Below are 91291 nucleotides of genomic sequence, written 5' to 3'. Positions count from 1 at the left end.
TCGGCCGCAAACCGGGCAGGTTCGCTTCGTTCGGCTCCGCTACGCCTCACTTCACTTCACCTGCCCGCGGGTTAACTCTCTATACAGCTACTAATAAGCTATTTACACAAAGAAATAAACACTACCTTTTATTTCAAATCCATTGTATATTTCAAACAGGCTTATTAAATCTAATGAAGTTGGTCTGCATATTCAACAAAGTAAAATTGTAAGTGTTTTTTACTTAATAAGCAATCTTTATAAACAATTTCAATTAAGTATTGGAAGCAGTTATTCAGCCAACAAAGGAAATTATTTTTCAGACTTGTCAGTATTACAAAATAGCACTAAGTCTATGTATTTTTTTCTTCCCGAGTATTCTAAACTCATGTCAGTAAACTTTATGGTTGAAAAATATGTATCCTTTTTACAAGGAACTGTAAGATTGAAAAACGACTATTCCTTACAACAATATAAAAACATAGTCAATAACTCATCTTTAAGAAGCAACACTGCACAGAGCTTTGCAAATGAATTGTTTTTTAAAACTGCATTTGATTGGAAAATAAATTTTGAAAATACTTTTAAGCATAGGTTGTTAGCAGCTGAACAGGACGGTGGTGCATTATTTGACAACAATTCATTAAACAATAATTTCAAAATTATTTTCAAACCTGCAAAAAGAGTATTTGCAATATTTTCTTCGGATTATTTTTTACCCAACACGTCAAAAAAACAAAACTATCTTTTTCTTGACATAGACTTAACCTATCAGACAAAAAACAAAGTGTATGACTTTCGGTTAAAAGCAAGAAATATCACTAACAACAAATACCTAAACCAATTTGACACAAATGACTATTCAACAACAAACTTTCAATCTAATCTACTGCCCCGACATTTGATATTAAGTGTATCACGAAATTTTTAGTCTATCAAATGTCACAACGAATTACTTCTGCCAACATTGGGTGAAATGCAGCGAAGTTTGCCGGAGTGAGTGGATTGTGTGTTGGCATTCTTGGCCCTTTGCAATGTTTGCTTTTATGTGCCTTGTAATGTGCTAAAAATAGCATCATTTTCATCTCCTAAAAAATTACAATTATTTTTTTTGAACTACAAATATAGTTCTATATTTGAACTATAAATATAGTTTAATGAAATCTCTTACAAAAGCTGAAGAACAAATAATGAAAGCTTTATGGAAGATAGAAAGCGGCCTGCTAATGGAAGTGGTGGAAAGTATGCCCAAACCGCAACCGCACAAAAATACTGTGGCAACAATACTGAAAACCCTCATAGATAAAGGTTTTGTAAAAACAGAAAATGTAGGCAGGTTCTTCAGGTACATGCCTGTTATTACAAGAGAACAATATTCCAAATCAACTTTGGTTAATGTGGCAAAAGGATATTTTGAAGGGTCCTTTACCAATATTATTTCATTCCTGGTTGATGAAAATAAATTGTCGGTTAAACAACTGGAGCTTTTGCTGAAACAAATAAAGAAAACGAAAAAATAAATATATGATTGTATTAATTTCTTATCTCTTTAAATCGTCTGTTGCAAGCGGTATTTTCTATCTGTATTACTGCGTTGCGCTGAGAAATAAAAGCTTTCATTCGTATAACAGGTTTTATCTATTGTCGGCAATAATTATCAGTCTTATAACACCCTTTATACATTGCGCATGGTTTTATACGGAAGCAGTTCAAAACATCCCTTTGGCTAATCTTGCAAACAAGATTAGTTCTATTACAGAAAGCCATTCTGACAACTTTTTTGATACTGTTTTTTTTATATGCTGCATCTACATACTTATCAACATTGCGCTTTTTGTTCTTTTAGCAGCCAGGATAACATGGATTTATAGTATTAAGAAAAAGAATAAAAATATAAAGATGCAGGGGTTCACTTTAATTGAAACAGCAGTTAAACAGGCGCCCTTTTCTTTTCTCAGCAATTTGTTTTGGAAGCAGGGGCTTTCTGCAGCTGATACTAACGGCGAAAAAATTTTTAAACATGAACTTACTCATATCAGGCAAAAACATACTTATGATAAGTTGTTTACGCAGCTTGTGTGTTGCATTTTTTGGATAAACCCCTTTTACTGGCTGATACAAAAAGAGTTGAATACCATACATGAATTTATAGCAGATGAAAGTTGTATCAAACATGGTGATACAGCATCTTTGAGCATCATGCTTCTATATTCTTATAGTGAAGGCAGCTATCTTTCGCCATCGCATTCATTTTTTAATTCATCGTTAAACCGCCGCCTGCTTATGGTGGGTTCTCCAAATAAAATCAGATATGCTTATTTAAGAAAAATACTGGCTCTTCCTGTTCTTTTATTTGTGCTGGCAGTTTTATCTGTTAGTGCTATAACAAAAAAACATTCAGGTATAAATATTCAAACAGTAAACGAAGCGCAAAAACCTGCTGAAAATATTATTCCAAAACCTGATACAACAAGAAAAGAAAACCTCGAACCGATAACCGTAACCGGATATAAGCTGAAAAAAATACCACCACAGAAAACAAATATTATTCCTGCAAAACAGCGTATGAAACCAATAACAGTAACCGGACATAATTAAAAAAGCAGCCATTGTAAAACAAATCAGGGCAGGAAATACATCAATTCAACTAAAATAAATTCTTGTTATATGAAAAGAATTAAAACCTTATTCAGTGCAGCGTTTCTTCTTATTTGCAATTTTTCTTTTGCCCAGGAAACCATATCGGTAAATGTGGTTTATGAATTTAAATATGTTCGTGATTTAGACAATAAAGATAATCCTTACACGGCCGATATGATATTGTCTCTGGGAAAGCACACCAGCCGGTTTTGCGCTCAAAGGCTGTATGATGAAAACAGCAAAGAAGCCCGCCTTGAAAAAGAAAAGCAAAATACGCAGCAAAATAAATCGCCTATGCCTATGGTGGTGGTGAGCGGTTCACCGCTGTTGATTGTAAATAAATACGGCGCCCTTATTAACGAAGAAATTTTAAAAGACAGGGCCAAACAGAACCTGTCTTTATTCTCGCATTTTGGTTTTAAAACTTACCGGATAGAATCAGCATTGCCTGAGATAAACTGGGTGGTGAAGGACGAAAAGAAAACAATAGGCGGCTACGCTTGTCAGAAAGCAATTGGAGATTACGGCGGCAGAACTTATGAAGCATGGTTTACGCCTGACCTGCCTTGCCAGGATGGGCCATGGAAACTATCAGGGCTGCCCGGCCTTATACTGGAAGCAAGCGACAGCCTGCATGAAGTGATTTTTACTTTTAAAGAAATAACCAAAAACACAGACGCAGAAGAAACTACCCAATCCTTTTTAAAAGATGACCGGTGCATTAAAACAAATCTCAAGGCGTATAACCGCACCAAAGCAGCTTTTGAAGAAGACCCGGAAAGTTTTTCAACTGCTATGTTCCCTAATGCAAAACTGAGCATTAAGAATATTGACGATCCCAATGCCACTCATACAATAAAAATAAAAAAATACAACCCGATGGAACTTGATTGATTCATGGTGTTTTTCCGGAGAAAGCGCATGCAAAACATCACATCTAAAATTTTTTGTTACGGCCTTTCATTTTACATCATTGCCTTTGTAATACCAGCAGGAACTTTATTAGCCCAGCAAAGAACTATAACCGGCAATGTAAAAAGCAATACAAATGAACCTCTGCCTTCTGCCAGCGTTAAATTACTGGATGAAAAATCAACCATCATCAGTTATGCTATCTCTAATCAGAAAGGCGATTTTATTCTTTACATTCCTGCAGGCAAATCTTCATCTCCGCTTTGGCTGGAAGTTTCTTATATAGGATATAGGAAACAACAAAAACCTATCAACACAAATAATCCGGCATATCAATTTATACTTATACCTGATCCCAATACGCTTGAGGAAGTTAAAATAAAAAACAGGCCATACGCCAAACATGCAGGTGATACTTTGAGCTATACTGTAACACGTTTTGCTCAAAAGGAAGACCGTAGCATTGGAGATGTATTAAGACGGATACCAGGAATTGATATTGCCGGAGATGGCACTATTTATTATAACGGAAAGGAGATTGAGAATTTATATATTCAGGGAGACGACCTGATGAATGGCAGGTATGGCTTGGCATCTAAAGTAATACGAAAGGAAATGATAGCAAGTGTTGATGTAATAAGAAACCATCAGCCCATAAAAGTGCTGAAGGATAAAATGCTATCGGATAAAACAGCTATTAACCTTGTGCTAAAGGATGAAAACAGTTTAAAAGCATCTATGCAGGCAACTGTTGCCGCAGGGTTGCCCGAACAGTATGACGTTTCTTTTACACCTGTTTTATTAAATAAACGTATTAAAATGATTAACACCGTTGCTTCGAATAATATTGGTACGGATTATAGAAATGATTTTAAGCAACCGGGTGCCTCTAACATGATTTCAAATATTGCCAATGACCTGCCTGAAATTAATTTATCGCTTGCAACCACAGGCCCGCCCGATTTACCGCTTTCAAGCTACTATTTTAATAAATCTGCCATTGTTAATCTTAACAATCTTTATAATACAAAAAACGAGGTGCAGTTTAAAGTGAATATTCAGGGCTTTTACGATAAAAGCAGTATGAACTATTCCGGCTATTCAGCTTATTATTCAGCAAATGATACTGTAAACTATACAGAGCGGCAAAAAAATTATAGCGAGCCACTGGAACTGAATACATCCTTTAATGTGATGGTGAATAAAGAGCGGTATTTCTTCAATAATAATTTAAAAATAAATGTAAGTAAAGAAACAGATAACAGTTTTATGAATTTCAATGATTCTTCGTTTAAAGAATCATTGAATAAAACCTTAAATGAAATTTCAAATGACCTCAATTGGATTCCCGCATTCAAAGGCAAAAATATAGGAGAGTTCAGGTGGCTGGTGAGATATACGCACAACAGAGACATACTAAATATCGGCAAAGGATATTATGCTGATGTAATCAGCCAGCAAGGCAATTATGATAGTGTAATACAACAAGCCGGCATGCCCTCTTTGTTTTCCAATGCCTGGTTTTCTTACAAGATTCCGGGAAATATAATCAAGCAGGAGTATAAATTTGGCATTATTACTGAATCGCAACAGCTACATACTGATTTAGGCTTTATTAAAAATGGCTTATCGCAGCCATACATGGGTGATAGCGGTAATGATTTGAAGTGGAAAAGAAGCGATGTTTATATTTCACCCGAATACCAGTTTGAACGCCGGAAACTGAAATCAACCCTTCAGTTACCTGTTTCTTACCAGTACGTACACTATTGGCAACAGGAGTATCAATTGAATGAAAAAAACAAGCAAATTGTTTTTAATCCGCTCTTAAAAATATATTACGATATTGGCCCTGAACAATATCTTTCCTTTAGTTATGCATTCAAGAATACTTTCGGAAACATAATGAACATCTACAGGGGTGCTATTTTAGAAAATTACAGAACACTACAGGCAAATGATGCTGACCTGCAGGAAAAAAAAATCCATTCATTAAGCCTGTATTATGATTTCAGAAAATCTGTCATCCTGCTTTTTATGAATGCGGGTATCACATTTGATAAAATAACTGCAAACACCATTGTGTCAACATCTATAACTGATAGTATTCAGGAAGTTATTGCACTTCCCTATAAAAACAGTCAAACCAATACGGCGTTGAATGCAGGCATCAGTAAATATTTTTTTGATTTAAAAACTACGGTTTCATTAAAAGCCCGGTTGAATAAACACTGCTATGAACAGTTTGTAAACAATGAACTGCTTCCGTTTTACAGCACCGGCTTATTGCTTAATGCCCGGATAAATAAAAAAATGTTTCAGGCAGTGAGCTTTACTTATCAGCCAACTCTTTTTTGGAATAATGCTACATTGAAGGAAAATAAAACATCCGGAGGCATGTTAATATACAAGGCATTTCGTTCTGAGCAAAACCTCTCAATTGGTTCAGGCATTTTAAAGCGATTATATCTGGAACTAAATGCAAGGCATACTTACAGCAGCTTATCCAATAGCAATAATGTTCAGTATTTTTTTATGGACAGTAAAATACAATATACTACTAAAAAGAAAAATACAGATATCGCTCTTAATGTTACAAACCTGCTTAATGTTAAACATTATACATTATACTCCGATTTTTATAACCAGTTATCCATAAACCAATACAATATAAGGGGCAGGATGATCATTATAAAGTTTGCATATTATCTTTAAGCTTTATGTAAAGAATGCCCAAAATCTGGACTTTTTATCAGAAGCGCCAAATGTATTATCTATCCTTACCCATCGAAAATTAAAGATCAAATGCGAAACAAGCACTTATTCTAAAAACTATATCACGAACCCATCCGGTAATACAGCATTTTTCTTTACCACCACAATACCATCTTTTACGGTGTATAAAGTATGGTCAACATTTTCGAGGTGGCCACCGCCGTTAATGCGTACATCGTTTCCAATCCTTACATTCTTATCAATAATAGCATTCTTTATATAACACCTGTCGCCAATGCCAATACGCGGAACGCCTTCATTCCTGTTGTCTTCCATTTGTTCAAGCGTTTCATAAAAATCGTTGCCCATTATGTAAGAGTTTACAATGGTGCTTCCTATGCCCACCCGTGAGCGTATGCCCATTAATGTATTTTCAATGCGGCTGGCCAGCACAATGCAACCTTCCGCAATCACTGTTTTTTCAAGTGTGGTACCGCTTATTTTGGCAGGCGGCAGCATGCGCGGCCTTGTATAAATGGGGTGCGAGCTGTCAAACAAATTGAATACCGGCACATCGGATGTTAATTCTATATTGGCTTCAAAGAAAGAATAGATGTTCCCTATATCTGTCCAATATCCATTGTATTGGTAGCTTACCACTTTATGGCTGGAGATAGAAGAAGGTATGATCTCTTTGCCAAAGTCTGTGGCATCGGGAAATTTATTCAGCAACAATTCATTCATCAGTTTCCTGGTAAAAATATAAATGCCCATTGAAGCAAGATACACTCTTCCTTTCTGCTGCATTTCGCCGCCTGTATCGCTTACCCAGTCGCCCAAAACATCAGGCTTTGGCTTTTCTATGAAAGAGGTGATATTATGTTCCACATCTGTTTTCATAATACCAAATTCAGTGGCTTCGCGTGCTGCAACCGGGATGGTAGCAATAGAAAGATCGGCCCCTGAAGCAATATGATTATCGAGCATTTCGGCAAAATCCATTTGATATAACTGGTCGCCGCTAAGCACCAGCACGTATTCAAAATCGTTATTGCGTATATGCCTTAACGACTGGCGCACTGCATCTGCTGTGCCCTGGTACCACCCTGCATTATCGGGCGTTTGCTCGGCAGCCAGTATATCCACAAAGCCTGAACTGAAGTGGCTGAACAGGTAAGTGTTTTTAATGTGCTTGTTTAATGATGCCGAGTTGAACTGGGTTAAAACAAATATCCGGTTGATATTAGAGTTGATGCAGTTGCTGATGGGAATATCAACAAGGCGGTATTTACCGGCAATTGGAACGGCGGGTTTTGAACGGGCTGCTGTTAAAGGATATAATCTTGTACCGGCCCCTCCTCCAAGGATTACTGCTATAACTGACTGTGCATAAGATACCATATCTGGGTAGTTTTATATAAATGTATAAAAGTATTTGTAAGTATATTCAGTTCAATTAAAACTTAAGGCTTTGATAAATATTAAGATATTGCTGCACCGATTTTTCCCAACTGTTATCAATCTTCATCATGTGGCGGCGCATGCGGGCAAGATTTTTTTTATCATCATAATATAAACCCACGGCACGGCTTACAGCATGCACAATATCGCCCACCGACGCCTGGCTGAAACGGATGCCCCATCCCTGCCAGTCGCCCATATCGGTTACCGTATCAATCAGGCCGCCGGTGCTTCTTACCATGGGCACGGTGCCGTATTGCATGGAGTACATCTGGTTAAGGCCGCAGGGCTCTACGCGGCTGGGCATCAGTAAAAAATCCGCCCCGGCATACATGCGATGGCTTAATGCTTCGTTATAGCCTATTACCACAGCATAACTGCCGGGAAAGGTTTCTGTTAATTGTTTCAATTGCCATTCTACCTGAGGCTCCCCGCTGCCTAATACCAAAAAGTTTACGTATCCCTGCATGCCATATAATGATGATGCAAAGGCATCGGGCAAAAGGTCTGCCGCTTTCTCACCCACCAGCCTTCCTATAAAAATAATCAATGGCTTTTGCGGGTTAAGATTAAATTCCCTGCACAGCGCTTCTTTATTTTTCTGCTTGATCTTATCAACCGTGCCGGCGTTATAATTGTATTCAATCAGCTTATCCGTGTCAGGGTTCCAAACATCTGCATCAATGCCGTTTAAAACACCGGAGCATTTGCCGCGCTCATATTCAAACAAGGCTTCCAGCCCGTTGGAATTCCAGCGCAGTTCTTCCATGTAGCTCCAGCTTACCGTATTTACCCGCCAGGCATTTTTTACGGCGGAAGCAAGCGGATTGATTACTCCGCCCCATTCAAGAAGGCCGCCTTTCCAGGTATCCCAGGCAGGAATAAAACGGCCCTGGTCCCATCCCATCCAGCCCTGGTATTGGGCATTGTGAATGGTAAACACGGTTGGTATGGAGGCAAGCCTGTTATATTGATAACAGTATTTTATCATGAAAGGCACAAGCCCTGTATGGTAATCGTGGCAGTGAATGATATCGGGTTTATGCTGCCATTGATCAAGCCAGTTTATAACAGCTATCTGGAAAGCAACGTAGCGTTGCGTATCATCATCATACCCGTAAATATTGTCGCGGTCCAGCAGGCCGCTTATCTCCACAAGATACAGGTCAAAGCCAAGCTTGTTATGCCGTTCTTTTATAATGGTGTAATCAAACCACCAGTTATCAAGATTGGCCCTTCCTTTAAAATCAACATCCCAGTCATTGGCATATAAAAATTTTGTGCGGTGCATGGGCATTATAACTTTTGCATAATGCCCGGCTTTTACCTGGTACTTGGGTAAAGCGCCAACTACATCCCCTAAACCACCGGCTTTGGCAACCGGGTAACATTCAAAACTCAGGTGAACTATTTCCATGCAGCAATATTTCTACGTTAGTTTTTTTTCTTCGCTACCAAATTAACAACAATATTGAAAGGACAAAATAATTTTTATGAAAAACATAAGCAGAACAAAATAATTTTAATCATACTGCATAATTTAAAATGTACTTAACTTACGCCACTTTTATAACCCAATCAATGATTGTTCCATGAGCCAGCAAACCAAATGGTCGCAGTTCGGAGTTTTAATTACGGTGTTTTTTTTCTGGGGTTTTGTAGCCGCATCCAATGATATCCTTATTCCTGTTTTTAAAGATAAACTGCATCTTTCACAACTGCAATCACAAATGGTTTCATTTGCATTTTATGTGGCTTATACCGTTGGCTCGGTCATATATTTTCTTATATCAAAAGCAACGGGCGGAGATATTTTAAACCGCATTGGTTTTAGAAACGGCATTTCGCTGGGCCTTATAATTTCCGCATTAGGCACATTGCTGTTTTACCCCGCTGCGCAAAGCGCATCGTTCACCATCATGATAACCGGGCTGTTTATAGTAGGGCTTGGCTTTTCACTGCAGCAAACCGCAGCCAACCCGTTGGCAATCGTTATGGGCGACCCTAAAACCGGTGCACAGCGTTTAAGCCTGGCCGGCGGCATAAATAACTTCGGCACTACTATAGGCCCATTGCTTGTAAGCTTTGCCATATTTGGCAGTGCTACGGCAACCACCGAGGCGGTAGCAAGCATTGAAAGCTTGAAAACGCCTTATCTTATTTTAGGCGCCGTGTTTATATTGGTAGCCATCATCTTCAGGTTTTCATCAGTTCCCAATAAAATTGACCTTGATAAAGTTGCCGAGGAAGAAGCTGATAATAGCAATAAAGTAGAGCATAAAAGAAGTGTGCTCAGTTATCCGCAGCTTATCATGGGCATGATTGGAATTTTTGTATATGTGGGCGTTGAAGTGGCCACCGCATCTAACCTGCCGGCATTTTTACAGAAAGACCTTGCTATTTCAACCGATAAAATTGCACCGTTTATTTCATTGTACTGGGCAAGCTTAATGATTGGAAGATGGACGCAATCCATCGGCGCATTTAATTTAACCAAAGGCACGAAGCAGCTATTGCGTTTTCTTATGCCATACATAGCGTTTTGTGTGTTTATACTGGTAAACGTAATTGCCAGCCATGATGTAACGCCTTTCTATTATTATCCATTCGTTATAATTGCAATGATTGCCGGGGATATATTGAGTAAAGGCAACCCGGCAAGATTGCTTTTAATATATTCCGGCTTTGGAATAACCGCCTTACTGATAGGCATGCTTACAAAAGGCATGGTGAGCGCTTATGCTTTTATGAGCGTAGGCCTGTTCTGCTCTACTTTATGGCCCTGTATTTTTACACTGGCTATTGCAGGGCTTGGGCGGCATACCAACGAAGGCGCAAGCCTTCTTATTATGATGATAATGGGCGGGGGCATTGTAAGCCTGCTGCAGGGCTTCCTGGCAGACGATGTAGTAGGCATTCAATGGAGCTACATTGTGGGTGTATGCTGTTTCGCTTACCTGGCTTTTTATGCAATAAAGGTTAAGGCTGTTCTTAAAAGCCAGGGTATTGACTATGATCATCTCGAAAGTAGTGGCGGGCATTAACGAAGGTTACTATAATATTGCAGCAATAACTTAATAAAAGTGCTTACAGATTGAGTAAAAGATCAGAGATCGCTAATCATAAATCAGAATTCTAATTATGGCTTCTTCAAAGGCAGCAGTTGAACCCCTCGCCGTGGGAATTGATATAGGTGGCACAGGAACGAAATATGGCATTGTTGATCACTTCGGAAATGTTTTGTTTTCAGGTTCGATGTCAACGAAAAAACATGCGAAAGTTGAAACTTTTATTGATGAATTGCATAAAAAAGTAACAGAACTTATTGATAAAGCGGGCGGGGTTGGCAGGATGAAGGGTATTGGCGTGGGCGCCCCGAATGGCAATTTTTATACAGGCACGGTTGAATATGCGCCTAACCTGCCCTGGGAAGGCATTATACCGCTTGCCAAATTATTGAACGATAAATTCAGGCTGCCGGTTATTTTAACCAACGATGCCAATGCCGCCGCTGAAGGTGAAATGATATATGGCGCCGCAAAGGGCATGAAAGATTTTATAATGATAACGCTGGGCACAGGCGTAGGCAGCGGCATTGTTGCCAATGGCAAGCTTATTTACGGGCATGATGGCTTTGCAGGCGAGCTTGGCCATACCATCGTTATCCCCGACGGACGCATACACCCTGGCACCGGCAAAAAAGGATCACTGGAAAGTTATGCTTCTGCCACAGGTGTGCGTGCCACAACGCTTGAAATGCTTAAAAACACGAATACCCCAAGTTCTTTAAGAAACATACCGGCAGAAGAAATTGACTCTAAAAAAGTATATGAGGCCGCTATTGCCGGCGATGAACTGGCACAGAAAGTATATGAGTTTACCGGCAAAATACTTGGCCTTGCCCTTGCCAATGCCATCATGTTTTCCAGCCCCGAAGCCATTATTTTATTTGGCGGCTTAACCAAGGCTGGCGAGCTTATTTTAAAACCCACCCGGGAAAGCATGGAAGCCAACCTTATCAAGATATTTGAGAACAAGATTAAAATACTGGTAAGCCATCTTAAAGAGTCAGATGCGGCTATACTCGGCGCCAGTGCGCTTGCCTGGGAAGTTAGTTGATACCTGATTTTACAGGAATTTAGTTCACGCTGTCACGCCTCTGCCGCCACCCTGGCTTCAGGCATTTCAGGCGCATGCTCCATAGCAATCTTATCTTGCAGCTTCCGCTTTTCGGCCCTGGCCGTTTTATGGTCGCCGGTATGGCTCCAGCCCGGCGGCATGATGATGTACAGGCATTTATTCTTTATGCCCGGCGCATGCCACACATCTTTTGCCAGGTAATATATCTCTCCAAAATAAACATCCCAGAAATTGCGCGGGTTCATCGGTCTTGTTATGCCATATTCAATCGGCAGGCCTTTTTCTTCATATTGAAATGTGCCGAAAACCTTATCCCAGATATTAAGCAGGTTGCAAAAATTGGTATCCATATATTTTACATTGCGCGCATGGTGTACCCGGTGATGGGAAGGCGTAAGAATAATCCTGTTCATAAACCCCATTCTTGCATCTTTTAAAACATTTTCCCCCACATGTATAAATGCGCCCCACGTGCCGTCAACAAACATGATAAAAAACAGCAGAGGCGCATTTACGCCCAGCAAAATGCAGATGGATGTTCTTATAAAATCGGCATACGGTGCTTCGAGGAAAAAATGGGCATACGTTACAGAAAGGTTCATATTTTCCGGTGCATGATGCGTGGAATGCAGGCACCATAACACCCTTACCTTATGCGCCAGGAAATGGTAAATAAAATGCGCAAATTCCCATATTATATAACCGTAAATAAGCCAGTACCAGGTAAAGGTTGTTTTGAAAATGGCATGTTTCTCCAACAAGCCAATACAAAGCGCCACCATGGCAATGGAAATAAACCTTGATATGAACCGGTTGATCACAAAAATGAAGAAAGGAATGCGGTAATCATCAATCTTAAACCTTTTGTAAACAAGCGCCCTTATAATTTCTATGATCAGCAAAAAAGGAATGAACGGCGATATAACCGATAATATGCCATTAAACGTAAGCAGGCTGCTGTAATCGCCGCTTTTTACCACTTCCACCACGTGGCCTATTCCCAAAAAAGAGATCACCTCATCATATAAAACCTGGAAAATATTCATGGCAGGCATATTTAGTGCAACAGCACAAATTTACGGCAAAAAAATATTGGAGGCACTGGCATTGCACCGGCATTTCATGTATTGCGCAATTAAAGCATACGCCTTGATACAGATTTTCCTATTTTGCGCAGCAACTATTGTATTAAATAAGCATTTGTCATTAAATATTAACCAATATGGCGCAGTTGATCCGCAAAGAAGATGCACTTGAATACCATGAGAAAGACAGGCCAGGTAAAATTGAGGTTATTCCCACCAAAGAAACCAAAACACAGCGCGACCTGGCTTTAGCTTATTCTCCGGGCGTGGCAGAACCTTGTCTGGAAATTCACGATAATACAGAGAAGGTTTACAGATACACGGCCAAAGGCAATCTCGTTGCCGTCATCAGCAATGGCACGGCTGTATTGGGTTTGGGGAATATTGGCCCGGAAGCATCCAAGCCGGTAATGGAAGGCAAGGGCGTGCTGTTTAAAATTTTTGCCGATATAGATGTGTTCGATATAGAACTGAACACTACTAATGCCGATGAATTTGTAAAAGTGGTAAAGGCATTGGAACCCACTTTTGGCGGTATTAATCTGGAAGACATAAAAGCGCCGGAGTGCTTTGAAATTGAAAGAAAACTGAAAGAAGAACTGAACATACCCGTCATGCACGATGACCAGCATGGCACCGCCATTATATCAGGCGCTGCCTTGCTGAATGCGCTGGAAATAGTGGGGAAAAATATTTCGAAGGTAAAATTTGTAATAAGCGGCGCAGGTGCATCGGCCATCTCCTGCTGTAAAATATATATTGCGCTTGGCGCCGATGTGCGCAACATGTATATGTTTGACAGCAAGGGGCTGATCGTTACATCCCGCACCGATCTTGATGAAAACAAATTGCCCTTTGCGCAGGACGCAGCACCGCAAAGCCTGGGAGAAGCTATGAGAGATGCTGATGTTTTTATTGGCTTATCCAAAGGGAATGTAGTAAGCAAAGACATGCTGAAATCAATGGCGGAGAAACCTATAGTTTTTGCATTAGCCAATCCTACGCCCGAAATTGCCTACGACGATGCGCTCGAAGCAAGGCCTGATGTGATTATGGCAACCGGCAGGAGCGATTATCCCAACCAGGTGAATAATGTGCTGGGGTTTCCTTACATCTTCCGCGGGGCGCTTGATGTACGGGCCACTGCCATCAACGAAACCATGAAGCTTGCTGCAGTAAAGGCACTGGCCGCACTGGCAAAGGAACCGGTGCCTGAAATAGTGAATGTGGCATATAACGAAAGCCACCTGTATTACGGGCCTTCCTATATCATTCCCAAGCCTGTGGACCCCCGGCTGCTGGTTACGGTTTCATCCGCTGTGGCCAGGGCTGCCATAGAAAGCGGCGTGGCAAAATACCCCATTACCGATTGGGAAGCGTATGAAGCACAGCTCTACAAACGCCTGGGCAGTGATGATAATATTCTCCGCTTCATTATCAATAAGGCAAAGCAAAACCCGCAACGCGTTGTATTTGCAGAAGCTGAAAACATTAAAATACTCAAGGCGGTACAGATTGTAAAAGATGAAGGCATTGCTATTCCTGTTTTACTGGGTAATGAAAAGCGCATAAGAAAGCTGATTGAAGACAATAACCTGCCATTAAAAGAGGTGCAGATCATTGATCCGATGAGCGAAGGCATGAATGAAAAATGTGTTGAATTTGGCGATGTATATTTTGAAAAAAGAAAACGCAGCGGCTTTAATTTATACGAAGCAAGGCAGGTAATGCGGAAGCGCACTTATTTTGGCTGCATGATGGTGGCGCAGGGCGAAGCAGATGCCATGATCTCCGGCCTTACCCGCCGCTACCCGGATACGGTGAAGCCTGCACTGGAAATTATAGGCATGGAAACCGGCGTTAAAAGAATGGCGGGCATGTATATCATGCTCACCAAAAAAGGCCCGTTGTTTTTTGCAGACACCACGCTCAATTTTAATCCGGATGCGGAACAGCTAAAAGACATTACTTTCCTTACGGCTGAAGCGGTGCAGAACTTCAATATCAAGCCCCGGGTGGCCATGCTCTCTTATTCCAACTTCGGCAGCAGCGCCTCACCTGAAGCCAGGCTGGTGCGCAGCGTGGTGGAGCAGATTAAAAACGAAAACCCGGGCTTTGTAATTGATGGTGAAATACAGGCCGCCGTTGCATTTGACAAGGATCTGCTGAAAGAAAATTATCCTTTCTCCGACTTTGTGAATGAATCACCCAACGTATTGATATTCCCCAATCTGGCGGCAGGCAACATTGCTTATCATTTAATGCAGGCTGTTGGCGGTGCAGAAGCGGTAGGCCCGGTATTGCTGGGCTTAAGAAAACCGGTGCATGTATTGCAATTGGGAAGTTCGGTAAGGCAGATCGTGAACATGGTAGCCATAGCCGTTTGGGATGCCCAGATAAAATGCGCCCGCGAAAAATAAGGTTCAAAAGTTCACGGGTTGTTTAGCAGTCGTTTCTTCTTTATTTAACGTTCAACAAGTTTAAGATTGTGCCCTTATCCTGACTAAACAACATTGATATATGAATATAGATTTTGGTTGCTGTATGTTAGCAGGTCATAGAAAATATAGTTATTGAAGCATAGCTTCAATTTATGCGTTTCAATGTTTTGCAAACAAACTAATCTTTTTTGCCTGAGAACATAACCCGGAGCCTTATTGATCGTTTGCCGAAGCAATAAATTCAATTGTGCAGCATGATGCTGCACATGCCGCATATTATAGAACAATATTTCAAGCACAGAATAATTGCGTGCAGCTCCGCTGCAAAGCTCGTTATACATGTATTGTGAAGCATCTGTCCATTGCGCATTTAAGTTTTCATCTGCCAGGCTTTCAATAACCCGCCTACATTTATTTCGGCATAGCATAGTCTTTCAATTCTTTCCTGGAATACATTTTACCGGGAACTACATCATCAATGCCATCTTCAGGAACATCGCCTAATGCAAAAGGCAGGTTGTTGGTAAAATATTCAGGCGGCACAGACAGATAGTAGTCAAGGAAAACCAATGTATGGTAAGCATTGTAAAAAAATTTATGGCGGAGGCAGGGATTTCCTTCCGGCTACATATCAATAGCATTCATCAGCATGTCAATAGATGCTGCAAAATTTTTCCACAAACAATCTTTAAAAACAGCGGTCATGCCATAATTGTTTTAATGAAGGTACTGACCCATCACTCGTACCGCAACGCTTCAATAGGATCGAGCCGCGATGCTTTTTGTGCGGGATAATATCCAAAGAAGATACCCGTAATGCCGCACACCAAAAACGACAGCACAATAGAGCTTTCAGATATAAGTATGGGCCAGCGGGCCAGGTTTTGTATTAGTTCCGACGCCAGTATGCCCAAACCCACGCCAATGAGGCCGCCGGTGATGCTTATCATAACCGCTTCAATTAAGAACTGCATCAGTATATCAACGCCCCGTGCGCCGATTGACATGCGCAAACCAATTTCCCTGGTGCGTTCTGTAACCGAAACATACATGATGTTCATAATGCCTATGCCGCCAATTAATAATGATATGCCTGCAATGGATGTAAGCAAAACCGTAAGCATGCTGCTGGTGCTGCTTAAGGTGCTCATCAGTTCCTGCTGTGTGCGTATTTCAAAATCATCCTCTTCATCTTCGCGCAGGCGGTGTGTTTGCCTTAATATTGTTGTAATCTCGTCTGTTGCCGCTTCGCTCCTGTCTTCAGATAAGGCTGATGCATACAATTGCTGCACATAAATGCTTGCCGTAATACGCTTCATTACGGTGGTGTACGGGGCAAGTATAATATCATCCTGGTCCTGCCCGAAACTGCTCGTGCCTTTTGATACAAGCGTGCCTATCACCTGCATGGGAATTTTGCCAAAACGTATAATCTGGCCTATCGGGTTTTCGCCATTCGGGAATAAATTATCCACTACGGTTTGCCCGAGTATGCACACCTTGGCCGATGTGGCCACATCGGTTGCTGAAAACATAATGCCATCTTTAATTTTAAGCTGCCGTATTTCAAGGTAGCCGGTATCCACGCCGTATATTGATGTGGGCCAGTTATTGGCGCCTTTAATAGACTGCCCGCTCGATGACGCCACGGGTGAGGTGTTTCTTACATCGGCGGCATTCTTTTTAATGGTATTAATATCGGAAACGGTTAATGTTTGAAAACTGCTGCCACCCATTCTTGCGCCGCCGCCCATGGGTGAATTACTCTTTGGAAAAATAGTAATCATGTTGCTGCCCATGCTGGAGAGCGACGATTGAATGCTTTGCTTGCTTCCCTCGCCAATTGCCATCATGGCAATTACTGCCGCCACGCCTATTATAATACCAAGCATGGTAAGAAATGCACGCAGCTTATTGCGCTGTAAGGCTCTAAGCGCCAGTCGTAATAAATTAAACAGGCTCATTACAAAAATGTTTTTTTAAGTTGGTTACAATTATTTGGTTACCGGCAGCAGAAACGCAACGCATCTTCGTTGTGTCATCTATCCCGATTTTAATCGTGGACTCCCTTCTACTGCATATCATTGGGCAGCTATGGGTTCAAATTCAAAGTGCCTTCCATCATTCCGGCAACCAAATATTTCAAACAACTTATATTTCTTTAAAGCTTATAATCACAATTCAAATTGATTAAAAACAAATAATCAATATTCAATACCCAGCAATCAATTATCAATTAAAACGCTTTGCATTGAACATTGATCATTGAATATTGTTTGCTGAATATTTATTTTCATTTTTTATCACGTTCACGCATTCACGGTTCACGAACCCGCTCACCCTTCACCACATCAATAGTCCTCATTCACCGGCAATGCATCCAGCACTGCCCTGGCCGACCGCGCATTTTCATTCTTTGTATCCTTTAAAACCTTGCCATCTTTTAGTGTTACCGTGCGGCGGCTGAACGCTGCAATGTCTGGTTCATGCGTTACAAATACAATGGTTTTGCCCTGTGCATTCAGTTCCTGCATCAGCGCCATTATTTCATAAGAAGTTCGCGAATCAAGGTTGCCCGTAGCTTCATCGGCCAGTATCATTACCGGGTTATTCACCAGCGCCCTTGCTATGGCCACACGCTGCTGCTGGCCGCCGCTCATTTGGTTGGGCGTATGCCCTGCCCTGTCGGCCAGCTTTACATCGGCCAATGCCCGCAATGCCCTTTCCCTGCGCTCTTCCGCACTTACTTTTTTATTGTAAAACAGCGGAAGCTCCACATTCTCCAATGCCGTTGTGCGGGGCAATAAATTATAGGCCTGGAACACAAAGCCAATTTTAGTATTGCGTATGCGGGCAAGCGCATCGCGGTCGAGGCCCATAATGTCAACGCCATCCAAAAGATACTTGCCCGAAGTGGGCTTATCCAGGCAGCCCAGCGTGTTAAGCAGGGTGGTTTTACCGCTGCCGCTGCTGCCCATAATGGTTACAAACTCACCTTCGTCCACATTAAATGTTACGCCTTTAAGCGCCCGCACTATTTCGTCGCCCATTACAAATTCGCGCTTGATGTCTTCGATATGTAATATCCTTTTGCTCATTGGCCGGGTATTGTAAGTGGTGAATGGTTAGTAGTGAGTGTCTTCAACTTACTATTCACCATTCAATCTCGTTGATTTAAGAAAAATACTCAATATTCCCCGCCTGCCCGAATCAGTCGGTCAGGAACAATATAATATCCAATGTTCAATTGTAAACGTTGGTAAAATGAATATTGATTATTGAGCATTGATCATTGAATGTTTTAGAAATTAAGTCTTAAGTAAACGACTGTATGATTCACCATTCACTATGATTTCTTTTTACTGCTACTGCTGCTTCTGCCCGGCCGCTTTGGCATGAAGGGGCTTGACGCCTCGCCCTGCTGCGCTGCTGTTTTTGCTGAAACAACTTCGCTTTCTGTAACTACTTCATCATTGCCGGACAGGCCGCTTAATATTTCCACATGCGTGTTATCGTTCAGGCCTGTTACCACTTTTTTCTGTATGAGCTCATTGCCCTGTTTCACCCATACATAAGCCGTAATACTTGACGAGTCAACAATTGCTTTATTTGAACGGGCGGTATCCTGCCGGGACTTTTCTTCGCCAATGCCTTTTAGCGGCACTATTTTATACAGCGATGATAATGATGAATCCGGCTTATACTTAATGGCTTTTACAGGTACCAGCAGCGCTGTATCGGCTTCTTTTGTAAAAATGGTGATATTAGCCGTCATACCGGGCTTTAATTTCTGATCTTCATTTGAGGCGTTGATAATGGTTGTATAGGTTACCACGTTTGATGATGAGGTTGGGTTCAATCTCACTTCCTGCACCGTGCCATTGAATACATCATTAATAAAAGCGTCAACGGTAAAGGTTGCGCGCAGCCCGTCGGTAATGTTGCCAATATCCGCTTCATCCACATTTGCTTTTACCTGCATCCTGTTAATGTCTTTTGCAATCACAAATAAGGTAGGCGTATTATAGCTTGCCGCAACGGTTTGCCCTTCACTTACATCTCTTGATAAAACAATGCCATCGTTGGGCGCATAAATTTTAGATAAGGAGAGGTTTTTTTGTGCGGTGTGCAGCTGGGCCTGCAGGCTTGCCACCGATGCCTTTGCTGCATTTAACGTGTATAAAGCATTATCATAATCCTGACGGCTTATAGCGCCTACTTCAAACAATTGCTTTTGCCGGTTAAAGTTTGCCTGCTGATATACCAATGCACTTTGCTGCTCGGCTACATTGGCGGCAGCCTGGTCAACAGAGGCCTGGAACAAGGTGGCGTCAAGCTCTAACAGCAACTGCCCTTTTTTAACAGTTGAATTAAAGTCAACATAAATCTTATTAACTGTGCCTGAAACCTGCGTGCCTACGGCAACCGTATCAACAGGCTCAACGGTGCCGGTTGCCGTTACGCTTTCTGAGATATTGCCGATAGTTGGTTTTTCTGCTTTTACCACTACCACCTGTTCTTCTTTTTTAAAGAATAAGAACCATGCTGCAACAGCAACTGCAATTAATACAAGGACTATAATAATTAATTTCTTCTTTTTCATTCTTACAAGTTTGATTTTTGCCGGATGTTTTTATTGAGTTACCGGAACACCCGTATAAAAATTATAAATTTTGGTGTAAAGCGCTGATGAATATTTAGCCTGTATATAAGCCTGCATGGCCTGCACATATAAATTCTTTTGCTGCAGGTAATCTACCAGGCTGTAAGAGCCTATCCTTAACTGTTCATTGGCTATGCGAAAGCTTTCCTGCGTATAGGCCAGTTGTTCATTGGCAGCTATATATTGCTGCTGGGCATTCTCTACATTAATATAGGCCTGCTCCACCGCCTGTGTAAGCGTTGTTTTTGTATTCTGCAGGTCAAGCTTTGCTATGTCCACATTAATCTTTGCTTTTTCTACATTGGTTTTTGTAACCTTCCTGTCAAATATGGGAACGGATAAGGTAAGCCCGAGGCCTTGATAAAAATTATTATTGATCTGGGTAAAGTATTTGCCGCTGCTTGCATACGAGGTGCCAATGCCGCCGTCTAACGAAAGGGATGGCCTTAAACTGTATTTCGCTTTCTCCACTTCTGTTTGCTGAACGGCTACGCCCAACTGGGAACTTTTTACTTCAGGCATTGTGCTTAATGCAAGCTGCTGCGCTTCGTTTAAACCTGTAACAAGCGAAACAGCCGTAACAGAATCTTTTGATGATACATTAAACAGCATGGCTGTTGGCAATTGCAATATTTGTTTTAATGTGAGTATATTCTGGCGAACCGTGTTTTGCGCTGCCACTAAAGAATACTTGTCGCTGGCCAGTGTTGCCTGCGCTTCCAGCAGGTCTTTTTTAGCAACCATGCCGGTGTCAAAACGCTGCTGCGCCTGGGTTACAATGGCTGCCGTTGTATTAATGAGGTCCTGGTAGTAAACCACATTTTCCTTTGCCAGCAAAATATTAAGATAGGCTTCTGTTATGCTTAATGTAATATCGTTCTTTGCGGCTTCAATATCGAGGTTGGAAGCTTCCAGGGAAAGCTGGGCGGATTTTATACTGTTATTGATGTAACCGCCATTATACAATGTAACAGAAGAGCTGGCGCCATAAGCGCTTGAAGCGTTAAGGCCTGAAGAGCTGTAGTGTGTAAGGCCCTGTGTTACGGAACCTGTGAGATTGGGATATTTAGCTGCCTTTGCTGCAATAACAGTTTGCTCATTATATTTAGAATCGAGCCGCAAAGTGTTAATGGTGATATTGTTTTTCTGCGCATAGTCAAGGCAGGTTGCCAAATCCCATATCGCCGTATCTGTAGTAATTAACGTGCTGTCCTGCGCAGAAGCCGTATCAAAATAAATAAGGCCGGCAAGTATTAAGAAGATTAATTTTCGCATATTAAACTATATTAAACCGGAAACTGTGATACAAAACTATTTTGTATCTGTTGTTAAGTATTTTTAAATGCTATGTATGTACAAAATATAGCGACGTAAACATGAATTTTTTGATATAAATATATTGTTATTGTGAATTAAAGGCATAATTGGAATTTGATTGCATTAATTGATTGTGGCCATACATGCATGCATGCACGCATGAAATATGAGGTTTATACATTTTGTATATGTTTTGGAAATTTCCGGGTGAAACTAATGCTGCAGCCGGCAGATTACAATAATAAAATTTTCCTGTAAACTATTATTGTTTTTTGCCAGGAGGACCTTTTAATAAAATTTTTCACGCCTGCTTTGTATAATTTTGGCCTGAAAAATTTTATACTGATTTTTTCATCGTATTAAAACAAAAGTGCCTTTGCGTAAAATTTCTTTGCCGGTATAATCCGTTCCCAAAGCTATAAAAACATACGTGCCGGCAGGCTGTGGTTTCCCGTTCCAGGCGCCATCCCAGCCCTTGCTCTGCTGCTCGGTGAAAAATACACGCTGCCCCCAGCGGTTGTAAACGCCAAAATATTTGAACGTTTTTATGCCCACTAATATAGGCTTTTCCACATCGTTCAGGTCATCGCTGTTCGGTGTAAAACCGGTGGGCACAAAAATATCCGGAAGGGTGGTAAATACATATACTTTAATATCGTCGTAGGCATAACAGCCTTCAGGCGTAGATACTTTTACCGTATAGGTAATCGTATCCGCCGAATAATACGTGCCAACGGGATTATAAACGGACGGATCACTTAAATAGGTAGAAGGCGTCCACAAATAATAAGTGCCGCCCGATGCATTAAACTGCAAAGGCTGGTTGATTACAACAGAAGTATCATTGCCCGCAAAAGCATTTACTTTCGGCACCACATTTACCACAACAACATCGGTTGATGGCTTGGGGCAGCCTAATGTATCATACACGGTAATGGTATAGGCGGTTGTATCCATAGGCCCGGCAATGGGCGTTAATGTATTTGCATTGATAAGGCTGCCGGCAGGCGACCATGTGAAAGAACTGCCATCGGTGGTTGCGCTAAGCTGCGCCGTGCTTCCATAGCAAACAGAAGTATCGTTCGATGCGGATACCACCGGGTAAGGTACGGTAGTGATTTTAACCGAATCGGTAGCGCTGCATTTTCCCACACTGGCAATAACAGTATAGGTTGTAGCATTCAATGGCCAGGCCAATGGCTGTTTAGCGGTATCGCTGCTTAAATAATCCGGCGGCGCCCATTGATAATACAATGCATTGCTCACAATGGATAGCTGCGCCGTATCGGTAGTACAGATGGTGGTATCCGGCATAACAGACAGGGATACTGCGTCTATAACATTTACGGTAACGGTATCGCTGGCCACACAGCTTTTATCAGTTAAGGTAACAATGTATTGCGATGTATCTTTCGGGTAAACGAGGGGCGACGATGAGTCTGCATAGATGATGTTATTGCCTGTCCACACAAATGTGCCGCTGCCATAGGCCTGCAGCTGCAGGGTATCTATGCTGCAGATCAAGGTATCGGTAAAGGCAAGCGAGAGATCAGGCTTGTCTGTAACGTTTACTGTTTTGCTTACCGTAGCGCTGCAGCCTTTGCTTGAAGTTACATCAAGGGTGGCAGTGCGGGCGCCCGCCGAAGGATAGGTATAAGATACGGTTTGCAAAGATGAAGTATCTGCCGTGGTGGCTCCATCTCCAAAATTCCACAGACGGTAGTTGATGTAACCATATTTTGCATAAGAAGTGTCTGTAAATATAAAAGGCGACTGATAGCAGTTTCCAGACACGGTAAAGCCCGGGTAAAACCCGGGATACACAGCCACCGTTGAAGTGGTTGAATCAGAGCAGCCTGATGTGGATACCACTTTAAGCTTTACGGTATAAACGCCGGTATCCGGGTAAGTGTAAGAGGGCTCGGCTTCCGTTGAAACATCTGTGGTTATGCCGCTTACGCCAAAATCCCAGTAATAAGCGCTGATGTTGGATGATGACGATTCGTTTTTAAACGATGTGGTAAAGCTGTCGCAGTTAATATAAGAAGGGTCGAGATCTGCTGCCGTTAAGCTGCAGTTATAAACATATATCTGCAATTCCTTTTTTACAGAGTCTATCAGTACGCCATTGCGCCATTCTTTTACATATACGGCTATAACGTATTCGCCTGTTGTTGCCGGCGCTGTGCCCGATATTAAACCTGTTTGCGCATCAATGGTAACGCTGCTGCCCATAGGGCTGGCGCCGCTGTACCCTGAATTATAGGTGAGCGATGCAAAAAAAGGCGAAGTGGAGCTTGATGTGTTATTCAGCCCGTTGCCAAAAGCGTAGCTGATAGAATCATTGTCAACCGGGTCGCTGGCGCTGAACTGGTATTTGAAGGCTTCTTTATAACATACAATGGCAGTGTCTTCAAATTCAAAAACCGGGCTTGCATTTTCGTGGTAATCGTTGCCGGAGTTGCCCGGTATGGTTGCTGTAATGGCTATGCCTGTTGAGCTTGAACTGGCTATGTTAATGATGTTGTCTGTGCGGTACTGATCTGTTACAGCCAGCACATAGCCGCTTTCAATATCCGTTAATGTAATGGTGGTAACATACGTATAAATTTCATAGCAGATGGTGGGAGGATTAACCATGCAGCTGCTGAAACTTTTTTTTGTGGCTGTAGTGGAAGTGGTGGTGCTGATTGTTGTTGACAAAACCTGCGAACCGGTCGCGCCGTTCTTTGCAATCAATGTTACCGATGTTCTGGGCCCTTCAATGCCGCAGCCATAAAATACAGTAACCGTTACTTTATATTTTGATGTGCCTGACGTGCTGCCTACGCCCACATATTCATAATGGATATAGCCGCCTTTTACATGATGGGCCAATGCATACTGGGCAAGCAGAACGAAAGAAATAAGCATGAAGCATGCCTTCATCCGGTAATATGAATTTGAGCGTTTAATTTATTCAATCATTTATGCAGGAAAACGTTTAATGCGGTAAATGCTCAAAATGTTGCGGGGAAATGGCGCCGGCAATAACGCGCGCTAATTATATTTTCCATATTTGGCAGCATTGTACCAAAAGCCTTTTAAGGATAAGCCAACAATAAACTGCACATAGTCTTCTCTTATCTGGTTAGAGCCTAATGAACCTTTTCTCCCAAATTCTAAACCCAGGTTATAGCCAAACCAGCCGTTAGACAGCCTGTAACCAAGCCCGCTGGTTACCCTGTTCCCAAACCCGATAGAATAGGAATAATCCAGCAATGGGCTATTCTGAATGCGTATATAACTTTGTTCGCAGGAAAAGCCTGCCTGCAAATAATACTTCTCTACCGATTGCAAACCGGCCTTTGTTTTAAAGCTATATTCAACACCGGAAGAAAAACGGAATGCTTTATCAATATAAGCGTTGGAATAACTCAGCTTTTTATGGCTCCAGTTATAATAGGTATAGTCTGCACTTGCCGTAAGCTTATCATTAAATATCAGGGCATAGCCAACACCCACCTGCATCGGCAATGTAATGTGCTTGGCCGGATCTACGCCCCTTGATATGGTGGAATCGCTGGTAACATATTCCGTTGAATACTGGCCCGTTAATTTAGCGGCATTGGATATAGTAAAGCCTATCTGTTGCGATATGTGGTTATTTATTTTGCTCACATATTGCAGGCCGCCTGTAAACATTAAGGCATGCAGGGCATCATATTCATTCCTTGTAACATCAAGCCCAATGCTCGAGCTGGTATAGGTGGTATTGGTTTCGAGCGATCCGAATAAAACCGATGTGGTTAACCCAACAGAAAGGTTTTTGGTGAGTGCAAAACCATTTGACAGAAAAGCCTGGTATATACCGCCATTGCCATCAACAGATTTTTCAAGCTCGCTGGTATTATCGCCCAGCGTGGATGAGGTGTTAAGCATATAGTTCACGGTACTGTAAGGCCGCAGGCCAAAGGCAAAGGCCCATCTCTTTTCCGGTTTATAGGCTAAAGATATCCTGCGTATGGCATAATCTTTTGACGCGGAAGATACCGTGTCCTGTCCCGGCGTGCGGAAGTTGCTTATCCTGCCGCGCATTATGAAATCAAAATTCATTATCTTGGGGTCAAGCGCCGTCAGTGATGCAGGATTGCTGAAGTTAAAATCAGACCCGCTGCGCAAAGCAATAGAGGTGCTGCCCATTCCAAAGTAGCGCCCAAAATCTTTTGTTTCTATATCGCCCACGCCAAATATGGAGTAAGGCGATGTAACGTTTTGCGCAAATGCAGCCGTACTGCCGATAGCCATCACTGCGCTCAGCAGCAACTTTGGAATACATATATATTTTTTACTACAAGCCAAGTACACTCAATTTTAATTTGAAACTGCTATTGTTTAATGCTTGCAAAACGAGGCGTTGTTCTGTTGAATCTGAGGCGCCGCTCGCAGGCTGCATGTAAAGATAATAGGTGGAAGACGTGCCTGCTTCTAAAACAGCGTTCACATAACTGGTTATATCATACGTGTATTTTGTGTTCTCATTATAGAGATAGTCAACATACAGGTCACCGGTTTGAAGCGTGGAGGTGCCTGAATAGTAAACGTAACCGGAAACGGCATCATACTCATTCAGTATGTCTAAATTGATGGCTGCAGGCAATTTGTAAAAAGATTGCAGCCCATAGCTCCCCTGCAGGGGGTACACTTCAAGCACAGCGCTTACCACGCTCACATAATCGTTCACCTCTTTCAGAGAGTATATAGAAGGAAAATTAAATTTTGGATACAGGCCATGGTTCGCCTGCATATATACATAACCGCCTGTTTTGCTGCTTTCTATGGCCTGCGTTTTTTTAGCCGTAAAAACAGAAAGGTTGGTGCCTGAATGATCTGCCACAAACCCGTTAAACTGGTGCGCTGTATTTAACGGCAGCTTTACAGTACGGCTTACCGGCAGCGGCGCATTTTGATGATAGTATAATACAACCAGGTCAGAATCTCCGGTTGGCTTCATATAATAAATCGTATTGCTGGCGGAGGAGCCTGTTAAACAAAATCCTTTTATGTACTTTAAAAACACATCGCTGGTGGTAATCGTATCTGATTCGCGCTTGATTTTATTATAGATATCCTGGCCCAGATCGTCTGATAATTTTATACGTATGGTGCTTAGTTTGGCAGGCGACACAATACCGGTGAAGCTGCCCAGGGGTTCGGAATTATAAGTGCGGCTTGTAACGTTATAGCCGAAGGTGTTATAGTCGTAAATAAGCTGGGTAAGCTGGTTTACATTCAATGTAAACGGCGCCGTGGTATCGCCATAAAACCCGCCTGCAAACTGGGTGATCAGCACAAGCGAATCGAAATAACAGCTTGTGCATTCGTCAAGCGCTGATGTGCTGTCGTACGGGATTGTAAAATCGAAATAGGCTGTTGCCTGCAGGTTGCCCATAACAGAGTCGTAATGATTGCCTGCTACAAAATAACCGGTAGTAACCGTGCTGAAAGAGTCAACCTGTGTGGTGTATGCATTTACGCTGATGGTATCAATGGTGGCAATATTCGGATCATCGGTTAAGGCGCTTACGCCAAAATCAACTTCCTTTTTTTCACAGGAGAAAAAGCCTGATGCCAAAATTGAAAGCGCTAAAATATACCTGTATGTACGATTGATACAATTCATTTTATGCATTAGTAAGTACCGGGCAGGTTATTGCTGCGTTATTCCAAGTTTACTCAGTTCCTGCAGCGTTAATGTAGGTATTTCTTTATTTCGTATCTTTTGGGCAACCAGCCTGCCCGTTTGGGCTGCCTGTGTTTCTGATGCAAAAGGTTTGTTGCCCTGTATTACAGGAATGCAATTCTGCCTGATAAATTCTTTGTGGTTAACCATAATGGAATACCCAAAGCCATCTTTTGTCTGGAATGTATATACTTCCACCCCTTTGCTGCTGTCTGCCGGCTGGCCTGTGGCGGCTGTTTTATCAACTGCATTATTTGTATTGCATGCAGCCACGCATACTGCAAAAGCTGCAGCAACCCATTTTCTTTTCCAATTAATTATCATCATCTGTCTGATCTTCTGTTGGGTCAAAGCTCCAGCAGTCATCAAACTGGGAAGAGCTGTTATTGCCCGTAACTACATAACCCACATCATTAAGGGTAAATGCCACGGCTCCTATGCGGGGTGTGCCTTCAAAGTCGTAGCGTTCCACCCACAGGTCTGTTGAAGGCGTATATTCCCATGTAGTGGCAATAATGCCACTGTTCTCACCGCAGGTTATATAACCTTTTCCATTCATTACAAATGCCACGGCATCGTCTCTTACTATTGTATAATCGTCATCGTAACTTTTATCTGAATTGGCATCGGATATTTTTCTTAGTTCAGTCCAGGTATCAGCGCTGCCGTCATAGTACCAAAAATCATTTACCTTGTCGCCATTGTTATCCCCGGTGCACACATAAGCCAGGTCGTCTATCACAAATACCGTGGCGCCCATTCTTTTATAACCGCCAAGGCTTGCCACCTGCGTCCATGTATCTGTGGAAGGGTTGTATTTCCAGTTATCTTTCAAATAATTATCATCAAAGCCGGTTGCAATATATCCCATGCTGTTAACTGAAAAACCGATAGCATCGTAACGTGCGGAGCCGCCAAAATCTGCTTTTTGCGTCCAGGTGTTTGTGTCGGGATCGTATTGGTAAAAATCATTCAGTTTGTTTGTTCCATCATAGCCTGTGCCCACATAACCTTCACCGGATATGGTGAAGGCCACGGCAGAATTTCTTTCAATGCCTGGCAAATCTGCCATTTGTTTCCAGGTGCCGGTAGAGGCGTCAAACTGCCAGAAGTCTTTTAACCTTGTATCGCTGCCTTTATAGCCTGTACCTACATAAGCATAATCGCCAATGGTAAATGTTACAGCCTCCGTTCTGACAACACCTTCAAAATCTGAACTACGGGCCCAGTTGCCTTCATAGTCATCATCATCTGAACTTTTATCGCAACTATAAAGCGCACTGCTTAGCAAAGCAACAAGCATCCAGGCATTCCTGTTTAAGATTTTGGCCTGTTTCAGGTTCAACATATTATTTGTTTGATTTTATTTAAAAAAAAATGGGTCATGTTTACCCTCATTTAACCGGTTCCGCTGAAGAATCAGCCGAACGTTGCATGACCCATAATGAAACCGCGACGAAAGTATTTTCGAGCTACTGTTATGAAAAGTTAAAGAGGGTTGAAATGGACAGTTTCAGCCCCGAAGCGGACAGCCTAACTGGCAAGCCAAACGAGAAATTGAGGAGCTTTTGTTTTGCTTACAATTATTTCATGCGGGAAGCGAATGGTGAGGTGTACCAGTAATTTTCTTGCAAAGAATTTCGAGACTTCTTTCACTGCTTTTTTATTGATAAGAAATTGCCTGTTTGCCCTGAAGAATTTGGATGCATACTGCACTTCTATATCGTCGAGGTTAAACGAAAGCACATACGTGGATTGATTGAAGCAGCATATCCTGGTTACTTCATTCTCAATATAAAATACAGCGATCGAGTCGGCGGCCACCGGTACAATTTTATCTTTATGATGCACCAGCACCTGTTTTTCTTCGTGGTTTAATTTATTGGCAACAGTATTAAGGCTTTCCAACAGTTTGCTGTACGAGCTGTGTTGGGTAAGTCTAACAAATTTTGATATTGCTTTCTCAATGGCGGCTTTATTATACGGCTTTAAAACATAAGCTATTCCATTGTTGTTAAACGCTTCCAGCGCATATTGATCGTAAGCCGTACAAAAAACAATAGGCTTATTAATGTCCACATTTTTAAAAATGTCGAAGCTTAACCCATCGCCAAGATGAATATCGCTGAAAATAAGATCGTAGTCCTGCTGCTGGCTGAAATAAAGTATGGCTTCCTTAACGGATGAAAGCACGGCAACAATTTCAACCGGGTAAGATATTTCCTTAAGCGTTAAGCTCAGGTCTTCCACATTCATTACCTCATCTTCTATAATAACAATTTTCATTCGTACAAGTTTGATTTTTCAATGGTCTCATGCCTGTCCCGAACTTGCTTCGGAAGAACCTCGCTATGTACCTGCCTCGCCGGCAGGCAGGCATTCCCCTCCCGAAGCTGGTTCGGGACAGGTTGTGTGAGAAAAATTATCATGCCCGGTTTCATTACAGCAATTTTAAGTAAACTGTAAAGCGGTTTTCGGTTTGCTCTGTCCTTACCTCCTCGCCGGCAAGGTATTTATATCTTTTAGAAAGATTTGCCAAACCTACACCCGATGCTGTTTCCGTTTTCCGCCGGTTTTGCAGGTTATTGGAAACAACCAGATGGCCGCCTTCGCAAAAAACAGATATTTTAAGTGGCTGCTCCTGTGTAAACGCATTATGCTTTAAACAGTTTTCCAGCAGCAGTTGCAGCGAAAAAACCGGCACTTTTTTTTGCGCCGCAACATTTTCCGGTACATTTATATTATAAAAAAGGCTTTTACCAAACCTTGTTTTCTGCATTTGCAGGTACGTGAGCGAAAACTTCATTTCTTCCTTCAGCAGTACGATTGTATGCTCGTTATGCGCCAGCGAAAAGCGCAAAAATTCAGATAGTTTCACCAGGTAATCTTCCGCCTCGCTTGTATTGCGCCGGATCAGCGTTTTTAAGGCGTTTAATGAATTAAATAAAAAATGCGGCTGCAACTGATGCAGCAATCTTTCATGTTCAACCTCGGTATGCTGCATTTTAAGCGCTGCATTTTCTATCCGCAATTGAGCTGCCGACTGCCTTATCAGCAAAAGCTGTATAATAAGAAGAACAACAGCATTAGTGGCTGCCGCAGCTATAACAGGCATTAAAATTTGCCCCGCATGTTTTTCGTTTACAAAAGGCAGTGGCTGAAAAATGGTTTCCCATATAATCAGGGCAATAAGGATTGTAATAATAAAGCTTAATATAATCCGGATGGCATTGCCAAAGTTTTTTGCTGAAAACCATCGCTGGCAATACATGAGCAGCAAAATATTTTGCAGCCATATAAGCGCCGCCTGCAGGGTTATAATTAGATTGGGCAGGAAATGCCCGGGCTGCCAGAAATTTTGCGGCTGCCCGGTATATGGCATGATAAAGTAATTAATAATTGGCGTAATGCCAAACAGGCCAATGAAGGGCGTTGTTACAATGGCCGTATAAATAATGGTTTTGTATTTGGCATTCCATGGCATACAGGCAGCCAAAAATAGTTTAAGGCCGGGCATTTTAAAATATTTTATCTTTCCGGTATGAAACGGGTCCTGTTATATTGCCTGGCTGCATGTACCGGGTTTCAGCAATTATGTTTTGCAAACGATGAGCACAAAACCCTGCCCATAGGCGCGCCCGCGCCTGATTTCAGGCTGCCCGCAGTTGATGGCAAAACCTATTCGCTTGCTTCGTTTAAAGATGCTGCCATTCTGGTAATCATCTTCACCTGCAACCATTGCCCCACGGCACAGGCTTATGAAAAACGCATTATTAAACTGGCAGATGATTATAAAAATAAAGGCCTTGCCCTTGTGGCCATTATGCCAAATGACCCCAGGGCCATTACTCCGGCCGAATTGAATTATACAGACCTTGGCGATAGCTTTGAAGAAATGAAAATACGCGCCAGAGAAAAGCATTTCAATTTTCCTTACCTGTATGATGGCGAAACCCAGGCAACAGCCAAAGCCTACGGGCCTGTGGCCACACCGCATGTTTTTATTTTTGATAAAGACAGGAAACTGCGCTATGAAGGCAGGATTGATGATGTGGAAAAACCCGGCAAAACGCCCACTATCTCCGATACCCGCAATGCCATTGAAGCTTTGTTGCATAACAGAGCGGTGCCTGTAACAACAACAAAGGTTTTTGGCTGCTCCATTAAATGGCGCGAAAAAGAAAACTGGGTGGAAAAGGCCGGAACAGCGTGGGCCAATGAACCGGTAAACATTAATATGATTGATGAAGCCGGCATAAAAAGCCTAATGAAAAATACTTCTGATACACTGCGGCTGATAAATATCTGGGCCACCTGGTGCGGGCCTTGCGTGGAGGAGTTTCCATCGTTGGTAAATATTAACCGCATGTACCGCAGCCGCGATTTTGAGTTTATAAGCATTAGCGCCGATGATGCAGGAAAAAAAGAGCAGGTATTGCAGTTTTTAAAAAAGCAACAGGCTTCCGGCACGAATTATTTATTTGGCGCTGATGACAAATACAAATTGATAGAAGCCGTAGATCCCGGATGGAAAGGAGAACTGCCTTATACCATTTTGGTTGAGCCAGGCGGCAGGATCGTTTATACAAGCAATGGGATTATCAATGAAGCCGGGCTGAAGAAAGCCATTGTTGAGAATAAATATATAGGAAGGTATTATTAAATTATCTCCGGTTCTTTTTAGCACTGCCCAATTGCGCCTTCCTTCAAACAGGATGATAATTTCTATCCGGCTTTAATTCTTTACAGGTTTAACGATTTTTCGCACAGAACAAATTCATAATACATTTTCATCTCAACATTCTTCCATTTCGTATCATAATTTTTTAACAGCATTCTTTTTTGAAAGAATTTAGAAGCGGCTGAATAGATTTGCCACACAGTTTAACGGTTCCCGTTAAACTGTTAACCTTCAACTGATGAATATTTCCGAACTTTCGCTTAAGCGCCCTGTTTTCGCCACGGTGATGAATATCATGATCATCGTATTTGGCGTAACCGGTTTTACTTTCCTGGCCGTTCGTGATTATCCTGCCATAGACCCTGCCGTGGTAAATGTAAGCACATCTTACACCGGTGCCAATGCAGATATTATTGAGAGCCAGATAACCGAACCGCTTGAAAAACAGATAAACGGCATTCCCGGCATTCGCACACTTACTTCATCCAGCTCGCTGGGCAGCAGCAATATTACAGTTGAATTTAACCTGGACGTTAACCTGGAAGCGGCCGCCAGCGATGTACGCGATAAAGTAAGCCAGGCTGCGCGCAGCCTGCCGCAGGATATTGATGCACCGCCGGTGGTTTCAAAAGCTGATGCGAACAGCGACCCGATCTTGATTCTTGCCCTGCAAAGCCACACCAAAAGTTTGCTGGAATTAAGCGATTACGGAGAGAATGTGCTGCAACAGCAATTTCAAACCATAAACGGAGTAAGTTCTGTGGGTATATATGGCGAGAAGCGCTATGCCATGCGCCTCTGGCTCGATCCTGATAAAATGAATGCATACAATGTTGCATTCACAGATATAAGCACAGCGCTTAGTTCAGAAAACATAGACCTTCCCCCCGGGAAAATATATGGAAGCAATACGGAGCTAACCATACGCACCGTGGGGCGCCTTACCACGGAACAGCAGTTTCGCGACCTGATAATAAGAGAAGACAGTTCAGGGATCGTGCGCCTGAGCGATATAGCCACCGTAGAGCTGGGTGCGGAAAACTATGAGCAAAGCTGGAAATTTAATGGCGTAAATGCCGTGGGCCTTTACGTAATACCACAGCCCGGGGCCAATAATATTGCTATTGCAGACGAATTTTATAAACGCCTTGCTGATATACAGAAATCAAACAAAAGCGATATCCAGATAAAAGTGCTGAGCGATTATACAAAGAACATCCGCAATTCGCTTGCCGAAGTAAAGGAAACGCTCATTATTGCTTTTATACTGGTTGTACTGGTGATATTTATTTTCTTTCGCAACTGGCTTATTGCTATAAGGCCGCTGATTGACATTCCCATTTCACTCATATTTACCTTCTTCATCATGTACATTGCCGGCTTCACCATCAATGTGCTTACGCTGCTGGGCATTGTGCTGGCAACAGGTTTGGTGGTGGATGATGGCATAGTTGTAACTGAAAATATCTTCAGGAAACTGGAAAGCGGTTTGCCCATCCGCAAAGCGGCGCTGGAAGGCAGCAGGGAAATATTCTTTGCGGTAATATCCACCTCCATTACGCTTGCCATAGTGTTCTTACCTGTAATTTTCCTGGAAGGGTTTATAGGCAGGCTGTTTCGCGAATTTGGGGTAACGCTTGCCTGCGCTGTTTTGGTATCGGCATTTGTTTCGCTTACCATTACCCCTGTTCTTAATGTTTATTTAACAGGAAAGAAAGCCGGTCATGGCAGGTTTTATGAACGCACGGAGCCTTTCTTCAGCGGTATGGAAAACGGTTATAAAAAGCTGCTGGAAAGCTTTATGAAGGTGCGGTGGGCAGCCTTTATTATTGTGGCCGTATGCGGTGTGATTATATGGCTTACGATGGGCAACCTGCAAAGTGAGATCGCCCCCCTGGAAGACCGCAGCACCATCCGTTTTAATGTTACGGCTCCCGAAGGCACCAGCTATCCTTACATGCAGTCCATAGCAGATTCCATTGGCAATTACCTGTCCGATTCCGTTCCGGAAATGGATTATGTTTATTTAAGAACGCCCGGCGGGGGATCATCCGGCGGAAGCAGCGGCACCAACACAACGCAGCCGCGGCTGGGGCTTGTGCCGCCGGCTGAAAGGCAAAGGTCACAAAATGATATTGCCGTCGCCCTGCAGAAGAAAATGTCAAAGTTTAACGAGGCAAGGATAGTTGCTTCACAGGATCAAACCATAGCAGTTGGCTCCGGTTCGCGCAGCGGCCTGCCGGTGCAGTTTGTTTTGGAAAATATGGATTTTGAAAAGCTGCGGCAGGCAGTACCAAAGTTTTTGGATGAAGCAAGGCAGGACCCCACTTTTATCAGTTCCAGTGTAGATGCAAACCTTAAATTCAACCGGCCTGAAATACAATTATCTGTTGACAGGATGAAGGCTAAAGATTTGGGGCTTTCAACAGAAGATGTGATTGCGGCCATACAGGCGGCATTCAGCGGCGGCAGGCTCGCTTATTTCATTATGGGCAGCGACCAGTACCAGGTGATTGCGCAGGTAACGCATACCGACAGAAGCGAACCAGGTGATATTTCACGCCTGTATGTGCGCAATGCCGGCGGTGAAAATATTCCGCTCAGCGCCGTGGTACATTTGGCTGAAAGCAGCAGCCCCACCACATTATACCATTTTAACCGGTACAAGGCAGCCACTATTTCCGCCTCGCTTGCAGAAGGAAAAACCATTGGCGACGGCGTTAAAGCCATGCAGGCCATTGCCGGCAGAACACTGGATGAAAGTTTCCAGACAGCGTTAAGCGGGCCATCAAGAGACTACTCCGAAAGCTCCTCCAACATCGGTTTTGCGTTTACGCTGGCATTGCTGCTTATTTATTTAATTCTTGCAGCGCAGTTTGAAAGTTTTCTCGATCCGTTCACCATCATGTTCACCGTGCCGCTGGCATTGGCAGGCGCCTTATTGAGCTTATGGATATTCGGCCAAACCCTGAATATATTTTCAGAGATCGGCATGATCATGCTGATAGGGCTGGTAACCAAGAATGGCATCCTGATCGTTGAATTCTCTAACCAGAAACGGGAACAGGGCAAGGATAAATATGAAGCTGTAATTGAAGCTTCCGCCCAGCGCCTGCGCCCGATATTAATGACGAGCCTGGCCACCTCGCTCGGCGCCCTGCCTATTGCCATGAGCCTGGGCGCCGCTGCCACCAGCCGCATTCCGCTGGGCATTGTGGTGGTAGGCGGTATTTTGTTCTCGCTGATACTAACATTATTTGTAATCCCGGCGATGTATTCCTATATCTCCGGCAAACATAAGGCGCATAAGACGGTGATAAGCGAGTAAGCTTTTAGAAACTTTCACGTTTCAAAGCTCTTTTTAAATAAACAACCATGAAAATACTCGACGCCCACCAGCACTTCTGGAAATATAACAGCAAAGATTTTGACTGGATAACAGATGGTATGGCTGTTATCCAAAAAGATTTTTTGCCTGCAGACCTTGAAACCGTTTATAAAGAAAACAATATAGAAGGTTGTGTATCGGTGCAGGTAAATCAATCAGAAGAAGAAAATGAAGTTTTCTTACAGTATGCAAACGAAAACGATTTTATAAAAGGCACCGTGGCATGGATTGATCTAATGCGTGATAATGTTGAGAGCAGGCTGGCTTACTGGCATCAGCATAAAAAACTTAAAGGCTTCCGGCATATTTTACAAGGAGAAAAAGACAGGGCGCTTATGCTGAATCCTGCATTTAAAAACGGCATCAGCAAACTGCAGCAGTTCAGTTTCACCTACGATATACTTATCTTCCCCGACCAGTTGCAATACGCGCTTGCGCTTGCACGGTCATTCCCTTCTCAAAAATTTGTAATAGACCATCTTGCCAAACCGTATATTAAAAACGGCGAAACTGAACAATGGCAAAAGGATATAGAGCCATTCAAACAATGTGAAAATGTATATTGCAAAATATCGGGCATGGTTACTGAAGCTGACTGGAAAAGTTTTTCAAACAAAACATTCAAGCCTTACCTTGATGTGGTAACGTCAACGTTCGGCACAAAAAGGTTAATGTATGGCTCTGACTGGCCGGTTTGCCTGGTGGCTGCCTCTTATCAAAAAGTTCTGCAAATTGCAACAGGCTATTTTGCTTCATTTTCAACGGAAGAAAAGAAGGATATTTTTTATAACAATGCGGTTGAATTTTATAACCTCTGAGAAGCTGTTTAAAATTTAATTCCTTATAGGGTGTTGGCGATTTTTCGCACAAAGCAAAAGAGCCAACAGGGGATAAAGCGCCTCTGTTAGCTCCTATGTTCTCTGTGCGAAAAAATTCAAACAGCTTCTGAGCGTGTAAAAACACCGGAAGTTTTTGCAGGCATTCATACCGATGTTCATTCTTAAATAAACCGGCAGGAATTGAACTGCCTGCTAATAGCATTTACACGCGCACACTTTCCAGCCCGCTCAAAAAAGCATCCCCCACCTCTGCGCCAATACCCGTTGCATCCGGCAGCTCAACACAAAAATTATTATAGGTAACGCCGCCCGTAACAGGATCGGTTTTATGGCCGAGCAGGCAGGTATCCATATCATAAAACTTCACATTATCAAATGCGGTGGCAAAATGCGCGAAGGCGGTTAAGGCCACACGGCTTTCCAGCATGCCGCCCATCATGCAGGGAATATTATTGGCTTCACACACATCATTAATTTTTATGGCTTCCAGTATGCCGCCGCTTTTGGCAAACTTTATATTCACATAATCGCAGGCGTTGGCGGCAATTATTCGCTCTGCATCGTAATGATCAAACACACTTTCGTCCGCCATGATTTTTACAGGTGAAAGCTGCACAAGCCCGGGCAATTTATGATCATCATAACGGCGCATAGGCTGTTCACAGAATTCAATAGTATAATCTTTAAAGGCAGTTAATACTTTCAAGGCATCTTCATAATCCCAGCCCTGGTTGGCATCAATACGCAGCTTAATATCATCGCCAACTGTTTTTGTTATTAAACGGATAGCTTCCATATCATCATCCGCATTTTTACCAAGCTTTACTTTTAAAATTTCAACGCCCTGTTCCACAAACGCTTCCGCCTGCAATGCCATTTTCGCCGGTTTGTTTATACCAACTGTAACATCTGTTTTTAATTCTTTCTTTTTTATGCCGCCAAGAAATTTATACAGAGGAAGGTTTGCATGCTTTGCAGCTATATCGTACAAAGCCATGTCGAACGCGCTTTTAATGGTGTAGTTATAAGCCGTGAATGCATGCAGCTCGCTCATCCTTGCTGTTATATCAAGTGCATCTTTATCTTTCCAAAGAGCGGCAAAATCTTTTGCCATCTCAAAACAGGTGGCTTGTGTTTCACCCACAATCATGGGAAAGGCAGAGCACTCTCCCGCTCCAACAATATTTTCATCAGTGTAAATGCGTATAAAAATATTCTGTGCAAAATGCATGGTGCCGGTTGCAATGGTAAACGGCACCATTGGAATGCTGTATTTATAAATTTCTGTTTTGGTAATGATCATTTTTGTTTTCCTGCGTTTTTGTTCAATGATAATCATTTTGCTTTTTTGATAATATCTTCTTTCTATACTTTTTGTCTCTTAAGCAACAAATAGTCTTTATTTATGGTTTTGTACTGATGATTTTTCAGCAATTGAGCCTTGATCCTTAAGTTCAACCCGGTTGTTTAATAAATAAACGGCTATACATTTTAAGCCCTAATTTCTTCTCCGTTAACTCTGTGCGAAATCACTATAGCTTAGCCGCCAGTTTTTCTTTCACACCATCAAACCATTCTTCTCTTAAAATGCTTAATACAATTGAATCTCTTCTTACATTGCCTTCCATTGTTGGCATATTGCTGCGCAAAATACCATCCACTTTACAGCCGATTGACTTCATAGCGGCAATACTTCTTTCATTCTTTGCATCAGCGCGAAATTCAACCCGCTCAAACTTTAATGCCTCAAAAGCAAATTGCAGCAACAAAAATTTGCAATGCTTGTTTAAGCCTGTGCCATGAAATTTTTTTCCATACCAGGTATAGCCAAGCTGCAATGTTTTATAAAGAAAATTAATATCATAAAACCTGGTGCTGCCGGCATATTCATTTGTCTTTTTATCAAATACAATAAAGGGGAATTCCCTGCCTGCCGCTTTTTCAGCCAATGCTATATACAGATAATTGCTGAGCCCTTCTTCACCTTCAGGCCGCACCAGTGAATAAAACCAAAGCCCTTTTTCATTCACCGCAAAAGGCAATAGGTTTTCATAATCGCTTTCTGTTAATGGCCTTAAAATAACACGCTCATCTTCTAACGTTATGTTGGGAAATTTTTCCAAAGCTGATTGCATATTTTCGTGCTGATTATCTTTTCAAATATTCAAAACATTTTGCAAAGCAAAATAAAATCTTATGTGTGGCATAGTTGGATACATTGGCACAAGGGATGCCTATCCTGTAATATTGAAAGGTTTAAAACGCCTGGAATACCGCGGCTACGACAGCGCCGGCGTTGCTTTAATTAACGGCGGTTTGAAAGTGTATAAAAAGAAAGGCCGCGTTGCCGATCTTGAAGAAATATTAATTGGTAAAGCTGTAAGCGGGCATATTGGCATTGGCCATACGCGATGGGCAACACATGGCGAACCCAGCGACCGCAACGCGCACCCGCATGTAAGCAACAGCGGCAGCTTTGCCATGATACATAACGGCATTATTGAAAACTATGCGCAGATAAAAAATGAATTGCTCAAGAAAGGCTGCACGTTTAAAAGTGATACTGATACGGAAGTGCTGCTGAATTTTATTGAAGACATTAAGAGGAATAATGAAGGTACGCTGGAAGAAGCGCTTCGGTATGCTTTGAAAAGGATTACCGGCGCTTATTGTATTTTACTAATTGATAAAGATGATCCGCATACGATTATCGCAGCGCGTAAAGGCAGCCCGCTGGTGATAGGCATTGGCAGGCATGAACATTTCCTGGCAAGCGATGCGTCGCCGATTGTGGAATACACGAAAGAAGTGGTGTATGTGAACGATTATGAGATTGCGATTGTTCGCGCTGATGAACTGATATTGAAAAATCTCGGCAACGAAAAACAAACACCGTTTATAACGAAGCTTGATATGGAACTGGCGGCCATTGAAAAGGGCGGCTACGACCATTTTATGCTGAAGGAAATTTTTGAACAGCCACAAACCATTTATGATTGTTTGCGCGGAAGGCTTGATGCAGATAAAGGCACCATTACCATGAGCGGTATTCAGCAATATGCGGAACAGATAATGCATGCGCCGCGCATTATTATGATCGCCTGCGGCACAAGCTGGCATGCGGGTTTGGTGGCGGAATATATTTTTGAGGAGCTTTGCCGCATCCCGGTTGAAGTGGAGTATGCTTCTGAATTTCGTTACCGCCATCCCGTTATAAACAAAGGCGATGTTATTATTGCTATTTCACAAAGCGGCGAAACAGCAGATACATTGGTGGCCATTGAAACAGCCAAAGAACAGGGAGCGATTATTCTGGGCGTGTTGAATGTTGTTGGCTCATCCATTGCCCGTGTTTCCCATGCCGGCGCTTATACACATGCCGGCCCTGAAATTGGCGTGGCCAGCACCAAGGCATTTACGGCGCAGTTAGCTGTATTAACCATGATCGCTTTAAAGATTGCACATCAAAAGAAGGCAATAGATGAAGAACGTTACCATGTTTTATGCAAAGAATTAATGGCTGTTCCGGATAAGGTCGCAATCGTGCTGGAACAAAATGATAATATTAAAAAACTTGCAGAGAAATATAAGGATGCATACGACTTTTTATACCTCGGCCGCGGTTATAATTTCCCTGTTGCATTGGAAGGCGCTTTAAAGCTGAAAGAAATTTCTTACATACATGCCGAAGGTTACCCGGCAGCAGAAATGAAGCATGGGCCAATAGCGTTGGTGGATGAAACATTGCCTGTAGTTTTTGTGGCGACAAAAGATGCTTATCATCAAAAGATCGTAAGCAATATGCAGGAGATAAAAGCAAGAAAAGGAAAAGTCATTTCCATTATTACAGAAGGTGATGAAGTTTCGCCGGCTTTGTCTGATGATGTTGTTATTGTTCCACCGGCAGACGAAATTGTTGCGCCCATGTTAAGTGTAATTCCCTTGCAGTTGCTTGCCTATTATATTGGCATTGCCAAAGGGTATGATGTGGATAAGCCGAGAAATTTAGCGAAGAGCGTAACGGTGGAGTGATGCCCTCACCCTCGTTCCCTCCCGATATTTCGGGAGGGATGCCTCTGTGTAAGAGGCTTATTAATTACTTACAACGGTGGTTTAATTATTATAGCTCAAAAGCACATTCATACCCTTTGATTAAGCGCGTTCAGCAAACTGTTTTTATCAATCATGCCGGGGTGCCGCCATACTATGTTGCCATTCCTGAAGATCATAAAGGTTGGCACAGCGCTTACATTGTATTGCGAAGCTATCTGCCGCTGTCTGTCAATATCAACCTTTACCACGCGCACTTTGCCTTCCACCGATTTTGCCACATCTTTCACTATTGGCTCCATTGCTTTGCACGGGCCGCACCAGGTAGCAAAAAAATCAACCAGCACCGGCTTTTCAGATTTAATTAATTCAGCAAATGATTCCATAAAATTGTTTTTAGTGTCTGCCGTTCTGTAATGTTTTTATAAACCCCGGGGGTTTTTTGAAACCCCCGGGGTTTCTCATCGTTCTGCGAAGCCTCCAGGCTTTATAACAATAATTGTGCATTTTATATTTCACCTGCCATTAGTATAGCAGCTTGTAAACTTTGGCACATAAAACCTGTTCATCGTTGCGCTGCGAAGTCTCCGGACTTCGCAGTTCTATGCGCAAAGCCTGCCCGGCAACTGACGGGTCTCCAGACTTTATATCAGCAATTATGCATTTTGTATTGTAGCTGCCACAAATGCAGCCATTTTAAACTTACGGCAGCTAACCATATTCTTTGCTATTTTGCTCTAAATTTTTTTATGAAGCCACTGGCATTAATACTGTTTGCATTAATATTTATACAGCCGCATAATACAAGTGAAACCGTGCTTGCCAAAATGCATGCTAAATATGCCGGCAAATGGATGAAAAGCTTTTCCTTCACCCAAACAACAGAAACTTACTTCAACGACAGCCTGATAAAAACTGCTACATGGTATGAACATATCGTTTACCCTGATAAATTCCGCATAGACTTTGGCGACAAAACCAGCGGCAATGCAGCCATCTTTACACCCGATTCTGTGTATAGTTTCCGCGGCGGCAAACTGCAAAACACTTTCAGCAATGATGATGATCTCACCTTCATTTTAGGCGGCATGTATTTCCATCCTTTGGATTCTGTGAAAGCCATATTTGGCAGACTGGGTTACAATCTTGGTAAATTTCATGAAAATGATTCTGTGTATGTTATCGGTGCAGACAGCACCAATGAAGCAGCCAACCAGTTTTGGGTTGACAGACATAAACTGGTCGTGGTAAAATTTCTTAATTATTCGCATGGTGAAAAAGAAGAAGGCATCTTTTATAACCATAAACAGTTTGGCAACAGTTGGAGCGAAACAGCCTGCGATTTTTATATAAATGATGCGCTTGTTCAAAAAGAAATATATCGCAATTGCAAAGCCAATGCAGTTATTGATTTAAAGATATTCAATCCTCATAAATTCGTGCAGGTCCAATAACAGCGCACCCGGCCAGGGGTTTCAAGCGTGAAGCCGGTATTATAATGTTTGTTGTCATTTTGTTTTAATATCAGTATAATGCACCACTATTTAAGTTTGCACTTTCTAAACTACTACATTCATTGCCATGGCTAAAAATGCAATTACAAAAACACCTATTGAAAAGCTCGGTTATAATTTTATCAAGCCGCAGTTTTTACCTGAAGGAAAAGATGAATATTATTTGCGCAACCTGCAAAACCGCAGCGGTATTAGCTATCGCAACCTTACGGCTTATGAAATTGAAGCGCTTGTAAAAAACCGCAACACCAGCGATGACTGGAATAAAATTTTAGTAAGTGATGCTTTCAACCCGGAGCTGGTAAAGAACTGCAAGTTTTTTGGCCTGGTGCGCATTGGCAAACTGGAACCTTATTTTCTTGAATTCAAGGATATGAAATATGCGGTTGGTTTATATAATTCCATCATCATAAGTTCTGATTTTGGCGATAATGTTTCTATTGACAATGTAAATTATCTCTCGCATTATATCACCGGCAATGAAGTTATTGTTGCCAACACCAATGAAGTGGCAACAACCGGCCATGCAAAATTTGGCAATGGCATTGTGAAAGACGGGGAGCCGGAAAGCATCCGCATTTACATGGAAATATGCAACGAGAACGGCGGCAGGAGCGTAATACCTTTTACCGGCATGCTGCCCGGCGATGCTTATTTATGGAGCAAGTACAGGGATGATGAAGAACTGCTGCAGCGCTTTAAAGAAATAACAGAAAAGGAATTTAAAAAAGAACGCGGTTATCATGGCAAGATCGGCGACCGCACAGTTATAAAAAATTCAGCTATTATTAAAGACTGCTGGATAGGCAGCGATGCATACATTAAAGGCGCTAACAAACTTAAAAATCTAACCATTCATTCATCAGAAGAAGCGCCCACACAAATAGGCGAAGGCTGCGAACTGGTGAATGGCATCATCAGCAAAGGCTGCCGGATTTTCTATGGCGTGAAGGCTGTGCGTTTTGTAATGGCTTCACATTCACAATTGAAATATGGTGCAAGGCTCATCAATTCCTATCTCGGTAATAACGCCACTATTTCCTGCTGCGAAGTATTGAATTCACTGATATTTCCGGCACATGAGCAGCATCATAATAATTCCTTTTTATGCGCCGCATTGGTGATGGGGCAAAGCAATATACCGGCAGGCGCCACCATCGGCTCCAACCATAACTCAAGAGCGGCAGATGGTGAGATCATTGCAGGGCGCGGCTTTTGGCCGGGCTTATGTGTAAGCCTGAAACATAACTCAAGGTTTGCCAGCTTTACCATGCTGGTTAAAGGCGATTATTTATATGAGCTGAATATCCCCCTGCCTTTTTCATTGATCAGTATAAATTATAAAAACGATACGCTTGAAATAATGCCGGCTTACTGGTTCATGTATAATATGTATGCCCTGGCGCGCAATGAATGGAAATATAAAGACCGTGATAATCGCACAGAAAAATTTCAGTTGCTGGAATATGATTACCTGGCGCCCGACAGTGTACATGAAATGTTTACGTCATTGCGGCTGCTTGAACTGTTTACGGGCAGGGCATGGTATTTAAAAAATGATAGCCCTGATGCAGATGATGATGCATGTATAAAAAAAGGGGAAATATTATTACAACAAAAAGATGAGGTTGTAAACGAACTGGAGATTGTTGCAACTGGTTTTGAAAATTCAAAACGCAAAACAGTTATAAAAAAAATGCAGGCAGCCTATAATGCTTATACAGAAATGATCCTGTACTATGGTTTAACACATTTGATTAAGTATATTGAAGTAAATGAAATAACGGATACATCAAAGCTTTTAAAGGCTTTTGGCCAATCAGAACGTGATACAAAGTGGCTGAACATTGGCGGGCAGTTAATGAATGAAGAAGATGTGGAAGCGTTAAAAGATCGAATTAAAAATAAAACCATCAATAGCTGGGATGCATTGCATGAAGCATACTATGCCGAAGGCGAAATATATCCATCAAAAAAAATGCAACATGCTTTAGCTTCTTTGCTTGAAATTGAAAAGATTAATACTGAAAAGATTAATCTTAAACAAATAAACCAATGGCTTGATAAGGCTGTTGAAATGGCCGCTTCGGTTACTGAAAGAATAAGCAGCTCAAGAAAGAAAGATTACACCAATCCATTCAGGAAAATAACGTACAGCGCTGATGCTGAAATGAACAATGTTATTGGCAGGTTTGAAGAAAACAGTTTTGTATTGCAGCAGCAAAAAGCATTTGAGTCATTTAAAAGAAAGATAAGAAAAATGAAAGCCGGGTTTGCCGCCAACCCTTCATTGAAATTAAAATAAATTGGTTAACAATATTTAAACCAGCTAATTTTAAAGTGCTAAAACCATGTTATGAAAAAAACAATTTTCCTTGCCCTTGCTGCAACGATCACGTTAACCGCTTCCCCCCAGCAAAAGCCTGCCACAGGCGCCTCACCAGCCTTTGTTACTTCAATAGAAGGTGTAAAAGAATATAAACTCAAAAACGGGCTGCAGGTTTTGCTTGTGCCTAACCCGGCCATCAACAATGTTGTTGTAAATGTGGTATATCATGTGGGCTCAAGAAATGAAGGGTATGGTGAAACCGGCATGGCGCATTTGCTGGAGCACATGCTGTTTAAAGGCTCCAAAAAATTCTCAAGCATTAAACAAACCATTGCTGATAAAGGCGCCAGCGCCAATGGCACAACCTGGTACGACCGCACAGATTATTTCGAGATACTGCCTGCCAGCGACAGCAACCTTACCTGGGCATTGGATATGGAATCTGACCGCATGGTAAACTCATTAATGCGGAATGAAGATTTGCAGAAAGAGTTTTCTGTTGTACGCAACGAATTTGAAATGGGCGAGAATTATCCCGATAATATTTTGCAGGAAAGGATTGTTTCTGCCATGTACCTCTGGCATAATTACGGCAAATCAACCATTGGCAGTAAAGAAGATATTGAGCGGGTGCCTATCAATAATTTAAAGGCATTCTATCAGAAATATTATCAACCCGATAATGCAACGTTGATTGTTGGCGGCAAGTTCGACGAAAAGAAAACCCTGCAATGGATAGAAAAATATTTCGGCCCCATACCAAAGCCGGCGCGAGTAATTCAACAACCTTATACCGTTGAGCCGCCTCAGGATGGCGAACGGTTTGTAGAACTGAAACGCAATGGCGATATATCTTATATAGGCATGGCTTATCATACACCTGCTTATTCCGACCCGGATTATGTAGCCAATGATGCCGTGGTGAATATTCTTACCAACGACCCTTCCGGCATTTTTTATAAAGCGCTTGTAGAAACAAAGCTTGCAACAAAAGTGTATGGCTGGAGCCCCACCTTATACGATCCCGGCTATGCTTATTTTGGCTGCAGCGTGCCTGAAGGCAAAAGCCTTGACAGCGCTAAAGATGCATTTATTGCCGCAGCCAATAAATTGCCGGCTACTGTTATAACACAGGAAGATGTGGACAGGGCAAAGAATGCATTGATTAAATCTGTTGATGATATTCAGAACAACACCATAAGTTTTTGTATTAATCTTGCTGAAGTAATTGGCGCCGGCAGCTGGCGTTTGTTTTATGTTTACCGCGACAGGGTTGACAGCTTAACATTGACACAGGTGCAGGCCGCGCTTAAAAGATATTATCTGCCCAGCAACCGTACCTGGGGTATATTTATTCCGGATAAAACGGCTGAAAGAACCACGGTAAGCGCAAGGCCTGATATTGATGTGCTTGTTAAAGATTATAAAGGCAAAGCTACCCGGGAACAAACCGAAACTTTTGAAGTAAGTATCCCGAATATTAAAAGCAAAACACAATATGGCAAGCTTTCAAACGGCATGCAATATGCCTTATTGAAAAAACCCGCAAAGGGAGATAAAGTATATGCCAATATGAATTTTAAAGTAGGCACATCAAGCAGCTTAACCAACAAAAACATCATACCATCTTTAACTGCCCGCATGTTAAAAACAGGCACAGCAACAAAAAGCAAAAAAGAAATAAACGACCTGCTGGATAAAATAAAAACCTCTGTTGATGTGTATGGCAACGACAATAATATTAATGTTTATTTAAGCACCGACAGTGCCAACTTGAGTGCAGCACTCGATGTGCTGGCCGATATTTTACTGCACCCGGCTTTTGATAAAGCAGAGTATGATAAAATGATACTGGACGTAAAAGGCGAATTGCAGGCAAATGCCAGTGACCCCCAATACATTGCCTATTCCTCTTTAAACAAGAAAACACTGCTTTATCCCAAAGGCCATCCGTATTACCCGGAAAGCATTGATGAAAGACTGGCCGACCTGCAAAATATATCCCTCGACAGCCTGAAGAATTTCTATACTGATTTTTATGGCGCAAACAATGGCTTCGTTTCTTTTGTGGGCAATATAGATGCGCCGGCTATACAGTCATTTTTTGAAAAGAACTTCAGCAATTTCACAAGCAGGCAGGCTTATGCCGATATTCCGCAGGAATACTTTGATATAAAGGGCAGCCTGGAAACCATCGAAATTCCCGACAAGAAAAATGCAGTGCTTGCGGGCGACATTAACATCCCACTGAAAGAAACAGATACGGATTTTCCGGCCCTTGATATTGCCAATGAAATGCTTGGCGGCGGCGCATTTTTGTCATCCCGCATTCCCCAGCGCCTGCGCGAATCTGAAGGCATGAGTTACGGGGCGGGCTCTTATCTTTCCGGCAGCTATAAATACCAAACGTCTTCATGGGGCGTTTACGCCATCTTTAACCCAATGTATAAAAATAAGCTGGACAGCGCTTTAAAAGATGTTATAGGCACTGCTTTAAAAACCGGTTTTACACAGGATGAATTAAAGAAATCTGTTGCAAGCTGGCTGGAACAACGCCAGACATGGCTGGGCGAGGACCAAAGCCTCGCCTGGCGCTTAACCGATTTTATGAGCGATGGCAAAGACCTTACTTACTATACAGATTATGAAAATAAAGTAAAGGGCTTAACGCTTGAACAGGTAAATGCAGCACTGCGAAAATATATTTCCGCCGATAAAGCCACACTGATATATGCAGGCGATTTTAAAAATGCATCAACACAATAAATGAGCATATCAGGATAAAAGAGCGAAGCCGGCAGCTTCGCTCTTTTATTTTCAACAGTTTCTTTAAAAGGTTAAGAATACCTTTGCACAAAATTTAAAGCCTAAGTTTTATTACTTTGTAATACGGCACATTTCTTTATTACTTTCAGGTATAAATTTTTCCCGCATGAATTACAGGATACTTTTAGAGCAGGTACAAAATCACGTTGAACAGCTATATAAAACGCACAATGCATCCGGTCTTTTATACCACAATTTAACGCATACGCAAAAGGTAGTGGAAGCGGTCACCCAGATTGCCAATCACTATGCATTAAACGATCATGATTTTTTTATTGTGGTTACGGCCGCCTGGTTTCACGATATTGGCTATTTGCATGCAACAGCGGGGCACGAAGAAATTAGCGCTGATGAAGCTGCAGCATTATTGATAAAACTTGATGTAACCAACAGCGTGATTGAACAGGTGAAACATTGCATACTCGCTACAAAACTGCCACAGCGCCCAACAAACCTGCTGGAAGAAATAATATGCGATGCAGACTTATTCCATTTTGGAACAGATGATTTTACGGAGAACAACAAGCGCATGCGCAAAGAAGCCAAACTGCTTTACCATAAAGATTTCACAAAAGAAGAATGGCGGAATAAAACAATAGAACTTTTACAATCGCATAATTATTTTACAGCGTATTGCCGCAATACACTGAATGAAAAAAAGCAGGCAAACCTGGATGCATTATTAAATAAACAACATAAAGCTGACATGCAGGATGAAGACAATAAACCCGCTGCCGAAACAATAAATACGGCTGGCAGCAATAAAGCAAATAAAGAAAAACGGCCAGACCGTGGTATAGAAACCATGTTTCGCGTGGCATCGAGCAACCACCAGAAACTAAGCGATATGGCCGATAATAAATCACATATCCTCATCACCGTAAATTCAATCATTATTTCGGTGGTTGTAAGTTTATTGTTGCGCAAGCTGGATGAGAACAATCATCTTATTATTCCTGCCATTATACTGCTGCTGGTAAGCCTTGTAACCATTGTTTTATCTATTCTTGCAACAAGGCCCAACATACCAAACGGAACGTTTACACAACAGGAACTGGATGATAAAACAACCAACCTTTTATTCTTTGGCAATTTTTTCAGGATGAGCCTGAACAGTTATAAAGAAGGCATGCTGCAGATGATGAATGACCATGATTTTTTATACGGCTCTTTAATAAAGGATATTTATGCTCAGGGCGTGGTGCTTGGAAAGAAATACAAATTATTGCACGTGGCATATAACGTATTTATGTTTGGCCTGATTATTTCAGTTGTGGCGTTTATTGTTGCCTCAATCATTACCAGTTAATTTATTGTGCAAGGCGCCCGGCGCCTGTTCTCACCGAAGTTTAATATTAGTTTTATACATGATGGGATCAACATTTTTCAGCAGGGACATAAGCTGGCTTTCATTTAACGGGCGGGTACTGAATGAAGCATTGAATGCCCATTTATTATTGGGTGAACGGCTAAAATTCCTTTCCATTTTTTCTTCCAACCTGGATGAATTTTACCGCGTGCGCATACCTGCTTTAATGGCTAAAAGCCTGTATGCCTCCGGCAAAAACACCTCTGCGCCTGAACTGCAGCATGCAGTACCGGAATTTGATGAAGCAGGAAATATCATCCAGCAGCAACAGGAACATTATGGCGATATTCTTGTAAACAAATTAATTCCTTTACTGGCTGAACAAAATATAACCTGGCTGTATAACAAGGTAATCCCGGCGTGGCTGAATAACACATTACAGCAATACTTTTTTTCGGCCGTTGCAGCCTATGTGCAGGTAAAATATCTATCGGCCAAACCTGATTTCTTTCCGCAAAACAATAAACTCTATTTCTTTGTTTCCTTTAAAAGCCTGAACGAAGAAGCAGCCATTATCAATATTCCGTCCGATGAACTGCCCAGGTTTTTTTCTGTTGAAAAAGATGGGCGGCAATACATTGGTTTTATTGATGACATCCTAAAACAAAACCTTGAATATCTTTTTCCCGGTAAAATAATTGAACATTGCTTCAGCTTTAAAATAACCCGCGATGCGGATTTGAATTTGGAAGATGAATTGCCGGAAAACCTTGCGGAAAAAATTGAAAAGCAGGTAGCGAAAAGGGATTTTGGCATGGCAACAAGATTATTGCACGAAAGTAAAATCCCGCTGCGCCAATTGCAGCTTTTGTGCAACCAGTTTAAAATATCAACTGCCAATACCATTGAAGGCGGGCGCTACCACAACCTGAAAGATATTATGGCTTTGCCCCTGCCAAAGCATTTGTTTGATGCAAAGCAATATGCCTTATGCCTGCCATTAAACAATTCAACCCTGCATGACCTTATTCTTGAAAAAGACATCATGCTGCATTCACCTTACGATAATTATGATACGGTTCTGCGTTTTTTTAATGAGGCTGCCATTGATGAACAAACAGAAGAAATTTATATTACGCTGTACCGCATTGCCACCAATTCAAGAATTGCCCATGCATTAATAACGGCTGCAAAAAACGGCAAAAAAGTTTTCGTATTTGATGAACTGAAGGCAAGATTTGATGAAGAAAACAATTTACGCTGGGCAAAAAAAATGAAGGATGCCGGCGTTAAAGTTATTTACAGCATCCCCAAGCTGAAAGTGCATGCAAAAATTGCGTTGGTGAAAAAGAAAGATGCAAAACATGTGGCCTTATTAGCAACTGGTAATATGAATGAAACCACTGCAAGAATTTACACAGACCACCAGTTATTCACGGCATACACGCCAATAATACAGGAGCTGGAAATGCTGTTTCATTTTTTGAATAAGCGAAAAAAGCCCGGCGCCGGCGACGAGTTATCTTTTGAGCATTTGCTGGTAGCGCAGTTTAATTTGCAGGAAAAATTTTTATCATTAATTCAACAGGAGACAGACAATGCAAATAAAGGGCTGCCGGCTTCCATCACCATTAAGCTAAACAACCTTGAAGAACAAACTTTAATTGATAAACTGTATGAGGCTTCGAATGCCGGTGTAAATATCAATTTAATTGTGCGCAGTATTTGTTGTTTGGTTCCGGGCATTAAAGGCATGAGCGAAAATATTTCTATAAAAAGAATTGTGGGCAAATACCTTGAACATGGCCGCGTATTTATATTTCATAACAGTGGCGATACAAAAGTTTTTGCCGGTTCTGCCGACTGGATGAACCGCAATATTTATACACGCATTGAAGTTTGTTTTCCTGTGTATGACGCAGCCATAAAACAGGAATTGATTGATATAATAAACATACAGTGGAGCGATAATATGCAGGCGGTTTATATTGATGAACATCTGAACAACATTCCTGTTATAAGGCATGGAAATGAAAAGCAGGTAAATTCACAAAAGGATATTTATAATTATCTCGAACAAAAACAGGTGCATGAAACGTCCATGTAAGATGTATTTCACGCAGGGGAATGCCTGCCGGCGAGGCAGGTACATGGTGAGGTTCTCCCGAAGCAAGTTCGGGACAGGCATGAGGCCATTAAAAAACAAACTTGAACGAATGAAACCGAGCATGATAATTTTTTCTCACACAGGGGAATGTGCATAGCGAGGTTCCACGAGGCAACTGAAAAAACAAACTTGAACGAATGAAACCGAGCATGATAATTTTTCTCACACAGGGGAATGTACATGGCGAGGTTCCATGAGACAACTGAAAAACAAATATGCACGAATGAAAGGATTGTGCAATTATATATTGTTTTCATTAAGCGCATTATTGGCTTGCGGGCAGCAGGCACAAACAAATAATGAACAAGGTTTATTTGCAGGGCATTATGATGTAAATAAACCTGCGAAGGTTTTTAAGATGCCAAAGGAACTGGATGAAATTTCAGGTATAACATTTCATTCAAAAGCATCAAATATTATTTATGCTGAGCAGGATGAAGAAGGAAAAGCGTTTGCCTGTAATCTGAATGATGGCAGCATACGCAAAACAAAGTTTGCCGGCAAAGGCGATTATGAAGATATACAATTGCTCAACAATTATATTGTTATGCTGCGCAGCGATGGGGTTTTATATACTTTTCCATTCAATGATATAAACGCAGAAGCATCTGCCAATACAAAAGAGTTTAAACACATTTTGCCCGGCGGAGAATATGAAGGCTTATATGCGGATAACAAAACATCAAAATTGTATGTACTTTGTAAAAATTGTGCCGAAAAGCAGGACAAAACAACAACAGTTTATACACTGTCAATGGACAATAATGGCACTGTGCAATCAGAAAGTAACACAACCATCAATGTAAAATCAATTGCCGAAAAAGCGGGGCTTAAGAAACTTAGTTTTCGCCCGTCAGCATTCACGAAAACACAGGATGGCAATGAATGGTTTATTCTTTCATCAGTGAATAAACTTATCGTTCGCACATCTGCTGATTTTACTGTGAAAGAAGTGTATAATCTTGATGCATCAGTCTATAACCAGCCGGAAGGTATTGCGCTGGATGCAGCAAATAATCTATACATTTCAAATGAAAAAGGGACCAGCCAGTCGGCAACGATCGTAAAAATACCATACCGGAAGCAGGGGTAAAAAGAGGGGCTAATTAATATTTTTAGATGCTATGTCATTTTCTAAATTTACCAAAAACCAAGGGCCGTAGTCCCGGCTCATTTTGTAATAATGAACTTTAGTCCATTGAATAAATGCAAACATTACTAAAAGGAGAGCCATAGGCTCGGTGCATGTTGTTGCAGGAATTTGAGATTAACTATGATGAACAGTATATTTTTCATGATTTGATATAAAATAAAGCGCCTTTTTGATAGCATGTATCGTACCCACGGCACTCGCAGAGCCTTGAACGCTTCATAACACCGGAATAAATTCCGGCGTTACAAAATGGCATCAGGCCTACGGCCTTATCAGTATAAAAAATACTATGGTATTGTTAGATAAACATTCTTTGTTAAGGCAGGGCAAACGCATTAAAATTTTAAATGTATAAAAAGAGGCATAACCTCGATATATTTTGTAACAACGGACTTTAGTCCGTTGAAAAAAACAAAAAAGCGGTCAGAGAGCCGTAGGCCCGGTTCATAATGTACTATACTTATGGCACTCTTTTTAATTTTGTGCTTTGTAAAACCGTGCTGAAGCATGGCATTGCAAAATAAAAACGAGCCTACGGCCCTATAAGATTTGATGCGTTTGCCTTGTTTGTCACGGGTAAACTATCAATAGCATAGAAGGTTAATTTTTTATAGTGCATCAGAATATTATTTAGCCAAAGGAACAATTATTATGATGAGACTTTTACTGTCATTCTTCTTCATCGCAGCAGTTGCAGCAGCATATTCGCAGGATAGTATTATGCACAGGATGATATTTATTGGCGATGCCGGCGAAATTGACGACCAGCAAAGCAATGTTATTGGCAGCGCCGCACAAAAAGTGCTTGCCAATAAAACAACGGTTGTATATGTTGGCGATAATGTTTACCCCACAGGCATGGGCCTGCCCGGCAGTAAGGAAGAAGAACAAACCAAAAATATTTTACGGGCGCAGTATCAGCCTATGCGCAGCAATCAGGCCGCTGTTTATTTTTTGCCGGGCAATCATGATTGGGACAGGATGGGCAAGAATGGCCTTGCCAAAATGAAAGCGCAATGGCGTTTTATAGAGCAGCAAAATGACAGTTTATTAAAAGTGGTTCCGCCAGACGGTTGCCCCGGGCCTTATGAAATTAACATCAATGATCATTTGGTAATTCTGGCCTTTGATAGTGAATGGTGGGTGTTCAAACATAATAAAACAAATGCAGAAGCTGATTGCGATTGCAATACGAATGATGAAGTAATTGCCAAACTGGAAGAACTTTTTTATAAGAACCGTTATAAAACTATTCTGCTTGCCGGCCATCATCCTTTTAAAAGTTATGGCCATCATGGCGGGTATTATGGATGGAAAGATCACATTTTCCCGCTAACTGCTGCCAATAAAAGTTTATATATACCTATGCCGGTTGTTGGTTCATTGTACCCGTTATTGCGCAAACTATTTGCAAATCCTGAAGATGCAATCCATCCCTGGTATAAGGATATGATCAATCGCATGAACAACGTGTTCGACACGTTTCCAAACCTTGTGCATGTCGCCGGCCATGAGCATGGCATGCAGTTTATTAAAGAAGGCAATAACATACAGGTGGTAAGCGGCGCCGGCGCTAAAGAAACGTTTGTAAAAAAAGGCAGGTATTCTATGTATGCGCAAACCGCGCCGGGTTATGTTGTTGCCGATCAGTTGTTGGATAACAGCTTAAGGTTTACTTATTATGTTGCTGAAACTGACAGCGGCTTTAAAAATGTTTTCAGTTATATGTTTCATTACACGCCAATAAAACAACAGGAAGAAGAAGCTATTGATAATATTCCGGAAGACAGTGTTACAGTTGCTGCGCATCCTTCATACAATTCCGTCAGCGGGTTTCACCGCTGGTTGTTTGGCGAGAATTACCGCAAAGAATGGGCAGCACCAACAACATTACCGGTTATAAAAATCTCTGCTGAAAAAGGCGGCTTAACGCCCACACAGCGCGGCGGCGGCCATCAGTCTTATTCATTAAGGCTGGAAGATAAAGATGGCAAAGAATATGTGCTGCGCAGCGTGAATAAATACCCGGAAGTTTTATTGCCGCAAACATTGCGGCAAACGTTTGCCGGCGAGTGGATTAATGATGCCATGAGCGCCCAGCATCCATATTCCGCACTGGTTGTGCCAGTATTAGCACATGCTGTGAATGTGCCGTACACAAATCCTGTCATTGGCTGGGTGGCGCCTGATAAAAAATTGGGCATGTACACAAACACATTTGTCAACACAGTTAACCTGCTGGAAGAACGTGAGCCGGAAGGGAAGTCAGACAAAACGGAAAAAATGATGCGCAGGCTGATTGATGATAACGATAACAACTTTGATACAGCGCTTTTTTTACGTGCAAGGTTATTGGATGTTTTAATGAATGACTGGGACCGGCACAATGACCAGTGGCGCTTTGCTTATAAGAAAAATGATAACGGAGGCAGAAGGTATTTTGCCGTGCCAAGAGACCGTGACCAGGTTTTTTATGTGAATGAAGGTTTGCTGCCCGGAGTTTCCTCCCTGCCCTGGTTTTTATGGTTTATGCAGGATTATAAAAAGCTGCGCAACGTAAACGATTTTATGTGGGAAAGCAGGGAACTGAACAGCCGTTTTTTAAACCAGTTGAATCATGCGCAATGGATGGGTATCGTAAACAATTTTGTTGCTGCAGAAAACGACAGCGTATTAAATGCAGCTTTAAAAAAATTGCCGGCCAGCGCTTATAATATTCGTTACAGCACACTATTGAAAAACCTTCAGAACAGAAGGGCTGTATTGCCCAAAGCATTTGATGAATATTACGCCTTCATCAACAAAATTGTGGATATACAAACATCAGACAAGAATGAACTGGTAGAAATAAAAGATACTTTAAACGATAATGTGCTTGTTAGCATTCACAAACTTTCCAAGGAAAGAAATGTGAAGCAGCAATTGTATTATAAGGCATTTGATCCATCCGTTACAAAAGAAATAAGATTGTATGTGAATGATGGAAATGACAGCATAGTTTTCAATACAATCAACAAAAAAATATTGATAAGGGTGATTGGCAAGGGTGATAATAAAACCTATAATGTGAAGCAGGTAATTAAAAAACCAGTCATTTATAATTATACCAATAACGTAAGCATTTCCGGTGATGCCGGTAAATTGCGCAGGCATTTTTCAAACGATTCAGCCAATACGGCATATATCCCTGTTGATTTATATAACCGGTGGCAGCCGTTGCTTGTGGCCGGGTATAATATTGATGACGGCGTCATCTTCGGCGTCGGCTTTAAATACACGCATAAAGGTTTCAGGAAAACGCCCTGGGCCAGCGTACAGCAGTTATCTGCTGCGCATTCTTTTTCCACATCTGCCTTCAGGATTAATTACAGCGGCGAGTGGAAAGATGCTATCGGGAAAGCCGATCTGTTATTGAATGGCATTGCAAAAGCGCCGGATAACACGCAAAATTTTTTTGGTGCCGGCAATGAAACTGTATTTAATAAAACAGGCGACTACAAAAGGTATTACCGTGCACGTTTCGATTTATACACGGCAGATGCGGCTTTGCGCCGAGGCAATGCAACAAGTGTTTCCATCGGGCCATCATTTCAATATTATCGTTTTGATGCAGATGAGAACAAAGGAAGGTTTATTGAGCATACATCCCTGTTAAATACGTATGACAGCGCAACCATATTGAAAGAGAAATTCCATATTGGCGCAGTTATAAATTTTACAAGTGATTCGAGGGATAATAAAATGCTGCCAACTTTTGGCGCATACATAAACGTGCGCATACAATCGTATGCAGGATTGAACGATTATTCCAATGCATTCACGCAGATAATACCGCAGTTGACTATTTACAGAAGCCTTACCACCAGCGGGTCTGTTGTATTGGCCAACAGGCTTGGCGGTGGTATTACGTTTGGCAAACCGGCATTTTATCAGTTGCTTTTTTTGGATGGCAAAAATAATTTATCCGGTTACAGGCAATACCGGTTTGCAGGCGATCATATACTGTACAATAACCTTGACATACGCATTAAAATTAAAGATGTTGCCAGTTATGTATTGCCTGGCCAGCTTGGGCTTACCGGCTTTTTTGATGTTGGCCGTGTTTGGGTAAATAAGGAGCACAGCAGCAAATGGCATAATGGTTATGGCGGCGGCATTTATTTTGCGCCGGCACAATTATTTCTTTTAAGTGCAACATTGGCTTATTCAACAGAAGGATGGTATCCTTACCTTTCATTTGGTTTCAGGTTTTGAGCATTTATAAGACATCTTGTCGGCTTTTTGCCGCAAATAAAATTTGCACAATATTTATGGGTTAATAACATCCTTTACAGATTACACCATGCAGTATAAAATAGTTCATATTTATCCTTCAGATGATTTTTTGAATGATGATAACACACTTATCTCCTTTAAAAAATTTGTTGATTTTCTTCATGAAAAATTAAAGGAGGGCGATTCCCTTAAATCAAAGTTTTTCAGGTTCGTGCTCAGGCATTTTAAACGTTACCCGGAACTGCTTAAGCCGTTCAGCATTTATGACCTTAAAAATTACAGCCAGGTTTTTACGTTGCTTGAAGGTGTGATAGTGCCAAACCTGGTTAATGAAAAAGCGTATGCATTATCATTGGGGGTGCCTTTAAACCCGGTTTTCTTTTTACAAACAACCGCATTTAATGACTTGGTTCAAAACAGACTGAGCGATATAACTTCTGTGGACGACAATAAAGAGCGGAAAGAATTGATACGATACAGGCGCAGGAAAGTAGCTTATGATCTTATACTTGAACGGCTTTATAATTTTGAGCCGCTGGTTAAGGAAGAATTAGTGCATACGCGAACCGATACAGCAACAAATCTTACCAAATACTTCACCTTAAATATTGACAACCGTTTTGTAGATGTTGCATGCACAGGGCCGTTGCCGCAAATAAATATAAACCTGGTGCAGCAGCAATTAGCCAATGCCGGCACCATAGAAGAAGTTGAAAAAATATTGCCGCTGAAACAGTTTTCTTTTTCAGGTTTCTCCGTGGTTACAGCAAGCGATACAACAGCCAAATATGCATTGCATAAAATACGCAGCGCCATTATAAAGCATACGCCCGGCGATTATATTGAAACCTATACAGCAATTATTGATCTGCTCAGGCAAATGTGCGGCAAAGAAGGCATAACGTTTGGCCTGTTGCCTTTTTTAAAACTGAATGGCCGGCTTGTATCTTATTACAGTAATTATAAGCACAGCGTTATTATAAATATCTGCAACCAATTAGCTATTTCCGAAAAGGCATTTCTTGAATGGATAAACAGCTATTTTGAAAACCCCCGCACATTAATAAAAAAGAATTGCAGCATAGAAACCCGGGGCGCCGATGCCGTATATAAAGCCTTTGCGCAATCCGGGTATAATGGTTATGCGATTGTACCGGTTTTTTATAACAATGAGGTGGCCGGCGTGCTGGAGGTAAGTGTAAAGGACACTGCCCTTTTAAATGAAATTTTATTTACACAGATAGATGCCGCCCTTCCTGTTTTAGGCCAGTTGATGCACCAGAGCCAGACTGAATTTGCAACCAGCATTACAAGTGTGATTACGAATAATTTTACAACCATTCAGCCTTCCGTGCTTTGGAAATTTAACCAGGTGTCATGGGAATATTTAAAGAATACCGATGCTGATTCCATGAAGAAAATGGAAGAGATACGCTTCGACAACCTGCATCCCTTATATGGCGCCGTTGACATTCGCAACTCAACTATTGAAAGAAACAATGCCCTGCATAAAGACATGCGCTATTATTTTAAGATGGTGAAAAGTTTCCTGAAGGAATTGCAGGTGCAGGATGCCGCAAAGGTGCATGCACTGACAGAGGAAGCAAACAATTTCCTGGACCTTACAGAATCATCTTTTACAGGCAATGAAGAGGCCCTGATAGACGGCTTTATGGAAAACCTTAATACCTGCTTGAAGGAAGTGGAAGCCAGCCCCGGCACACACAACACAAACCTTATAAACACTTATTACAGGGATATAGACCTGAAACACGGCAAAGCTTATAAAAACAGGCGCGTGCTTGAAAACTCCATGCAATGCATAAACTTTATTATTTCAGAGCACTTTACCAAAATGCAGGAAGACCTGCAAAAAAAATACCCCGTTTATTTTGAAAAGATAAGAACGGATGGTATTGAATATGATATATACATAGGGCAGTCCATTTCGCCGGAAAAGCCTTATCAAAAAACATATTTGAGTGCGTTAAGGTACCTGCAGCTTGAAAATATGGCTGCCGTTGCCAAACTTGTATATGCATCTGCCCAATCCCTGCCGGTTCATTTGCAAACCACCCAGCTTATTTACGTAAATGCATCTTCCATAACCCTCACTTTCCGGATGGATGAAAAAAGGTTTGATGTGGAAGGCGGTTACAATGTACGCTATCACATTATAAAGAAACGCATTGACAAGGTGCTTATAAAACAAACCGGCGAAAGGCTTACACAACCTGGCAGGCTGGCCATTATTTATACGCAGCCCCGGCATGAAAAAGAGTACCTGGATTATATAAAGAAACTGCAGGATAAAAATATGCTGCTGCAGGATATTGAATTGCTGGAACTGGAACAACTGCAGGGCGTGCAGGGCTTAAAAGCCATTCGCGTTGGAGTAAACTTTGAAAATTAGAATATTTTTTATCAGATGCTGATATGAATAATTAAAGAATATTTATGCAATGAATGAAGTCAGCAAATCAATTTTCTGTGTCATAAATCATTAGTGTTACCCCAGCTTAAAACTAATCCAACCAATCTTTTTATTCATTGAAAAAAGAAGCATTAAAGGAGAAATTCTTTTTGCAGATGATATATTATTAATAAGTTGCCATAAATTTTATATAGGTGAAGTGTATTTGCTTTTTAAGGATTTTGTTTTTCACGGGCTTATCTTTTATAATAGCCCCGTCCTTGCTAAATGCACAACCTGCGATACCCAGGCCTGTTTTTAAAACTTTTCAAACAACCGGTTTGCCTAATTCAACCATTAAGCAATCCAATTACAATAATCCTTTTCAGCAGCAAACAGACGCTTTTCAAACTAATATGCTGCCAATGGGCGGAACAGCAGAAGATGTTATCAGGCAGGTTAATCAAAACGCAATGCGGGCAATGGGTGTAACAGTTCCCGGACAGCCATCAGCAAACAGTCAACAACAATTACAAGAAATTGAGCAGGATTTAAAACCTGATGAATCCGAAGTAATACTTCGGCGATTTCAATATTATTTGAATTACTTTCTTCAACTAAAGCCTGATAATTTTTCCATTACAAAAGCTGTTTATTTAAGTGAAGCGCCTTTTTACGATAATCCGCCGCCATTTGAAGTTTTTGAAAATTCCATCAAACAAAAAGCAACTATTGTAAAACAAATGCTGGCAAGGGAAGGATTGAGCATAAAGAATAATGCCGCCCTTAACTATGGTATTCAAAAGCTGTTTTCTCAAAACAATGTTTACCATGATGCAAAAACAAATAAAGATTGTACAGTAGAAAAAATCAGTTATGACTTTAATGATTTTTATGGGGAACGTGATTGGACAAAAATGTTTGTTACCAAACTATTGCACACCAATTCAGGGCAATGCCATTCGCTGCCGTTACTGTATTTGTGCATCGCTGAACAGCTTCATGCAAAAGTCTATTTATCATTAGCCCCCAATCATTCTTTCATTCAATACTTTGATAGCAAGGGAATAAGAAGGAATTTTGAAACTACAAACGGCAATCTGGTAAGTATTTCATGGATGATGCAATCCGATGCCATCAGTGCAATGGCTTTAAAGAACAGAACTTATCTTGACACACTTTCTCAAAGACAACTATTTGCACAATGTTTGGCAGATTTTCAAAATTCTTACATAGCTAAAAACTGGTTTGATAATTTTACAAATCAACTCACGCAGAGAATATTATCAATAGACAGTACTAACATTAATGCTTTAATGACGAATGCAAACGCAGCGCTTTATCAGTACCGCCGTTTATCAGACCAATAGGGCATCCTACACTGGAACAATTTAAGCAATATCCACAATTGGAAGCAGCATACAATACATCAATAGCAGCGCAGAAAAAGGTAACTGCAAGAGGCTATCAGGATATGCCAAAAGAACAATACATTGAATGGCTGAAATCAATTGACAGGGAAAAAGAAAAATTAAAACAGGCTTCAAATTGAAATTATAAATTTACACCACGATAAAACCAATAATTTATGCAACCTAAAACTTTATTCATTGCAATTTTTGCTTTGCTGGTTGCTTTTGCAACCCATGCCCAAGACCATAATCCTTATAAAGATATAGGGAAACAAGGCAAAGTGCTTACTGTTACCAACGGCGAGTATGATGAATTTTTTGATGAGGACAGTATACAGCAAGTTGGCTCTGCGTTAGTGAATATAAATACCATGCAGTTAGTAAAACTGAAGCTAACGCCAGAAGAACAAAAGCAATTTGATAATTCTTCCAGTTCAAGATTTTTGAGTGTTGACCCTCTAACCAGTAGCTTTCCAGAGCTAACGCCATATCAATATGCTTCTAACAATCCTATTATGAATATTGATTTAGAGGGTTTAGAGGGGATAGCAGGCAATATGGCCAGCCCGGGTAAATGGCATATACCAGGAGATGCCAATGATGATGGGCATTTGACGAAGCAGGAATTGAAAGAGGGTGGTACAATTATGACTGCAACAGCTTTATTGCCAGTAGAAGTATTTGTAACAAAAGGATGGATTACAAGAACTTTGTTTGCGTCTCAAATTGCGGGAGCATTTGAACACAATAGAGCAAAAACTCCCGAAGCAAGAACTGCACAAGACCAAAGATCAAAAGACGCTTTATCAAATGCATTTTTAACTTGGGGTGCGGGAAAAATTATTGGAACAAGCCTGAATTTTTTCAAAGGCCCGTTAAAAGAGTCTGTAAACTATTTATTTAGAGGTACAAGCGAAGGTTTTGAGGGATCTCCCCAACTTCAAAAAATAGGCATAACTCCAACAAGTTCAGATCCAGTAGTAGCAACAATTTTTTCAATTAATTCCAAGAATTATGGCAATGGCGTTTTGCAAGTTGCCTTACCAAAAGATTTACAAGGAGTAGAATATACTGGAAATGTATTACAATCTATGGAAAAGGAAATAGGTGTTGGATTAAAACCCGCAGAATTTGCACAAAAGACGAGCATAACGATCACTTCTGATCAGGCTCGCGATATTTTAAAAAATATGGGTATAAACCTGCCTGCAAAAATTTCAACTGAAGATATTAGTTCTGTTATAAAAAATACTCCAAGACTATCAGAATCGCAGATAGACGAATTTTATAAGCAAGCAAGTAAAGTAAATAAATAAATCTTAATGCAAAAAAGCAAATTGAAAATAGTTGGTATAGCGAGCGATGATTTGATGCGAAAGCATAAAATATTCTACAGTAAAGCGATTACTCCCAATGAAATTCTACTTTTCTGTGATTATTCAAGTATTGATATTCCAATTGGATATGAATTTAATTTTATAGAGAATTCAGACTGGACTGTATTATTTTCAGGAACTATTAGGTTAAAAGAAATTACGCAAGAATTTATGTTGCCTTATGACCAAATACCCAAAGGGCATAAATCAATTTGTAAGTTTGAATTTATAAATACTAATGTTCCAAAACTGCTTTTAGATTTACCAACAATAAGCGACTGGTACGAATCAAGCCAGTACTTGTACTTTGTTCAGGGCAATAACTAATGAGAGGTAAAGCAATTCGATATAAAATTTATTGCCTTACTGCAATAGCAGCAGTATTTTCTATAAACTGTTTTTCGCAAAACGATTCTTTGTCAAACAAACAGCTTTTCTCTTTGTATCAATCAACATATAATTCATTACAAGAATTAATTCTTAAAAATTCTTCCTTCAAACAAGCGGTTTTTATAACAGAAAATCGTTTTCTTAATCAGCAAGTACAGGATTCAGCATTTTTTAGCTCCATAAATGATTTTGCACAAATTTGTAAACAGTATAATAACGTGCAAAAGCTAAATGATTATAGATTTCTCGATACAGGCAATTTTAAATTAAATTTTTCTGTTTATTCTTTTATAGCTGACACCATAGCATTTATTGAAAATAGTGCTAAACTAAGTCATTTACTACCTTTCCGTTATTCCTTCACTGATCCTCTTGGCAAGCAGGACTGGGGCAATATGTTTGTAACAAAACTGCTTGCAACACATGAAGGCAACTGCCATTCGCTGGCATATCTGTATAAAATATTAGCCGATGAAGTGGGTGCAAAATGCTGGCTTTCACTTGCACCCAATCATATCTACATAAAGAATTACAGTGATAAAATTGGCTGGTACAATACAGAACTTACAAGCGGCACATTCCCTACAGATGCATGGGTAATGGTTACAGGCTATGTAAATCCCGAAGCCATTAAAAGCGGTTTATATATGGACACATTAAGCAATCAACAATCTATTGCATTATGTGTTCTTGATCTTGCAAAAGAATACGAATTTCAAACGCATAACTATTACGACGGCTTTATTTTAAAATGCTGCGATTTGGTTTTGCAATATCATCCGGTAAACCCGATGGCTTTACTGCTAAAAGCAGAAACACTTAAAAAAATATACCTGCACGAACGCGAAATAAAATTTCCAAAGCCAACTGTTACATTCAATGAAATGCAAAATGCCTACATTACATTAGCAAAACTTGGTTACCGTGAAATGCCGGAAAAGATGTACCAGCAATGGTTAAAAGAAATGACAATTGAAAGAGAAAAATATGCGAACAAAAAAGTTACAGAAGCAGCAACAAAGAAATAAACCAACGTAGCAATTCAAATCCTGCGGGAGCCGCCATTAAAATTTCAATGGCCATGTCAGCAAACATTAATCATTCAAGCCCTTGCCATCAAGTATTTGCTGTGCATACTTTTCAATTCTCGACTCGCGCGTTTTGGATTGCCTGGGTTGTGCAAAATAAAAAAGATAAGCCCTTTGCCTGCCGGGCGTTAATGCCTCAAAGGCTTTTTGCAGGGTTTTGCTTTTATTTAATTTTTTTTGAAATTCTTCCGGCACTTCAAAGTCTGATGTCTTTTTCAGCTTTACTTTCAGGCCTGCTTTTTCTACCTCAATGGCTTCATAGATGTATGCTTTTAAACGATGTTCCATTGCCTTTATTTCTTCAACGCTGGCAAACCGGGCCTGCCGTGCAGACTGCACATTTTTTGTTTGCTGGATAAGCATGCCATCTGCGTCCTGCAACAGCGCGCCTTTAAAAAACAGGAACGCGCAATACGCTTTAAACCCATGTATCAGCACAATATTGCCTTGCTGGTATGTGTAGCAGGGGCATCCCCATTTTAATTCTTCCTCCAGCCCGCAGGTAAGCGCTATTGTTCGCAATAACTGGTATTCCTTTTGCCATTTCGTGGCGCCATCAAAAAAGAAATCAGCTTTTGGGTTCGCTTGCATACAATTTGGTTTTCATTATTCTTTTGTTTGCGGGCCTTATGTACCATGATATAACTGTGAGCAACAGCAATAATAATGCAGGAAAAATTTCCTGTATGGCATAGCCGGATGCTATATGCGAAAATACAGCGCCGGACATGATGAAGAAGAAACCGGCATAAGCCCATTCTTTCAGCAGGGGAAACCCGGGAACGAGCACCACTATTACTCCCAGCAGTTTATATATGCCCAGCAATATGGAAAGATAAGGCGGATAGCCAAGATGCGCCATGCTGACTGCACCGCCCGGGCCGTCTTTCGCCTGCGTTAACTGCACCATACCGGTTGAGAACATGCCCAGCGCCAGCCAAATGGTAGTAACCCAATAGATGATCTTATTTCTCTTTGACATGGAAGATTATTTAAGTTTGCCGGCAATATCCTGCAAACGGTTATGCGCCATATTAATGCCCTGTGCAAAGGGCAGCTTAAGCACCTGGTTTCTTTTTTCTGCCGATTCATAGATTACATGTAAATTAAGCCTGCTGGTGTTGTCGCCAAGCTGCTCAAATTCATAAATCTCCAGTTGCACGCCAAAGGGAGTGCCCTCCATTTCAAAGGTGCGCGTGATCTTGCTCTCCGGAATAAAATCGTGAATAACCCCATTGGCCCGGAATGCCATATTGCCTTTGCCATCGCTTGTTTCAAACTGATAGCTGCCCTGCTTTTTGCTTTCCAGTTTCAGCACCTTTGTTCCCATCCATTGTTCAATAATGCCGGGGTCTGCATGCGCCTTAAACAGTAGTTTTACGGGCAGGTCAAATTCCCTTGTGATCATTAAATCCTGCCTGCCTTCTCCGGCAATCACTTGTGTTTTTAATTCCATGATAATTTTATTTTTTGGATTGGTAATCTTTCATAATGGCTTCCAGTTTATTATACCTGTCATCCCACATTTTGCGGAAGGGCTCGATAAAATCGGCTATTTCTTTCATTTTTGGCGGGTTTAAATGATAGTATATCTCCCTGCCGTTTTGCTGCTGCTGCAGCAATTCGCATGCAGTAAGTATCTGCAGGTGTTTTGAAACGGTGGGCCGGGCTGTGTTAAAGTTAGCCGCTATGGCGCCCGCCGTCATTGCCTGGGCAGCCACCAGCAATAATATCGCCCTTCTTGTAGGGTCTGCTATGGCCTGGAATACATCTCTTCTTAAATTCATTGCGTAGCTATTTGACTACAAAAATATGCGTAGCTATTTAACTACACAAATTTTTTTAAACTTTTTGAAACCTTTTCTGACAGGATTTTTATTTATTCTATTTCCATCCGCCGCCTAAGGCCCTGTATAATTCCACGGTGGCCTGCAGTTGCTGCAGCTTATCGCTTATATTGCTTAGCTGGGCAGATAAAAGGCTGGTTTCGGCGGTAAGCACATCTGTATAGTTTACAGTTGAAGTATAACGCAATAACTCTTTTGTATAATCAACCGCCTTGTTTAGTGAAGCTATCTGCTTAACCCTTGATTCATTCAGCGCAGCAGCATTCTGATAACTATACAAAGCGTCTGCCACCTCCTGGCTGGCGGTAAGCATGGTTTGCTGAAAGGTATATAAATACTCTTCCTGTGTGGCTTCTGCCTGTTTCAAACGCTGTTTGTTCAGCCCCTGGTTAAAAATCGGCTGGGTTAAACCACCAATAAGGCTCCCGTAAAAAGTGCCGTCGAAAAAGCCTTTTAATGTATTAGCGGTTGCCCATCCGCCGGAGCCTGTTATGGTTAAAGAAGGATAGAAATAAGTGCGTGCCACATTGGTTAGCTCAAATGCATTGCGAAAGTTATATTCAGCTTCCTGCACATCGGGCCTGTTTCTTAACAATTGCAAAGGAACGCCCGTGTGCAAATCATTATTCGTAACCTGCTCATCCAATGTGCTGCGGGGTATGCTGCCCGGCATCCGGCCCAGCAAAACACTGATGGCGTTTTCTGTTTCGCGAATGCTTTTTTCCACGGTTGTTGCCTCTATTTGCGCTGCATACATATTGGCTTCGCTCTGCACCACATCGGCGCCGTTCAGCACGGCATATTCTTTTAATTGTTTTACGGTAGCCGTATCGCTCTTTCTTATTTCGATAGTTTGCTTTGCAATGCTTAACTGTTTATCGTAAGCCATCAATGCATAGTAATTGCTGGCCACAGAGGCTACTATCTCCGTTTGAACAGCGCGCTTATAAGCATCGCTCGACAAGAGTGCAGCTATATATGCTTTTTTGGTGCTTTTAAGCTTGCCCCACACATCTGCCTCCCAGCTTACTGATGCCGTTAATGCGTATTGGCGAACTAAAGGCGTTGCAGAAACATCCTGGTTATAAGCTTTTAATTGCGCTATTGATGATTTGCTTAAAGTATAGTCCGCATCTGCACTTACATCGGGCAGAAAGGCAGCCTTACTTTGCCGCACATTGGCCTCAGCATATTTAATCCTGGCAACGGCAACTTTAACATCAAGGTTGTTATAGAGCGCCTGCTGAATAAGCCGTTGCAGAATGGTATCGGCAAACATTTGTTTCCATGGAATATCGGCAATAGATGTGGTATCGGTACTGTCGCTGCCCCTGTAATTTTCAGTTACAGGCGCAAACGGGCTTTGATAACTGTGCGTAACCCTGCAGGCCGCTACAGTAACTGATAAGCCTGTAAAAAGAACAATTTTATTCATCTTCATCTTCCGGAGATTTAGGTTTAACAACTTTTTCCTGCAGGGTTTGAAAAATCACAAACAAAGCGGGTATTACCAATAATCCAAACAATGTTCCTATAAGCATGCCGCCCACCGCGCCGGTGCCAATGCTCTTGTTACCCACCGCGCCTGCACCTGTAGCCAGCATTAAAGGCAGCAACCCGAATATAAATGCCAGCGATGTCATCAATATCGGCCTTAACCTGGCTTCTGCCCCTTCTATGGCTGCATTAATTATAGTAAGCCCGTGCTTTCTTCTTTGCACAGCAAATTCAACAATTAATATCGCATTCTTTGCCAGCAACCCTATCAGCATAATAAGGCAAACCTGCGTGTAAATATTATTATCAATGCCAAAAATCTTATCGAATAAAAAGGTGCCCGAAAGGCCAACCGGCAACGATAAGATAACAGCCAAAGGCAAAAGATAACTTTCATATTGCGCGCTTAAAAGGAAATACACAAAAATCAAACATAACAGGAATACGTAAGCCGACTGGGCGCCTGTGCTTAATTCTTCCCTTGTTATGCCGGAGAATTCATAACCATAACCGGCAGGCAACGTTTGTGCTGCCACCTGCTGTATGGCTTTAATGGCATCGCCGGAACTGTAGCCATCATTGGGTGCACCCGTTACAGACATAGAAGAAAACAGGTTGAACCGCGATATGCTTTCGGGGCCATACACGCGCTTCAATGTTACAAAGGTGGTTAATGGCGACATATCACCGCCTGATGTTTTCACCTTCACATTATCAAGGCTGGCCTCGCTCGTTCTGTATTTATAATCGGATTGAATAATAACGCGGTATTGTTTACCAAATTCATTAAAGTTTGAAACATAAGAACCACCAAAATAACCCTGCATAACGCTCATGATAGATTCCGGCGAAATGCCGGCCTGCTTTGCTTTTGCCACATTAACCGAAACCTGATACTGCGGAAAATTCGGGTTGAAGGATGTAGTGGCATATTGTATTTCGGGGCGCTTTGCCAGCGCTGCCAGAAACGCCTGGCTTACCTTATAAAACGCCTGCGTGGTATGGCCGCCTTTATCCTGCAACTGAAATTCAAAACCGCCACTGGCGCTAAAGCCCTGGATGGTGGGCGGAGACAGGAAAATAATGGAAGCATCCCTTATTCCGGCAGTCTTTTTAAATAATTGCTGAATAACGCCGCTTACGCTCTGGTCTTTCTCCTTTCGCTCATTCCAGGGCTTTAATTCCATAATTACCATGCCATACGCGCTGCCTGAGCCCGCAGTGAAATTCTGTCCCACTATCTGCATGGTATTTCTTACAACAGGGATGGAATGTGCAATGCTGTCAATTTGCTTTGTAATTGCATTGGTTCTTTCCATTGAAGAAGCGGGCGGCAGGCTGATGCTCGCAAAAATGGTTCCCTGGTCTTCTGCCGGCACAAATGATGAAGGTGTTGTTTTCATCATAACATACAAGCCTGCGCCAAAGATGGCGATAATTACAAGCGCCAGCCATTTCTTCAACGATAAAAACTTAACCCCTGCTTTATACCTGCCCCTTAATGCTTCAAAAGATGTATTGAAAGCTGCATAAAAACGTTGTACAAAACCTTTTGGTTTTGTTTTTTCATGATGCGGTTTTAAAAACAATGCGCTTAATGCAGGGCTTAAGGTTAAGGCATTAATGGCAGATATAATGATGGCCACGGCCAGCGTTAAGCCAAACTGCTTATAGAATACGCCGGCCGAACCGGTGATAAAGGTTACCGGCACAAACACTGCCGACATAACCAGGGTGATAGAAACAATGGCCGTGCTTATTTCGCTCATGGCGTCTATAGCTGCTTTGCGCGATGATTTATAACCCGTGTCTAACTTGGCGTGCACAGCTTCCACCACCACAATGGCATCATCCACCACAATGCCGATAGCCAGCACCAGGGCAAACAGCGTAAGCAGGTTTATGCTGAAGCCAAATAATTTCAGGAAGAAAAATGTGCCGATAATAGCCACCGGAACGGAGATGGCCGGTATGAGGGTGGAACGGAAATCCTGCAGGAAAATGAATACCACAATAAACACCAGGACGAATGCTTCTATCAATGTGCGCAACACTTTCTCTATGGATGCATTCAATACATTGTCCACATCAACCAATACCGTATATTTCAGCCCTTTCGGGAACGATTTGGCAGCATCTTCCAGCACGGCTTTTGTGCCCTCAATCACTTCTTTTGCATTGGAGCCCGCCACCTGCGATACCGCAACGCCCGAAGCCGGCCTGCCATTGGCATAGTTAAAGGAAGAATAGGTTTGAGACCCAAGCTCTATGCGCGCCACATCTTTCAGCAATAACTGGTTGCCATTGCTTAACGATTTAACGATGATGCCGCCAAACTCCTCTTCACTCTTTAAGCGGCCGGTATATTTCATCACATATTGAAAAGTCTGGTTGCTGTTCTCGCCCAGGCTGCCCGGCGCCGCTTCAATATTTTGCTCATCAAGCACCGTTGTTATATCAGATGGCTCAAGGCCATATATAGCCATTACATCCGGCTTAAGCCATATACGCATGGTATAATCTTTCGAGCCGAACACATTCGCATCCCCCACGCCTGTTACCCGCTTTATCTGCGGCACCAGGTTAATGGCTGCATAGTTTTGTATGAAGGTTTGATCATAGGTATTATCATCGCTGTATAAAGCAAATATTAAAAGGTTGCTGCTTTGCCTTTTTGTAACCGTAACGCCAGCCTGCGTTACTTCCGATGGCAATAAACTGGTGGCCCTTGAAACCCTGTTCTGCACGTTCACGGCGGCCAGGTCGGCATTGGTGCCCACCTTAAAATAAACCGTAATGGTGGCCGTGCCCTGGTTGGTGGCGGAAGAAGTCATGTACGTCATGTTCTCCACGCCGTTTATCTGTTCTTCCAGCGGAACAATAACAGAGTTGAGCACCACATCTGCATTGGCGCCGGTATAGGTGGCCGAAACCTGTATGGTAGGTGGCGCAATATCAGGATACTGGGCAATGGGCAGCGATACCAGACCTAATATTCCCAATATGACTATAATAACTGAGATAACCGTTGATAATACCGGCCGCTCAATAAATGTTTTAAGCATGATAGGATAATTTGTTTATTGATGATAACATCAGTTGCGTTCCGGTATGATCTTTTCGCCATCCTTTAATTCATTTGTGCCCTGCAGGGAAATTACATCGCCTGCTTTAAGGCCGCTGTTCACTACATAGCTTTGCCCGTCGGGTGTTGGCGTAACATCAACGGTCGTGCTTTTAACCGTGCTGTCGCTGGCTACAACATATACAAAGTGCTTGTCCTGCAGGTCATACGTGGCGCTTTGCGGAATTACCAATGCACTGTCTATGGTTCTTGGCATTCTTACATTACCGCTTGTGCCGGTTTTAAGTATGCCTAACGGGTTGGGGAAGGTGGCCCTGAAACTTACCGAGCCCGTTTCTGTTGTTACAATACCGCTGGCGGTTTCCACGCGGCCTTTTTCGGTGTAAAGCGAGCCATCTGAAAGTATTAATTCAACGGGCGGGAACTGTTTTAATTTTTCCTGCAGGGTTGCTCCTTTCACCGTTCTTGAAAGATCAAGCAACTGCTTCTCATTTAAGCTGAAATAAGCATACATATTGCCTGATGAGGAAATGGTGGTGAGCGGATCGGTGCTGGAGCTGCTGATATAGCTGCCTTCCTTATTGGGCAGCAGGCCAATTACGCCATTCATAGGGCTGGTGATGACGGTATAACCCACATTGGTGCGGGCATTTGCCACCGCGGCCCTGGCTTCTGCCAGCGCCGCCTTTTTTGCAGCCAGGTCGTACGCTGCAGATTCCAGTTCATATTTGCTGATGATGTCTTTTTCCACCAGCGGCTGCACTTTATTAACGGTCATCTGCGCTGTTGCCAGGTTGGCCTCTGCTGTTTTAACGCTGGCCTCCGCAGAGCGGAGGTCCTGCTCATATTGCGGGTTGCTGATGCGGAAAAGCAACTGGCCCTTCCTAACGGCAGCGCCCTCATCCACATATATTTTTTCCACATAACCATCTATCTTTGGCCTTATCTCCACTACTTTTTCTCCCTGTATAACAGCAGGAAAATCATTGTATAAGGTTACGGTATCTGGCTGTACTGTTGCTACTTTATAAGATTTTGCCTGCGCTGTGGTATTGTTATTTTGCTGCCTGCCGCTGCACGATGCCAGCAGCAATAGTAAAGCAATGCCTGTATAGTACCTGTTCGTATTCATGCTGTAAAATAAAAAGTGTTTGCAAAGAAATTCTGTTGAAGTCTTAATATTTGCCAAAAAAGACGGAACAGGGTTATTACTCGACTAACAGGAAATTTTGAACGATTAAAATCTGGTGCGTTGGTTAAATTTCAAAACCACTATTGTTTGAACAGGCGGTTGAAGTGTTGTAACGCCTTATCTTTCCGGATGGGTTTCAAATAACGCGGATCATCTTCAATTAAATAAAAACAAAAAATGGATAAAAGAATTATAGTAGGCATCAGTGGCGCCACCGGCATTCAATATGGCATACGTGCGCTGGAAATGCTAAAGCAGGAAGGGTATAAAACGCATCTTATTGTAAGCAAACCGGCTGAAATGGTGCGGTCGTATGAAACAGATATTACACATGAGCAGCTTGTTTCGCTGGCGCATCAGATACATGCGCCGCAGGATATTGGCGCCGCGGTGGCCAGCGGATCATTTAAAACGGAAGGCATGCTGATTGCGCCTTGTTCCGTAAGAACCATGTCGGAGATAGCCACCGGTGTAACCACATCATTAATGTCGAGGGCGGCAGACGTGGTATTGAAAGAAAGAAGAAGGCTGGTGCTGATGCTGCGGGAAACGCCTTTGCATCTCGGGCATCTCAGAACGATGACCGCCATAACCGAAATGGGCGGCATTATTATGCCGCCGGTACCGGCTTTATATCTCAGGCCCGAATCCATAGATGAAATGATCACGCATTCTGTGGCAAGGGCATTAGACCTGTTTGGGCTGCATATTGATGTTAAGCGCTGGGATGGGCGGGCTTTAAAGAAGAAACAGGCTGTATGAAATGCACGGGCTCACACATTGTTTGGCCGGCGCACCTGGTTGGAGGCATACACTATATTGAGCCCGTGAATTACCGGAACAGGTAAACCACCTATGGGCCATAGAAACTATACTCCTCACGGGATAAAAATGTGCAATTGTTGATTGGCTGAAGTATAAGCCACCCGAGCTTATTGCAGACTTAACATTAAAACAAAGCATGCATAAAGCATAACCATTTACACGTCATGCCCGGCATAGACCGGGCACCTGCCGCAGCACTGCAAACGCTGCTGATAATTATAAACTAATTTAAAATTTAAGGTCAGATTTCCCCGCCGCGGCGGGGAAATGACGTTTAAGAACAAAAACTAATGTTACAATCTGATAAAGCAAATTCAAAATTAACCATGCACAAATTTATCCGGCGTTTACTATAACATTATTTTTTGTGAAAGTTGAAGGCGCAAACATTTTATTCACAAATAAACAATTCATTTTACACGCTTATTATTTAGATGATGAACATGAAAAAACATTTGACCGTATTTGTTTGCCTGGGCTTTTACCTGCATGCAATATCCCAGAGCGATGTGGCAACAGCAAAGATGATGCATATTACAGTTGACGGGAATAGTAAGGAATGGGGCCCGCTGAATTTTTATGATGAAAAGACCCAGCTAAATTTTGCCATAGCCAACGATGACGACAATATTTATTTCTGCTTTGCTACGGCCACACAGGCCGCGCAAACGAAACTGATGCAGGCCGGCATGAAAATTACGCTCAGCAGGAAAGGCAGGGGCAAAAAGGGAGCATCTGTTTTATATCCTCTGCCCCAATCGAAACAACAACCGCCGGCACACGATTCAGGCTTTGATAAAAACAATCCCCCGGCGCCTGGCGCGCAAAACGCGCCCGACGGCGAAACATTCTGGGATAATTATATTGCGCATCATACCACCATGAAAGCAAGCGGTTTTGCCAATGCCAACGGGGAAATACCAACCAGCGGCACAGGCATACGCGCGGCTGTAAACTGGGACAGTTCTCTAAATATGATCTATGAAATTGCCATTGCAAAAAAAGAGCTCTTTGGAACGGGCTATACAGCAAAAGACCTGTCGGGCAATATAACCCTGAGTGTAGAGCTAAATGGCTTATCCCGTGCAGCCACAGGAGATGCAAAAAGCGGCGGCGCACCACCGGCTGGCGACATGCATGGCGGGATGGAAGGCGGCGGCATGCGCGGAGGAGGCATGCCCGGCGGCGGCTTTAATGGCGGCGGCAGGCCCCCGGGCAATCAGCATGCGAACAGCTCAAACAGTACATCGTTAAATAAAAAAACATCATTCAAACAAAAATTTGTTTTGAATGATGGCAGCAAGGGTTAACCAATATAACTGCGCCCGGATTTATAAATTTCGGTATAGCGCAACGGGTTGTACATACTGCCATACCTTGCAGGCCTCGCTATGAAATACCTGCTGATTGTTTTATTTTTTGTAATGCATTACAACAGCCATGCCCAGGCATTGTGCAAGCGCACCGTAAAGCTCATGGGCAGCCCCTGGGATATTACTATTGTTGGGAAGGATTCTTTAACGGCAGAAAATTATATTGATACGGTTATAAAAGAGGTAACCAGGATTGAATACCTTATCTCCGACTGGAAACCGGAAACACAAATAGCTGCCGTGAACAGGAATGCCGGCATAGCGCCGGTTAAGGTAGATAAAGAAGTGCTGCTGCTTACACAAAGAGCCATTCATATTTCAGAGATAACAAACGGCGCTTTCGACATCAGCTTTGCCGCCATGGAAAAGATATGGAAATTTGACGGAAGTATGACCGAGATGCCATCGCCGGAAGCAGTAAAGAAAGCGGTGGAAAAAGTGGGCTATAAGAACATCGTTATAGATACGGTACACTCCACCATTTTCTTAAAAGAGAAAGGCATGAAGATAGGCTTTGGCGCACTGGGCGAAGGTTACGCTGCTGATAAATGCCGCGATATGATGGTGGCAAAAGGCGTGCAGGCCGGTATTATAAACGGCTCAGGCGATATACGCGCATGGGGCGGCAACCCAAATGGAAAACCCTGGAACATTGGCATTGCAAACCCGTTTAACCCCGGCAATGTATTTGCCATTATACCCCTGCATAAAAGCGCTGTAACCACATCGGGCAGCTATGAAAAATATGCCGAGATACATGGCAAACGCTATGCACATATCATCAATCCCAAAACAGGTTATCCCGTAACCGGCCTGATGAGCGTAACCGTATTTGGGCCGGGCGCAGAAATGTGCAATGCGTTCAGCACGTCCATTATGGTACTGGGAAAAAATGCCGGTTTGCGGCTCTTACACCACTATCCTGAATATAGCTGTGTTATCGTTTCAGATAAAGGAAAGCTGTATGCTTCGCGGGGCTTTGGTTTAAAGAAATACCGTGTAAAGGATTAATAACAACCCGTCAATAGTATCCAGGGCAGACGCATTAAAATTTTAAATGTATAAAAAGAGGCGTAGCCTCGAAAAAATATTGTAAAAACGGGTTTCAACCTGTTTGAAACCACCAAAATGTTGTTGAGAGCCGTAGGCTCGGCCCATTATGTACCGTGCCGCTGGCACTCACCTCTATCAAAATTCATCTATAACCGTGCTAAAGCACGGCTTTACAAAATTGAATCGAGCCGCTGGCTCTTCATAAGAATTTTAATGCGTCTGCCCTTCAATGGTGTCCGGAAAGCATGTGCAGGTAAACATATTTGATTAACTTGGCTGCCGGCAAATGAACGGGCGGCTTCACGGTTGCGTTACATTATGGCCTGACTCCGGGCTTCACCGGAGGTCATCTGTGCACCGTTGCGCAGCTTTGGTTTACGGTTCACCGTTGTTACAATCCATTCAGCAGCTTTTAAAATACCTGTTTATGAAACAGATAAAAAACCCGGCGCCGTTTATAACCATCAGTGCATGCCTGTTATTATGCACGGGCTTCGCCTGCAGCGCCCAATCATCCAAACAATTTCTGCTCGCCTTATCAAAACGCGATCATACATTATCCATCGTTGATGCATCCACATTGCAGGTATTGGGCAGGGTTCCTGTGGGCGATGATCCGCATGAAGTAATAGCATCTTCAGATGGTAAGACAGCGTATGTTTCCATTTACGGCGGCGGCAGCCTGCATACCATTAATGTAATTGATCTCGTGGCGCAAAAACGCCTGGATGATATTGATACCAAACCATTGCTTGGCCCGCACGGCCTTGCTTTCGTTAATAATAAAGTTTGGTTCACCGCTGAAGGCTCTAAAACAATTGGCCGTTATGACCCGTTAACCAAAGCAATTGACTGGGCAATGGGAACAGGGCAGGACAGGACACACATGATTTATGTAACCAATAATGCGAAGAAAATCTATACGACCAATGTGGCTTCAGGCACCGTAAGCATTTTGCAGGATACGCCGGTGCAGCGCGGTAATTTTGCACCGTCCAAAAATGCGCCCAACGGACAACCCAATGGCAATATGCCGCCGCCACCCGCAAATTTTCAGCCTCCGGTCAACGGCGGCCAACGGGAGAACCGGGAACAAACATTAATAACAGTTTCCCATGGTTCAGAAGGCTTTGATGTGTCAGCAGACAGCAGCGAATTATGGACTGCATCAGCAGAAGACGGCAAAATTTATATCATCAACCTTTCCGCAAAAAAACTGGCAGCCACTATTGATGCCAAAGTGAATGGCGCCAACCGCTTAAAATTTACGCCTGATGGCAGGATGGTTTTTATATCAAGCCTCGGTTCCGGCAATCTTGCCGTATTTGACGCCAAAACACATAAGCCAATAAAACAAATCAACACAGGGCACGGCGCTGCCGGCATTATCATGCAGCCTGATAATACACGGGCCTATATTGCCTGCACGGCAGATAATTATATTGCCGTTATTGATCTTAAAACGCTGGAAATAACCAATAAGATTGATGCCGGCGGCGAACCGGATGGCCTGGCCTGGGCAATACAATAATATTCCAGGTTAATACAGGATTGTATCAGGCGGTTAAAACTTTAAGTCAACAGCATTAATATTCTGGTGCTTATACAGGCCGTATAGATCAATGATTTCTAAAAGTGCAGGCAACTTCATTGTTATTCGTACCTGCCATACTATTTTTGGCGCTGCATTTTCAACTTATCCACATAAGTAAAACACATTCATCACAAATACAGCGCGTAACTACTTTTGTTTAAATGGCCTTTCATTACACATATATTTTTCCGTTCCTTCTGGCAGTTGCAGCAATGGTGCAGCTTTGGTATTACCTGCACTTCTTTTACAGGCTGGTGAGCTATCAGCCCAAAGAAAAAACAGCGTCTCAGCAATATCCTGTTTCTGTTATTATCTGTGCAAAGAACGAAGCGGGGAACCTCGTAAATAACCTGCCGGGCATACTGGTGCAGGATTACCGCACCACGCATGAAGTGATCGTGGTGAATGATAACTCAACCGATGAATCAAAGTTCATACTGGAAGAATTTCAGCGGGGATTTAAAAACCTTACCATTATACCGCTAAAGCAGGAAGCCAAAGGCATTCCCGGCAAAAAATTCCCGTTGTCCGTTGGTATAAAATCAGCCAGACATGAGATCGTTTTATTAACCGATGCAGACTGCATCCCGGCCAGCGAGCACTGGCTTGAAAAAATGCAGGACGGCTATGAGCCCGGTATTGAAATAGTATTGGGCTATGGCGCCTATAAAAAATACCCGGGCTTTTTAAACAAGCTCATCCGTTTTGAAACATTTCATACAGCGCTTCAGTATTTTTCTTATGCACTGGCAGGCAGGCCATATATGGGCGTGGGCAGAAATTTATCATACCGGAAAAACACTTTTCTTGCCAATAAAGGTTTTTCAACCATTAACCATATACCAAGCGGCGATGATGATCTTTTCATCAACATGGTGGCCACCAGAACAAATACGGCGATTGTAACAGACCAGGAAGCGCACACATTAAGCGAGCCGCATAAAACCTGGAATAGCTGGATGCAGCAGAAAAACCGCCATTATACAACCGCCAAATTTTACAAGCCGGGACATAAGCGACTGCTTTCTGTGTATGCAACCATGCAAACCATTATTTACCCGTTAACCATTGCAACGGCCATATTCTTTAACTGGTATATTGCCGTAGGCATATTTGCCATGCGGCTTGCCGTGCAGGCTGCAATATGGCATAAAACCATGAAGCGCCTGAATGAAGCCGACCTGTTTCGCTGGTTCTTTGTGTTTGATGCATGGATGTTTGTATATAATCTGTTCTTCTTTCCTGCTTTATTCAGGAGGCCTTCACGCAAGTGGGACTGATCAAAAGCATTCCTTTGTTTTAGTTTAATTTTCTGTCATGCAACATTTTGAACCATGAGCATACGGCGAAGGTGGATAACCCGGCGGGCCTTACAGCAATCTTTTATCAGCGATATAATATCAGTTAATGGAATACATCACGCAATATTTTTCCGGTTTTACAGAGGTACAGTTAAAACAGCTTGAACAACTGCAAAGCCTGTACAGCGAATGGAATGAAAAGATAAATGTTATCTCAAGAAAAGACATTGAACATTTATACCTGAAGCATGTATTGCATGCATTAAGCATTGCTGCTGTCTTTGATTTCGTTGATGGCACTTCTGTTATTGATATTGGCACCGGCGGTGGTTTTCCGGGCATACCATTGGCCATTTATTTCCCCAATGTATATTTTCATTTGGTTGACAGCATCGGCAAAAAGCTGAAAGTAGTGGAAGCGGTTGCGGCGGCCATTGAATTAAAAAATGTAACCGTGCAGCATATCCGCGCCGAAGAAATAAGGAACCGGAAATTTGATTTTGCTGTTTCGCGGGCTGTAGCGCCGTTAAAAGAGCTTTGGAAATGGAGTAAGCCTTTGCTTCAGAAAAATAATAAAAATGAATTTGCCAACGGGCTTATTTGTTTAAAAGGCGGCGACCTGGCACAGGAAATTTTTGAAAGCGGTTTAAAGCCCAATCAAATTCCGCTCGAAGAAATTTTTAAGGAAGATTATTTTAAAGAGAAGTATATGCTGTATGTAAAGGCTGTTTGAGGGTATGCGTGCAAGAGCCCGCGGCGGGTTTGCGCTAATTGCGAGGGGGGTGAGTGGTCAGTTGGGAGTGCCGGCAACTTACACTTTAACCCTAATTATACCGGTCATCTTTTATACCGCGCTTTTTTAAAATGCTTTTAATGATGTTATAAACAGTATTGGCAGGCATGGCAAAGCCATAACCAATTGAAGCAGCAGTGGGTGATATAATAGCGGTATTAATGCCCACCAATTCTCCATTGGTATTTACAAGTGCGCCGCCACTGCTGCCAAAATTAATAACAGCATCGGTTTGTATATAAGCGCTCCCAGGGCTGCCAGTTTGTGAAGGTTTGGCACTGATGATGCCTGCTGTTATTGTTTCATCAAGGCTCCAGGGATAACCGATAGCCAGCACCCAATCCCCTACCCTGGCAACATCGCTGTTGCCAAAAGGTATCGCATCCAAATTGTTCTGATTTATTTTAAGCAAGGCCAGGTCATGGGCAGCATCAATTCCCACCAGTTCAGCATCATATAATCTCCTGTCTGGCAAGGTTACCCGAACAGACGATGCGTCTTTCACCACATGATTATTGGTTATAATGAAACCGTTCCTGCTGATAATAACACCACTGCCACTGCCGGATATGCGCTCGCTCTCCTCTATATAAAGGCCGTTATCTGCAAGCCTGCTTTTTACCCAAACATGTACCACCGAACCTGCAGCAGCCGTTGCAGCCGTAAAACCGTCAGGGCTGTTTTCTGCTGGCGTAAAATAGCCGGCAAACTTTGAATAATTGCGCGAAACAGGCGCCCCGCCCTCTTTGCCTTGAAAAGCGCCCAGTTTCATAAAACAAAAAAATATAAGAAGGCTTATTGCAAAGGCAATAATGCAGGCGCTTAACAATTTCATTGCGGATGATTTTGGAAGTCAAGTTAGGGTGGATAGCCTTGCCTTGTATAAGGCGGCCATTATTTTAGCAAATGTTTCACGAAAACATTCGTATTTTATAAAGAATCAAATTTTAGTTTGCTTATAAACCTTGTAATGCACTTAATGCCAGCGTGCATCAGGCCACAGGCGCTTCCTCCACCAGATCCATTTCCACCCTTAAATTATCAATTATAAATTCCTGGCGCTGCTGTGTATTCTTGCCCATGTAGTACTCAAGCAATTGCTGAATATGCTCGCCCTGTTCCAGGATCACCGGCTGCAGGCGCATATCTGCAGCAATAAACTTTTCAAATTCTTCCGGCGATATTTCGCCCAAACCCTTAAACCGCGTTATCTCAGGCCTGCCGCCCAGCTTTTTAATGGCCGACTGTTTTTCACTTTCATCATAACAATAAATCGTTTCCTTTTTATCTCGTACCCGAAACAAGGGTGTTTCCAGAATATGCACATGGCCGCGTTTTACAAGATCGGGAAAGAACTGTAAAAAGAACGTCATTATCAGCAGGCGAATGTGCATGCCATCCACATCGGCATCGGTGGCAATCACAACATTGTTGTATCGCAAACCTTCCAGGCCATCTTCAATATTCAATGCATGCTGCAATAAATTAAACTCTTCATTTTCGTACACGATCTTCTTGGTTAATCCATAACTGTTCAGGGGCTTGCCGCGCAGGCTGAACACGGCCTGTGTTTCCACATTGCGGGCCTTGGTGATGGAGCCGCTGGCGCTATCGCCTTCCGTAATAAACAGGGTGGAATTATTCTGCTGCTCAATAAATGCATCCTTGTTTTTGGATGGCGGCTCATCGTTCAGGTGCACATGGCAGTCGCGTAATTTTTTGTTGTGCAGGTTCGCTTTTTTAGCGCGTTCATTCGCCAGTTTTTTTATGCCTGCCAGTTCCTTTCTTTCCCGCTCGCTTTGTTCAATACGTTTCTTTAATGCATCGGCGATCTGTGTATTGCGATGAAGAAAATTATCCAGCTCTTTCGACAAAAAATCCTGCACAAAATTCTTCATGCCCGGACCGCCTTCATACACGGTTTGCGAGCCGAGCTTTGTTTTTGTCTGGCTTTCAAACACAGGTTCCTGCACCCGCACAGAAATGGCTGCCACAATGCTTTGGCGTATATCGGCCGCTTCATAATCTTTCTTAAAAAAATCACGGATCGTTTTCACGTAAGCTTCACGAAAAGCCTGCTGGTGCGTGCCGCCCTGCGTGGTATATTGGCCGTTCACAAACGAAAACAGGTCTTCTCCATAATCATTGTTGTGCGAAATGGCCACTTCAATATCATCGCCTTTTAAATGAATAACCGGGTAGCGAAGTTCATCCGGATTGGTTTTACGTTGCAGCAGATCGAGCAGGCCATTTTTGCTTACATAACGCCTGCCGTTTAAATTAATAACCAGGCCTGCATTCAGATAGCAATAATTCCAAAGCTGGTTATCCAGGTATTCATGTATAAAATGAAAATTCTTGAACACGGTTTCATCGGGTATGAACGTTATCAGCGTGCCGTTGTCTTCACCGCTCTTTGTTTCTTTATGTTCTTTAATTAAAACACCCTTTTCAAACTCCGCGGTCTTCACTTTGCCTTCGCGAAAGCTATCCACTTTAAAATAAGCGCTCAGTGCATTTACCGCCTTTGTGCCCACGCCATTCAGGCCCACGCTTTTTTGAAACGCCTTGCTGTCATACTTGGCGCCCGTGTTTATCTTGCTTACCACATCCACCACTTTGCCCAGCGGGATGCCACGGCCATAATCACGCACGGTTACAGTTTTGCCCTGTATGTTTATGTCAACATGTTTGCCATAACCCATCGTGTGCTCATCAATGCAGTTATCAATCACTTCTTTCACCAGCACATAAATGCCATCGTCCGGTGACGAGCCATCACCCAGTTTACCAATATACATACCCGGCCTCAAACGAATATGCTCCCGCCAGTCAAGGCTCTTAATGCTTTCTTCTGTATAATCAAACAAATCTTTCTCTGCCATATTTTTTATAAAGCCAATTTTTCAATTGGCTGATTTTTATGTTTATGTTACCGGCAGTTGATACGTTGGGCAGTCCGCCGCCGCGGATTACTCCCTTCAACTGCAGGAATGCCATTGAGCAAACCGCTCAGCGCTGCAAAGTCTCCGGGCCATAGCTGTTCGAAACCATTTTCTTAAAGCCTCAAGAGGCTTAACGTGTGTACAATGCTGTTCGTAATGTTTCTTTACCGTTCCATTGGAACGGAACGTTTACACGCACCACACCTACGGTGTGGAAATCCCCCCTGGCACAATATTTCTACACACGGGGGCGATCATACGGATCGCGGATAGCTAATGCAGGTTTCGAACACTTGTGGTCAGGAGACGTCGCAGTTCTATGCGATAAGTCGCCAGACTTTTCTGCAAGCCTTATGCATGTAACAGCCCACGCTGGCAAAAATAATATTACACACACCAAAGCAATTTAAAGTTTTCAAAAAAAACGCTTATTGTATAGTAATACACCTATGTTTATAAGTTACACTTGTTAAAATGGTACGAAGGTTGCAACCTTGCAGAAATCTAAGCAAAATCATCTCTCATGAAGCACCTCGCACTGTTCATGGCCTTCATCTCCTGCATTTTTGTTTGCAGGGCGCAGCATATAAAAATTTTAACTTCAAACGATAAAGTATCATTAAGAGGTTTAAGTGTTGTTAACGATAACGTGATATGGGCAAGCGGCAGTAAAGGCCAGGTGGCGCGAAGCACCGATGGCGGAAAAAGCTTTGAATGGCTTACCGTTAAGAATTATGAACAGCGCGATTTCCGCGATATAGAAGCTTTTGATGCCGGCACAGCCGTTATCATTGCAGTAGATTCCCCGGCGCTTATCCTGAAAACAAAAGACGGGGGCAAAACATGGCTGCCCGTTTTTCGCGATGACCGCCCCGGCATGTTTTTAGACGCCATGAGCTTTACAGAAGACGGCAATGGCATAGTGGTGGGCGACCCGATAGACAATAGATTGTTTATTGGCATGACAACAAACTATGGCGATAAATGGCTGCCGCTGAAAGAAACGGACAATGAATATGTAGCGGCAAACGGCGAAGCTTTTTTTGCATCCAGCGGAACGAATATTAAATTACGGGGCAATAAAAATCACCCCTTCATTTATTTTGTTACCGGCGGCATAGATTCCAGGCTGTTTGTTAATGGTTCCCCGGCAGGCTTAAACATTATTCATGGATCAGGATCTACAGGCGCCAATTCGGTTGATGTGGATCCTACCATGAAAAAAATTGCCATTGTGGGCGGCGATTATACAAACGATACACTTACCAAGAACAATATTGAAATTTTTACCATAGATGGTGAACGTTTATTGCAGGCGCCGGTGCAAACGCCGCCCCATGGTTACAGGAGTTGTGTAACATTTTTAACGCCCAATGTTTTAATAACCTGCGGCACCAGCGGCGTGGATGTTTCCATGGATGGCGGCCTGAACTGGAAGCTTATTTCAGGAGAAAGTTTCCATGTATGCGCCAAAGCCAAAAAGGGCAAAGCTGTTTTTCTGGCGGGCAAAGACGGAAGGATTGCTACAGTGCTGAACTGATATAATTTTTTGCTTCATCACCGGCATATCCTTTATTCTCCTTTTCCAGTGTCAAAATGCTTGTCAGGCCCGCGTAAAATCCATCATCATCATTGCCATGAAAAGGATGCCTTGCCTGCATTTAAAGCGTTGTTCAAAATGCTATAAAGCAAAGCTGCAATGACAGCTTTTTTCTTCATCAAACAATTGCGGCAATTCTTTTATACTGTAAAGCATATAACTTTAGCAAATAATAAGAAGCTGTTTAAACTTTTTTCGCACGGAGCACACAAAGCCAACAGAGTAGCTTCATTGCTCTGTGTGTTCCTTCGCTCTGTGCGAAAAATCGCTAAACCCCTGTAAAGAATTAAATTTTCAAACAGCTTCCAAGATCATAAAGCATGCATGCTTTAATTATTTAACCTGTTTCAGCATGTCGCCCGCCCACCATCAATGCTTATTATAATCCATCAAATAATGAAATGGCTTTACACCCGACCAACGCTTCTTTTTAAGCTGGGCGCAGGTTTGGCGGGTAAATATTTTACCCGATTTTGCCGCACAGTTAATATTAACCGATCCCCATGCGCCTGGCATGTACCGCTGCAATGGCCCGGTAAGCAATATAGATGCCTGGTATGCAGCCTTTGATGTGCAGCCAGGCAACAAAATGTATAAACCGGAGGCGGAAAGAATTAAAGTGTGGTAACACCCTCGTTACAAAATAAAAATTACTTTTAACCATATAAAACAATATACATGAAGAGCATACTTATCCCAACCGATTTTTCAGATACATCTTACCATACCATATCTTACGGCATTGCATTGGCAAAAGCACTGAGCACAGAGAAGATCGTTATATACAATGCCTATCAGCCTTATGTTCCCGAAGACCCGGAATATAACCCGGTTTCATTAAGTGATTTGGAGCTATATAAAGAGATAGGCGAGCAGGGCATGCAAAAAATAAAGGATGTATTCCAGGGCGGGATGCCGTCTTCCATAGAATTAATATGCGAAGTGGATTATAATGTTGTTGAAAGCGGCATTATAGAAGTGAGTGAAAAATATAATGCAGGCCTTATTATTATGAATGTAAGCTCAACAGGCGCATTGGAAAACCTTTTATTTGGCAGCACAGCCGTAAGTTTATCAAGGCATAGTAAAATACCGGTGCTTATTGTGCCTGCAGAAGCAAAATTCACAAAGCTGGATAAGATGCTGCTGGCAATAGACCTTAAAAACACAAAAACAATTTCTCCTATCCCCCATATCAGGCAGTTGCTGGATATCACCCATGCACAATTGGATGCCTTGCATGTATTGGTGCATGAAAAAGATACAGAAGAGGTAAGGGAAGAAGATATTGAATTTTTGAAAACCAATTTTGCCGGTTATAAAACGCAATACTTTGTGGAAAAAGCGCATACTTTAACAGACGGCATTAATGATTTTGCAGACGAGCATCAATCGGACATGATTATTATGATACCCAAAAAACGCGGCTGGCTGGAAAGTATTTTCAGGCGCAGCGAAAGTAAAGCCATAGTATTTCACAGTCATGTTCCTGTGCTGGCCATTCGTGAATAATTAATATTCCCTGCTGAAAAATGCCCGAAACATTAAACGATATAAATCTCAAAGACCGGTCAGAAGCTGCAAAGCGTTTTTTCAGCACTGGCGCAGCAAAGCCATATACCTTTAGAAAACAACAATTATTAATTCGCTGATTATAGCCTTTCAATAAAATCATTTAGCACATCTTTATATTGTTCCATATTTATTTCAGGCAGCGTATAATTAAATAAGGTTGCTTTTTTAAGATGCAGTTTAAAATCATCATCCTGGTTAAACGTATAACTCCAGTTCTGGCTGAATAAATGTTTGGCGAGATATTCCTGTTCGGTCTGGCCGGGCGTTGGAATAAAAACAGATTTTTTTTGAAGCGATAAAACTTCCATTACAGTTGTATAACCACACCGGCTTATTATAAACTCGCTTTGCTGCATAGCAGTTTGCATTTCTTCGGTGCCCAGATGGTTGAAGAGCATGCAATTGGAAGATGCCGGCTTTTGACTGTCGTCGCCCGGAAGCCCGCGTACGATCATGAACTTATCGTTTATTTTAGCGGCCAGCTCAAGTATTTTGCCTTCAAAAATTGAACGTTGCGGTTCCGGGCCCGAGATAATGACCATCCATTTATAGTTTATAGTTACGGCATTGATCTTTTTTAATCTTGAAAGCGGACCGATATATTTTGAAGGAATGGCCGGCATTTTTGGCGGATGCGAAAGCGCACCGGCAATATTTAACTTTCCGTTTAGATCGGGTATCCAGCATTCATTAAAACAATTGATGAAACTGTAATTATAATGTTGCAACATCCTGTCAAGCCATGTAATATTGGTTTGAATAGAAAGCTGGTGCGTTATGAAAACAGATGTGATTGTTCTGGAATAAAGCCCGTAACGGTTATCTGAAATAACAGCATCAAATGCATATTTGTTCTGCATCTCGCATAACCATTTATTTTCATACCTGATTATTTTCAGGATTTTAGGAACCTGCAATAAAATTTTGCAGGGCAAAAAACGTTTATTTCCTGAATAAGAAATTTCATAACCGGGCAGGTTTAAGAATGTAATTCCGGCAAACTCGTTCTCTAATAATTTTCTTGTTTTTCCTGAAGCTGCAACCGTAATATCGCATTTTAGTTTTTGCAGATTTTGTATGAGAACGATGCACCTTGTTGCATGACCAAGGCCCCAGTCAAGCGGCGCAATTAAAATTTTTTTTGCGTGCAGATTTTTGTTCAAAAAAAAAAATTGTTTTTTTGCTTAAAAACTGTGTAGTTTAGAAATTGCAAAATAATGAAGAGGGAATTAAAATTGGGTTTTTTTATTATGATGCTAACGATTGGATTTGCTTTATCTTGCAGCCCCAGCAGCCGTACTAAATGTGGTTGTCCTCCCGTAAGACGAAGTGTAGGATAAATAAATTTTTTAAAAGTAAAATTCAGGTGAACTATGAACCCCCGTAGAGACCTGCTGGTACTTACAAAAAAGGAAAAACTGAACAGGCAGGAGCTTGAGCATGAAATTGAGCTTTTGAATAACCTGTTTTTTAAAGTGGAAAGCTCTGAAACTTATTGCAGTGCTAATGAAGTTATTGACGTGAACCGTTATAAAGTGATCACAAAACTTCAAAAAGTAAAGCAGGTTTTAAGAGGGTACAGACACAAACCTTTTGTATTTATCAGCAATAAGAATTAGTTAATGATCTTGCCCCGGATTGTTTATTGCAATGCCAGCAATGCTTGTCTTAATTCCGCCAGAAAGGGTGCTATATCTTCCATTTTGCAGGTTCCGATGCTCAGTCTGTACCAGGGAGAATTGGCAGCCGCCCCAAAAGCATAAAAAGGAACAACAGCAAGTTTTGCTTTCCCCAATAAGTACCCGGTTACATCTGATTGTGTTTTTAATAATCCGCCTGTTGTCAATTTGCCCGCCAGGTCAAATTTTACTGTTAAGTAAATGGCGGCCTGCGGCGTTATTACGTCAACATTAAAGCCTTCGTTTTTGAGGGCGGTTAATCCGTTGTAAACATCCCGGAGCCGCAATTCCAGCTGGGCTTTAAATGCACTGAAATGTTGTTGCACCAATTCTTTTTGGGGCAGGTATTGCGCTGTTGCATGTTGCTCCGCCATAGGCGCCCAGGCGCCGATATGGCTTAAAAAGGCTTTCATTTTAGCAAGCACCTGCGCCGGGCCAAAAGCCCAGCCCACACGCACACCGGTAGCCGCAAAAGCTTTTGAGATGCCATCTATAAAAATGGTGTAAGCCCGCATTTCAGGATGCAGCGAAACCGGGTTATAATGTTCAATATTGCCGTAGGTAAGCGTCCAGTACATCTGGTCAAACATCAAATACAACTTCTTTTCATCAGCTCCCCTCCTCTCATTTTCATCAATAATAAGCCGGCATATTTTTGAAAGCGATTCTTTTGTAAGGGTGGTGCCTGTGGGGTTTTGCGGCGTGCATAAACAAACCAGGGCGGCATCTTTTATATGCGGTGCAATGTCTTCCGCCGTTGGCATAAAATTATTTTCAGGCCTGGCCTCAATTATACAATGCCGGCCTTTATGCAGGTTTGTATAATGGTTATTGTTCCATGACGGCGCCGCATAGATCACTTTATCGCCTTCATCAACCACGGTTTTAAACAGCGTATAGATTAATGGCCTGCCGCCCGAAGCAATTAAAATTTCTGAAGGTGCATAATCAAGCTGCTCCCATTCATGTAAGAAGGCGGAAACAGCCTCACGCAATTCTATAATGCCTTCTGCTGCGGGGTAGCTGGTATAATGATCTGTATAACATTGAATGATGCGTTCTTCCAGCGCCGCTGGTATGGGGAATACATGGGGATCAAAATCGCCGATGGTAAAATTGAAAATTTTTTCTCCTTTGCGTTTACGTTCGTTTATTTCATTTCCCAAGCGAACAATCTCGCTGCCTATCATATTTTCTGCAAGCCTGCTTAGCTTTTCCATTTTCGAGGTTTGGTACAAAAATAAGGTTTGAAAAACTGTATGGCTATATTAAGAACCTGCCTGCACTTTATACGGCCAATGCAATTATCACCGGTAAAAACTTCCTGCATGTTTACCGGTTGGTGTGCCACATCAGCCTTGTAATATCCGGCTTGTGTTCCTAGTTAGCGGGGTGCTTGCTGCGGGCGTCCATTTTCTGTTTAAATGCTGCTATGGCATTTTTGCTGAATTCACTTAATACCAGCCTGCTGCTGATGGCAGCCCTTTCATGCAAAAATTCATCCCAGTGCTCGGTACCTTTCCACAAATCATTTTTGAGCGTTGTGATTGCCTTCGGATTGGTATGGGTTAGAAAAATGGAGAGCTTTAATATGGCTTCATCCATACTTGTAATATCAGGATGCAACTCTGCATATAAATTTCTCCGCTTGGCCCAGTCGCTGCTACGCCAGGAAGCCGCATCAATCGCCAGCTGGCTAAAGGCAGCCGTATTGATCTTGCGTTCAATAACCGGTCCCACCACAAATGGACCTATGCCTATGGCAAGCTCGCTTAGCCGCACATCGGCGCCGGATACTGCGATGGCATAATCGCAGGCGGCAACCAAACCTACGCCCCCGCCAATGCATTTGCCCTGCACCCGCACTATAATAACCCTGGGGCATTTGCGCATGGCATTGATAACATTGGCAAAGCCGCTGAAAAAATGTACGCCTTCCGCTTCGGTTTTAATGTTAGCCATTTCATCGAAAGATGCGCCTGAACAAAATACGCCTTCACCGGCGCTGCGCAGCACAATAACCCTGCATTCATCGTCATGCCCGGCAACATGAATGGATTTGGCAAGCTCATCCAAAATTTTATAGGGTAGAGAATTTCCCTGCGGATGAAAAAATTCTATGGTTGTTACGCCCTGGTGCATTTCGGTCTTTACATAACCTTCCTGTATCTCGTGTATCATAATGACAACAATTTGAAATAGTAAATTATGAAAAAATACTATAAGTAAATGTTATTATACATGTCCCCGGAAAATGCGCATTCATTTTAGGAAACAGGCTTACCGGAAGGTTAAAAACCAGTATCATGCCAATAATAAATTTACCGTTTCAGGGTTGTCTGCCTTGCTGATGCAATGGTATTATTTGGTACAATCAGTCTATGCATGGCAATTTTTAGAAGCCGTTTGAGACAACAGGGACAATATAATTTCTCTGTTAACTCTTTTACTCTGTGCGAAAAATTGCTAAATCCCTGTAAAGAATTAAATTTTCAAACAGAAAATTATTCGCAGTTTTTAAACGGGAGTTTTTATAAAGAAGGAAACCTGATCACACCGCGTCAGACAGGGAACTGAAAGTAAAGTCTCTTATTTTCATAGGTGGTATTAAAACATGCATGCCCGATTCCCCGCTTACTGTTCTTTCAGGAATGCCCAGCGCTTCAATATTGTTGAGCATGATAACCGGGCTTTCATTAAACCTGAAATTTTTTACAGGATATTTTATTTCCCCGTTTTCAATATAAAATGTACCATCCCGGGTAAGGCCGGTTTGCAATACCGTTTGCGGATCTACTTCGCGTATGTACCAAAGCCTAGTGACCAGTATGCCTTTCTCGGTGCTTTTAATTAAATCTTCCAGCGGCTGTGCACCGCCTTCCATAATAATAGCATCGGGTTGCGGAACGGCTTTCACACCTTGTTTTTGCGCCCAGTAACGGGAATAAAACAAATTTTTCATCACCCCTTTATCAACCCAAGTTATTTTTTCCTGCGGCCGCCCATCATCCGCCCATGCGCTTGTTGGCAGATCAGGATTCCACGGATCTGAATAAATGGTCACACGCTCATCTACCAGTTTTTCGCCAAGCCTTGTACCGCCACCGGCTTTGCTCATAAAACTCCTGCCTTCATCGGCGCTTCTTCCATCCATATTAAAAAACATGGTTTCCAGTAACACGATGGCTGCTGTCGGCTCAAGTATCACCGTATATTTCCCAGGTTCCAATGCTTTGGCGTCAACAGAGCCTGTCGCTTTTTTCGCAGCAATGCCAGTGAGGCTTTTTACATCTAATTTTGATACATCGTTGTACCCTTTGGAAGCATAGCCGGAACCTTTGCCATCCTGCGTGCGCAACGTAAGATTAAAGTTTATATTGGTAGCCGTATTATAGGCAAATAAACCTTTGGAGTTCATCATGGCGGAATAGCCCGCACTGTTCTCGAGGTAACCGGCCGCAATTAAATTATTATCTTTTGATACCTGCAGGCTGTCGCTTACTGCATCTGTCCTGAATTTGGGATTGATGGCTGCCGTGGCTTCTATATATGTTCTTGAAGGCGCAGCATATTCCTGCGGGCCGAGAATAGAAACATATTCCGGGTTTTCCGGTGCAAGCTGCGCCAGCTCTTCTGAGCGCCTTACCACTTTTTCAAGGGAAGCGTCATCAAAGTCATTAATGGTTGCCACCCCAAGCTTTTTTCCGTAAGCAGAGCTTACCACGAGTGAGCTTTGGGTAACGCCGCTGCTGGTTGATACAGCATTGCGGGCATAGCGGATATTACCGCCATCGCTGCTGCCAATATTTACTTCGCACTCGTCGGCTTTTGAATAGCTTAATACTTTTTGTAATATAGCTTTTGCTTCCTGCTCTGTGAGTATGGCCATTTGATATTGGTTGAGTTTACTTATTAAATAGTTAATGACATCGGGATATTGGATATTAAAGGCTGAATTTAAAATCACGCAATATCTTAATATCCTAATACCCGGGCGCCTAAATCTTCCTCGCCGTATTAATCACATTTACGCCATTAAATCTTGCAGTGGAAGAACCGTGCGATACTGCGCTTGACTGCATTGGCTGGCCTTTGCCATCAAAAAAAGAACCGCCAAGCCGGTAATCTTTTTCATCGGCTACGGCTACGCAGGAATTCCAGAATTCCTGCGTATTGCTTTGATAAGCCACATCCTTCAGCATACCAACAATTTTTCCATCTTTTATTTCATAAAACAACTGGCCGCCAAACTGGAAGTTGTAACGTTGCTGATCTATAGAGAATGAACCATCGCCAATAATGTAAATGCCTTTCTCTACATTCTTTATCATATCGGCTACAGCCAACGGCGATTTGCCGGGAGCCAGCGAAACATTCGCCATGCGCTGAAACTGAATATCGGCCCAGCTTTGCGCATAACAGCAGCCCTGCGATGCATTCAGGCCAAGAATGTGCGCCTGATCGCGTATGGCCTGGTAATTTACCAGTATGCCTTCTTTAATCAAATCCCATTTTTGTGTGGCTACGCCTTCATCATCATAACCAACGGCGCCGAGTGAGCCCGGCTGAACCTTATCTGCAAAGATGTTGACGTTCTTACTGCCAAACTGAAAGTTTTTCGATTGCCACTTATCCAATGTAAGAAAGCTTGTGCCGGCAAAGTTGGCTTCATATCCTAACACACGGTCAAGCTCTGTGGGATGGCCAACAGATTCATGAATGGTTAACCATAAGTGCGAGGGATCGAGAATAAGATCATACTTGCCGGCCTCAACAGATTTTGCCTTTATTTTTTCACCGGCCTGCTGCCCGCCGAGCTTTGCATCTTCAATCATATCATAGCGGTTACGGTATAAGGTAGTTTGGCTGCTGATTTTTTCTGCTGCCGACGGCACCACATATTCATAGCCCATGCCCCGCGGCACACTTAAAGCATTGCGTGTTTCAAACTTGCCGGTTGCTGCATCAATTTTTGTAATAAAAAATGTTGGCCATATACGGTGAATATCCTGGTCTATATAGCTGCCATCGCTCGATGCGAAATATTTCTGCTCATTCACCAGAAACAATATTGAATTGATGTAATTGGCGCCGGCTTTCATTGCCGCAGCATTTACGCTCATCAGCAAATCAACCCTTTCTTTTACAGGCACTTCAAATGCATTTTTTTCAATCGGCGTTTTCCAGCTTACCTCGCCGTACCCTTTTTGCGGCGCCAGTTGCACGGGCTCTGTTAGCAGCCTTGCATTTTCTTTTGCTATCGCCACGGCAAGCTCCGCTGTTTTAGCAATGCTGTCTTTATCCATATTATCCGTAGCGGCAAAGCCCCAGCTGCCGTTGGCAATTACGCGAATGCCAATACCATACGATTCCGTGTTTACAATGTTCTCCACTTTATCTTCGCGGGTTACCACAAACTGGTTAAGATAGCGGCCAATGCGCACATCCGTATAAGCAGCGCCTTTGCTGCGGGCTGCATTCAATGCAACATCGGCCAGTTGTTTTTTAAGCGCTGCATCGCCCGGCTCCCAGGGCCTGTCGAGTGGTACAGCATTGCCGATGGCAGGTATATTGGCAAGCATGGAAGCGCCCATACCCATTCCGGTGATCTGTAGAAAATTCCTGCGTTTCAATTGGAGTTATTTTGAGGTGAAAAATAATTTTCTCTTTTGCCGATAGCTTTAATTATGGCAATATAAGCAGCGTTTAACATATTCAAGGATATTTTTTGATGAAAGGGAATCAATGTCGTTTAGTTAGCCGGACGGGCAGGAACGTTCAATTGTAAACATTGGTAAAATGTATATTGAATATTGATTATTGAATATTAATTATTGAATACTTCAAAATTAAAGCTTCATGTAATGGCTGCTTTGCATCAAGGAAAGGATATTTTTTTGTTTTATAACGGAAGTACTTTTTGTCCATACACTTCATTTATTACCTGTGCAACACTGCCATAAAATGCTGCGCCGCCGCAAACGATGCCTTCATAACCTGCAATGGTGCGCAAAGATTTATTGCCTGTAAAATCGCTTGCTGCCAGCAGGAAAAACAAGATGGTAAGTGTAAAAAAGATTATCTGCAATAAGCGGTTTAGTTTTAAGGTTCCGATAAACATAAAGAAAGTGAAAATACCCCACAATAATAAATACCAGGCTACAGCCGTTTCGCCCGATTTGAATGCGGCGCCAAAAGATGTTTCAGGTATCAGCCATAACGCTACCAGCGATAACCAGAATGAACCATACGCCGTGAATGCAGTTGCACCAAACGTATTGTTTTTTTTCCATTCCTGCAGGCCGGCAAATATTTGCGCAATGCCACCCATAAAAATGCCCATGCCCATTATCATGCTGTCAAGTTCATAAATACCGGCGTTATGAATATTAAGCAGAATAGTGGTCATACCAAACCCAAGCAGGCTTATCGGCGCCGGGTTAGCTGTAGTGTCTTTAATAACAATTGTTTGAGAAGAAGCATCGTTGGTCATATAAGCAAGTTTTAAAGTTTTAAAAATAAAAGTTAATGACTATCCGTTTTTTGGAAAAGGTCTGTACCATGGATTTTCCAGCGTTGCGACCAATACCCTGTCAAATAAACTCTGCCCAAAGAACCTTCGGTTAAACTTGTAACAAAATTCATTC

68 protein-coding genes and 1 pseudogene are annotated in these 91291 nt (G+C 42.2%); 35 read left to right on the top strand and 34 right to left on the bottom strand.

The window, feature by feature from the left end:
• The first annotated feature begins 382 nt into the window (after positions 1-382).
• From QM629_RS18350 to QM629_RS18330, 5 genes are all read left to right on the top strand, one after another.
• The gene (locus QM629_RS18350) at positions 383-910 is read left to right on the top strand and encodes a hypothetical protein (RefSeq protein WP_415161356.1); all 528 of its coding nucleotides are present in this window, start codon (positions 383-385) and stop codon (positions 908-910) included.
• Between the two features lie 226 nt (positions 911-1136).
• Positions 1137-1499: a BlaI/MecI/CopY family transcriptional regulator gene (locus QM629_RS18345; RefSeq protein WP_415161355.1), complete on the top strand. Its 363-nt coding sequence runs from the start codon at positions 1137-1139 to the stop codon at positions 1497-1499.
• A 4-nt stretch (positions 1500-1503) separates the two neighbouring features.
• Positions 1504-2577 (top strand): M56 family metallopeptidase, encoded by a 1074-nt coding sequence (locus QM629_RS18340; RefSeq protein WP_415161354.1) that lies wholly within the window; start codon positions 1504-1506, stop codon positions 2575-2577.
• 69 nt (positions 2578-2646) lie between these two features.
• Positions 2647-3513 carry a GLPGLI family protein gene (locus QM629_RS18335; RefSeq protein ID WP_415161352.1) on the top strand — a complete coding sequence of 289 codons (867 nt, stop codon included), beginning with the start codon at positions 2647-2649 and terminating at the stop codon, positions 3511-3513.
• Positions 3514-3540: 27 nt separating this feature from the next.
• Complete coding sequence (locus tag QM629_RS18330) at positions 3541-6246, top strand: hypothetical protein (RefSeq protein ID WP_415161351.1); 2706 nt, start codon at positions 3541-3543, stop codon at positions 6244-6246.
• 117 nt (positions 6247-6363) lie between these two features.
• On the opposite strand, the gene QM629_RS18325 is transcribed toward QM629_RS18330, so the two are convergent.
• A complete protein-coding gene (locus QM629_RS18325) occupies positions 6364-7647 on the bottom strand; it encodes a glucose-1-phosphate adenylyltransferase (protein ID WP_415161350.1) in 1284 nt (427 codons plus the stop codon).
• 55 nt (positions 7648-7702) lie between these two features.
• Positions 7703-9124, bottom strand: a complete 1422-nt coding sequence (locus QM629_RS18320; protein ID WP_415161349.1) for a glycogen synthase — start codon at positions 9122-9124, stop codon at positions 7703-7705.
• Between the two features lie 175 nt (positions 9125-9299).
• Here QM629_RS18320 and QM629_RS18315 point away from each other — a divergent pair, with 175 nt between their 5' ends.
• Together QM629_RS18315 and QM629_RS18310 are read left to right on the top strand one after the other, a co-directional pair.
• Complete coding sequence (locus QM629_RS18315) at positions 9300-10751, top strand: MFS transporter (RefSeq protein ID WP_415161348.1); 1452 nt, start codon at positions 9300-9302, stop codon at positions 10749-10751.
• A 97-nt stretch (positions 10752-10848) separates the two neighbouring features.
• Complete coding sequence (locus QM629_RS18310) at positions 10849-11826, top strand: ROK family protein (protein WP_415161347.1); 978 nt, start codon at positions 10849-10851, stop codon at positions 11824-11826.
• Positions 11827-11858: 32 nt separating this feature from the next.
• On the opposite strand, the gene QM629_RS18305 is transcribed toward QM629_RS18310, so the two are convergent.
• The gene (locus QM629_RS18305) at positions 11859-12893 is read right to left on the bottom strand and encodes a sterol desaturase family protein (RefSeq protein ID WP_415161346.1); all 1035 of its coding nucleotides are present in this window, start codon (positions 12891-12893) and stop codon (positions 11859-11861) included.
• 176 nt (positions 12894-13069) lie between these two features.
• Between QM629_RS18305 and QM629_RS18300 the strand changes: the two genes are divergently transcribed.
• Entirely contained in the window at positions 13070-15352 is a 2283-nt protein-coding gene (locus QM629_RS18300; RefSeq protein ID WP_415161345.1) for an NADP-dependent malic enzyme, read from the top strand.
• A gap of 83 nt (positions 15353-15435) precedes the next feature.
• Here the strand turns inward: QM629_RS18300 and QM629_RS18295 are convergent, their stop codons facing one another.
• The 13 genes from QM629_RS18295 to QM629_RS18235 all read right to left on the bottom strand — a co-directional run bounded on the left by QM629_RS18295 (position 15436) and on the right by QM629_RS18235 (position 30592).
• Positions 15436-15801, bottom strand: a complete 366-nt coding sequence (locus tag QM629_RS18295; RefSeq protein ID WP_415161344.1) for a DinB family protein — start codon at positions 15799-15801, stop codon at positions 15436-15438.
• Positions 15785-15943 (bottom strand): hypothetical protein, encoded by a 159-nt coding sequence (locus QM629_RS18290; protein WP_415161343.1) that lies wholly within the window; start codon positions 15941-15943, stop codon positions 15785-15787. The genes QM629_RS18295 and QM629_RS18290 overlap by 17 nt, the downstream gene beginning before the upstream one ends.
• Before the next feature lie 167 nt (positions 15944-16110).
• Complete coding sequence (locus QM629_RS18285; RefSeq protein WP_415161342.1) at positions 16111-17337, bottom strand: ABC transporter permease; 1227 nt, start codon at positions 17335-17337, stop codon at positions 16111-16113.
• A 387-nt stretch (positions 17338-17724) separates the two neighbouring features.
• Positions 17725-18471 carry an ABC transporter ATP-binding protein gene (locus QM629_RS18280; protein WP_415161341.1) on the bottom strand — a complete coding sequence of 249 codons (747 nt, stop codon included), beginning with the start codon at positions 18469-18471 and terminating at the stop codon, positions 17725-17727.
• A 248-nt stretch (positions 18472-18719) separates the two neighbouring features.
• Entirely contained in the window at positions 18720-19976 is a 1257-nt protein-coding gene (locus QM629_RS18275; RefSeq protein ID WP_415161340.1) for an efflux RND transporter periplasmic adaptor subunit, read from the bottom strand.
• Positions 19977-20006: 30 nt separating this feature from the next.
• Complete coding sequence (locus tag QM629_RS18270; RefSeq protein WP_415161339.1) at positions 20007-21311, bottom strand: TolC family protein; 1305 nt, start codon at positions 21309-21311, stop codon at positions 20007-20009.
• 393 nt (positions 21312-21704) lie between these two features.
• Positions 21705-24266, bottom strand: a complete 2562-nt coding sequence (locus QM629_RS18265) for a PKD domain-containing protein (RefSeq protein WP_415161338.1) — start codon at positions 24264-24266, stop codon at positions 21705-21707.
• A gap of 126 nt (positions 24267-24392) precedes the next feature.
• Entirely contained in the window at positions 24393-25694 is a 1302-nt protein-coding gene (locus QM629_RS18260) for an OmpP1/FadL family transporter (RefSeq protein WP_415161337.1), read from the bottom strand.
• A complete protein-coding gene (locus tag QM629_RS18255; RefSeq protein WP_415161336.1) occupies positions 25684-27015 on the bottom strand; it encodes a DUF4270 family protein in 1332 nt (443 codons plus the stop codon). Before QM629_RS18255 ends, QM629_RS18260 begins: the two co-directional genes overlap by 11 nt.
• Positions 27016-27042: 27 nt before the next feature.
• Positions 27043-27402 (bottom strand): DUF4907 domain-containing protein, encoded by a 360-nt coding sequence (locus QM629_RS18250; RefSeq protein WP_415161335.1) that lies wholly within the window; start codon positions 27400-27402, stop codon positions 27043-27045.
• The gene (locus QM629_RS18245) at positions 27389-28423 is read right to left on the bottom strand and encodes a Kelch repeat-containing protein (RefSeq protein WP_415161334.1); all 1035 of its coding nucleotides are present in this window, start codon (positions 28421-28423) and stop codon (positions 27389-27391) included. Before QM629_RS18245 ends, QM629_RS18250 begins: the two co-directional genes overlap by 14 nt.
• A 185-nt stretch (positions 28424-28608) precedes the next feature.
• Positions 28609-29361: a LytR/AlgR family response regulator transcription factor gene (locus tag QM629_RS18240; protein ID WP_415161333.1), complete on the bottom strand. Its 753-nt coding sequence runs from the start codon at positions 29359-29361 to the stop codon at positions 28609-28611.
• A gap of 154 nt (positions 29362-29515) precedes the next feature.
• The gene (locus tag QM629_RS18235; protein WP_415161332.1) at positions 29516-30592 is read right to left on the bottom strand and encodes a sensor histidine kinase; all 1077 of its coding nucleotides are present in this window, start codon (positions 30590-30592) and stop codon (positions 29516-29518) included.
• 24 nt (positions 30593-30616) lie between these two features.
• Here QM629_RS18235 and QM629_RS18230 point away from each other — a divergent pair, with 24 nt between their 5' ends.
• The 3 genes from QM629_RS18230 (at position 30617) to QM629_RS18220 (ending at position 35962) form a co-directional block, all read left to right on the top strand.
• A complete protein-coding gene (locus QM629_RS18230) occupies positions 30617-31738 on the top strand; it encodes a redoxin family protein (protein WP_415161331.1) in 1122 nt (373 codons plus the stop codon).
• Positions 31739-31994: 256 nt separating this feature from the next.
• Positions 31995-35084, top strand: coding sequence for an efflux RND transporter permease subunit (locus tag QM629_RS18225; protein ID WP_415161330.1), 3090 nt, complete (start codon positions 31995-31997; stop codon positions 35082-35084).
• A gap of 47 nt (positions 35085-35131) precedes the next feature.
• A complete protein-coding gene (locus QM629_RS18220; protein WP_415161329.1) occupies positions 35132-35962 on the top strand; it encodes an amidohydrolase family protein in 831 nt (276 codons plus the stop codon).
• A 223-nt stretch (positions 35963-36185) separates the two neighbouring features.
• On the opposite strand, the gene QM629_RS18215 is transcribed toward QM629_RS18220, so the two are convergent.
• The gene (locus QM629_RS18215) at positions 36186-37322 is read right to left on the bottom strand and encodes a mandelate racemase/muconate lactonizing enzyme family protein (protein ID WP_415161328.1); all 1137 of its coding nucleotides are present in this window, start codon (positions 37320-37322) and stop codon (positions 36186-36188) included.
• Between the two features lie 193 nt (positions 37323-37515).
• Complete coding sequence (locus QM629_RS18210) at positions 37516-38118, bottom strand: GNAT family N-acetyltransferase (protein WP_415161327.1); 603 nt, start codon at positions 38116-38118, stop codon at positions 37516-37518.
• Between the two features lie 61 nt (positions 38119-38179).
• On the opposite strand from QM629_RS18210, the gene glmS reads away from it, so the two are divergent.
• Complete coding sequence (glmS, locus tag QM629_RS18205; RefSeq protein WP_415161326.1) at positions 38180-40015, top strand: glutamine--fructose-6-phosphate transaminase (isomerizing); 1836 nt, start codon at positions 38180-38182, stop codon at positions 40013-40015.
• Positions 40016-40122: 107 nt separating this feature from the next.
• Here glmS and trxA read toward each other — a convergent pair whose 3' ends face one another.
• Entirely contained in the window at positions 40123-40419 is a 297-nt protein-coding gene (gene trxA / locus QM629_RS18200) for a thioredoxin (RefSeq protein WP_415161325.1), read from the bottom strand.
• A gap of 363 nt (positions 40420-40782) precedes the next feature.
• Between trxA and QM629_RS18195 the strand changes: the two genes are divergently transcribed.
• From QM629_RS18195 to QM629_RS18135, 13 genes are all read left to right on the top strand, one after another.
• Positions 40783-41487 carry a hypothetical protein gene (locus QM629_RS18195; RefSeq protein ID WP_415161324.1) on the top strand — a complete coding sequence of 235 codons (705 nt, stop codon included), beginning with the start codon at positions 40783-40785 and terminating at the stop codon, positions 41485-41487.
• 127 nt (positions 41488-41614) lie between these two features.
• Positions 41615-43852, top strand: a complete 2238-nt coding sequence (locus tag QM629_RS18190) for a DUF4954 family protein (protein WP_415161323.1) — start codon at positions 41615-41617, stop codon at positions 43850-43852.
• 51 nt (positions 43853-43903) lie between these two features.
• Positions 43904-46642 (top strand): M16 family metallopeptidase, encoded by a 2739-nt coding sequence (locus QM629_RS18185; RefSeq protein ID WP_415161322.1) that lies wholly within the window; start codon positions 43904-43906, stop codon positions 46640-46642.
• A gap of 166 nt (positions 46643-46808) precedes the next feature.
• Positions 46809-48011, top strand: coding sequence for a Pycsar system effector family protein (locus QM629_RS18180; RefSeq protein ID WP_415161321.1), 1203 nt, complete (start codon positions 46809-46811; stop codon positions 48009-48011).
• 58 nt (positions 48012-48069) lie between these two features.
• Positions 48070-50118, top strand: a complete 2049-nt coding sequence (gene ppk1 / locus QM629_RS18175; protein ID WP_415161320.1) for a polyphosphate kinase 1 — start codon at positions 48070-48072, stop codon at positions 50116-50118.
• A 283-nt stretch (positions 50119-50401) separates the two neighbouring features.
• Positions 50402-51271, top strand: a complete 870-nt coding sequence (locus QM629_RS18170; protein WP_415161319.1) for an SdiA-regulated domain-containing protein — start codon at positions 50402-50404, stop codon at positions 51269-51271.
• A gap of 711 nt (positions 51272-51982) precedes the next feature.
• A complete protein-coding gene (locus QM629_RS18165) occupies positions 51983-55585 on the top strand; it encodes a BamA/TamA family outer membrane protein (protein ID WP_415161318.1) in 3603 nt (1200 codons plus the stop codon).
• 88 nt (positions 55586-55673) lie between these two features.
• The gene (locus QM629_RS18160) at positions 55674-58019 is read left to right on the top strand and encodes a hypothetical protein (protein ID WP_415161317.1); all 2346 of its coding nucleotides are present in this window, start codon (positions 55674-55676) and stop codon (positions 58017-58019) included.
• 341 nt (positions 58020-58360) lie between these two features.
• A complete protein-coding gene (locus tag QM629_RS18155; protein ID WP_415161316.1) occupies positions 58361-59389 on the top strand; it encodes a hypothetical protein in 1029 nt (342 codons plus the stop codon).
• A 38-nt stretch (positions 59390-59427) separates the two neighbouring features.
• Complete coding sequence (locus QM629_RS18150) at positions 59428-59571, top strand: hypothetical protein (RefSeq protein ID WP_415161315.1); 144 nt, start codon at positions 59428-59430, stop codon at positions 59569-59571.
• Positions 59572-59607: 36 nt separating this feature from the next.
• Entirely contained in the window at positions 59608-60747 is a 1140-nt protein-coding gene (locus tag QM629_RS18145; protein WP_415161313.1) for a hypothetical protein, read from the top strand.
• Between the two features lie 6 nt (positions 60748-60753).
• On the top strand, positions 60754-61134 hold the full coding sequence (locus tag QM629_RS18140; RefSeq protein WP_415161312.1) for a hypothetical protein: 381 nt from the start codon (positions 60754-60756) through the stop codon (positions 61132-61134).
• 281 nt (positions 61135-61415) lie between these two features.
• Positions 61416-62225, top strand: a complete 810-nt coding sequence (locus QM629_RS18135; protein ID WP_415161311.1) for a hypothetical protein — start codon at positions 61416-61418, stop codon at positions 62223-62225.
• Between the two features lie 66 nt (positions 62226-62291).
• Here QM629_RS18135 and QM629_RS18130 read toward each other — a convergent pair whose 3' ends face one another.
• The 7 genes from QM629_RS18130 to QM629_RS18100 all read right to left on the bottom strand — a co-directional run bounded on the left by QM629_RS18130 (position 62292) and on the right by QM629_RS18100 (position 69846).
• Complete coding sequence (locus QM629_RS18130) at positions 62292-62876, bottom strand: YdeI/OmpD-associated family protein (protein ID WP_415161310.1); 585 nt, start codon at positions 62874-62876, stop codon at positions 62292-62294.
• Positions 62854-63267, bottom strand: coding sequence for a DoxX family protein (locus tag QM629_RS18125; protein ID WP_415161309.1), 414 nt, complete (start codon positions 63265-63267; stop codon positions 62854-62856). The genes QM629_RS18130 and QM629_RS18125 overlap by 23 nt, the downstream gene beginning before the upstream one ends.
• 6 nt (positions 63268-63273) lie before the next feature.
• Positions 63274-63741: an SRPBCC family protein gene (locus QM629_RS18120; protein WP_415161308.1), complete on the bottom strand. Its 468-nt coding sequence runs from the start codon at positions 63739-63741 to the stop codon at positions 63274-63276.
• A 7-nt stretch (positions 63742-63748) separates the two neighbouring features.
• On the bottom strand, positions 63749-64072 hold the full coding sequence (locus QM629_RS18115) for an ArsR/SmtB family transcription factor (RefSeq protein ID WP_415161307.1): 324 nt from the start codon (positions 64070-64072) through the stop codon (positions 63749-63751).
• 97 nt (positions 64073-64169) lie between these two features.
• Positions 64170-65573, bottom strand: a complete 1404-nt coding sequence (locus tag QM629_RS18110) for an efflux transporter outer membrane subunit (RefSeq protein WP_415161306.1) — start codon at positions 65571-65573, stop codon at positions 64170-64172.
• Positions 65560-68694, bottom strand: a complete 3135-nt coding sequence (locus QM629_RS18105) for an efflux RND transporter permease subunit (RefSeq protein WP_415161305.1) — start codon at positions 68692-68694, stop codon at positions 65560-65562. Before QM629_RS18105 ends, QM629_RS18110 begins: the two co-directional genes overlap by 14 nt.
• Positions 68695-68724: 30 nt before the next feature.
• Positions 68725-69846, bottom strand: a complete 1122-nt coding sequence (locus tag QM629_RS18100; RefSeq protein WP_415161304.1) for an efflux RND transporter periplasmic adaptor subunit — start codon at positions 69844-69846, stop codon at positions 68725-68727.
• 237 nt (positions 69847-70083) lie between these two features.
• Here QM629_RS18100 and QM629_RS18095 point away from each other — a divergent pair, with 237 nt between their 5' ends.
• The 6 genes from QM629_RS18095 to rsmG all read left to right on the top strand — a co-directional run bounded on the left by QM629_RS18095 (position 70084) and on the right by rsmG (position 76785).
• Positions 70084-70668, top strand: a complete 585-nt coding sequence (locus tag QM629_RS18095; RefSeq protein ID WP_415161303.1) for a UbiX family flavin prenyltransferase — start codon at positions 70084-70086, stop codon at positions 70666-70668.
• A 506-nt stretch (positions 70669-71174) separates the two neighbouring features.
• Complete coding sequence (locus QM629_RS18090; RefSeq protein WP_415161302.1) at positions 71175-72041, top strand: hypothetical protein; 867 nt, start codon at positions 71175-71177, stop codon at positions 72039-72041.
• 81 nt (positions 72042-72122) lie between these two features.
• Entirely contained in the window at positions 72123-73115 is a 993-nt protein-coding gene (locus tag QM629_RS18085; protein ID WP_415161301.1) for an FAD:protein FMN transferase, read from the top strand.
• Between the two features lie 469 nt (positions 73116-73584).
• The gene (locus QM629_RS18080; protein ID WP_415161300.1) at positions 73585-74688 is read left to right on the top strand and encodes a YncE family protein; all 1104 of its coding nucleotides are present in this window, start codon (positions 73585-73587) and stop codon (positions 74686-74688) included.
• Between the two features lie 224 nt (positions 74689-74912).
• A complete protein-coding gene (locus tag QM629_RS18075; RefSeq protein WP_415161299.1) occupies positions 74913-76031 on the top strand; it encodes a glycosyltransferase in 1119 nt (372 codons plus the stop codon).
• A gap of 127 nt (positions 76032-76158) precedes the next feature.
• The gene (gene rsmG, locus QM629_RS18070) at positions 76159-76785 is read left to right on the top strand and encodes a 16S rRNA (guanine(527)-N(7))-methyltransferase RsmG (RefSeq protein ID WP_415161298.1); all 627 of its coding nucleotides are present in this window, start codon (positions 76159-76161) and stop codon (positions 76783-76785) included.
• A gap of 91 nt (positions 76786-76876) precedes the next feature.
• Here rsmG and QM629_RS18065 read toward each other — a convergent pair whose 3' ends face one another.
• Both QM629_RS18065 and QM629_RS18060 read right to left on the bottom strand, forming a co-directional pair.
• Positions 76877-77680 (bottom strand): S1C family serine protease, encoded by an 804-nt coding sequence (locus QM629_RS18065; protein WP_415161297.1) that lies wholly within the window; start codon positions 77678-77680, stop codon positions 76877-76879.
• Positions 77681-77837: 157 nt separating this feature from the next.
• Positions 77838-79730 carry a DNA topoisomerase IV subunit B gene (locus tag QM629_RS18060; RefSeq protein WP_415161296.1) on the bottom strand — a complete coding sequence of 631 codons (1893 nt, stop codon included), beginning with the start codon at positions 79728-79730 and terminating at the stop codon, positions 77838-77840.
• A 583-nt stretch (positions 79731-80313) separates the two neighbouring features.
• Between QM629_RS18060 and QM629_RS18055 the strand changes: the two genes are divergently transcribed.
• The 3 genes and pseudogenes from QM629_RS18055 (at position 80314) to QM629_RS18045 (ending at position 82902) form a co-directional block, all read left to right on the top strand.
• A complete protein-coding gene (locus QM629_RS18055; protein ID WP_415161295.1) occupies positions 80314-81330 on the top strand; it encodes a WD40/YVTN/BNR-like repeat-containing protein in 1017 nt (338 codons plus the stop codon).
• 475 nt (positions 81331-81805) lie between these two features.
• Positions 81806-82018: pseudogene (locus QM629_RS18050) on the top strand (M13-type metalloendopeptidase); the annotation flags it as partial.
• Between the two features lie 50 nt (positions 82019-82068).
• Positions 82069-82902 carry a universal stress protein gene (locus QM629_RS18045; protein ID WP_415161294.1) on the top strand — a complete coding sequence of 278 codons (834 nt, stop codon included), beginning with the start codon at positions 82069-82071 and terminating at the stop codon, positions 82900-82902.
• A 140-nt stretch (positions 82903-83042) separates the two neighbouring features.
• Here QM629_RS18045 and QM629_RS18040 read toward each other — a convergent pair whose 3' ends face one another.
• Entirely contained in the window at positions 83043-84128 is a 1086-nt protein-coding gene (locus tag QM629_RS18040; RefSeq protein ID WP_415161293.1) for a glycosyltransferase family protein, read from the bottom strand.
• 210 nt (positions 84129-84338) lie between these two features.
• On the opposite strand from QM629_RS18040, the gene QM629_RS18035 reads away from it, so the two are divergent.
• Positions 84339-84584: a hypothetical protein gene (locus QM629_RS18035; protein WP_415161292.1), complete on the top strand. Its 246-nt coding sequence runs from the start codon at positions 84339-84341 to the stop codon at positions 84582-84584.
• 23 nt (positions 84585-84607) lie between these two features.
• Here the strand turns inward: QM629_RS18035 and QM629_RS18030 are convergent, their stop codons facing one another.
• The 5 genes from QM629_RS18030 to QM629_RS18010 all read right to left on the bottom strand — a co-directional run bounded on the left by QM629_RS18030 (position 84608) and on the right by QM629_RS18010 (position 91137).
• On the bottom strand, positions 84608-85864 hold the full coding sequence (locus QM629_RS18030; protein WP_415161291.1) for a pyridoxal phosphate-dependent aminotransferase: 1257 nt from the start codon (positions 85862-85864) through the stop codon (positions 84608-84610).
• 160 nt (positions 85865-86024) lie between these two features.
• Positions 86025-86825 carry an enoyl-CoA hydratase/isomerase family protein gene (locus QM629_RS18025; protein WP_415161290.1) on the bottom strand — a complete coding sequence of 267 codons (801 nt, stop codon included), beginning with the start codon at positions 86823-86825 and terminating at the stop codon, positions 86025-86027.
• A 370-nt stretch (positions 86826-87195) separates the two neighbouring features.
• Positions 87196-88533: a TldD/PmbA family protein gene (locus QM629_RS18020; RefSeq protein WP_415161289.1), complete on the bottom strand. Its 1338-nt coding sequence runs from the start codon at positions 88531-88533 to the stop codon at positions 87196-87198.
• 109 nt (positions 88534-88642) lie between these two features.
• On the bottom strand, positions 88643-90277 hold the full coding sequence (locus QM629_RS18015) for a TldD/PmbA family protein (RefSeq protein ID WP_415161288.1): 1635 nt from the start codon (positions 90275-90277) through the stop codon (positions 88643-88645).
• A gap of 269 nt (positions 90278-90546) precedes the next feature.
• Positions 90547-91137: an acetate uptake transporter gene (locus QM629_RS18010; protein ID WP_415161287.1), complete on the bottom strand. Its 591-nt coding sequence runs from the start codon at positions 91135-91137 to the stop codon at positions 90547-90549.
• Positions 91138-91291: the final 154 nt, after the last annotated feature.

This window comes from Parafilimonas sp. (assembly GCF_047606085.1).
Classification (GTDB): Bacteria; Bacteroidota; Bacteroidia; order Chitinophagales; family Chitinophagaceae; genus Parafilimonas.
This window is presented reverse-complemented; position numbering and strand designations above follow the sequence as displayed.

Excerpts from the sequence above, each read along its gene's own strand:
- QM629_RS18240 (WP_415161333.1), bottom strand. The coding sequence starts at position 29,361 with ATGAAAATTGTTATTATAGAAGATGAGGTAATGAATGTGGAAGACCTG.
- QM629_RS18310 (WP_415161347.1), top strand. The coding sequence starts at position 10,849 with ATGGCTTCTTCAAAGGCAGCAGTTGAACCCCTCGCCGTGGGAATTGAT.
- QM629_RS18110 (WP_415161306.1), bottom strand. The coding sequence starts at position 65,573 with ATGAAGATGAATAAAATTGTTCTTTTTACAGGCTTATCAGTTACTGTA.
- QM629_RS18185 (WP_415161322.1), top strand. The coding sequence starts at position 43,904 with ATGAAAAAAACAATTTTCCTTGCCCTTGCTGCAACGATCACGTTAACC.
- QM629_RS18125 (WP_415161309.1), bottom strand. The coding sequence starts at position 63,267 with ATGTCAAAGAGAAATAAGATCATCTATTGGGTTACTACCATTTGGCTG.
- QM629_RS18225 (WP_415161330.1), top strand. The coding sequence starts at position 31,995 with ATGAATATTTCCGAACTTTCGCTTAAGCGCCCTGTTTTCGCCACGGTG.
- QM629_RS18120 (WP_415161308.1), bottom strand. The coding sequence starts at position 63,741 with ATGGAATTAAAAACACAAGTGATTGCCGGAGAAGGCAGGCAGGATTTA.
- QM629_RS18265 (WP_415161338.1), bottom strand. The coding sequence starts at position 24,266 with ATGCTTATTTCTTTCGTTCTGCTTGCCCAGTATGCATTGGCCCATCAT.
- rsmG (WP_415161298.1), top strand. The coding sequence starts at position 76,159 with ATGGAATACATCACGCAATATTTTTCCGGTTTTACAGAGGTACAGTTA.
- QM629_RS18130 (WP_415161310.1), bottom strand. The coding sequence starts at position 62,876 with ATGCAAGCGAACCCAAAAGCTGATTTCTTTTTTGATGGCGCCACGAAA.
- QM629_RS18220 (WP_415161329.1), top strand. The coding sequence starts at position 35,132 with ATGAAAATACTCGACGCCCACCAGCACTTCTGGAAATATAACAGCAAA.
- QM629_RS18235 (WP_415161332.1), bottom strand. The coding sequence starts at position 30,592 with ATGCCCGGCCTTAAACTATTTTTGGCTGCCTGTATGCCATGGAATGCC.
- QM629_RS18035 (WP_415161292.1), top strand. The coding sequence starts at position 84,339 with ATGAACCCCCGTAGAGACCTGCTGGTACTTACAAAAAAGGAAAAACTG.
- QM629_RS18325 (WP_415161350.1), bottom strand. The coding sequence starts at position 7,647 with ATGGTATCTTATGCACAGTCAGTTATAGCAGTAATCCTTGGAGGAGGG.
- QM629_RS18075 (WP_415161299.1), top strand. The coding sequence starts at position 74,913 with ATGGCCTTTCATTACACATATATTTTTCCGTTCCTTCTGGCAGTTGCA.
- QM629_RS18340 (WP_415161354.1), top strand. The coding sequence starts at position 1,504 with ATGATTGTATTAATTTCTTATCTCTTTAAATCGTCTGTTGCAAGCGGT.
- QM629_RS18305 (WP_415161346.1), bottom strand. The coding sequence starts at position 12,893 with ATGAATATTTTCCAGGTTTTATATGATGAGGTGATCTCTTTTTTGGGA.
- QM629_RS18295 (WP_415161344.1), bottom strand. The coding sequence starts at position 15,801 with ATGCTATGCCGAAATAAATGTAGGCGGGTTATTGAAAGCCTGGCAGAT.
- QM629_RS18065 (WP_415161297.1), bottom strand. The coding sequence starts at position 77,680 with ATGAAATTGTTAAGCGCCTGCATTATTGCCTTTGCAATAAGCCTTCTT.
- QM629_RS18245 (WP_415161334.1), bottom strand. The coding sequence starts at position 28,423 with ATGTTGAACCTGAAACAGGCCAAAATCTTAAACAGGAATGCCTGGATG.
- QM629_RS18275 (WP_415161340.1), bottom strand. The coding sequence starts at position 19,976 with ATGAAAAAGAAGAAATTAATTATTATAGTCCTTGTATTAATTGCAGTT.
- QM629_RS18090 (WP_415161302.1), top strand. The coding sequence starts at position 71,175 with ATGAAAAAACATTTGACCGTATTTGTTTGCCTGGGCTTTTACCTGCAT.
- QM629_RS18250 (WP_415161335.1), bottom strand. The coding sequence starts at position 27,402 with ATGATGATAATTAATTGGAAAAGAAAATGGGTTGCTGCAGCTTTTGCA.
- QM629_RS18255 (WP_415161336.1), bottom strand. The coding sequence starts at position 27,015 with ATGAATTGTATCAATCGTACATACAGGTATATTTTAGCGCTTTCAATT.
- QM629_RS18045 (WP_415161294.1), top strand. The coding sequence starts at position 82,069 with ATGAAGAGCATACTTATCCCAACCGATTTTTCAGATACATCTTACCAT.
- QM629_RS18170 (WP_415161319.1), top strand. The coding sequence starts at position 50,402 with ATGAAAGGATTGTGCAATTATATATTGTTTTCATTAAGCGCATTATTG.
- QM629_RS18350 (WP_415161356.1), top strand. The coding sequence starts at position 383 with ATGGTTGAAAAATATGTATCCTTTTTACAAGGAACTGTAAGATTGAAA.
- QM629_RS18060 (WP_415161296.1), bottom strand. The coding sequence starts at position 79,730 with ATGGCAGAGAAAGATTTGTTTGATTATACAGAAGAAAGCATTAAGAGC.
- QM629_RS18160 (WP_415161317.1), top strand. The coding sequence starts at position 55,674 with ATGCAGTATAAAATAGTTCATATTTATCCTTCAGATGATTTTTTGAAT.
- QM629_RS18115 (WP_415161307.1), bottom strand. The coding sequence starts at position 64,072 with ATGAATTTAAGAAGAGATGTATTCCAGGCCATAGCAGACCCTACAAGA.
- QM629_RS18215 (WP_415161328.1), bottom strand. The coding sequence starts at position 37,322 with ATGATTATCATTGAACAAAAACGCAGGAAAACAAAAATGATCATTACC.
- QM629_RS18195 (WP_415161324.1), top strand. The coding sequence starts at position 40,783 with ATGAAGCCACTGGCATTAATACTGTTTGCATTAATATTTATACAGCCG.
- QM629_RS18100 (WP_415161304.1), bottom strand. The coding sequence starts at position 69,846 with ATGAATACGAACAGGTACTATACAGGCATTGCTTTACTATTGCTGCTG.
- QM629_RS18300 (WP_415161345.1), top strand. The coding sequence starts at position 13,070 with ATGGCGCAGTTGATCCGCAAAGAAGATGCACTTGAATACCATGAGAAA.
- QM629_RS18335 (WP_415161352.1), top strand. The coding sequence starts at position 2,647 with ATGAAAAGAATTAAAACCTTATTCAGTGCAGCGTTTCTTCTTATTTGC.
- QM629_RS18055 (WP_415161295.1), top strand. The coding sequence starts at position 80,314 with ATGAAGCACCTCGCACTGTTCATGGCCTTCATCTCCTGCATTTTTGTT.
- QM629_RS18095 (WP_415161303.1), top strand. The coding sequence starts at position 70,084 with ATGGATAAAAGAATTATAGTAGGCATCAGTGGCGCCACCGGCATTCAA.
- QM629_RS18085 (WP_415161301.1), top strand. The coding sequence starts at position 72,123 with ATGAAATACCTGCTGATTGTTTTATTTTTTGTAATGCATTACAACAGC.
- trxA (WP_415161325.1), bottom strand. The coding sequence starts at position 40,419 with ATGGAATCATTTGCTGAATTAATTAAATCTGAAAAGCCGGTGCTGGTT.
- QM629_RS18025 (WP_415161290.1), bottom strand. The coding sequence starts at position 86,825 with ATGATACACGAGATACAGGAAGGTTATGTAAAGACCGAAATGCACCAG.
- QM629_RS18270 (WP_415161339.1), bottom strand. The coding sequence starts at position 21,311 with ATGCGAAAATTAATCTTCTTAATACTTGCCGGCCTTATTTATTTTGAT.
- QM629_RS18210 (WP_415161327.1), bottom strand. The coding sequence starts at position 38,118 with ATGCAATCAGCTTTGGAAAAATTTCCCAACATAACGTTAGAAGATGAG.
- QM629_RS18285 (WP_415161342.1), bottom strand. The coding sequence starts at position 17,337 with ATGAGCCTGTTTAATTTATTACGACTGGCGCTTAGAGCCTTACAGCGC.
- QM629_RS18320 (WP_415161349.1), bottom strand. The coding sequence starts at position 9,124 with ATGGAAATAGTTCACCTGAGTTTTGAATGTTACCCGGTTGCCAAAGCC.
- QM629_RS18165 (WP_415161318.1), top strand. The coding sequence starts at position 51,983 with ATGATGAGACTTTTACTGTCATTCTTCTTCATCGCAGCAGTTGCAGCA.
- QM629_RS18080 (WP_415161300.1), top strand. The coding sequence starts at position 73,585 with ATGAAACAGATAAAAAACCCGGCGCCGTTTATAACCATCAGTGCATGC.
- QM629_RS18140 (WP_415161312.1), top strand. The coding sequence starts at position 60,754 with ATGCAAAAAAGCAAATTGAAAATAGTTGGTATAGCGAGCGATGATTTG.
- QM629_RS18010 (WP_415161287.1), bottom strand. The coding sequence starts at position 91,137 with ATGACCAACGATGCTTCTTCTCAAACAATTGTTATTAAAGACACTACA.
- QM629_RS18180 (WP_415161321.1), top strand. The coding sequence starts at position 46,809 with ATGAATTACAGGATACTTTTAGAGCAGGTACAAAATCACGTTGAACAG.
- QM629_RS18280 (WP_415161341.1), bottom strand. The coding sequence starts at position 18,471 with ATGAGCAAAAGGATATTACATATCGAAGACATCAAGCGCGAATTTGTA.
- ppk1 (WP_415161320.1), top strand. The coding sequence starts at position 48,070 with ATGATGGGATCAACATTTTTCAGCAGGGACATAAGCTGGCTTTCATTT.
- QM629_RS18190 (WP_415161323.1), top strand. The coding sequence starts at position 41,615 with ATGGCTAAAAATGCAATTACAAAAACACCTATTGAAAAGCTCGGTTAT.
- QM629_RS18345 (WP_415161355.1), top strand. The coding sequence starts at position 1,137 with ATGAAATCTCTTACAAAAGCTGAAGAACAAATAATGAAAGCTTTATGG.
- QM629_RS18145 (WP_415161313.1), top strand. The coding sequence starts at position 59,608 with ATGCAACCTAAAACTTTATTCATTGCAATTTTTGCTTTGCTGGTTGCT.
- QM629_RS18030 (WP_415161291.1), bottom strand. The coding sequence starts at position 85,864 with ATGGAAAAGCTAAGCAGGCTTGCAGAAAATATGATAGGCAGCGAGATT.
- QM629_RS18315 (WP_415161348.1), top strand. The coding sequence starts at position 9,300 with ATGAGCCAGCAAACCAAATGGTCGCAGTTCGGAGTTTTAATTACGGTG.
- QM629_RS18330 (WP_415161351.1), top strand. The coding sequence starts at position 3,541 with ATGCAAAACATCACATCTAAAATTTTTTGTTACGGCCTTTCATTTTAC.
- QM629_RS18020 (WP_415161289.1), bottom strand. The coding sequence starts at position 88,533 with ATGGCCATACTCACAGAGCAGGAAGCAAAAGCTATATTACAAAAAGTA.
- glmS (WP_415161326.1), top strand. The coding sequence starts at position 38,180 with ATGTGTGGCATAGTTGGATACATTGGCACAAGGGATGCCTATCCTGTA.
- QM629_RS18105 (WP_415161305.1), bottom strand. The coding sequence starts at position 68,694 with ATGCTTAAAACATTTATTGAGCGGCCGGTATTATCAACGGTTATCTCA.
- QM629_RS18230 (WP_415161331.1), top strand. The coding sequence starts at position 30,617 with ATGAAACGGGTCCTGTTATATTGCCTGGCTGCATGTACCGGGTTTCAG.